Annotated in this window: 106 protein-coding genes, 1 tRNA gene and 1 pseudogene; 32 read left to right on the top strand and 76 right to left on the bottom strand. The window is 62.6% G+C overall.

The window, feature by feature from the left end:
* A partial coding sequence (locus B3H47_RS08215) for an MFS transporter (protein WP_286986689.1) occupies positions 1-1069 on the top strand: 1069 nt, incomplete at its 5' end.
* A 33-nt stretch (positions 1070-1102) separates the two neighbouring features.
* Here B3H47_RS08215 and B3H47_RS08210 read toward each other — a convergent pair.
* The 3 genes from B3H47_RS08210 to B3H47_RS08200 all read right to left on the bottom strand — a co-directional run bounded on the left by B3H47_RS08210 (position 1103) and on the right by B3H47_RS08200 (position 3796).
* Positions 1103-1426, bottom strand: a complete 324-nt coding sequence (locus B3H47_RS08210) for a hypothetical protein (RefSeq protein ID WP_286986688.1) — start codon at positions 1424-1426, stop codon at positions 1103-1105.
* Between the two features lie 71 nt (positions 1427-1497).
* Positions 1498-2535: a hypothetical protein gene (locus tag B3H47_RS08205; protein ID WP_156054698.1), complete on the bottom strand. Its 1038-nt coding sequence runs from the start codon at positions 2533-2535 to the stop codon at positions 1498-1500.
* Positions 2528-3796: a lipoprotein-releasing ABC transporter permease subunit gene (locus B3H47_RS08200; RefSeq protein ID WP_156054697.1), complete on the bottom strand. Its 1269-nt coding sequence runs from the start codon at positions 3794-3796 to the stop codon at positions 2528-2530. Before B3H47_RS08200 ends, B3H47_RS08205 begins: the two co-directional genes overlap by 8 nt.
* A 111-nt stretch (positions 3797-3907) precedes the next feature.
* On the opposite strand from B3H47_RS08200, the gene B3H47_RS08195 reads away from it, so the two are divergent.
* Positions 3908-4972: a glycosyltransferase family 4 protein gene (locus B3H47_RS08195; RefSeq protein ID WP_156054696.1), complete on the top strand. Its 1065-nt coding sequence runs from the start codon at positions 3908-3910 to the stop codon at positions 4970-4972.
* A gap of 9 nt (positions 4973-4981) precedes the next feature.
* Here the strand turns inward: B3H47_RS08195 and B3H47_RS08190 are convergent, their stop codons facing one another.
* The 22 genes from B3H47_RS08190 to rpsO form a co-directional block, all read right to left on the bottom strand.
* A complete protein-coding gene (locus B3H47_RS08190) occupies positions 4982-5581 on the bottom strand; it encodes an NUDIX domain-containing protein (RefSeq protein ID WP_013106526.1) in 600 nt (199 codons plus the stop codon).
* Positions 5578-5895, bottom strand: a complete 318-nt coding sequence (locus B3H47_RS08185) for a DUF2818 family protein (RefSeq protein WP_013106527.1) — start codon at positions 5893-5895, stop codon at positions 5578-5580. The genes B3H47_RS08190 and B3H47_RS08185 overlap by 4 nt, the downstream gene beginning before the upstream one ends.
* A gap of 12 nt (positions 5896-5907) precedes the next feature.
* The gene (gene nuoN, locus B3H47_RS08180; RefSeq protein ID WP_013106528.1) at positions 5908-7374 is read right to left on the bottom strand and encodes an NADH-quinone oxidoreductase subunit NuoN; all 1467 of its coding nucleotides are present in this window, start codon (positions 7372-7374) and stop codon (positions 5908-5910) included.
* An 11-nt stretch (positions 7375-7385) separates the two neighbouring features.
* The gene (locus tag B3H47_RS08175; RefSeq protein WP_156054695.1) at positions 7386-8870 is read right to left on the bottom strand and encodes an NADH-quinone oxidoreductase subunit M; all 1485 of its coding nucleotides are present in this window, start codon (positions 8868-8870) and stop codon (positions 7386-7388) included.
* 20 nt (positions 8871-8890) lie between these two features.
* Positions 8891-10921, bottom strand: coding sequence for an NADH-quinone oxidoreductase subunit L (nuoL, locus tag B3H47_RS08170; protein WP_286986687.1), 2031 nt, complete (start codon positions 10919-10921; stop codon positions 8891-8893).
* A gap of 3 nt (positions 10922-10924) precedes the next feature.
* Complete coding sequence (gene nuoK, locus B3H47_RS08165; RefSeq protein WP_013106531.1) at positions 10925-11239, bottom strand: NADH-quinone oxidoreductase subunit NuoK; 315 nt, start codon at positions 11237-11239, stop codon at positions 10925-10927.
* A 3-nt stretch (positions 11240-11242) separates the two neighbouring features.
* Positions 11243-11872, bottom strand: a complete 630-nt coding sequence (locus tag B3H47_RS08160; protein WP_276708756.1) for an NADH-quinone oxidoreductase subunit J — start codon at positions 11870-11872, stop codon at positions 11243-11245.
* Positions 11873-11970: 98 nt separating this feature from the next.
* On the bottom strand, positions 11971-12459 hold the full coding sequence (nuoI, locus tag B3H47_RS08155) for an NADH-quinone oxidoreductase subunit NuoI (RefSeq protein ID WP_013106533.1): 489 nt from the start codon (positions 12457-12459) through the stop codon (positions 11971-11973).
* 9 nt (positions 12460-12468) lie between these two features.
* The gene (gene nuoH / locus B3H47_RS08150) at positions 12469-13530 is read right to left on the bottom strand and encodes an NADH-quinone oxidoreductase subunit NuoH (protein WP_276708760.1); all 1062 of its coding nucleotides are present in this window, start codon (positions 13528-13530) and stop codon (positions 12469-12471) included.
* A gap of 96 nt (positions 13531-13626) precedes the next feature.
* Positions 13627-16077: an NADH-quinone oxidoreductase subunit NuoG gene (nuoG, locus tag B3H47_RS08145; protein WP_286986686.1), complete on the bottom strand. Its 2451-nt coding sequence runs from the start codon at positions 16075-16077 to the stop codon at positions 13627-13629.
* A gap of 38 nt (positions 16078-16115) precedes the next feature.
* Positions 16116-17444, bottom strand: coding sequence for an NADH-quinone oxidoreductase subunit NuoF (nuoF, locus tag B3H47_RS08140; RefSeq protein WP_286986685.1), 1329 nt, complete (start codon positions 17442-17444; stop codon positions 16116-16118).
* Complete coding sequence (gene nuoE, locus B3H47_RS08135; RefSeq protein WP_041608708.1) at positions 17441-17941, bottom strand: NADH-quinone oxidoreductase subunit NuoE; 501 nt, start codon at positions 17939-17941, stop codon at positions 17441-17443. The genes nuoF and nuoE overlap by 4 nt, the downstream gene beginning before the upstream one ends.
* Before the next feature lie 38 nt (positions 17942-17979).
* Positions 17980-19233, bottom strand: coding sequence for an NADH-quinone oxidoreductase subunit D (locus B3H47_RS08130; RefSeq protein WP_013123811.1), 1254 nt, complete (start codon positions 19231-19233; stop codon positions 17980-17982).
* A gap of 27 nt (positions 19234-19260) precedes the next feature.
* Positions 19261-19890 carry an NADH-quinone oxidoreductase subunit C gene (locus B3H47_RS08125; RefSeq protein ID WP_286986684.1) on the bottom strand — a complete coding sequence of 210 codons (630 nt, stop codon included), beginning with the start codon at positions 19888-19890 and terminating at the stop codon, positions 19261-19263.
* A gap of 45 nt (positions 19891-19935) precedes the next feature.
* Positions 19936-20412, bottom strand: a complete 477-nt coding sequence (locus B3H47_RS08120; protein WP_013106540.1) for a NuoB/complex I 20 kDa subunit family protein — start codon at positions 20410-20412, stop codon at positions 19936-19938.
* Between the two features lie 72 nt (positions 20413-20484).
* Complete coding sequence (locus B3H47_RS08115) at positions 20485-20844, bottom strand: NADH-quinone oxidoreductase subunit A (RefSeq protein WP_013106541.1); 360 nt, start codon at positions 20842-20844, stop codon at positions 20485-20487.
* A 57-nt stretch (positions 20845-20901) separates the two neighbouring features.
* A tRNA-Leu gene (locus B3H47_RS08110) sits at positions 20902-20986 on the bottom strand.
* Positions 20987-21356: 370 nt separating this feature from the next.
* Positions 21357-21782: a preprotein translocase subunit SecG gene (secG, locus tag B3H47_RS08105; protein WP_286986683.1), complete on the bottom strand. Its 426-nt coding sequence runs from the start codon at positions 21780-21782 to the stop codon at positions 21357-21359.
* Positions 21783-21851: 69 nt separating this feature from the next.
* Complete coding sequence (gene tpiA, locus B3H47_RS08100) at positions 21852-22601, bottom strand: triose-phosphate isomerase (RefSeq protein ID WP_286986682.1); 750 nt, start codon at positions 22599-22601, stop codon at positions 21852-21854.
* 38 nt (positions 22602-22639) lie between these two features.
* Positions 22640-23620 carry an NAD(P)H-quinone oxidoreductase gene (locus tag B3H47_RS08095; protein ID WP_286986681.1) on the bottom strand — a complete coding sequence of 327 codons (981 nt, stop codon included), beginning with the start codon at positions 23618-23620 and terminating at the stop codon, positions 22640-22642.
* A gap of 14 nt (positions 23621-23634) precedes the next feature.
* Positions 23635-25794: a polyribonucleotide nucleotidyltransferase gene (pnp, locus tag B3H47_RS08090; RefSeq protein WP_286986680.1), complete on the bottom strand. Its 2160-nt coding sequence runs from the start codon at positions 25792-25794 to the stop codon at positions 23635-23637.
* Between the two features lie 276 nt (positions 25795-26070).
* Complete coding sequence (rpsO, locus tag B3H47_RS08085; protein WP_013106546.1) at positions 26071-26340, bottom strand: 30S ribosomal protein S15; 270 nt, start codon at positions 26338-26340, stop codon at positions 26071-26073.
* A 378-nt stretch (positions 26341-26718) separates the two neighbouring features.
* On the opposite strand from rpsO, the gene B3H47_RS08080 reads away from it, so the two are divergent.
* Positions 26719-27177, top strand: coding sequence for an Hsp20/alpha crystallin family protein (locus B3H47_RS08080; RefSeq protein WP_013106548.1), 459 nt, complete (start codon positions 26719-26721; stop codon positions 27175-27177).
* A gap of 180 nt (positions 27178-27357) precedes the next feature.
* A complete protein-coding gene (locus B3H47_RS08075; protein ID WP_286986679.1) occupies positions 27358-28125 on the top strand; it encodes a metallophosphoesterase in 768 nt (255 codons plus the stop codon).
* A gap of 27 nt (positions 28126-28152) precedes the next feature.
* On the opposite strand, the gene tsaD is transcribed toward B3H47_RS08075, so the two are convergent.
* Positions 28153-29181, bottom strand: a complete 1029-nt coding sequence (gene tsaD, locus B3H47_RS08070) for a tRNA (adenosine(37)-N6)-threonylcarbamoyltransferase complex transferase subunit TsaD (protein ID WP_286986678.1) — start codon at positions 29179-29181, stop codon at positions 28153-28155.
* On the opposite strand from tsaD, the gene B3H47_RS08065 reads away from it, so the two are divergent.
* The 9 genes from B3H47_RS08065 to ftsB all read left to right on the top strand — a co-directional run bounded on the left by B3H47_RS08065 (position 29180) and on the right by ftsB (position 36853).
* A complete protein-coding gene (locus tag B3H47_RS08065; RefSeq protein ID WP_286986677.1) occupies positions 29180-30418 on the top strand; it encodes an NAD(P)/FAD-dependent oxidoreductase in 1239 nt (412 codons plus the stop codon). The two genes, tsaD and B3H47_RS08065, sit on opposite strands and share 2 nt — an antisense overlap.
* Before the next feature lie 227 nt (positions 30419-30645).
* Positions 30646-30858 (top strand): 30S ribosomal protein S21, encoded by a 213-nt coding sequence (rpsU, locus tag B3H47_RS08060; protein WP_013106552.1) that lies wholly within the window; start codon positions 30646-30648, stop codon positions 30856-30858.
* 155 nt (positions 30859-31013) lie between these two features.
* Positions 31014-31463, top strand: a complete 450-nt coding sequence (locus B3H47_RS08055; RefSeq protein ID WP_286986676.1) for a GatB/YqeY domain-containing protein — start codon at positions 31014-31016, stop codon at positions 31461-31463.
* Positions 31464-31479: 16 nt separating this feature from the next.
* Positions 31480-32331, top strand: a complete 852-nt coding sequence (locus B3H47_RS08050) for an alpha/beta fold hydrolase (RefSeq protein WP_286986675.1) — start codon at positions 31480-31482, stop codon at positions 32329-32331.
* Positions 32332-32359: 28 nt separating this feature from the next.
* Complete coding sequence (locus B3H47_RS08045) at positions 32360-34009, top strand: CTP synthase (protein ID WP_286986674.1); 1650 nt, start codon at positions 32360-32362, stop codon at positions 34007-34009.
* 15 nt (positions 34010-34024) lie between these two features.
* Positions 34025-34891 carry a 3-deoxy-8-phosphooctulonate synthase gene (gene kdsA, locus B3H47_RS08040; protein WP_286986673.1) on the top strand — a complete coding sequence of 289 codons (867 nt, stop codon included), beginning with the start codon at positions 34025-34027 and terminating at the stop codon, positions 34889-34891.
* 5 nt (positions 34892-34896) lie between these two features.
* Positions 34897-35184: a DUF1330 domain-containing protein gene (locus B3H47_RS08035; protein WP_276727002.1), complete on the top strand. Its 288-nt coding sequence runs from the start codon at positions 34897-34899 to the stop codon at positions 35182-35184.
* A 49-nt stretch (positions 35185-35233) separates the two neighbouring features.
* Positions 35234-36517, top strand: a complete 1284-nt coding sequence (gene eno / locus B3H47_RS08030) for a phosphopyruvate hydratase (RefSeq protein ID WP_276727000.1) — start codon at positions 35234-35236, stop codon at positions 36515-36517.
* A gap of 24 nt (positions 36518-36541) precedes the next feature.
* Complete coding sequence (gene ftsB / locus B3H47_RS08025) at positions 36542-36853, top strand: cell division protein FtsB (protein ID WP_286986672.1); 312 nt, start codon at positions 36542-36544, stop codon at positions 36851-36853.
* A gap of 40 nt (positions 36854-36893) precedes the next feature.
* Here the strand turns inward: ftsB and B3H47_RS08020 are convergent, their stop codons facing one another.
* Both B3H47_RS08020 and B3H47_RS08015 read right to left on the bottom strand, forming a co-directional pair.
* The gene (locus B3H47_RS08020; protein ID WP_286986671.1) at positions 36894-37835 is read right to left on the bottom strand and encodes an Hsp33 family molecular chaperone HslO; all 942 of its coding nucleotides are present in this window, start codon (positions 37833-37835) and stop codon (positions 36894-36896) included.
* Positions 37836-37927: 92 nt separating this feature from the next.
* Positions 37928-38440 (bottom strand): annotated as a pseudogene (locus B3H47_RS08015) (gamma carbonic anhydrase family protein); the annotation flags it as partial.
* 27 nt (positions 38441-38467) lie between these two features.
* On the opposite strand from B3H47_RS08015, the gene aat reads away from it, so the two are divergent.
* The gene (aat, locus tag B3H47_RS08010; RefSeq protein ID WP_286986670.1) at positions 38468-39211 is read left to right on the top strand and encodes a leucyl/phenylalanyl-tRNA--protein transferase; all 744 of its coding nucleotides are present in this window, start codon (positions 38468-38470) and stop codon (positions 39209-39211) included.
* On the top strand, positions 39208-39963 hold the full coding sequence (locus B3H47_RS08005) for an arginyltransferase (RefSeq protein ID WP_286986669.1): 756 nt from the start codon (positions 39208-39210) through the stop codon (positions 39961-39963). The genes aat and B3H47_RS08005 overlap by 4 nt, the downstream gene beginning before the upstream one ends.
* A 9-nt stretch (positions 39964-39972) precedes the next feature.
* On the opposite strand, the gene B3H47_RS08000 is transcribed toward B3H47_RS08005, so the two are convergent.
* Positions 39973-41394 (bottom strand): LutB/LldF family L-lactate oxidation iron-sulfur protein, encoded by a 1422-nt coding sequence (locus tag B3H47_RS08000; RefSeq protein ID WP_286986668.1) that lies wholly within the window; start codon positions 41392-41394, stop codon positions 39973-39975.
* A 2-nt stretch (positions 41395-41396) separates the two neighbouring features.
* Positions 41397-42128: a (Fe-S)-binding protein gene (locus B3H47_RS07995; RefSeq protein ID WP_286986667.1), complete on the bottom strand. Its 732-nt coding sequence runs from the start codon at positions 42126-42128 to the stop codon at positions 41397-41399.
* A 128-nt stretch (positions 42129-42256) separates the two neighbouring features.
* Between B3H47_RS07995 and B3H47_RS07990 the strand changes: the two genes are divergently transcribed.
* On the top strand, positions 42257-43063 hold the full coding sequence (locus B3H47_RS07990; protein WP_013106566.1) for an IclR family transcriptional regulator: 807 nt from the start codon (positions 42257-42259) through the stop codon (positions 43061-43063).
* Positions 43064-43099: 36 nt separating this feature from the next.
* Here B3H47_RS07990 and pbpG read toward each other — a convergent pair whose 3' ends face one another.
* Positions 43100-44581 (bottom strand): D-alanyl-D-alanine endopeptidase, encoded by a 1482-nt coding sequence (pbpG, locus tag B3H47_RS07985; protein ID WP_286986666.1) that lies wholly within the window; start codon positions 44579-44581, stop codon positions 43100-43102.
* On the opposite strand from pbpG, the gene B3H47_RS07980 reads away from it, so the two are divergent.
* A complete protein-coding gene (locus tag B3H47_RS07980; protein WP_286728817.1) occupies positions 44580-44726 on the top strand; it encodes a hypothetical protein in 147 nt (48 codons plus the stop codon). The two genes, pbpG and B3H47_RS07980, sit on opposite strands and share 2 nt — an antisense overlap.
* Before the next feature lie 33 nt (positions 44727-44759).
* Here the strand turns inward: B3H47_RS07980 and soxB are convergent, their stop codons facing one another.
* The 10 genes from soxB to B3H47_RS07930 form a co-directional block, all read right to left on the bottom strand.
* Complete coding sequence (gene soxB / locus B3H47_RS07975) at positions 44760-46499, bottom strand: thiosulfohydrolase SoxB (protein ID WP_013123833.1); 1740 nt, start codon at positions 46497-46499, stop codon at positions 44760-44762.
* 83 nt (positions 46500-46582) lie between these two features.
* Entirely contained in the window at positions 46583-47233 is a 651-nt protein-coding gene (soxX, locus tag B3H47_RS07970) for a sulfur oxidation c-type cytochrome SoxX (protein WP_286986665.1), read from the bottom strand.
* A gap of 16 nt (positions 47234-47249) precedes the next feature.
* Positions 47250-48152, bottom strand: coding sequence for a sulfur oxidation c-type cytochrome SoxA (gene soxA, locus B3H47_RS07965; protein WP_286986664.1), 903 nt, complete (start codon positions 48150-48152; stop codon positions 47250-47252).
* An 8-nt stretch (positions 48153-48160) separates the two neighbouring features.
* Positions 48161-48472 (bottom strand): thiosulfate oxidation carrier complex protein SoxZ, encoded by a 312-nt coding sequence (gene soxZ, locus B3H47_RS07960; protein WP_013106571.1) that lies wholly within the window; start codon positions 48470-48472, stop codon positions 48161-48163.
* A 104-nt stretch (positions 48473-48576) separates the two neighbouring features.
* Positions 48577-49050 carry a thiosulfate oxidation carrier protein SoxY gene (gene soxY, locus B3H47_RS07955; RefSeq protein ID WP_013124560.1) on the bottom strand — a complete coding sequence of 158 codons (474 nt, stop codon included), beginning with the start codon at positions 49048-49050 and terminating at the stop codon, positions 48577-48579.
* 50 nt (positions 49051-49100) lie between these two features.
* Complete coding sequence (locus B3H47_RS07950) at positions 49101-50225, bottom strand: c-type cytochrome (protein WP_156054672.1); 1125 nt, start codon at positions 50223-50225, stop codon at positions 49101-49103.
* On the bottom strand, positions 50203-51582 hold the full coding sequence (soxC, locus tag B3H47_RS07945; protein WP_286986662.1) for a sulfite dehydrogenase: 1380 nt from the start codon (positions 51580-51582) through the stop codon (positions 50203-50205). Before soxC ends, B3H47_RS07950 begins: the two co-directional genes overlap by 23 nt.
* Before the next feature lie 12 nt (positions 51583-51594).
* Positions 51595-51993, bottom strand: a complete 399-nt coding sequence (locus tag B3H47_RS07940) for an ArsR/SmtB family transcription factor (protein WP_013106575.1) — start codon at positions 51991-51993, stop codon at positions 51595-51597.
* A gap of 83 nt (positions 51994-52076) precedes the next feature.
* Positions 52077-53969, bottom strand: coding sequence for a propionate--CoA ligase (locus B3H47_RS07935; protein ID WP_286986661.1), 1893 nt, complete (start codon positions 53967-53969; stop codon positions 52077-52079).
* A gap of 92 nt (positions 53970-54061) precedes the next feature.
* A complete protein-coding gene (locus tag B3H47_RS07930) occupies positions 54062-55039 on the bottom strand; it encodes an MDR family oxidoreductase (protein WP_286986660.1) in 978 nt (325 codons plus the stop codon).
* 84 nt (positions 55040-55123) lie between these two features.
* Between B3H47_RS07930 and B3H47_RS07925 the strand changes: the two genes are divergently transcribed.
* The gene (locus B3H47_RS07925; protein ID WP_013123841.1) at positions 55124-55789 is read left to right on the top strand and encodes a C40 family peptidase; all 666 of its coding nucleotides are present in this window, start codon (positions 55124-55126) and stop codon (positions 55787-55789) included.
* Between the two features lie 56 nt (positions 55790-55845).
* On the opposite strand, the gene lpdA is transcribed toward B3H47_RS07925, so the two are convergent.
* The 3 genes from lpdA to aceE are packed head-to-tail and all read right to left on the bottom strand — an operon-like array spanning position 55846 to position 61815.
* Entirely contained in the window at positions 55846-57657 is a 1812-nt protein-coding gene (gene lpdA / locus B3H47_RS07920) for a dihydrolipoyl dehydrogenase (protein WP_286986659.1), read from the bottom strand.
* A gap of 13 nt (positions 57658-57670) precedes the next feature.
* Positions 57671-59056, bottom strand: a complete 1386-nt coding sequence (gene aceF, locus B3H47_RS07915) for a dihydrolipoyllysine-residue acetyltransferase (RefSeq protein WP_286986658.1) — start codon at positions 59054-59056, stop codon at positions 57671-57673.
* A gap of 38 nt (positions 59057-59094) precedes the next feature.
* A complete protein-coding gene (gene aceE, locus B3H47_RS07910) occupies positions 59095-61815 on the bottom strand; it encodes a pyruvate dehydrogenase (acetyl-transferring), homodimeric type (protein ID WP_286986657.1) in 2721 nt (906 codons plus the stop codon).
* Positions 61816-62058: 243 nt separating this feature from the next.
* On the opposite strand from aceE, the gene B3H47_RS07905 reads away from it, so the two are divergent.
* From B3H47_RS07905 to B3H47_RS07885, 5 genes are all read left to right on the top strand, one after another.
* The gene (locus B3H47_RS07905) at positions 62059-64584 is read left to right on the top strand and encodes a PAS domain-containing sensor histidine kinase (protein WP_286986656.1); all 2526 of its coding nucleotides are present in this window, start codon (positions 62059-62061) and stop codon (positions 64582-64584) included.
* Positions 64585-64639: 55 nt separating this feature from the next.
* The gene (locus B3H47_RS07900; protein WP_013106583.1) at positions 64640-65254 is read left to right on the top strand and encodes a response regulator transcription factor; all 615 of its coding nucleotides are present in this window, start codon (positions 64640-64642) and stop codon (positions 65252-65254) included.
* A 68-nt stretch (positions 65255-65322) separates the two neighbouring features.
* Positions 65323-66183, top strand: coding sequence for a bifunctional methylenetetrahydrofolate dehydrogenase/methenyltetrahydrofolate cyclohydrolase FolD (folD, locus tag B3H47_RS07895; RefSeq protein WP_013123846.1), 861 nt, complete (start codon positions 65323-65325; stop codon positions 66181-66183).
* A gap of 46 nt (positions 66184-66229) precedes the next feature.
* Positions 66230-68302 (top strand): M3 family metallopeptidase, encoded by a 2073-nt coding sequence (locus tag B3H47_RS07890; RefSeq protein WP_286986655.1) that lies wholly within the window; start codon positions 66230-66232, stop codon positions 68300-68302.
* 120 nt (positions 68303-68422) lie between these two features.
* The gene (locus B3H47_RS07885; RefSeq protein ID WP_276706622.1) at positions 68423-69079 is read left to right on the top strand and encodes a glutaredoxin family protein; all 657 of its coding nucleotides are present in this window, start codon (positions 68423-68425) and stop codon (positions 69077-69079) included.
* Here B3H47_RS07885 and rpiA read toward each other — a convergent pair whose 3' ends face one another.
* Positions 69080-69742 (bottom strand): ribose-5-phosphate isomerase RpiA, encoded by a 663-nt coding sequence (gene rpiA / locus B3H47_RS07880; protein WP_276706621.1) that lies wholly within the window; start codon positions 69740-69742, stop codon positions 69080-69082. It abuts the gene before it with no gap.
* Positions 69743-69817: 75 nt separating this feature from the next.
* Here rpiA and B3H47_RS07875 point away from each other — a divergent pair, with 75 nt between their 5' ends.
* Entirely contained in the window at positions 69818-70858 is a 1041-nt protein-coding gene (locus B3H47_RS07875; RefSeq protein ID WP_276706618.1) for a quinone-dependent dihydroorotate dehydrogenase, read from the top strand.
* 126 nt (positions 70859-70984) lie between these two features.
* Here B3H47_RS07875 and B3H47_RS07870 read toward each other — a convergent pair whose 3' ends face one another.
* From B3H47_RS07870 to B3H47_RS07780, 19 genes are all read right to left on the bottom strand, one after another.
* On the bottom strand, positions 70985-71242 hold the full coding sequence (locus tag B3H47_RS07870) for a hypothetical protein (RefSeq protein WP_013123851.1): 258 nt from the start codon (positions 71240-71242) through the stop codon (positions 70985-70987).
* A gap of 140 nt (positions 71243-71382) precedes the next feature.
* Positions 71383-72792, bottom strand: coding sequence for a glutamate--tRNA ligase (gltX, locus tag B3H47_RS07865; protein ID WP_013123852.1), 1410 nt, complete (start codon positions 72790-72792; stop codon positions 71383-71385).
* A gap of 40 nt (positions 72793-72832) precedes the next feature.
* The gene (locus tag B3H47_RS07860) at positions 72833-74047 is read right to left on the bottom strand and encodes an O-succinylhomoserine sulfhydrylase (protein ID WP_286986654.1); all 1215 of its coding nucleotides are present in this window, start codon (positions 74045-74047) and stop codon (positions 72833-72835) included.
* The gene (purF, locus tag B3H47_RS07855; RefSeq protein WP_286986653.1) at positions 74044-75546 is read right to left on the bottom strand and encodes an amidophosphoribosyltransferase; all 1503 of its coding nucleotides are present in this window, start codon (positions 75544-75546) and stop codon (positions 74044-74046) included. Before purF ends, B3H47_RS07860 begins: the two co-directional genes overlap by 4 nt.
* 40 nt (positions 75547-75586) lie before the next feature.
* Positions 75587-76078, bottom strand: a complete 492-nt coding sequence (locus B3H47_RS07850) for a CvpA family protein (RefSeq protein ID WP_276706607.1) — start codon at positions 76076-76078, stop codon at positions 75587-75589.
* Entirely contained in the window at positions 76075-76923 is an 849-nt protein-coding gene (locus B3H47_RS07845; RefSeq protein ID WP_276706603.1) for an SPOR domain-containing protein, read from the bottom strand. Before B3H47_RS07845 ends, B3H47_RS07850 begins: the two co-directional genes overlap by 4 nt.
* On the bottom strand, positions 76920-78245 hold the full coding sequence (gene folC, locus B3H47_RS07840; protein ID WP_286986652.1) for a bifunctional tetrahydrofolate synthase/dihydrofolate synthase: 1326 nt from the start codon (positions 78243-78245) through the stop codon (positions 76920-76922). The genes B3H47_RS07845 and folC overlap by 4 nt, the downstream gene beginning before the upstream one ends.
* A 50-nt stretch (positions 78246-78295) precedes the next feature.
* The gene (gene accD / locus B3H47_RS07835) at positions 78296-79171 is read right to left on the bottom strand and encodes an acetyl-CoA carboxylase, carboxyltransferase subunit beta (protein ID WP_013106595.1); all 876 of its coding nucleotides are present in this window, start codon (positions 79169-79171) and stop codon (positions 78296-78298) included.
* A 9-nt stretch (positions 79172-79180) separates the two neighbouring features.
* Positions 79181-79990 carry a tryptophan synthase subunit alpha gene (gene trpA, locus B3H47_RS07830; protein ID WP_286986693.1) on the bottom strand — a complete coding sequence of 270 codons (810 nt, stop codon included), beginning with the start codon at positions 79988-79990 and terminating at the stop codon, positions 79181-79183.
* Between the two features lie 77 nt (positions 79991-80067).
* Positions 80068-81303, bottom strand: a complete 1236-nt coding sequence (gene trpB / locus B3H47_RS07825) for a tryptophan synthase subunit beta (protein WP_276726956.1) — start codon at positions 81301-81303, stop codon at positions 80068-80070.
* Positions 81304-81350: 47 nt separating this feature from the next.
* Complete coding sequence (locus B3H47_RS07820; protein ID WP_286986651.1) at positions 81351-82013, bottom strand: phosphoribosylanthranilate isomerase; 663 nt, start codon at positions 82011-82013, stop codon at positions 81351-81353.
* A gap of 6 nt (positions 82014-82019) precedes the next feature.
* Entirely contained in the window at positions 82020-82793 is a 774-nt protein-coding gene (gene truA / locus B3H47_RS07815; protein ID WP_286986692.1) for a tRNA pseudouridine(38-40) synthase TruA, read from the bottom strand.
* 55 nt (positions 82794-82848) lie between these two features.
* Positions 82849-85551, bottom strand: coding sequence for a FimV/HubP family polar landmark protein (locus B3H47_RS07810; protein WP_286986650.1), 2703 nt, complete (start codon positions 85549-85551; stop codon positions 82849-82851).
* A gap of 166 nt (positions 85552-85717) precedes the next feature.
* Positions 85718-86854, bottom strand: coding sequence for an aspartate-semialdehyde dehydrogenase (gene asd / locus B3H47_RS07805; RefSeq protein ID WP_286986649.1), 1137 nt, complete (start codon positions 86852-86854; stop codon positions 85718-85720).
* Positions 86855-86892: 38 nt separating this feature from the next.
* Positions 86893-87972, bottom strand: coding sequence for a 3-isopropylmalate dehydrogenase (gene leuB / locus B3H47_RS07800; RefSeq protein WP_286986648.1), 1080 nt, complete (start codon positions 87970-87972; stop codon positions 86893-86895).
* A gap of 25 nt (positions 87973-87997) precedes the next feature.
* The gene (gene leuD / locus B3H47_RS07795; protein WP_286986647.1) at positions 87998-88645 is read right to left on the bottom strand and encodes a 3-isopropylmalate dehydratase small subunit; all 648 of its coding nucleotides are present in this window, start codon (positions 88643-88645) and stop codon (positions 87998-88000) included.
* A 33-nt stretch (positions 88646-88678) separates the two neighbouring features.
* Positions 88679-88816: an entericidin A/B family lipoprotein gene (locus B3H47_RS07790; RefSeq protein ID WP_013106604.1), complete on the bottom strand. Its 138-nt coding sequence runs from the start codon at positions 88814-88816 to the stop codon at positions 88679-88681.
* Positions 88817-88843: 27 nt separating this feature from the next.
* Positions 88844-90247: a 3-isopropylmalate dehydratase large subunit gene (leuC, locus tag B3H47_RS07785; RefSeq protein WP_013123868.1), complete on the bottom strand. Its 1404-nt coding sequence runs from the start codon at positions 90245-90247 to the stop codon at positions 88844-88846.
* A 71-nt stretch (positions 90248-90318) separates the two neighbouring features.
* The gene (locus B3H47_RS07780) at positions 90319-91083 is read right to left on the bottom strand and encodes a class I SAM-dependent methyltransferase (protein ID WP_286986646.1); all 765 of its coding nucleotides are present in this window, start codon (positions 91081-91083) and stop codon (positions 90319-90321) included.
* Between the two features lie 151 nt (positions 91084-91234).
* Between B3H47_RS07780 and B3H47_RS07775 the strand changes: the two genes are divergently transcribed.
* Positions 91235-92077 carry a helix-turn-helix transcriptional regulator gene (locus tag B3H47_RS07775; protein WP_276708061.1) on the top strand — a complete coding sequence of 281 codons (843 nt, stop codon included), beginning with the start codon at positions 91235-91237 and terminating at the stop codon, positions 92075-92077.
* Between the two features lie 72 nt (positions 92078-92149).
* On the opposite strand, the gene gltA is transcribed toward B3H47_RS07775, so the two are convergent.
* The 7 genes from gltA to B3H47_RS07740 form a co-directional block, all read right to left on the bottom strand.
* Positions 92150-93463: a citrate synthase gene (gltA, locus tag B3H47_RS07770; protein ID WP_013106608.1), complete on the bottom strand. Its 1314-nt coding sequence runs from the start codon at positions 93461-93463 to the stop codon at positions 92150-92152.
* Positions 93464-93545: 82 nt separating this feature from the next.
* Positions 93546-93818, bottom strand: coding sequence for a succinate dehydrogenase assembly factor 2 (locus tag B3H47_RS07765; RefSeq protein WP_286986645.1), 273 nt, complete (start codon positions 93816-93818; stop codon positions 93546-93548).
* A 7-nt stretch (positions 93819-93825) separates the two neighbouring features.
* A complete protein-coding gene (locus tag B3H47_RS07760) occupies positions 93826-94542 on the bottom strand; it encodes a succinate dehydrogenase iron-sulfur subunit (protein WP_013106610.1) in 717 nt (238 codons plus the stop codon).
* A 40-nt stretch (positions 94543-94582) separates the two neighbouring features.
* Complete coding sequence (sdhA, locus tag B3H47_RS07755; RefSeq protein WP_286986644.1) at positions 94583-96346, bottom strand: succinate dehydrogenase flavoprotein subunit; 1764 nt, start codon at positions 96344-96346, stop codon at positions 94583-94585.
* Positions 96347-96712 (bottom strand): succinate dehydrogenase, hydrophobic membrane anchor protein, encoded by a 366-nt coding sequence (sdhD, locus tag B3H47_RS07750; RefSeq protein WP_276708063.1) that lies wholly within the window; start codon positions 96710-96712, stop codon positions 96347-96349.
* A gap of 1 nt (position 96713) precedes the next feature.
* A complete protein-coding gene (gene sdhC, locus B3H47_RS07745) occupies positions 96714-97127 on the bottom strand; it encodes a succinate dehydrogenase, cytochrome b556 subunit (protein ID WP_286986643.1) in 414 nt (137 codons plus the stop codon).
* A gap of 167 nt (positions 97128-97294) precedes the next feature.
* On the bottom strand, positions 97295-98122 hold the full coding sequence (locus B3H47_RS07740; RefSeq protein ID WP_286986642.1) for a GntR family transcriptional regulator: 828 nt from the start codon (positions 98120-98122) through the stop codon (positions 97295-97297).
* 231 nt (positions 98123-98353) lie between these two features.
* On the opposite strand from B3H47_RS07740, the gene B3H47_RS07735 reads away from it, so the two are divergent.
* From B3H47_RS07735 to acnA, 6 genes are all read left to right on the top strand, one after another.
* Entirely contained in the window at positions 98354-99340 is a 987-nt protein-coding gene (locus B3H47_RS07735; protein WP_286986641.1) for a malate dehydrogenase, read from the top strand.
* A 6-nt stretch (positions 99341-99346) separates the two neighbouring features.
* Entirely contained in the window at positions 99347-100237 is an 891-nt protein-coding gene (gene prpB / locus B3H47_RS07730) for a methylisocitrate lyase (RefSeq protein ID WP_013106616.1), read from the top strand.
* A gap of 59 nt (positions 100238-100296) precedes the next feature.
* Entirely contained in the window at positions 100297-101460 is a 1164-nt protein-coding gene (gene prpC / locus B3H47_RS07725; protein WP_156054639.1) for a bifunctional 2-methylcitrate synthase/citrate synthase, read from the top strand.
* A gap of 99 nt (positions 101461-101559) precedes the next feature.
* A complete protein-coding gene (locus tag B3H47_RS07720; protein ID WP_286986640.1) occupies positions 101560-102078 on the top strand; it encodes a hypothetical protein in 519 nt (172 codons plus the stop codon).
* Between the two features lie 24 nt (positions 102079-102102).
* Complete coding sequence (locus B3H47_RS07715; protein WP_013123880.1) at positions 102103-103554, top strand: bifunctional 2-methylcitrate dehydratase/aconitate hydratase; 1452 nt, start codon at positions 102103-102105, stop codon at positions 103552-103554.
* A gap of 14 nt (positions 103555-103568) precedes the next feature.
* On the top strand, positions 103569-106304 hold the full coding sequence (gene acnA / locus B3H47_RS07710) for an aconitate hydratase AcnA (protein WP_286986639.1): 2736 nt from the start codon (positions 103569-103571) through the stop codon (positions 106302-106304).
* Positions 106305-106319: 15 nt separating this feature from the next.
* Here acnA and B3H47_RS07705 read toward each other — a convergent pair whose 3' ends face one another.
* Positions 106320-106469: a hypothetical protein gene (locus tag B3H47_RS07705; RefSeq protein WP_286986638.1), complete on the bottom strand. Its 150-nt coding sequence runs from the start codon at positions 106467-106469 to the stop codon at positions 106320-106322.
* Positions 106470-106502: 33 nt separating this feature from the next.
* Here B3H47_RS07705 and B3H47_RS07700 point away from each other — a divergent pair, with 33 nt between their 5' ends.
* Complete coding sequence (locus B3H47_RS07700) at positions 106503-107756, top strand: GMC family oxidoreductase N-terminal domain-containing protein (RefSeq protein ID WP_286986637.1); 1254 nt, start codon at positions 106503-106505, stop codon at positions 107754-107756.
* Positions 107757-107764: 8 nt separating this feature from the next.
* Here B3H47_RS07700 and B3H47_RS07695 read toward each other — a convergent pair whose 3' ends face one another.
* The 4 genes from B3H47_RS07695 to ahpC form a co-directional block, all read right to left on the bottom strand.
* Positions 107765-108133, bottom strand: coding sequence for an arsenate reductase (locus tag B3H47_RS07695; protein WP_286986636.1), 369 nt, complete (start codon positions 108131-108133; stop codon positions 107765-107767).
* Positions 108130-108915: a peroxide stress protein YaaA gene (gene yaaA, locus B3H47_RS07690; RefSeq protein ID WP_286986691.1), complete on the bottom strand. Its 786-nt coding sequence runs from the start codon at positions 108913-108915 to the stop codon at positions 108130-108132. The genes B3H47_RS07695 and yaaA overlap by 4 nt, the downstream gene beginning before the upstream one ends.
* Before the next feature lie 69 nt (positions 108916-108984).
* Positions 108985-110574, bottom strand: a complete 1590-nt coding sequence (gene ahpF, locus B3H47_RS07685; protein WP_286986635.1) for an alkyl hydroperoxide reductase subunit F — start codon at positions 110572-110574, stop codon at positions 108985-108987.
* A 152-nt stretch (positions 110575-110726) separates the two neighbouring features.
* Complete coding sequence (gene ahpC, locus B3H47_RS07680) at positions 110727-111290, bottom strand: alkyl hydroperoxide reductase subunit C (protein WP_013106625.1); 564 nt, start codon at positions 111288-111290, stop codon at positions 110727-110729.
* Between the last annotated feature and the right edge of the window lie 218 nt (positions 111291-111508).

The raw sequence follows: 111508 nt of genomic DNA, 5'->3' as shown, positions 1-111508 counted from the left end.
TGGAAAGTCCGACAGCCTCCTAGCTGTGGCGCTGATGAAGAATTTCAGCGCCTCGGGCACCCTGGGCGTCGCTCAAACGCTGATCATCATGGGCGTGCTCTATTTCGTGGTGATGTCGGCGGGGGCGTTCGGCTTCCGGGTGCCGCCCACTGGCTGGAAGCCGCGGGGATGGACGCCCAAGGCCAAGGGCGGCAATGCCATGATCACCGACCATGAAGTGCATCTGAACAAGGCGATGAAAACGCCGCAGTTCTGGCTGGTCTGGTGGATTCTGTGCCTGAACGTGACGGCCGGCATCGGCGTGATCGCCATGGCCAGCCCGATGCTGCAGGACGTGTTCGGCGGCCGTCTCATCGGCCTCGACAGCGGCGCAGCGCTCGATGCGGCGCAGAAGGCCGCGCTGGTCGCGGCAGCCGGTGGCCTGGTCGGTTTGATCAGCCTGTTCAACAGCGGCGGTCGTCTGTTCTGGGCCGCGCTGTCTGACTACATCGGCCGCAAGGCGACTTATGCGGTGTTCTTTGCGCTGGGCGTGGCGCTCTACGCCAGCCTCCCCGCGCTGGGCCATAGCGGCGCAGCAGGCCTGTTCATTCTGGTGGTCTGCGTCATCATGACCATGTACGGCGGCGGCTTTGCCACTGTGCCGGCCTATCTGGCCGACTTGTTCGGCACGCAGATGGTGGGCGCGATTCACGGCCGTCTGCTCACCGCGTGGTCGGTTGCCGGTGTGGCCGGGCCCTTCCTCATCGCCGCCATCCGCCAGACCCAGATCGACGCTGGTGTGGCGAAGAACCTGGTCTATGACCGCACGCTCTATATCCTGGCCGGACTGCTGCTGGTGGGCTTCATCCTCAACCTGCTGGTGCGCCCTGTGGCGGCCAAGTACCGCATGACGCCAGAAGAACTCGCCCGCGAACGCGCCCTCAAGCACGAGGACCGCATCGCCGGTGACGCCGAGCACGCGGCACGCGGCAGCTTCGGCATTGTTGGCGTGCTGGCCTGGGCTGCGGTCGGTATTCCCTTCTTTATCGGCGTCTATATCGCCCTACAGAAGGCAGCCGTACTGTTCTGAGCTTGCGGCAGGGGGCTGATTGCCAGCCCCCGTTCAGCGCCGGGTGCGAAGCCCGGAGCCGCGCGCATCGACCAGGGCGATCTGGTGCCGACCGGGCGGGGGAAACCAGGGCAAGCGCGCGCCACGGACAAGAGGGCGACCATTGACTTGCCAGCGCGCATCGGCCGTGGAAGCGGCGGTCAGCCCAACGCGCGGCAGACCGCTCGGCGGCGTCTGTTGGCGGCTTGGCGTTTTGGCGTGCAGAGCCCGCATCACCGCAGCCCAGACGAGCGCAGCGCCGGCGTCATCGCGCTTGGGAGCGCCTGGCATCAATCCCAGAAACAGGCTAAATGCGGCCCACCAGCGTTCGTAATCCATCTCTCACCCTCATCACCTGCAAAGTTGTTTTTATATGCGATAAGAATGACAAAAAGTGACAACTTGGTTGGCTACAAACCGTGAAACTGCGCGGGAAAGTCGGCCCGTTGCCAGAATTTCCAGCCTTGCGGACGGCGGATCTGCAGGGTGCGCCAGCGCAGCTCGCCCGCGAGGGTGAGACGCACGCCGCCCGACTGCTGCAGCGCCTGCGCAATGGCGGCGCAGAGGCTGGCATCGAGCCGACGCAGACCGGCGGCGGGGTCGCCTGCCAGCAGCGCGCGGGCGTCGAAAATACGCAGGGTGTCGAGCGGCCCGTTGCGCGGGCGCAAAGCAAGGCCGCGCAGCGCGGCGGCGAGGGCCGGATCGCTCACCGCATCGCCATCTCCCTCATATTCGGCAAGGCGCACCGGGCTGCGCCAATCGGCCGCCAGGGGGCCGCAACCGTGTATCCAGAGGGTATTGATGTCGGGCAGGCCGCGCTGTTCGCGCGCTTCGTTGACGGCATGGTGCTGCCAGGTCATCTGCACTTCGGTGAGCAGTTGCCGCCAGGGTCGGGCCGCCGGGCCGCCGGGCATCCAGGCTGCGACGCTGCGGCCAAGAGCGCGCGCCACGCCCGCCGTCACAACCTCGGTCAGACTGGAGTGGGCGGCATACCAGCGCATCGGCGTGACTCGGCGCAGCGTCCATCCCGCGCTGGCAAACAAGGGCTCGGCGGCGGCGAAGAGCGGCTGAGCTTCATCCGCCCTGAGATCGAGCGTGGCAGGATCGGTGAGCGACAGGCTGTCGCGTCCCAGCCGCAGATGCGCCGGGGTGAGCAGGCACAGCGCCTGATCTGCGGGAAAAGCGTCGGCCACGCCATCGGCCAGCGCGGCCAGACGTGCCCAAGGCGCCTGCTCGGCCTCTGTGCCATCCAGACGCAGGGCGTGCAGCAGCCAGCGCTCGGCGGGCGTCAGCCAGGCGGCTTGGGCATCTTCTCGCGGTGGCTCCTGCTCCAGCACCACGGCCTGGCGGCAAAGAGCGGCGGTTGCAGGCAAGCCGGGCTGCGCCAGCAGTTGCGCAAGCGCCGGTGAGGTCGAGGGCAGATCGGACAGCAGCAGATGTTCACTCATACCGCAAAGCCTGCGCCGGTTGCACCCGCGAGGCGCTCCAACTGGGATAAAGCGTGGCCAGCAGAGATAAGACCAGCGACGCCACGGTGATGGTGGCGATGTCTAAAAAGCGCGGATCGCTGGGCATGGTGTGGATCAGGTACACGCTGCGTGGCAGGAACTGGGTGTGCAGCACGGTTTCGAGGAACGAGACAATGGGGTCGAGATTGAACGCAATCAGACAACCCAGCGCGACACCGGCGAAGGTACCGAGAAAACCCGTCACCGCGCCCTGCAGCAGAAAGATGGACATGATGGAGCCGGGGCTCGCACCCTGCGTGCGCAGAATAGCGATATCGGCCAGCTTGTCGGTCACCGTCATGACCAGGGTAGAGACGAGGTTGAACGCCGCCACCGCCACAATCATGGTGAGGATGATGAACATCATGCGCTTCTCGATCACCACGGCCTCGAACCAGGTGCGGTTCTGCTCGGTCCAGGGTTGGGCCACGAGTTCGGGCGGCAGCACGCGCTGCAAGTCTTGCGCAATCTGCGGGGCGTCATTCATATTTCGCGTCTGCACGCGCAGCCCGGTGGGGCCTCCGGTGCGGAACAGCGCCGATGCGTCTTGCAGATTCACCAGCGCCAGAGTGCTGTCGTACTCGTAGTGCCCGACATTGAAAATGCCCACCACCCGCAGGGTGCGCAGACGGGGAATCATGCCCGCCGGGGTGATGGAGCCGCTGGGCACCACCATGGTGATCTGGTCGCCCACGCCAACACCCAGCGCATTGGCCAGCTCGTTGCCCAGTACCACACCGAAGTCGCCCGGCTTGAGCGCGGCCAGACTGCCCGCCACCATGTGCTCGGGGATCTGCGACACCTGGGTTTCTTCGCTCGGCTCCACCCCCCAGACCAGCACGCCCTGCAACTGACTGCCCTGCGCCACCAGCGCCTGACCTTGCACAAACGGCGCCACCCCGGTCACTGCCGGATTGCTTTTGACCTGCTGCGCCACGCCGCGCCAGTCGGGCAAGGCCTGACCATTGACATTGAGAATCTGGATGTGCGGAATGACGTTGAGCATGCGGTCTCGCACCTCCTTCTGAAACCCGTTCATCACCGAGATGACCACAATCAGCGCGGCGACCCCGAGGGCGATGCCGCCAACGGAAACCGCAGAAATAAAGGAGATGAAGCCGTTGCGCCGACTGCGCCGCCCGCTGCGGGTATAGCGCCAACCGATAAGCAGCTCAAAAGGCCAGGAGAAGGATGCAGACATAACTGCGCAGTGTAGGCGACGGCCGCAGGCAAGGCGGCGCGCGGGACATGTGGATTCGTGATGACGGGCAAAGGCACAATGTCGGTTTATCGCGTTTCTCTACCGCACCCCATGTTGCACGCCACCGCCCTGTCCGCCCTGCTCTGCTGGCTGGGATGCGCCGCCCTCATCGTGCTGGGTCGGCGCAGGCATTTCGGCCTGGACGAAACCCAGGGCGTGCAGAAATGGCATCGCCACCCCACGCCGCGCACCGGCGGCTTCGCCCTGGCGCTGGGCATATTGGTGGGCCTGCTATGGCTCATGCACCTCACCTATGTCAGCGAGCCCGTCACAATCCGATTGGCCGTCGCCATTGCGCCGGTGCTGCTCGCCGGGGTGGTGGAAGACCTGCGCCGCCATGTGCCCCCCTTGTGGCGGGCGCTGGCCACGGTGCTCGCCGCGGGGCTAGCGGTCTGGCTGCTTGAGGCCAGCGTCACCCGTCTGGGGCTGTGGCCGCTGGACGCTTGGATACACGCCTGGCCAGTGCTGGGTTGGCTCATCGCGCTCGTCGCCATCAGCGCCCTGCCGCATGCGGTCAATATGATCGACGGCTACAACGGCCTGGCCGGCATGGTGAGCTTCATGATTTTCGGCGCCATCGGCTATGTGGCGTTCAAGGTCAGCGACCCGCTGATCATGGCGCTCAGCCTCGCCGCCATCGGCGCGCTGCTGGGTTTTCTGTTCTGGAACTGGCCGCGCGGCCAGATCTTCCTGGGCGATACCGGCGCTTATCTGCTCGGCTTCTGGATGGCGCTGCTCAGCGTATTGCTGGTGGCGCGCAACCCAGCCGTCTCACCCTGGTTCGCCCTTATGGTGCTGGCCTACCCGGTGTGGGAGTTGCTGTATTCGCTGTGGCGGCGCAAGTTTCGCCAACGCGCGGGCACGGCGCCCGATACGCTGCATCTGCATCACCTGGTGTACTGGCGGCTCACCCGTCTGATCGACGAGGACGATCATCCTGATCCGCGGCAGCGCCGCAATGCGGCCACCTCGCCTTATCTCTGGGCCGTCGCGGCTTTCAGCGTGGGCCCGGCCATGCTGTGGTGGGGCAGCACCCCCCTGCTCATGGCCTGCTGTGTGGGCTTCGTTACCCTCTATCTGCTGGCCTATCGCCTGCTGGTTCAGCGCCGCATCTGAGCTACAGCGTCAGGCCACGTCCTGCCAGTCGAAGTTCCAGGTGTTTTGCAGCAATTTTTCCAGCCAGAACGCGCCGATCACGGTCTTGACGTCGGTGATCTGACCATTGCGCACCCAGTCGAGGGTGTCTTGCGGGCTGGCCTCGAAAACATCGAGCAGTTCGTTGTCGTCGAGCGATTGGCGACCTGCGACCAGGCCGCGCGCGAAAGCGAGATGAATGGTTTCGTCGGAGTAGGAAATCGCGTTGTTGATCGGTCCGATATAGGCCCACTGCTTCGCGCTGTAGCCGGTTTCCTCGCGCAGTTCGCGCTGGGCACAAGCCAGCCAGCTCTCACCCGCGTCGAGTTTGCCCGCGGGAAACTCCACCATGACCCGCTGCATCGGCGTGCGGAACTGGCGCTCCATCAGTACCTTGCCGTTATCGAGCAGGGGAATGATCATCACCGCGCCGGAGTGGCGGATGTATTCGCGGGTCACCTGCGCGCCGTTGGCCAGCCGCACCAGATCGCGCGAAATATTGAGGAAGGTGCCGCGAAACACCATCTCGCTGTCGAGCGTGTGTTCGCGCAAGGCCGCTGCCTGCGGCACGCGCGCCGGATCGCCGCTCATGTGCGACTCGGGGCCGGATGACGCTTGACCATGTAACGCAGCACATAACCCGGAAAGGCCAGCACTAGGAACATGGCGACAGAGACGGCATAGAACTCCCAATGCTGTGGATAGTTCTGGCCGATCCGCGCTTCGAGCGCCATGCCAATAAAGCCGACGACAAAGAACAGAATCAGCAGCTCAAGCAGACGTAGCCAGATCGACTTGGGGGTTTTCTTGAGCGGAATGACTAGGAAGAAGCGGTTGGAAACAAACGGTAGGTTGGCGGCGACGAACGCCAGAACGATAACCAACCAGATTGCGGAATTCTGCATAGGGAAACACTTTCAGTGCAGGGTGTTGGCGATGGCCTGATAACACAAGGTCATCAAACCACCGGGCATCAACCCAAGAAATAAAACCGCCAGACCATTGAGCGACAGCAGAGCACGCGCTCCGCCCACTCCACTTGCGCGCGAGGCCGAAAGCGCCGTGGGTGCATCAAAATACATCACCTTGATCACACGAATGTAGTAATACGCACCGATGACCGAGAGGATGACCGAGTACACCACCAGCCAGACCCGCCCGGTATTGAGCAGAATGGTGAGCACTTCGAGCTTGGCATAAAAACCAGCGAACGGCGGTATGCCAGCCAAAGAGAATAAAAGAAACGTCATGACACCTGCCATCCAGGGGTCAGTTTTGGCCAGACCGGCAAAATCGCGGATGTCTTCGGCCTCGAAACCTTCGCGCGCCAGCAGCAGAATCACGCCGAAGGTGCCCAGCGTGGTGAGCACGTAAATGACCATGTAGAACATCGCGCCGCTGTAGGCGGTGGAGGCGGAGAGCCCATTGCCGTTGAGCATGCCTGAGAGCAGCGCGAGGAGCACGAAGCCGATCTGGGCGATGGTGGAATACGCCAGCATGCGCTTGAGGTTGGTCTGCGCAATGGCCGCCAGATTGCCCAGACCGATGGACAGCACCGCCAGCACCACCAGCATGCCCTGCCAGTCCATCGCCAGCGGGAACATGCCTTCCACCAGCAGGCGAATCGCCATGGCGAAGGCCGCCAGTTTGGGCGCCGCGCCCACCATCAGCACCACAGCCGTGGGCGCGCCCTGATAGACGTCGGGAATCCACATGTGGAAGGGCACGGCTCCGAGCTTGAACGCCAGACCTGCAACGATGAACACCACCCCGAGCACGAGCACGGCGCGGTTGATCGGCTCGACCGCGATCATGCGGAAGATGGTGACCAGATCAAGCGAACCGGTGGCGCCATACAGCATCGACATGCCGTAGAGCAGGAAACCCGAAGCCAATGCGCCGAGGATGAAATATTTCATCGCCGCCTCGGTGGACTGCGTGTGATCGCGGCGCAGCGCAACCAGGGCGTAGAGCGCGAGCGAGAGCAGTTCCAGCCCCAGATAGATGGTCAGCAGGTTGTTTCCCGAGATCATGATGAACTGCCCGAGCAGCGACAGCAGCACCAGGCTGAACAACTCGCCGCCCCACATGCCGCGATCCAGGGCGTAGCGCCGAGAGTAAACCAAGGTGACGATGGTGGCGATGACCGTGAAAAGCTTGAGCAGCATAGCCATCGGATCGACGATGAGCGCACGCGCCATGGCGAACTGCTGCATGCCCGAGGCGTAGTAAAGCCCGCAAAGCGCGCCGATGCCCACCAGTCCCAGCAGCGTCAGCCAATAGCTCACTCGGTGCTGCGCATCTTTGACGAACAGGTCGACGAGCATGACCACGCAGGCCAGCACGAGCAGGAGAATTTCCGGATAAATGGCGATCCAGTTCATGGCGGTTGTTGTCACTGCAATTTGGAAGACGCCGCAAACTGCAGCAGATGTTGCACCGAGGCCTGCATCGGATCGGTGAAGAATTTGGGATACACGCCCATCCACAGCACCGCGCCGACCAGCACGGCGAGCATAAAGAATTCACGGGCGCCGATGTCCTTGAGCGCGGCTACATGGTCATTGCCCACCGGCCCGAAATACACCCGCTTGATCATCCACAAGGTATAGCTCGCAGCCAGAATGAGCGTGGTCGCGGCCAGCAGGCCGATCCAGAAATTGAATTTCACCGCAGCCAGAATCACCATCCACTCGCCGACAAAACCGCTGGTGCCCGGCAAGCCGGCGTTGGCCATGCCGAACAGCACGGCCAGCGCGGCGAACTTGGGCATGGTGTTGGTCACTCCGCCGTAATCGGCAATCTCGCGGGTGTGCATGCGGTCATACAGCACCCCGATGGTCAGAAACATGGCGCCGGAAATGAAGCCGTGCGAGATCATCTGCACCAACCCGCCCTGCACACCCAGGTCGGAGAACAGGAAAAAGCCCAGAGTGACAAACCCCATGTGCGCGATGGATGAATACGCCACCAGCTTTTTCATGTCGGCCTGCACCAGAGCGACAAAACCGATGTAAATCACCGCAATGAGCGACAAGGCGATCATGACCGGCGCGAGCGCATGGCTGGCATCAGGCAGCATGGGCAGAGAGAAGCGGATGAAACCGTAGGCGCCGAGCTTGAGCATGATGGCCGCCAGAATCACCGAGCCGCCGGTGGGCGCTTCAACGTGCGCATCCGGCAGCCAGGTGTGCACCGGCCACATCGGAATCTTCACCGCGAAGGCGAAGAAAAAGGCGATGAAAATGAAAATCTGCGCCGTCATCGACAGCGGCACGTGGTACCAGTTGGCGATGTCGAAACTTCCGCCCGACTGCAGGTAAAGATAGATCAGCGCCACCAGCATGAGCAGCGAACCAGCCAGGGTGTAGAGGAAGAACTTGAACGCGGCATATACCCGCCGCGGCCCGCCCCAGATGCCGATGATCAGATACATCGGAATGAGCGTGGCCTCGAAGAACACATAGAACAGCAGGGCATCGGTCGCGGCAAACACGCCGATCATCAGGCCCGACAGAATGAGGAAAGCGCCGAGATAAAGGCTGACGCGATCTTTGATGACCTCCCAGGCGCTGATGATCACGATCACGGTCATCAAAGCGGTCAGCGGCACGAACCACAGCGACACGCCGTCGATGCCCAGCGCGTAATTGATGTTGAAAGGCCGAATCCAGGGCACGGACTCGACAAACTGCATGCCCGCCTGGGCGTTGTCGAAGCCGGTGATCAGCGGCAGGGTGATGAGAAAGGAGATCAGCGAGCCGATCAGCGCCAGCCAGCGCGCCGCCGCAGCGCGTTGCTCGCCCTGAACAAAGAGCAGCAAGACACCGAAGGCGATGGGAATCCAGATGGACAGACTGAGCAAAGGGAGAGATTGCATGCTTGTATCGCGCTTCGCTGTTATCGGATGAACCAGCCGGACAACAGCTTGCCCGGAACAAAATAGCCCATGAACACCACCACGCCGGCAATCATCGCCAGGGCGTAGTAATAGATGTAGCCGGTCTGCAGCAGGCGCACCACCCGTGCTGTCCAGCCGACCACGCGCGCCGTACCGTTGACCAGCAGACCATCGATAAGACCCACATCCCCGCCTTTCCACAGGCCCGTGCCCAGCAGACGCATGCCAGAAGCCAGCACGTTCTGGTTGAACCAGTCGAAGAAGTAATTGTTTTCGAGCACGGTATAGATCGGCCCCAGCATGCGCCGCACAGCCTGAGGGAAGCGCAGGTTCACCATATAGCCGTAGTAGGCCGTGGCAATGCCGGCAAGCGCCAGCCACAGCGGCATCGACAACAAGCCGTGAATCATCATCTGAATCTGGCCGTGCCAGTGCTCAGCGAGATCCCGCATGGCCGGATGGGCTGCCGCGTTGACAAAAATCGAGTTCTCGAAGAAGTGCCCGTACAGCAGCGGCTGAATGAAAAGATAGCCTGCGAGGACGGACGGAATGGCCAGCATGATGAGCGGCACCGTCACCACCCACGGCGACTCGTGCGGCTCGTGAGCGCCAGCGTGTCCGTGATCATGCCCATGATCATGTCCATGCGCATCGTGCGCCACGTGCCGGAAGCGCTCTTCGCCATGGAACACCATGAAATACATGCGGAAGGTGTAGAGCGCGGTAACGAACACACTGGAGAGCACGGCGAAGTAGGCGAAGCCCGCTCCCGGCAGATCGCTGGCATGCACCGCCTCGATGATGCTGTCCTTCGAGAAAAAGCCAGCGAACGGCGGAATGCCGCTGAGCGCCAGACCGCCGATCAGGAAGGTGATCCAGGTGATGGGCATGTATTTGCGCAGACCGCCCATATGGCGCATGTCCTGGTCATGGTGCATGCCGATGATCACCGAGCCCGCCGCGAGGAACAGCAAAGCCTTGAAGAACGCATGGGTCATCAGGTGGAAAATCGCTACCGAGTAGGCCGAAGCCCCCAGCGCCACGGTCATGTAGCCGAGCTGCGATAGGGTGGAATAGGCAATGACCCGCTTGATGTCGGTTTGCACCACGCCCAGGATGCCCATGAACAGCGCGGTGATGGCGCCGATGACCAAAATGAAAGAGAGCGCAGTGTTCGACAACTCGAACAGCGGCGACATGCGCGCCACCATGAAAATACCCGCCGTCACCATGGTGGCAGCGTGAATGAGCGCGGAAATCGGCGTCGGGCCTTCCATCGAATCGGGCAGCCAGACATGCAGCGGGAACTGCGCGCTCTTGCCCATGGCGCCGATGAACAGAGAGATGCACGCCACCGTGATCAGCATCCAGTCGGTGCCCGGCAGATGCAACAGCGCCAGCTCCGGCCCCTTGGCGAAAATTTCGGTGTAGTTCAGGCTGCCGGTGTAGGCCGCCAGCAGGCCAATGCCCAGAATGAAGCCGAAGTCGCCCACGCGGTTGACGATGAAGGCCTTCATATTGGCGAAAACCGCCGTGGGCCGCGTGTACCAGAAGCCGATCAGCAGATAAGACACCAAACCCACCGCCTCCCAGCCGAAAAACAGCTGCAGCATGTTGTTGCTCATCACCAACATCAGCATGGAGAAGGTGAACAAGGAGATGTAGCTGAAAAAGCGCTGGTAGCCATCGTCATCGGCCATGTAGCCGATGGTGTAGATGTGCACCGCGAGCGAGACGAACGTGACGACAGCCATCATCAGCGCCGACAGGCCGTCGATCATGAAACCGACTTCCATGTGCAGCTTGCCCACCACCATCCACTCATAAATCGTGGCGTTGAAGCGGGCGCCGTTGATGACGTCGTTGAGGACGATGAGCGACAGCACGAAAGACAACCCGACCGAAAGCGTGGTCAGCCAGTGCGAAGCCGATCGGCCGATGCTTCGTCCGAACAGACCGACGATGATGGACGAGACGAGAGGCGCCAGTGCGATGACCAGCAGCAAGGTGGGATTCAGCGTGGCTTGCATCGATCAGCCCTTGAGTTGGTCGAGATCCTCGACGTCGATGGTGTTGAGGTTGCGGAACAGCACCACCAGAATGGCCAGACCGATGGCCGACTCCGCCGCAGCGACGGTGAGGATGAAGAACACGAACACCTGTCCGCCAAAATCCTGCAGGTAGTGCGAGAAGGCGATGAAATTCAGGTTCACCGCCAGCAGCATGAGCTCAATGGCCATGAGGATGACGATGAGATTCCGGCGATTGAGAAAAATGCCGACGACCGAGATAGCGAACAGAATGGCGCCGAGCACCAGGTAATGCGCCAGGGTGAGTGAACCGAGCATGGCTTACTCCTTGGGTTGGGCGGGCATGGACACCAGCCGCACGCGGTCCGCACGGCGGGCCTTGATCTGCTCGGAAGCCGGCATATGCCGCATATCCTTGCGTCGGCGCAACGTGAGCGCGATGGCCGCGATGATGGCCACGAGCAAAATGACCGCCGCTATTTCCACCGCGAACAGGTATTGCGAATACAGCACCACGCCCAGCGCGCGGGTGTTGGACAGATGGGTGAGCGGATTGTCGGCAGAGGTCGCTGCCCCGACCTGCGCAGCGCGCGTCATGCCGCCAATCTGGAAGCCCTGCATCAGCACGGCGGCCATTTCCAGCACGATGAGCACGCCCACGAGCGCTGCGACTGGAAAGTAACGCCAGAACCCCTTGCGAATGCTGTCGAGGTTGATGTCGAGCATCATCACCACAAAGAGGAACAGCACCATCACCGCGCCGACGTACACCAGCACCAGCACGATGGCGAGAAACTCGGCGCGCAGCAGCAGCCAGATAGCCGACATCTGGAAGAACGCCAGCACCAGATAAAGCGCGGAGTGCACCGGGTTACGCGCCGTGATCACTCGCAGCGCGGCAAACAGCAGCACGGCGGAGAACAGGTAGAACAGGATGGTTTGAACGTCCATGGTCACAACAAGGGCCTTGCCGCAGCGCAAGCCGTCGGCCTAGAAACAGTGGGGACAATCGCCAGAGCCCGCCCATGACTAGCGGCGGGCTTCAGCGATCAGCGGTATGGGGCGTCGGCCTCCTTGGTGGCGGCGATGTCTTTTTCATAGCGGTCGCCCACGGCCAGCAGCATCTCTTTGGTGAAGTAGAGATCGCCACGCTTTTCACCGTGGTATTCAAAAATCGAGGTTTCGACGATGGAGTCGACCGGGCAGCTTTCTTCGCACAGCCCGCAGAAAATGCACTTGGTCAGATCGATGTCGTAGCGGGTGGTGCGGCGGGTGCCATCGTCACGCTGCTCCGATTCGATGGTGATGGCCAGCGCCGGGCACACCGCTTCGCACAGCTTGCAGGCGATGCAACGCTCTTCGCCATTGGGATAACGGCGCAGCGCATGCAGGCCACGAAAACGCGGCGACAGCGGCGTCTTCTCTTCGGGATACTGCACCGTGATCTTGCTCTTGAAGGCGTATTTGCCCGTCAGAGCCAGACCCTTGAAGAGTTCGACCAGAAAAAAGCTGTTGAAGGTGTCACGCAAAGCGGCCATGGTTCTGCCTCACTTCCAGATATTCCAGGGGGTTTGCATCCAGGCGGCCACCACGACAAGCCAGATGAGGGTGACGGGAATGAAAATCTTCCAGCCCAGGCGCATGATCTGGTCGTAGCGATAGCGCGGGAAGGTGGCCCGCAGCCAGAGAAACATGCTGACCACGACAAAAGTCTTTATGCCCAGCCAGATCCACCCCGGAATGAAACCGAGGAAGGCCACCGGCGCATCCCATCCGCCCAGGAACATGACCGTGGTGAGGATGGAGATCAGGATCATGTTGGCGTATTCGGCCAGAAAGAACATGGCGAAGGCCATGCCCGAATACTCGACCATGTGGCCAGCAACGATTTCCGATTCGCCTTCCACCACGTCAAAGGGCGCACGATTGGTCTCGGCCACACCGGCAATGAAATAGACCATAAAAATGGGCAGCAGCGGCAGCCAGTTCCAGGAGAGAAAGTTCAGGCCCATGGAGGCAAAAGCGCCGTGGGTCTGCCCCATCACGATTTCGGTCATGTTCAGACTGCCGGACACCATGAGCACGATGACCATGGCGAAACCCATCGCGATCTCGTAGCTCACCATCTGTGCCGAAGCGCGCATGGCGCCCAGGAAGGCGTATTTGGAGTTCGACGCCCAACCGGCGATGATCACGCCATAGACCTCAAGAGAAGTGAGCGCCAGCAGCAGGAGCAGTCCGGCGTTCACATTGGCCAGGGCGACGTCCGGCCCGAAGGGTATGACCGCCCAGGCGGCCAAGGCCGGCATGATGGTCATCACCGGCCCCAGCAGGAACAGACGCTTGTTCGAGCGAAACGGGATGACGATTTCCTTGAGCAGCAGCTTGAGGCCATCGGCGATGGGCTGCAGCAGGCCGAACGGGCCGACGCGGTTGGGGCCGATGCGGATCTGAATCCAGCCGATCAGCTTGCGCTCCCAGAGCGTTAGGTAAGCGACGGCTCCCATCAGCGGCGCGACGATGACGATGATCTTGATCAGGTTCCAGACGATCGGCCAGGCTATCGGCCCGAGCAGGGATAGTCCGCCTTGGTTGAAGGATTCGAGCATGGTCAGCAGGATGCGTAGGATCGCGTCAGGCGCGCTTCATTCCCCTTGGGAGAGGGAAAACTTTGCGAACATTGTGAGGGCCAAGAGTATTTCATCTCAGACCCTTTCAGGGCTTGCAGGGGCGGTGGGAACTGCGGCGGCAGGAACGGCAGCCACGGCGCCCACCCGCTCGACCTGAACCGCACCAGACATCGCTCCGAGCGAACCCAAAGGCGCCGCCTCGGCCCAGGCCGCAGCAATGCTGACCACGGTGGGGGCCAGCGCGTCGTCACAGCGCGCGGGCAACACCACGCTTTGCGCATCAACCGTATCAACCTTCACGCGCACCGAATCGCCGTTCTGCAGGCCGAGTTGCTCCCACAATGCGGTGGACACGCCCACCATGCGGGCGTTGCGCGCATCGCGCGTGCGTTGCAGGCTAGGCGCGCGACGCACGATGGTGTCGCTCGAATAGATCGGCACCGGGGCAAAACGCTCGATCGCAGGGGCCACCGAGGCAGGCAACTCAGATGGCAAGTCCAGGGGCGTGGACTGCGCCAGACGGGCGGCGATCTGGTCGGCGCCGCCTTGATCAACGCCACCCAGGCCCGCGAAGGCCTCAGTGCGAACCTCCGCAGCACTCTGGTAGTCGAAGCCCTGCAGCTCGAACAAATTGCCCAGCACGCGCAGCACTTTCCATCCGGGACGAGTCTCACCCAGAGGCTGTACGACGGGATTGAAACTCTGCAGCCGACCTTCGGCATTGACCAGGCTGCCCGCCGTTTCGGTAAAGGGCGCGATCGGCAGCATGACGTGCGCGTAGCCCTCAGCCGCGTCAACAAAGGGGCTAAACGAGACAATGAACTCGGCCTGCTCCAGCGCTTTGTGCAGGGCGACCGGGTCAGCGCTGTCTTCCTCCGGTTCGACGCCGAACAGCATCATGGCGCGCGGCGGCTGAGCGATGATTTTGGCGACATCACGGCCAGGAGCCAGGGGCGATACCCCCAGCAGCGCGGCGCCCACCGTGTTGCCCGCCTCAGTCAGATCGCCGCAGATGCCGCCGACCTCACGCGCGATCCACTGCGCGAGGGCGCGCAGCGTCGCAGCCTGCGGATGTTGCACGGCTGAGTCGCCCAGGAACACGGCTTTGTGTTCGCCGCCAAGCAGGCTGGCCGCGATCGCCTGAGCCTGAGCACTCGGCGTCGACACGGTCTGTAGACTCGCGGGCGCCTCGATGCCTTTGACCTGAGCGACGGCACGCGCCACCCCAGCCAACTCGGCAACCCATAGACTGGGCGCAGCGGCAATGCGTGCGTGCAGGGGCATGAGCCAATCGTCGTTTGCCGCGTGCAGGGTGGAAATTTTGGCACCGGCCTTGGCCGCTTGCCGCACGCGAGCCGACAGCAGCGGCTGCTCCTTGCGCAAGGTGCTGCCGATGAACAGAGCGGCCTGCAACTGTCCCATTTCAGCAATCGGCATGCCCAGCCAGGGAATGGCCGCTGCGTTGGCGTCACCGGAAAAATCGCTCTGACGCAGGCGGGTGTCCAGGCTGTTGCTGCCCAGCTCGGTCAGCAGTTTTTTCAGCAAATACAGCTCTTCCACCGTGCTGGTGGGCACGGCCAGGGCCGCCAGCGCGGCGCCGCCCTCTTGCCCCATGGCGCGACGCAGACCTTGCACGGTAAATTCGAGCGCGGTTTGCCAGTCGACTGACTTCCACTGCCCGTTTTCGCGGATCTGCGGCGCAGTCAATCGTTCTTCGCTGTTGAGCCCTTCGTAGGCGAAACGATCGCGGTCGGAGATCCAGCATTCGTTGACGGCTTCGTTCTCTTGCGGCACCACGCGCATCACGCGGTCGCCCTTGACCTGCACGATGAGGTTGGCGCCCACGCTGTCGTGCGGGCTGATGGAAGCGCGGCGCGACAGCTCCCAGGTGCGGGCGCTGTAGCGGAACGGCTTGCTGGTGAGCGCGCCGACCGGACAGATGTCGATCATATTTCCCGACAGCTCGGAATCGACCGTGCTGCCGACGAAAGTCATGATCTCGGAATGCTCGCCGCGGTTGGCCATGCCGAGTTCCATGATGCCGGCAATTTCCTGGCCGAAGCGCACGCAGCGCGTGCACTGGATGCAGCGGCTCATCTCTTCCATGGCGATGAGCGGGCCAGCGTCCTTGTGGAAGATGACGCGCTTTTCCTCGGTGTAGCGCGAGACCGAACCGCCATAGCCCACTGCCAGATCCTGCAATTGGCACTCACCGCCTTGGTCGCAGATCGGGCAATCGAGCGGATGGTTGATGAGCAGAAACTCCATCACCCCTTTCTGCGCCTGAAGCGCACGCTCGGAATGGGTGCGCACGACCATGCCCTGCGCGGCCGGGGTGGCGCAGGCCGGCAGCGGCTTGGGCGCCTTTTCCACATCGACCAGGCACATGCGGCAGTTGGCTGCGATGGTGAGCTTGTGGTGATAGCAAAAATGCGGCACATAGATGCCGAGTTGCGTGGCCGCATCCATGACCATGGCGCCCTCGGGCACCTGGACTTTTTGACCGTCGATTTCGAGTTCAACCATGATGGTGCGTCCTGTGCAGAATCGGGACAAAGAGCGGCTCAAACATAGGCTGGCACGAGGCAGGTCTTGTGGGTGATGTGATGCTCGAACTCAGGCCGGAAGTGCTTGACGAACGACTTCACCGGCATGGCCGCCGCATCGCCCAGCGCGCAAATGGTGCGCCCGGCGATGTTGTCGGACACCGAGTTGAGCAGGTCGAGGTCTTCCATCCGTCCCTGGCCGTTTTCGATGCGGTGCACCACGCGCCACAGCCAGCCCGTGCCTTCGCGACACGGCGTGCACTGTCCGCAGGACTCATGCTGGTAGAAGTAGGACAGACGCATCAGCGACTTCACCATGCAGCGGGTATCGTTGAGCACAATCACCGCACCCGAACCCAGCATGGAGCCTGCCTTGGCGATGGAGTCGTAATCCATGGTGCAGTCCATCATGATGCTGGCGGGCAGCACCGGAGCAGATGATCCGCCGGGAATCACAGCCTTGAGCTCGCGCCCTTCGCGCATGCCCCCGGCGAGTTCGAGCAATTTGGCAAACGGCGTGCCCATGGGCACTTCGTAGTTGCCCGGTTTGGCGACGTCACCCGACACCGAATAAATCTTGGTGCCGCCGTTATTGGGTTTGCCCACTTCGAGATAAGCCTGGCCGCCGTTGCGGATAATCCACGGCACCGCGGCAAAGGTCTCGGTGTTGTTGATCGTGGTGGGTTTGCCATACAGGCCAAAGCTCGCGGGAAAAGGCGGCTTGAAGCGCGGCTGACCCTTCTTGCCTTCGAGCGATTCGAGCAGCGCGGTTTCCTCGCCGCAGATGTAGGCGCCAAAACCGTGCGCGGCATGCAACTGAAAGCTGAAGTTGCTGCCCAGGATGTTGTCGCCCAGATAGCCTGCATCGCGCGCTTGTCGCAGCGCTTCTTCGAACCGGTCGTAATCCTCGAAAATCTCGCCGTGGATGTAGTTGTAGCCCACGGTGATGCCCATGGCGAAGGCGGCGATGGTCATGCCTTCGATCACTGCATGCGGGTTGAAGCGCAGGATGTCACGGTCTTTGAAGGTGCCCGGCTCGCCCTCGTCGGAGTTGCACACCAGATACTTCTGCCCCGGAAACTGACGCGGCATGAAACTCCACTTCAGCCCGGTGGGAAAACCAGCGCCACCTCTGCCACGCAAGGCCGAGGCCTTGACTTCCGCAATAACTTGTTCGGGCGTCCAGCCCTCGGTGAGGATTTTGCGCAGCGCCTGGTAGCCATCGCGCGCCAGGTAGCCCTGCAGATCCCAATTCTCGCCGTTCAGCCCTGCGAGGATCTGCGGCTGCAGATGACGGCCGTGAAAACAGCTTTCCTGCCCAGTGCTTTGTCCGAATGGCCGACTCATTTCGACTCTCCCTTGGCCGCCTCTGCACGCAGTTCTTCCACCAGCGCATCGAGACGCTCGGGGCGCATGAAGCTGCACAGCCGACGATCGTTGACCAGCATGGCCGGGGCATCGCCGCAGGCGCCCAAACATTCGGACTCTTGCAGGGTGAAAACTCCGTCGGGCGTGGTTTCGCCCAGCGCCACACCCAACTTTTCGCTCAAATACTGGGCCGCCGCTTCGCCGCCGCTCAGGGCGCACGGCAGATTGGTGCAGACGTTGAGCTTGAAGCGTCCGACCGGCCGGGTGTTGAACATGTTGTAGAAGGTCACCACCTCATGCACGGCGATTGGCGGCATGCCGAGGTAGTCGGCCACCGCCTTCTCGGCCTCGGGCGACACCCAGCCCTGCTCCTGCTGGACGATGGACAGCGCCGCGATGACCGCCGACTGCTTCTGCTCGGGCGGATATTTGGCCACTTCCAGGTCGATGCGCTGGCGGGTGGATTCGGACAACATCATGCGTTGCATTTCACAAGTGACAGGTGAGCGGTCCATCAGCGGTCGATCTCCCCGAAAACAATGTCCAGCGTGCCGATGATGGCCACGACGTCGGCGATCATGTGGCCGCGCGACATTTCATCGAGCGCAGCCAGATGGGCAAAGCCGGGCGCGCGGATCTTGAGACGATAAGGCTTGTTCGCCCCATCGGACACGAGGTAGATGCCAAACTCGCCCTTGGGATGCTCGACAGCGGCATAGGCCTGGCCTTCAGGCACGCGCATGCCTTCGCTGAACAGCTTGAAATGATGGATCAGCGCTTCCATGCTGGTCTTCATTTCCTCGCGCGCGGGGGCCGCAACTTTATGGTTGTCGGTAATCACCGGGCCGGGGTTGGCCCGCAGCCAGTCCACGCATTGCTTGATGATGCGATTGGACTGGCGCATTTCTTCCATACGCACCAGATAACGGTCATAGCAGTCGCCGTTCTTGCCCACAGGAATGTCGAAATCCATGCGGTCATAGACGTCGTAGGGCTGGGTCTTGCGCAGGTCCCACACCACTCCGGAGCCGCGCAGCATCGGGCCGGTCATCCCCAGATTCATCGCCCGCTCCGGAGAGACCACGCCGATTCCCACCGTGCGCTGCTTCCAGATGCGGTTGTCAGTCAGCAGGGTTTCGTATTCATCGACATAGGCCGGGAAACGCTGGGTAAAGTCGTCGATGAAATCGAGCAGCGAGCCCTGGCGCCCGGCGTTGCGGGCCTCGACGGCGCGGGCATTGCGAATCTTCGACTCACCGTATTGCGCCATGCGGTCGGGCAGATCGCGGTAAACGCCGCCCGGGCGAAAATAGGCCGCATGCATCCGCGCACCTGACACCGCCTCGTACATATCAAACAAATCTTCGCGCTCGCGGAAGGCGTAGAGGAACACGGTCATCGCGCCGCAATCCAGCCCATGCGCGCCCAGCCACATGAGGTGGTTGAGCAAGCGGGTGATCTCGGCAAACATCACCCGGATGTATTGCCCACGCAGCGGAACCTCGACACCCAGCAGCTTTTCAATCGCCAGGCAGTAGGCATGCTCGTTGCACATCATGGACACATAGTCCAGACGGTCCATATACGGCAGCGCCTGGATGTAGGTCTTGTGCTCCGCCAGTTTTTCGGTCGCCCGGTGCAACAGGCCAATGTGCGGATCTGCCCGCTGCACCACCTCGCCGTCGAGCTCAAGCACCAGACGCAGCACGCCGTGCGCAGCCGGATGCTGCGGGCCGAAGTTGAGGGTGTAGTTTTTAATGTCAGCCATATCAGTGCCCTAAGCAGTGCCCCAAGCTCAGCGCCCCAGACCTGCGCGACTGACACCGCCCAGACCCCCATAGCCCGTCTCGCGAATGACACGCGGCGTGATCTCGCGGGGTTCAATGGTGACAGGCTGGTAGATCACGCGCTTGCTGTCGGGGTCGTAGCGCATTTCCACCGTGCCGGAAAGCGGGAAGTCTTTACGGAAGGGATGACCGATGAAGCCGTAATCGGTGAGGATGCGGCGCAAATCCGGGTGGCCTTCAAAAATGATGCCGTAGAGATCGAAGGCCTCGCGCTCGAACCAGTTGGCCGAGTTCCAGATGTCGTTGATCGAGGCGACCAGCGGCAGATCATCGTCGGCACAGCGCACGCGCACACGCAATCGCCAGTTGTGCTTGAGCGACAACAGGTGCACGACCACCATGAAGCGGCCGGCTTCGTCGCGCACGGCATTGCCGTATTGCGCGTAATCGACGCCGCAAAGATCGATGAGTTGCTCGAAATGCAGTTCGGCGTCATCGCGCAGAGCCAGACAAACGTCGCGGTAATGTGCCGGAGCAACGTCCAGGGTGAGTTCGCCCACGCTGGCCTGCAAGGCCACAATGCGCTCGCCCAATGCGGCGCGCAGCGCGGTGTCGAGTTGTTCGAGCTTGCGGGTCATGGCATCGATTTGCGAAGTGGATGAGGGCGCGTTTTTGCAGGCAGTTCAGCGCGCGATCGTTTCGGTTCTGCGGATCTTGTTCTGCAACTGGATCAGCCCGTAAAGCAGCGCTTCGGCAGTTGGCGGGCAGCCCGGCACATACACATCCACCGGCACGATGCGGTCACACCCACGCACCACCGAGTAAGAGTAGTGGTAATAGCCGCCGCCATTGGCGCAAGAGCCCATGGAGAGCACCCAGCGCGGCTCGGCCATCTGGTCGTAGACCTTGCGCAGCGCGGGGGCCATTTTGTTGCACAGCGTACCGGCCACGATCATCAAGTCGGACTGACGCGGGCTGGGTCGAAACACGATGCCAAAGCGGTCCAGGTCATAGCGCGCAGCCCCCGCATGCATCATTTCCACCGCGCAGCAGGCCAGACCGAAGGTCATGGGCCAGAGCGAGCCGGTGCGCGTCCAGTTGATCAGCTTGTCTGCGGAAGTCGTGATGAAACCTTCCTGCAGAACGCCTTCAATGCTCATGATGCTTTACTCCTCATCGATTCAGATTAGCGCTGCAGGCCAAGCCCAGCCACGAGTCTATGTCGCAGGGACTCATTCCCAATCGAGCGCTCCCTTTTTCCATTCGTAAATGAAGCCTATCGTGAGGATGGCGAGAAAAATCATCATCGCCCAGAAACCGATCTGGCCAATGTCTTTCAGGGCGACGGCCCAGGGAAAGAGAAACGCGATTTCAAGGTCGAACAGGATGAAGAGAATAGCGACGAGGTAGTAGCGCACGTCGAACTTCATCCGCGCGTCTTCGAACGCTTCGAAGCCGCACTCATAGGGGGAGTTTTTCTCGGCGTCGGGATGACGCGGAGCGATCAGGTAACCGAGCAGTTGGGGCACCACGCCCACGCCAATGCCCACCAGGATGAACAACAACACCGGCAGATACTGCTCAAGGTTCATCGCACTCCATCTCCTGTTGTTATGGGGCTCGGGTTGAAACCCCGCCCTTCAATCTTTTGGTGCCGACGGCGAGACTCGAACTCGCACAGCTTTCGCCACTACCCCCTCAAGATAGCGTGTCTACCAATTCCACCACGTCGGCTCAAAACCGGATACCACCTGAACACCACCGCTTGACCTGCACGGCGAAAGTGGCCCGGCGCAACAAAACACTTCAGTGACAGTCCACAGCGATCATGAGGATCATCGCCGTTGTGTGGCCTATCTTCAGCGCGGCAGCTTAAAGCGCTTCGTAAAGCGCGCTTACCTTACCCTTACCGCCCCGCATCTTGTTTGTTACCGGATTTGCAAAACAAAAGAATCTTACATGCTTCCAATACAGCGAAGCAACACGCAACAGTCGGATATTGCTCTAACGCAATGCTCAACCGCAGATCAGATTGACAAGTCGCAGAGCCTGTGTTTGCTGCAATGCACCATCAATGATGAGCGATGGTGCATGACACGCGAATTTACCGGCTCGCGGACGCCGCAGACGCAACCGTCTTGGGCTGCGTGGTGGCTTGCGAAGCCTTGCTCACCGCGCTCGGCACCCCAGGAATTTCGCTGATCGGACCCGCTGGTTTGGCGGGCGCCGCAACCGAGGCCACGGGCGCGGGCGCAGCGAGTTTTTCCATCAGTCCGCCATCGCCGGAATTGGCGCGGTTGCCGAAATACGCCATCATCAGCGTGGTAACGAAAAACAGTGTGGCGGCAACCGCTGTGCTGCGGCTCAAAAAATTCGCCGAACCGGTTGCCCCGAACAGGCTGCCCGACGCTCCAGAGCCGAAAGAGGCGCCCATGTCGGCGCCTTTGCCGTGCTGCATCAACACCAGAACGATCATCACCAGCGCAGACAGGATCTGCACCACCAGAGTCAAGGTCAAAAGAATTTGCATTTGTGCACTCATCCGCGCCAGGCGCGATTTACAAATCACTTCACAAAGCAGGACGAACCTGCGAATCAATCAGTCTTGGCGCGTTGCCGCGGTGATCGCCAGAAAATCAGCCGCCTTGAGCGACGCCCCACCGATCAGGCCGCCATCGATGTCGGCCTGCGAAAACAACACCGCCGCATTGTCGGGCTTCACACTGCCACCGTACAGAATCCGCACACCCGCAGCGGCTTCGCTCACCGTGCGCAGATGCTCCCGCAGCACAGCGTGCACTTCTTGCGCCTGCTCCGGAGTCGCCGTGAGACCTGTGCCGATCGCCCAGACGGGCTCGTAAGCCACGACGATGCGCGATGTCTGCTCTCGCAGAAGATGGGTGACCGCCAGCAACTGACGCAGCACCACGGCACGGGTCAGCCCCGACTCCCGCTCAGCCAGTGTTTCTCCCACGCAAACGATAGGCGTCATACCCGCTTCGAGCGCACGCTCTGCCTTGGCCGCGACGAGCACATCGGATTCATGATGATCGGCACGGCGCTCGGAGTGGCCGACGATGACATAGCGGCAGCCAAAATCCTGCAGCATGCTCACGGACACTTCGCCCGTGTGTGCGCCACTTTGATGCACGGAACAATCCTGCGCCCCGAGCGCAACCTGGCTGGTCTGCAGCAGTTGTTGCACTTGAGAGAGATAGGGATAGGGCACGCAGATCGCCACTTCACAACGCGCGGTTCCTACGCCGGCAAGAACCTCGGCCAGCAGCGCGGCATTGCTCGCCAGGCTGCCATGCATTTTCCAGTTTCCTGCGACGAATTGCTGACGCATGCTTTGCTCCTGTCTGATGTCGTTTTACGGCGCGCGGTTCAAGACCAGCGCAGCACGAGTTTGCCAATGTGTTGCCCTTGCTCCATGCGCTGGTGCGCCTGCACGATGTCCTCGGCAGGGAATACCGCGTCGATCACAGGTCGCACACGACCTTGCTCGATCCAGGGCCAAACTGTTTTTTGCAAGGCCTGCGCAACGGCGCTCTTGAAGGCCACGCTGCGCGCGCGCAAAGTCGAGCCGGTAAAGGTCTGACGCCTGCGCATCAGCAGACCGGCATCGATTTCGGCCTTCACACCCCCCTGCACGGCGATGACCACGAGCCGCCCCTCTTCAGCGAGGCAACGCTGCTCACGGGCGAGATAGCTGCCCGCCACCATATCCAGAATGACGTCGGCGCCACGCTCTGCTGTGTGCGCCTGTACGGCCTCGACAAAATCCTGCGTGCGATAGTTGATGGCCAGTTCAGCGCCGAGTTGGAGGCAGGCTGCACATTTTTCGTCAGAGCCAGCCGTGGCGACAACGCGAGCGCCGCCAGCCACAGCCAATTGAATGGCCATCGTGCCAATCCCGCTGCTCCCCCCTTGCACCAGCAGCATCTCACCGGCTTGCAAGCGCCCACGCTCGAACACGTTGTGCCAGACGGTGAATGCGGTTTCCGGCAGGGCAGCGCCTTCCTCCGCACTCAGCCCGTCCGGCAAAGGCAGGCACTGGCCAGTGGGCGCCACGCAATATTCGGCGTAACCTCCCCCGGCGACGAGCGCGCAGACGAGATCGCCCTGGTGCAAATCGGTTCCCGCCAAATCGCCCGAGACGATTTCGCCGCTGACTTCCAGCCCCGGAAGGTCGGGCGCACCCGCAGGCGGCGGATACAGACCGCGCCGCTGCAAGGCATCGGGTCGGTTGACGCCGAACGCTCGCACGCGCAGCAACACCTCGCCCGCGCCGGCTTGCGGCATGGGCCGCTCGCAAAGACGCAGGACTTCAGGTCCGCCAGGCTGGGAGATTTCGATGGCGCGCATGAAACCCGTAGCGATCAGACGCCCGGCTCAAGGTCGGCATCGGCGGCGGCGGGCGCCACGACCGGCTGCGCAGGCGCTGAGGAGGAATCCTCACCCAGCAGTGCCTTGATCGACAGACGGAAGCGGCCCTTGTCATCGGTTTCGATGACCTTGACGCGAACCTTCTGGCCTTCCTGCAGGAAATCGCTCACCTTGTTGATGCGCTCGTTGGCGATCTGCGAGATGTGCAGCAGACCGTCCTTGCCCGGCAGCACGTTCACCAGGGCGCCGAAATCGAGAATCTTGACCACGGCGCCGTCATACACCTGACCGACTTCCACTTCGGCGGTGAGGTCGATGATGCGCTGCTTGGCGATTGTGGCCTTGTCGGCGTCGGTCGAGGCGATGGTGATGGTGCCGTCCTCGCCGATGTTGATCTGCGTGCCGGTTTCTTCGGTGAGCGCACGGATGGTGGCGCCGCCCTTGCCGATGACATCGCGGATGCGCTCGGGATTGATCTTCAGGGTGTAGAGACGCGGCGCGAACTGCGAAACCTCTTCACGCGCACCGCCGACTGCCTGCTGCATGACGCCCAGGATGTGCATGCGGGCCTCACGCGCTTGTGCCAGCGCCACCTGCATGATCTCGCGGGTGATGCCCTGAATCTTGATGTCCATCTGCAGCGCGGTCACGCCAGAGGCCGAACCCGCCACCTTGAAGTCCATGTCGCCGAGGTGATCTTCATCGCCCAGAATGTCGGTCAACACCGCAAAGCGATTGCCTTCCTTGATCAGACCCATGGCGATACCGGCCACATGCGCCTTCAGCGGCACACCGGCGTCGAGCAGTGCCAGGCAGCCGCCGCACACCGAGGCCATGGACGAAGAGCCGTTGGACTCGGTCACTTCCGACACCACGCGCATGGTGTAGGCGAAGTCTTCTTTTTTCGGCAGCACCGCCAGCAGCGCGCGCTTGGCCAGGCGACCATGGCCGATTTCGCGGCGCTTGGGCGTGCCCACGCGGCCCGTCTCGCCCGTGGCGAACGGCGGCATGTTGTAGTGCAGCAGGAAGCGGTCGCGGTATTCGCCGCCCAGCGCATCGATGATCTGCGCATCCTGGTCGGTGCCCAGCGTGGCCACGGCCAAAGCCTGGGTTTCACCGCGGGTGAACAGCGCGCTGCCATGCGTGCGCGGCAACACCGAAGTACGGATGCTCAAAGGACGCACGGTGCGGGTGTCGCGACCATCGATGCGCGGCTCGCCCGCGAGAATCTGGTCACGCACGATGCGCGCTTCCATGTCGAACAGGATGCCGTCGACCTTGGCACCATCAGCGGCGATGCCCGCCTCGGCCAAACCGGTATGCACCTTGGCCGTCGCTTCGCGCAAGGCCTGCGTGCGCGCCTGCTTCTGGGTGATTTTGTAGGCGGCGCGGATATCGTCACCAGCCAGCGCCTGAATGCGGTCGATCAACGCCTGATCTTTCTCGGGCGCGGCCCAGTCCCAGGCAGGTTTGCCGCCATCGCGCACCAGCTCGTGGATGGCGTTGATCGCCGTCTGGAACTGCGCATGGCCGAACATCACGGCTTCGAGCATGACCTCTTCAGACAACTGATCGGCCTCGCTCTCGACCATCAGCACGGCCGATTCCGTACCCGCCACCACCAGTTCGAGGCGACTGTCGGCCAGTTCGGCGCGGCTGGGGTTGAGCACATAGTTGCCGTTGACATACCCCACGCGGGCGGCGCCCACCGGGCCATTGAACGGCAAGCCCGACACCGCGAGCGCGGCGCTTGAAGCCAGCAGGGCCGGAATATCGGCTTCGACCTCCGGGTTGATGGACAGCACATGCACCACCACCTGAACCTCGTTGAAAAACCCCTCAGGAAACAAGGGGCGGATCGGGCGATCGATCAAACGCGAGGTCAGCGTTTCATTCTCGCTGGGGCGGCCCTCCCGCTTGAAAAAGCCACCGGGAATGCGGCCCGCCGCATAGGTCTTCTCGATGTAATCGACGGTCAGGGGGAAAAAATCCTGCCCCGCCTTGGCCGTCCGCGCGCCCACCACCGTGGCGAGCACCACGGTATCGTCCATATTGAGCAGCACCGCCCCGCTGGCCTGGCGCGCAATCTCGCCCGTTTCCATCGTGACTTGATGGCGTCCCCACTGGAAGGTTTTGACGACTTTGTTGAACATGGCTAACTCCTTGATCAAGGCGCAACTGCGATCTTCGTCCTGAGAGACTGAGATCGCCGCGAGCAGCGCCCGTTAAAAACCTGGCGGAGTGATGCCATTCCAGCGACGCCCGGCTATCCGGTGCGTCGGTGGAATGACACGGGTCACACCGCCCCCTTGAAACCCACGCCGCACCCCATCAGAGGCGCGACGCTTCAAACCTTGCAAACCACAACGCCCATACAAAAAAACGCCTGTGCCGACAAACTCACACAGGCGTTCTTGCAAAGCAGGCACTTACTTACGCAGACTGAGCTTGGCGATCAGGGCGCGATAACGATCGGCGTCCTTGTCTTTCAAGTAGTCGAGCAACTTGCGACGGCGGCTCACCATCTTGAGCAGGCCACGACGACCATGATGGTCTTTGGCGTGCGTTTTGAAGTGATCGGTCAAATGATTGATGCGCGCGGTCAGCAAAGCGACCTGCACTTCCGGAGATCCGGTATCGCCCGTACCGCGGGCATTGTCGGCGACGATTTGCGCCTTGTTGATTTCTGCAACAGACATGTCAGTTTCCTAGTAGAGAACACGCGAACGCAGAAGAAACCATTCCGCGCCGTGAAGATGAAAAGCCGCTGATTCTAACCTGAACTGAAATCGCCACGACTTGAATCGACGCTCTGCCTGACCCACAACCTCGCAGCACTCATGAGAACACGCAGGGCCGCCCCCAAGTTTTCTTGTCCACCTCGCGGCTTGCAAACCGCTCGGATTCGGCTCCAAGCTGCCACAGGGCAGCTTGGAGCTGCGGGCCTCATCCCCTTCGGGGGACCTGACGCGAACGCGGCAGATCTGGGGCGCGATTGGGGAACTTGAAAACTGTCACACTGGCGGCATATCCTGGTTATCGGGGCTTCGATCCCCTATTTCTTAAGGAGAATCCTCATGGCTTATTCCATTACTACCCCATCCAGCCGTTCTTCTCTCTATAGCAGCGGTTTGGAGCCTGTTTTTGGTCGGCTGTTCGATCAGGCATTCCGCGACTTTTTCGCCGCGAGCGACAGTCCTGATCAGGCCTTGAAAAAGCTCAGCATGGATGTGACCGAGACCGACAAGGGCTATACCGTCCACGCCGATCTTCCGGGTATCGAAAAAGACGCGGTCAAAATCCAGATCGATGGCCCGCGCGTCACCATCTCGGCAGAGTCGAAGAAGGAAGACGAGAAGACTGAGGGCGGCAAGGTGATCTACCGCGAACGCAGCGCAAGCCAGTTTTATCGCTCTTTTGAACTGCCCGCCGAGCTGGACGCCGCCGCTGCAGAAGCGAAGCTGGAAAACGGCGTGCTCACCCTCACCCTGCCACGCAAAGCACAAGCCGTAATTCAGCAAATTGCGGTGAAGTAAGTCACCCGTTGGGAACGGCAGCGCACCGCCGCTCCCAACGGTCAAGCGCTTGCAGCGCCAGCACGCAGGCTGTGGATTTGTTCACAGCCTGCGTATTTTCGTGGCGCTTCGGCGGGGTCAAACGGCGCGAACGGGTTTACAGTGCGTTAACAAACCCAACAACGCACCGATCACCGTGCCATGCGCCTTCAACTTCTCTCCGATCTGCATCTGGAAACCGAGACCTTCGCGCCGCAACCCGCGCCCGATGCCGATCTGTTGGTTCTTGCGGGCGATATCGACGCCCATCACACCCAGATCGACCTGTTCCGCGACTGGCCGGTACCGGTCATTTACGTGCCTGGCAACCACGAGCATGACCACAAGGATTTTGATCAAGCCCTTGACGCGTTGCGCGAGCGCTGCGACCGTCTGGGCTTCACCATGCTGCACCGCGAGCAGACTCGAATCGAACACCAGGGACGCACCATCCGGGTGCTAGGTACCACGCTGTGGAATGATTTCGAGCTGTTCGGCGCCGAGGGCATCGAGCGCTGCATGCGCGCAGCTCGCTACTTTGCCGAACAGGTGCAATGCGCCACACGCCACGGCAAACCCATGGGCGTGGCCGAGCTACGCGAAGAAGGGCTGCTTTGCCGCGACTGGTTGCGCGATCAACTCACCAATCACGCCCATCTCTCGGATGCGGACGATGCCACTCTGGTCATCACCCATTTCGCGCCCAGCCTGCGCAGCAACGACGCGCGCTATCCCGTCAACGCCTCGACGGCGAGTTTCTGCAATGCCTATGACAATCTGATTCCACACAGCACACTGTGGCTGCACGGCCATCTGCACTGTCGGCACGACTACCGGGTGGGCGCTTCGCGAGTGGTGTGCAACGCCCGCGGTCTGGCGAGCAAGGGCGAGGACAGCGACTTTCAGCCGCAAGGCGTGTGGGAAATCTAAGCTCAAACGACTGAGCTGAAACGGCTTTTAGGCCGCCCCGATCTGCGTCAAATCCCAGCGCGGCAGCACATCGAACGGCCCGGCCGCACGGGCCGCTTCCGGGTGCACCTGCAAGCGCAGGGCGCCGGCCAGGGCAATCATCGCGCCGTTGTCGGTGCACCATTCCAATTCGGGAAAAAACAAGGCCACACCGCGCGCCGACAGCGTCGCAGCCAGTTTCTCGCGCAATTGCCGGTTCGCGCCCACGCCGCCCGCGACGACCACCGACCTTCTTTTCGTCGCTTGCTGCGCGCGCGCGGTTTTGTGCACCAGCACATCGGTGATCGCTTCTTGCGCGGCCGCGGCCAGATCGGCCCGGGCCTGTTCGCACAGATTCGAGCCCAGGCCGCGCACCTGCGTAAGCACGGCGGTTTTCAGTCCGGCGAACGAAAAGTCGAGATCCGGACTGTGCATTTTCGGCCTCGGAAGATCGAACGCGGCCGGATTGCCGAAGGCTGCGAGCCGGGCCAGTTCCGGCCCGCCGGGATAACCCAGCCCGAGCAATTTCGCCGATTTGTCGAAAGCCTCGCCAGCCGCATCATCGACCGTCTCGCCCAGCAGGGTGTACTGACCGAAGGCCTGCACGTCAAGCAGCATGGTGTGCCCGCCAGACACCAGCAGCGCGAGGAAGGGGAAGCTGGGCGGCTGCTTCGAAAGCAGGGGAGACAACAGATGACCCTCGAGGTGATGAACCCCGATCAGCGGCTTGCCCAATGCCATGCCCAAAGCCGAGGCCACGCCCGCACCGACCAGCAGCGCCCCCGCCAGCCCCGGCCCGCGGGTGTAGGCGATGGCGTCCACCTGATCCAGCCGCACCCCGGCCTGCTTGAGAGCCAGGTCGGTCAAAGGCAGTAGGCGGCGAATATGGTCGCGCGAGGCCAGCTCTGGCACCACCCCACCATAGGCCTGATGCATATCGACCTGCGAATGCAGGGCGTGACCGCGCAGACCCGCATCGGTGTCGTACAGTGCGGCGGCGGTTTCATCGCACGACGTTTCAATTCCAAGAACCAGCATGCCCGGCAGTCTAGCCTTCCCAACCCCCTTCCGCTCCCCCGCACCTCATCAGCCCCGCTTCGACGCCGTCATCATCGGTGCGGGTGCAGCCGGGCTGCTCTGCGCCGCACTGGCCGGACAACGTGGGCGGCGCGTGCTGTTGCTCGACCATTGGCCCAAGGTCGCCGAGAAAATCCGCATCTCCGGCGGCGGGCGCTGCAACTTCACCAATCTGCACACGCGTCCTGAAAACTTCCTGTCAGGCAACCCGCATTTCTGCAAATCGGCGCTCTCCCGATACGGGCCGCAAGACATCATCGCGTTGCTGCGCAAACACCGCATCGGCTTTCACGAAAAACACAAGGGACAACTGTTTTGCGACGACTCGGCAGAACAACTCATCACCGCACTACTCGAAGAATGCGCAGCAGGCCAGGTGACACACTGGCAACCGTGCGCGGTGGAAGCGGTCGAAGCCGCCGCCCCCGGCTTTCGCGTGCGCACCGCAAAAGGCTGGGTGAGCACTGACGCCCTGGTTGTCGCCACCGGAGGGTTGTCGATTCCGCAGATTGGCGCCAGTCCGTTCGGCTATCAACTCGCCGAGCAATTCGGCCTGCCGATCGTCCCGCCCCGCCCCGCCCTGGTGCCGCTGGCATTCGATCCGGCATTGTGGGCCCCGTTTGCCGACCTCAGCGGCGTCTCGCTCGAGGTGGACATTCAGACGGACCATGAGCATCGCACCGTCAATTTCCGCGAAGACCTGTTGTTTACCCACCGCGGACTCAGCGGCCCGGCGATCCTGCAGTCTTCGAGTTACTGGCAAGCGGGCAAACCCCTGCGGATCAACCTGATGGGCGAAGTCTCCGAAGCGGCGTGGATTCAATCCAAGCAGGGCAATCGGCGCACCCTCGCAGGCGAACTCAGCCAACACCTGCCGCAACGCCTGGCCCACGCCCTGTGCGCACAGACCGGCGACGCTGACCGTCGCATGGCTGATTTCAGCGACAAAGCGCTGCGAACCCTCTGGCAACACTGGCACGCCTGGCCCGTGCTGCCCAGCGGCACGCTGGGCTGGCGCAAAGCCGAGGTCACCGCCGGAGGCATCGATACCCGCGCACTCTCGTCATCGACTCTCATGGCGATGGATGTCCCGGGGCTGCATTTCATCGGCGAAGTCGTCGACGTCACCGGGTGGCTTGGCGGCTACAACTTCCAGTGGGCCTGGAGTTCCGCCGCCGCCTGCGCGCAGACGCTCTGATAACGTCTTGTGGCCGGGTATTTGTTGCCTTCAAAATTAGGGCATATAATCTTTAGGTTTTTACTCCTCGACACGGCAGGCCGCACTCGGCTTGGCTGATGCGAGTTTGGCCCACGCAGCCCAGTACCCAAGCAGTTGAACCGCGTCGTTGAAACGTCTAGTACGACAACGACAGCGGCAGCACGACAAACCCGCCTGGCCTGCCTACATTGGATTTAAGTTCATCAATGACCACCATTCGCGTTAAAGAAAACGAGCCGTTCGACGTCGCACTGCGTCGCTTCAAGCGCACCATCGAAAAACTCGGCCTGCTCACCGAACTGCGCGCTCGCGAGTTCTATGAAAAGCCGACCGCAGAGCGCAAGCGCAAGAAGGCCGCGGCGGTCAAGCGCCACTACAAGCGTATCCGCAGCCAAACGCTGCCCGAGCGCAAATACTGATTCCACCCGCCTGATTTTCCGCTGATTTTTTTCGTTTCCGCGCGCTGACTTTGTTTTGTCTGGCGCCCGCAACGGAATGCGCAAGGCAGCAACGCGCATCTGCAGCTCGCCTCATAGCCCGCCCATCGATGCGGGCTTTTTGCATTGGACTCACCATGACAATCAAAGACCGTATTCAGGATGACATGAAGGCCGCCATGCGCGCCAAAGATGCGCCGCTGCTTGGCGCCATTCGCCTGCTGATGGCCGCGATGAAACAGAAAGAAGTCGACGAACGCATCGAGTTGGACGACGCGGCCATCGTGGCGATCATCGACAAAATGATCAAGCAACGCCGCGACGCGATTGCGCAATTCACCCCGGCCGGGCGCCAGGATCTGGTGGACAAAGAGGCCGCCGAGATCGTCGTTCTCGAACGCTACCTGCCCGCACGCCTGGACGCCGCCGGCATTGACGCCGAGATCCGCGCGCTGATGGCGCAAACCGGCGCCAGCGGCCCGCAGGATTTGGGCAAGCTCATGGGCCCACTCAAGGCGCAGCTTGTCGGTCGGGCCGACATGGCTTTGGCTGCAGCCCGCGCCAAAGCCCTGCTCAGCGGCGCCTGATTCCTGGTATGGCGCCGTGAACCCAAGCTCCGACGTCACTGCGCGCCCTTTGTTGGTGTTCTCCCACGCCAACGGCTTTCCCGCTCCGGTGTATCGCAAGCTGTTTCAGGCGCTCGAACCGGCATTTCGGGTGCGCGCCGTGCCCATTTACGGTCACGACGCCCGGTATCCCGTGCGCGATGGCTGGAAGCCGCTGGCGCAGCAACTGATCGATTACCTGCAGCACGATTGCCACGGCGAGCCTGCCGTACTGGTCGGGCACTCGCTGGGGGGCTATTTGAGTCTGATGGCCGCACATGCCCGCCCCGAACTGGCGCAGCAGGTCATTCTGCTCGACTCGCCCGTGGTGTCTGGCTGGCGCGCGCGGCTACTCTGGCTATCCAAGCGCACCGGGCTGGGCGAGCGATTCTCGCCCGCTGCGGCGGCCAAACGTCGGCGCACGCAGTGGCCCGACGTTGATGCCGTGCGCACCCATTTCTCCTCGAAAACCGCCTTTGCGCACTGGGACCCGGAAATGCTGGGCGACTACTGCGCGTTCGGCACCCGGGCCGATCCGCAGGGCCGGGCGCTGGCTTTCGAGCGCGACATCGAATACCGTATCTACAAAACCCTACCGCACCAGCTCGGCGCCCTGGCGCGCAAGCCCTTTCCCGTGCCGGTGAGTTTCATCGGTGGACGATCATCGCGCGAAATCCGCATGGCCGGAATGCAGACCACGATGCGCTTGGCGCAAGACCGGCTGCAGTGGATCGATGGCTCGCACCTGTTCCCGTTCGAGGCGCCGCAGCAGACCGCACGCCTGATTGAGCGGGCTTTCGACCTCGCCAGCAACGCCTGTCATCCAGGTCTCAAAACCTGCTCCCTATAATGCACTTTTACCGGCATTCGTCGCGGCTATGACCAAATATGTGTTCGTCACCGGCGGAGTGGTGTCCAGCTTAGGCAAGGGCATCTCATCTGCATCTCTCGCCGCGATTCTTGAATCGCGCGGCCTCAAAGTCACCCTCATCAAACTCGATCCCTACATCAACGTCGATCCAGGGACCATGAGCCCCTTCCAGCACGGCGAAGTCTTCGTCACTGAAGACGGCGCCGAGACCGATCTCGATCTGGGGCATTACGAGCGCTTTATCACCACCCGCATGCGGCGGGTGAACAATTTCACCACCGGCCAGATTTACGACAGCGTGCTGCGCAAGGAACGTCGCGGCGAATACCTTGGCAAGACGGTGCAGGTGATTCCGCACATCACCAACGAAATACAGGATTTCGTTCGCCGCGGCGCCGGCGAGGGCACCGCTGACGCGGTGGATGTCGCCTTGGTGGAAATCGGCGGTACGGTGGGCGACATCGAATCCCTGCCTTTTCTCGAAGCCGCGCGGCAGATGAGTCTGCGCATGAAGCGGGGCGACTGTGCCTTTGTTCACCTCACCCTCGTGCCCTACATTCCGGCCGCTGGCGAACTCAAGACCAAGCCCACCCAGCACAGCGTGCAAAAACTGCGCGAGATCGGCATCTCGCCCGACGCCCTGCTCTGCCGCGCCGACCGCCCAATTCCCGACGATGAGCGTGCCAAGATTTCCATGTTCTCGAACGTGCGCGAAGACGCGGTGATTTCGGTGTGGGACGTGGACACGATCTACAAGATTCCGCAAATGTTGCACCAGCAGCATCTCGACGACATCATTTGTGAAAAGTTGAGCATCACGGCGCCTCCTGCCAACCTCAAGGTCTGGAACGATCTGGTGCAGGCGCTCGAACATCCGCAGCACACCGTGCGCATCGCTATGGTGGGCAAGTACGTCGATCTGTCGGACTCGTACAAGTCGCTCAACGAAGCCTTGCGACATGCGGGCATCAAGACCAGTTCGCGCGTCGAGATCAGCTATCTCGACTCGGAAACCCTAGAGCCGACCAACATCGCCCAGCTCGACGGCTATGACGCCGTGCTCGTGCCTGGCGGATTCGGCAAGCGCGGCGTCGAGGGTAAGATTCTTGCCGCGCAATATGCGCGCGAACACCGCATTCCCTACCTGGGCATCTGTCTGGGCATGCAGGTGGCCACCATCGAATTCGCCCGCCACGTCGCTGGGCTGCCGCAAGCCAACAGTACCGAGTTCGAGCCCGACACCCCGCAGCCCGTGATCGCGCTGATCGACGAGTGGCTCGACCGCGACGGCAGCGTGCAGAAGCGTCACGCCGGATCCGATCTCGGCGGCACCATGCGGCTGGGCGCCCAAAGCTCCGATGTGAAACCGGGCACCCTCGCTCACAGCATCTACGGCAATGTGGTGACCGAACGTCATCGCCATCGCTACGAGGCCAACGAGCACTATCTGGCTACCCTGCAAAAAGCCGGGCTGGTCATCTCGGCCATCACGCAGCGCGAGCACCTCACCGAAATCATCGAGTTGCCGCAAACCGTTCATCCGTGGTTCGTCGGCGTGCAGTTCCACCCGGAATTCAAATCGACGCCTTGGGGCGGCCACCCGCTGTTCACGGCCTTCATTCAGGCCGCCCTGCAACGCCACGCCGCAAACGCCTGATCCGCACGCCTCGCCATGCCCACTCCACAAACTCTTTGCGGATTTCCCGTCGGCCTCGATCAGCCGTTCTTTCTCATCAGCGGCCCCTGCGTAGTCGAGTCCGAGCAGTTGCAAATGGATGTAGCCGGGCAGCTGCGCGACATCTGCCGTTCCCTCGACATCCCGCTGATTTTCAAATCGAGCTACGACAAGGCCAATCGTTCGAGCGGAGCGTCGTTTCGCGGCCCCGGCATGGAGCAGGGCCTGGAAATTCTGTCCAAGGTGCGGCGCGACATCGGCGTGCCCGTTCTCACCGATGTGCATACCGCCGAAGAGGCCCCGCGTGTGGCCGAGATCGTCGATGTGCTGCAGACGCCGGCCTTCCTCTGCCGCCAGACTGATTTCATTCATGCGGTCAGCAGCCTGGGCAAGCCGGTGAACATCAAAAAAGGCCAGTTTCTCGCGCCGGGCGACATGAAAAACGTCATCGCCAAGGCGCGCGCCGCCGCCGCACAGGCGGGACATCCTGACACCTTGTTCATGGCCTGCGAGCGTGGTGTGAGCTTTGGCTACAACAATCTGGTCTCCGACATGCGCTCGCTGGCCATCATGCGCGAAACGCAAAGCCCCGTCGTCTTCGATGCCACCCATTCGGTACAACTGCCCGGCGGGCAAGGCACGAGTTCCGGCGGACAGCGCGAGTTTGTGCCGGTACTCGCCCGCGCGGCCATTGCCGCGGGTGTGGCGGGCGTCTTCATGGAGACTCACCCCGATCCGGCCAAGGCGCTGAGCGACGGCCCCAACGCCGTGCCGCTGCACCACATGCGCGCCCTGCTCGAAAGCCTCAAAGACATCGACGCCGCAGTCAAGCGCCGCGGCTTCCTCGAAACCCACTTCAACTAATCCCCATGAGCGCCTACATCATCGCCGACGTCGATGTGACCGACCCCCAGCAATACGACCAATACAAGGTGTTGTCGTCCCAGGCCATCGCGGCGCACGGTGCGGAGGTCTGCATCCGTGGCGGCGTGGTCGAGGTGCTCGAAGGCGACTGGTCGCCTACTCGCATCGTGCTGCTGAAGTTTCCAGACCTTGCAGCGGCGCGCAGTTTCTACGACAGCGCCGAGTATCTGCTGGCGCGGCAGGCGCGTGCCGGCGCCGCCACCATGCGCATGATCGCCGTGCAAGGCGTCTGAAACCCATCTTTGTTCCCATCTTTTCTCACATTCCCTGACAGGAGTCTCCATGAGTGCCATCGTTGACCTCACCGCCCGCGAAATCCTCGATAGCCGCGGCAATCCCACAGTCGAATGCGACGTGGTGCTGGAAACCGGCTTCATCGGCCGCGCCGCCGTGCCGTCGGGCGCATCCACCGGCACGCGCGAAGCCATGGAGCTGCGCGACGGCGACAAGTCGCGCTTCGGCGGCAAAGGCGTGCTGCGCGCGGTTGAGCACATCAACACCGAAATCACCGAAGCGGTGATGGGCCTGGACGCCACCGAGCAAACCTTCCTCGACCAGACTCTGATCGACCTCGACGGCACGCACAACAAGTCACGCCTGGGCGCCAATGCCATCCTGGCCGTCAGCATGGCCGTGGCCAAGGCGGCGGCCGAAGAAGCCGGCATGCCGATCTACCAGTATCTCGGCGGCTTTTCGGCGCGCGAGCTGCCGGTGCCGATGATGAACGTGATCAACGGCGGCGCCCACGCCAACAACAGCCTGGACATGCAAGAGTTCATGATCATGCCGGTGGGCGCGCCCAACTTCCACGAGGCGCTGCGCTACGGCGCCGAGGTGTTTCACGCGCTCAAGGGCATCCTGAATGATCGCGGCCTGCCTACCACTGTGGGCGACGAAGGCGGCTTTGCGCCGAACGTGGCCAACCATGAAGCCGCGCTGCAACTCATCGTCGAAGCCATCGAGAAGGCGGGCTACCGCCCGGGCGAGCAGATCGCCATCGCCCTCGACCCGGCTTCGAGCGAGTTCTACAAGGACGGCAAATATCACCTCGAAGGCGAAGGTCTGGTGCTATCCACCGAGGAAATGGTCGATTTCTACGACAACTGGCTGGGCAAATATCCCATCGTGTCCATCGAAGACGGCCTGGCCGAACAAGACTGGGACGGATGGAAGCTGCTCAACTCCCGTCTGGGCAAGAAGGTGCAGTTGGTGGGCGATGACATTTTTGTCACCAATACCTCCATCCTGAAAAACGGCATTGCCGACAAGCTGGCCAACTCCATTCTGATCAAGGTGAACCAAATCGGCACCCTGACCGAGACCTTCGCCGCCATCGAAATGGCCAAGCGCGCAGGCTGGACCGCCGTGGTGTCGCACCGCTCCGGCGAAACCGAAGACAGCATCATCGCCGACATCGCCGTGGCCACCAATGCCGGGCAGATCAAGACCGGCTCGCTGTCGCGCAGCGACCGCATCGCCAAGTACAACCAGTTGCTGCGCATCGAGGAAAACCTGGGCGAGACCGCCCGCTTCCTCGGCCGCGACGTGTTCTACAACCTGCGCTGATTTCACCGCACGCGGCTGGTCGTCATGCGCTGGGTCACCGTTCTGCTCGTGAGTTTGCTGCTGTTGCTGCAGTGGCCGCTGTGGTTCGGCGAGCGGGGCTGGTTCGCGGTGCAACGGCTGGAAAATCAGCTCAGCCAGCAAGAGCAGGCCAACGCGCTGGCCCAGCAGGACAACGACCGCCTAGCCGCCGAGGTCCACGACCTGAAAGCCGGTCTTGGCGGTGTTCAAGACCAGGCCCGTCGCGAAATGGGCATGGTCAAGCCTGACGAGATTTTTGTGCAGATCGTGCCGCCCGCGCGGGCGGCCAGCGCCAGCGCCAGCGCCAGCGCCCGATAAAAAGGGGCCCGGAAGCCCTCAGTGGCGTATGAGTGACGCATCAATGACGTATTGATGCCACCGGCGGTTGAACCAGGGTGTTGACAAACACCTGAGCCGCATCGATGGCATCAAAGGCATAGCCCTGACCGCAGAATTCGCAGCGCACATCCACCTCACCGTGCTCCGCGATAATCGACTCCACCTCCTCGCGCCCCAGCATGCGCAACATGCCCACAACGCGATCACGCGAACAGGTGCAGTGAAAACGCGGGGTCTTCGGCTCGAAAACCCGGGCATCCTCCTCCCAGAACAGGCGCCTGAGCACTTCCTCAGGCGCGAGCTGCAGCAGTTCATCGGAAGTCAAGGTTGCCGCCAGATGGCGCGCACGCTGAAATTCTTCTTCGGGTTGTTCCGCCCCCTCGGCGGTCTGTTTCTCACCGGGCATGCGTTGCAGCAGCAGACCGCACACAGCCTCGTCGTTGCTGGCCAGCAGAAGCAGCGAGTCGATCTGCTCCGATTGCGCCAGATACTGTTCCAGCATGGCAGCGAGCGACGGCAGCGTCTGACCGTGCTCATCGGTCAGCGCCACGATGCCTTGGTAGGGCTGCAGGCCGGATTCGGGATTGCGCGGATCGAGGGTGATGGCGCAGCGTCCTTTGCCATCTGGATTGACCAGCGACGCCAGGTCTTGGGGCAAGGCCGCAGCCTCCTGCAAGTCGTCGGCCATCTTGGCCGTTGCCCGCAACCCGAAGTCGGGCTGACACTCGGCGACGGCGAGCTTCAGCGGGCCGTCGCCCTGAATCTGCAAAATCAAGGCGCCATCGAATTTCAGGCTGCCCGCGAGCAAGGCGCTGGCCGCCGCCATCTGCCCCACCAGTGCGGCAACCTCCTGCGGATAGGTGCGGCGCCTCTGCAACTCGGCCCAGGTGGACTCCAGACGGACGAGGACACCGCGCACATGGCCCGTGCCCAGCATGAATTTGACGAGTTGATCGCTCATGAGCGCCCCCAGGGCCGGGCTGCGCCCAGCCCGCCCCCCGCGGGGGTCAAGGAAACTTGGGGCGGCCCGGCGTTTCCTTGAGAATGCATCAGTTGAAGTTCTTGGGCAAAGCGCTGGGCGCGCTCGACGTAGTGTTCGGCACTGCCTTTCAGCGCGGCAATGGCCTCGGGCGTGAGTTCGCGCGCCACGCGTGCGGGCGCACCCAAAATCAGCACCCCATCGGGAAACACTTTTCCCTCGGTGACCAAGGCGCCGGCACCCACCAGGCAATTGCGGCCAATCTGCGCGCCATTCAAGACCACCGCGCCAATGCCGATCAGGCTGCCCTCGCCGATGGTGCAGCCATGCAGCATGGCCTGATGGCCGATGGTGACGCGCGGCCCTACCGTGAGCGGATAGCCGGGGTCGGTGTGGAGCACCGAACCATCCTGCACATTCGATTCCTCTCCGATCTCGATGAGTTCGTTGTCACCGCGCAGCACGGCAGAAAACCACACGCTCGAACGCGGCAGCAGCCGCACTTTGCCCATGACCTGCGCGCCTGGCGCCACATAGGCATCGGCGGCGATCTCGGGGCGCCAGCTGGCGAATTGGTAAATTGGCATGATGGATCACTCCAGAAAAATCAGGCCATGAACTGGCAAATCCCCCGGCTTGAACCGGGCGATGACTTTCCGCCCGCATCGCAGGCGCTCCCCGCATTGTCGCCGTTCCCCGGCCTGCTTGCCGTGGGCGGGCAACTCGATGCCGACACCCTGGAGCGGGCCTACCGGCACGGTATTTTCCCCTGGTTCAGCCCGGGCGAGCCGCTGCTGTGGTGGAGCACCGATCCGCGCATGGTGCTGCGGCCCGAGCAGTTGCATGTGACGCGCTCGCTGAAAAAATCGGCACGTCGGTTCGGTCGCAGCGCCGATTGGCATCTTCGGATCGACACCGCCTTCCCCCGCGTGATGCAGCAGTGCGGCGCGCAGCGCGCCGACACCGGCACCTGGATCACCTCCGACATGCTTCAGGCCTACACCACCCTGCACGCACGCGGCCTGGCCCACAGTTTCGAGCTGTGGGAGGGCGATGCGCTACGCGCCGGTCTGTACGGCGTGTGCATCGGCCGCATGTTCTACGGCGAATCCATGTTCACCGAGGTGAGCGATGGCTCGAAAACCTTGCTGATGGCGCTGTGTGGGTTTTGCCTGCGCCAGCGCATCGACCTGATCGATTGCCAGCAGCAGACCGACTATCTGGCGCAGATGGGCGCTGCGCCGATCGCGCGCGATGCGTTTTTGCACCATGTGGCGCAAGCCACAAGGCAATCGGCCGTTCCGGGCTGGCAGTATGATGATTCAACCTTTCTCACCGACTGCGCGCGCTGGCTGTGACCCATCCCAAAGAACTTCCACTCACGACCCTGCAGTTCTACGCCACGGCAAGTTACCCGTGCAGTTACTTGCCGGGCCGCATGGCGCGCTCGCAGGTGGCCACGCCCAGCCATCTGATCAATGCCGATGTGTACTCCGATCTGGTGCGCGCCGGCTTTCGTCGCAGCGGTCTGTTCACCTACCGCCCGCAGTGCGAAGACTGCCAGGCCTGCCTGCCCATCCGCGTGCTGGCGGCGCAGTTTTCGCCCAACCGCACGCAGCAAAGAGCCTGGAAGCGACATGGCGATCTCTCAGTGCGCGTGCTCAAGCTCGGCTTCATCCCCGAGCACTATCAGCTTTATCTGCGCTATCAGGCCGCGCGCCACACCGGCGGCGGCATGGATCACGACAGCATCGACCAGTACGCCCAATTTCTGCTGCAAAGCCGGGTGAACACCCGGCTGGTCGAGTTTCGAGCCCCCGCGCAGGCTGGCGCAGAGCTTGGCGCCCTCAAGATGGTCTCAGTGGTCGACGTGCTGTCCGACGGCCTTTCAGCGGTGTACACCTTCTTTGAAACGGCGGACGTCGGCACCAGCTATGGTACCTACAACATCCTCTGGCAGATCGAGCAGGCGCGCTCCATGCAGTTGCCGCATGTGTATCTGGGCTACTGGATCGCGCACAGCCGCAAGATGGCCTACAAATCCAATTTCACGCCGTTTGAAATCTACCGCGACGGCGGCTGGTTCAACCCGCTGTCCGCAAGCGTTTGACCTCCGCGGTCACCCTGCTGCCTTGCCCTTGGCGCGCTGTGCGAACTGCTGTTTGAAGGTTGCCTGCGACGGCACGGGCAAATCACGATAGGCCGTCCACCCCGAGGCGCCTGGCAGGTTTTGCACCCGCCTGCGCTCGCCCCCCATCAGCCGCAAGACCCTCGACGCCAGCCGCGCCCCCGGCCGATACAGCCAGGGATGCCGCGCGACATAGCTCCACAGCCTCAAGGCCCAGCGCTCCATGCCCGGCCGCATTTCGCGCTCGAATTGCTGTTCGCGCATTTTGCGCAGCAGATCGGGCAGCGGGATTTTCATCGGGCATACGACCTCACATTGCCCGCATAGCGTTGCGGCCTGCGGCAAATCCTGCGTGCTTTCAAGCCCCTGATAACTCGGCGTCAGCACCGACCCCATCGGCCCCGGATACACCCAGCCGTAGGCGTGCCCGCCGATTTTCTGATAGACGGGGCAATGGTTCATACAGGCGCCGCAGCGTATGCAGCGCAACATCTCGGCAAACGCACCGCCCACCAGACTGGTGCGTCCACCATCGAGCAGCACCACATACATATGCTCCGGGCCGTCGCGGTCGCCCTCGCGCTTCGGGCCGGTGAGCACGGAGAAGTAGTTGCTGATGGGCTGCCCCGTCGCCGAACGGGGCAGCAGGCGCATCACCGCCGCCAGGTCTTCGAGCGTGGGCAGCACCTTCTCCACCCCGGTCACCGCGACATGCACCCGCGGCAGGATGGTGCACATGCCCTCGTTGCCCTCATTGGTGACCAGGGCGACGGAGCCGGTTTCGGCCACCACGAAATTGCCCCCGGTAATGCCCATATCGGCCGACAGAAACTTCGCCCGTAGCACCTCGCGGGCCTCGCGGGTCATCTCGGGGATGTCGGTCTTGCGCGGCGTGTGGTGCGTGCGCGCGAACAGATCGGCGATCTCCTCTTTGTCCTTGTGCACCACGGGCGCAATGATGTGCGAAGGGGGCTCGTTGCCGTTGATCTGCAGGATGTACTCGCCCAGATCGGTCTCCGTCACCTGCACGGCTGCGGCTTCCAGCGCCGCGTTCAAGCCCATCTCCTCCGACACCATCGACTTCGACTTGATGGCCTGCTTGCAATCGTGCTTTCGGGCGATCTGCACCACCAGATCGGCGGCTTCCTGCGGGGTTTGCGCCCAGAGAACCGTGGTGCCGCGGCGCTGCGCTTCGGCTTCGAATCGCTCCAGCCAGACATCGAGTGTGTTCAGCGCCACGTTGCGACGATTCACCGCCGCATCGCGAATCTGCTCGAACCCGTCCAGCGCGGCGATGGCCGCTGCCCGGCCGGTCACAAACTTGGTCGAGAGTTTCTTGAGGTTTTGCTGCAAACGCTGATCAGCCAGCTTCTGGCCGACGCGCGCCTTGAAATGCAGAGTCTGTGATTCCATGATCAGCGCTTTCCACTCAGCACTTCAGCGATATGAAGCACCTGAGTTGTGTTGTCTCCCTGCCGCCGCAGCCGCCCTTCGATTTGCATCATGCAGCCCAGATCGCCCAGCACCACGGCACGCGCCTTGGTCGCCTGAATATTGGCGCACTTGTCATCGGCAATGGCGGCGGAAATATTGCCGTACTTCACCGCGAAGGTACCCCCAAAGCCGCAGCACTGCTCGCATTGCTCCATTTCGCACAGACTGAGTCCGGGCACGAGCGACAGCAGTTGGCGGGGCTGTTGCTTGATGCCCAATTCGCGCAAACCCGAGCAGGAATCGTGATACGTCACCTCCCCCTCGAACGCGCCGGGCACCTCGGTCAGAAGGGCCACACGCACCAGAAAGTCGGTGAGTTCAAACAGACGCGGCTGTATGGCGGCGAAACGACGCAGCAAATCCGGCTGGTCTTTGAGCACATCCGGATAGTGCGTCTTGATCGTGCCCATGCAGGAGCCGGACGGGGCGACCACATAGTCGAACGACTCGAATTCGTCGAGAAACTTTTCCGCCAGAGCTAGAGTCGTGCGGTGGTCGCCCGAGTTGTAGGCGGGCTGCCCGCAACAGGTCTGCGCCATGGGCACATGCACCTCGAAATGCGCCGATTCCAGCAACTCGACGGCCGCCATCGGAATGCTCGGCCGCATGACATCGGACAGACAGGTAATGAAGAGACCTACGCGTTTTTTCATTCCCGCATTATCAGTCGGCTGACTTGTGACTGGCTGACGAGTCGCGCTGGCTGAACTTCGAAACGAACTGCAAGGCCTCGCGTTTTTCCGATATACAAAAGACTGTTCCAGCATATAAAATTTTTGCGATGCAGCATTCTTCTGTTTCCCGCAAATCCGAACCGCTCGCAGCACCCGCCGAACCCACCATCCAGGTGCTCGGGCGAGTCTTTGCGCTGCTGGACGTTCTGGCGCAAAACCCCGATCCGATGCAACTCAAAGACATCGGCGCCGCAACCGGCCTGCACCCATCCACGGCTCACCGCATCCTCAACGATCTGGTCGTTGGCCACATGGTCGAGCGAGTTGAAGCCGGCACCTACCGCCTGGGCATGCGGTTGCTCGAATATGGCAATCTGGTCAAGGCGCGCCTGAGCGTGCGCGACGCCGCGCTCGGCCCCATGCGCGAACTTCACCGACTGACCCATCAACCGGTCAATCTGAGCGTGCGGCAAGGCGACGAAATCGTCTATATCGAACGCACCTACAGTGAACATTCCGGCATGCAGGTCATTCGATCCGTGGGTGGGCGGGCGCCCCTGCATCTGACCTCGGTCGGCAAACTCTTTCTGGCAGCCGACGAGGTGGCCCGCGTCAAGGCCTACACCCTGCGTACCGGCTTGGCCGGGCAGACGCGCAACAGCATCACCAACCCCCAATTGCTGGAGCGCGAATTGAGCAAAGTGCGCCATGATGGTTTTGCGCGTGACAACGAAGAACTCGAACTCGGAGTGCGCTGCATGGCGGCCGGCATTTACGACGACAGCGGCGCTCTGGTGGCCGGTCTGTCGCTCTCTGCGCCGGCTGACCGGTTGATGGAAGACTGGCTGGAAAAGGTGCAGCTGACGGCGCAGCGCATTTCGGCCGCGCTCGGCTACAAAGGCGCGCGGCGCTGATTCGGTGACCGCGCCCCAAAACGCGCGGTGTTGAACTCACTCGCCAAGATCGGCGGATGACGGCTTTTCCACAAAGGCGGTCCGCACTAAGGCCGCGGCGTTTTCCGGCCCTCGGGCAGGCAACGCCCCTGTACGGGCTACCGGATCATGCAGGGCGTCGAAGCCCTTGGCTTCCAGCCAAGTACGGATGCGCTGGGCATCGCCAAAATGCGAATACTTGCCCCACGCATCGAGCAGCACCACAATCACTCGGCGCCCTTCAAACTTGGTCTGCAGCACCAGGCAATGCCCCGCTTCGTTGATGTAGCCGGTTTTCTGCAACAGGATGTCCCACCCGCGGTTAAACACCAAATGATCGGTATTTCGGAATTGCAGTGTGCGCGGGCCGACCTCCACCTCGCTCTCGGGATGGGTGGAAAACTCGCGGATCAGGGGATAGTGATACGCCGCCTTGACCAGCAGCGCGAGATCATGTGCGGTCGATTCGTTCTGCGGCGACAGGCCGGTCGGCTCCACGTAACGCGTGGTATTCATGCCCAAAGAGCGTGCCTTGGCATTCATCGCAGGTATGAAGGCCGCCAAGCCCCCGGGATAGTTGCGAGCCAAAGCATGCGCCGCCCTGTTTTCAGAGGACATCAGGGCCAGCTTGAGCAGTTCTTCCCGCGTGAGTTTCGTGCCCGGGCGCAGGCGCGAAGAGCTCCACTTCAGGGTGTCGATATCGGCATCGGTGATTTCGATAACCTGATCCATCGGCTGATGCGCATCGAGAATCACCGCGGCAGTCATCAACTTGGTGAGTGAGGCAATCGGGCGCGCAGTATCGGCGTTCTTGCTCAAAAGAACGCGATCCGTTCCCTCGTCAACGACCAAAGCGGAACCCGAACGCAAACTCAGCGGGTCATCGTTCGCTGCCGTGGACCTCGGCGAGATCTGCAATTCATCCGTCGCGCGCACCACGGATGAGGCCGCCCCGGTCATCAGGGCTGCTTTCAGAACGAGCGGATCCGGACGGCGTTTCTCAACGGCAATCCGCGTGGCTGGCAATTGACCTGTGCTCGCCTCCTTTTTGCGCACAGTCACGGCGATACGCCTGGAAGCCGCGCCCTGACGCATCTTGGTCACGATCGGTCGGGCACTGGGATGCGCGCGCTTATCCACCGCAACCCGCCGAGCCTCTCGCTCTTTCGCTGTGACTTTCCTGACCGGCTCAGTCTTCGCCTCGGCTTTGCCGCGTTTCTTTGAAAGACCAGCTGATCGCACTTGATGAGTTGATCGTGTCGCTGGTTTCTTGGCGACCTGCTTCTGAGCAGTCGGCCGTTCGGTCGTTTCTTTGCTGATCGCCGCGAAAGCGGGCGGCGCGATCAAGGTCAGGGCGAACAACGCCGCCACCAGTACGCCCGGCCAGTACAACAGAGCGCCACCGAGTCTCCCCTTCGGCGTCCATCTTCCCAAGAAGGTGAGAAACCCTTGGGAAGGCCCATCGTGTTTCTCAGGAGAGTGAAAAAAGGAAGACTGCATGATGACCGCAAGGCAAGATGAAAATAATGTGACCAGCCTATCAAAGGCTGCAATAACAAGCAAGATCAAAAACTTGGCTTGTGTTTCTCAAGTGGCGGCTAAACGCAGCACGTTCGCAGCCAAAGCAAACGGCCCGCTGCGTTGAGCGGGCCGTTTATATGCGCTGCAATCAGCGAGTTCAGAACATCTTGTTGTAGTTCGCCAGGCCCGGATTGCCCTTCACGCCGATGAGCTTGGGCTCATTCACCTTCAAGGGCTTGATGACCTTCTGGTGCTTGAGATACTCCTCGACAATATCCCAGATCGGCGGGTTGTCGGGTGTTGCGCTGGCCTGCTGAACCGGCGCCCATCCCGCGACCTTATAGGTCTTCTTGGGATCGAGCGGCTTGCCGCCAAGACGCATGTCCTGGATGCGATTGCCCATTTTTTCTTTCGGGGCACAGCTGTACTCCAGCGCACCCAGCCGCACCATGTCACCGCCCTGCTGGTAGTAAGGATCCGGATTGAACAGGTTGTCGCAGACGTCTTCCATCACGTTCTTGACCGTCTCGCCCGTCATCTCGGACAGGGTGCAGTACGGGTAGGTGATGGCCAACTGCGTCATCATGTCTTCGCGGGTGATGGGCGCACCTGGCAGCAGGCTGCCGCCCCAGCGGAAACCCGGCGAGAACGCGAGATCGCCGCCACGAACGGCCAGCATCGCATCGACCACCAGTTGGTCCCACGTACCGTTGAAATTGCCACGGCGATACAGCAAACCTTCGGTGTGCGCCAGCACTTCGGTCAGTTTGCTTTCGTACGGCGCGCGTACCTTGGTGATCAAAGCCTCCATTTCAGGGTCGGCCGGCAACAGCTCGGAGAACACCGGCAGGAGCTTGTACTTGTAGCCCACCATCTTGCCACCGCGAACATCGAAGTCCATGACGCCCATGAACTTGCCGTGAGAGCCGGCGTTGGTCACCAGGGTCATACCGCCAGAAGGACGGCGGATTTCCACCGCGACGGCTTCGCCATCATGGGTGTGTCCACCGAAAATGCAGTCGATGCCCTCCACCAGACTGGCCATCTTGCGGTCGACGTCCATACCGTTGTGAGAGATCACTACAACCAGCTGGGCGCCCTTCTGCTTCACTTCCTTAACCACCTTTTGCATGTGGTCGGTATCAATGCCGAAAGTCCAGTCGGGGATCAGATAACCCGGATTGGCGATTGGCGTGTAGGGGAAAGCCTGCCCGATGATGGCGACCTGTACGCCATTCATCTGCTTCATCACATAGTTCGGGAAAACCGGGTCGCCGAAGTCCGCCGTTTTCACGTTCTGCGCGACAAAATCGATCTTGCCCTTGAAATCCTTATCGACGATCTCTTTCACGCGGTCTTGGCCGTAGGTGAATTCCCAGTGCGCCGTCATCACGTCCACACCCAGTTTCAACTGAGCGTCGACCATGTCCTGTCCCTTGGTCCAAAGCGACAGGGCTGTGCCTTGCCAGGTATCGCCGCCGTCGAGCAACAAGGCGCCCGGCCGCGAAGCCTTCAATTGCTTGACCAGGGTCGCGATATGGGCATAACCACCCATCTTGCCGTACTGCTTGGCCGCGCGCACGAAATCGAGATAGGTGAAACCATAAGACTCACGGGTATTCGGCTTGAAGCCGACTCGCTTCAAATAATTCGTGCCCACCAAGTGGGGCAGGTGCCCTTCCATTCCGGCAATACCGATATTCACATTCGGCTCACGGAAATACACGGGACGCAAATGCGCGTGACTATCCGTCATGTGCAGAAAATGCACATTGCCACTCTTGGGCGGGTTGTACAGGCTTTTGACTTCCGCGGCGGTTGCCTCGCGGGTCATGGGAAAACCGGTGGCCGCAGCAGCTGCCAATACACCCATAAATTCACGACGGGTCAGGCTCATTCAAATATCCTCATCAAAAAAATAAAAAGCCCGCCAAATCAATAGCGATCAGGCGGGCGCCACTCAAATTAAGTTTCTTATTATTAGTTGGCGTTAACGGGAGACTTCGGATCCATCAGAAGCGCCATCACGTCCTTCATCTGCTGCTCGGTCAGAATGTGGTGCGCACCAAATGAAGGCATCCAGCTGCATGCGTTGTAAGCTGAAGAATCATAAATCCGACCCCAGGTGTATTTCAGGATGGCCTCGCTATTGCCGCGAAGTTTCCCGTAGTCCACCAGTGATGGGCCGATATTGCCTTGCGAAGGATCATTCTTGACCATTTCATGGCAGGCCAGACAATTTCCGCCGCTAGGCTTGTCAGGATTGTCACTCCATTGCTTGCCCTTGCCGTCCTGTGCAATCTTCAGGCCCGCCTTCCAGTCTCCCAGGAATTTACCATCCTTGGGATAGACGATACCCGCCATAGCCTCAGATTCGAGTTTTTTGCTCATTTCGGCAGGCATGGGTTTTCCGAGATACTCATATTTAGAGCACTCATACTGCTGCTTGGACTGAACCAGGCGGTCTAGTTTAGCTTGTCCCTTCGGGGCAAAGTCATTTTTCAGAATGCTCTGAAAGGAGGCTGTCGCAAACGGGTTGCCCCCCTCAGAGGCGGATTGATTCATGCCTGCGCAGCCGCCAAGAACTCCGGCCGCTGCCGTCATGAGTACGAACAAAGTGGTTCTTTTCATGTTGTCTCCTCAGGTCTCAGCGCTTGAACGAAGGCGTGTGCAGGGTAGCGCCATTCGAATTCACACCCATGTAGGTAATCAGGTCGATGACCGCATTCGAAGTCATCTTGGGCATGGGGAAGCGTTGTTGACGGAAGCAAGCCAGCATGCGCCATTCAAGCGTACGAGCTACACCTTGCGAGTTGGGGTAAGCTGGCCATGTCGCGTAAGACACTGCAGCGCCCTTGGGCCCAGTGTCAACGAGATCAGGCAATGCGGAGATTTTGATCCGCTTATCCTTCTCGGAGTGACAGGTGGCGCAAGAAAAACTGAAGGGCCCGCCACGATAGAAGAACAGCTTTTTACCATTCTCATACGCCAATTTTTCTTCCGGCGTGTTTTGCGGAATGGCGATTTTCATATTGTCAGATTCATGGGCAACATACATCGCCATGTTGACCAGCGGTGTCGCATTGCCGCTTTCTTTGGCGAAAGCATCATGTTCAGCTTGCTGCTCAGTAAAGCCTTGCAGGGTTTCCATGCAGGTAATCAGGCGGGACTCCAGATCTTGCACCTTGCCGGTGTCAGCAAAGTAACGCGGAAGCTGGGCATACGCACCCTTCAGCACCCCGGGACCAAGACCCAGATTGCATTGTTCCATCGAGGCATTTTTCGGGCCGCGTTTTTCAGTCCAAAGTTTTTTGCCGTCATCGATATTGAAATCAGCGGGGTTACCACCCATTTCGTTCATTAGGGCTAGATATTGATTGCCCTCATTGGTCAGTGAAGCCGCATTTGCCTGTGCGGCAAATCCTCCGACCCACAGCATGGCGGGTAGCGCAACCCCGGCCAAGATGGCCGTCTTTTTTGTACGGTTTCTCATAGTCTCCTCGCAGCGGTGAATAAACCAGAATGCGCGAAGCCGTTCGGCTTCGCGCATGAGATGCATCAAGACACCGTGGTGTCTGCAGTGGACGTATCGCCCTTGTTATCAATCCAGGACACAGTCACTTTGTCACCGGCTTTACCGCCTTTGAAACGGAACTCCAGGAACGGATTTTTGGAGATGGCCGTGCCCCAGTCGCAGGTCATCACGGTCTTGTCCCCATTTTTGCAGGTGACGGACTGAATGAAGTGGGCGGGAATGATTTGACCAGCTTTGTCTTTCAGCAGGCCGGTCTCTTCGGGGTGGGTCATCAGAACGCGAACGACCACAGCGTCGCCTTCGACGTTCGCCCGCATACGCATCGGAAAAGCCATCGTGTTACTCCTTAAATAGGTGTGTTGCTGGAATCAGCAAAATTCAAAACAGTATCAGTAGATCGGGTTGCTGGATCGCGTGGGATCGGGTTGCCGCAGGCTAATCAGCCGCCGCAACCACCCAGCGTGACCTTGATCTCTTTTTTGCTGAACAGCAGCTTGTCGCCAACCTTGGCCACGGCATAGACGTTGGAGGTCTGCGCCATTTTGACGCGGGTGGCCACGTTGGGCACCGAAGCGTCGGTCATGTTGAACATGCCGGCAAGGACCGTCGGGTTCTTTTCGATCACAATACCCAACGCGGTGGTACCGGCTGCATTGCTTTTCACACCCACGGGCACCACAGCGCCGTTTTCGGCGATGTCCGGACCGATGATGCTGACATCGGTGCTTTCGGTGGGCGTTCCACCCCAGATCTTGGCCGCGTCGGCAAACGACTTGGCTTCGAACAGGGGCGCATTCCAACCCGGAGCGTCAGCAGCCAGGGCAATATTGGGCATGAGACCAGCGGTTGCAGCAACGCCCAGGGCGGCTGCGCCTGCACCAATCTGCATGACCTGGCGACGAGTTTGATTCATCAGTCTTCTCCTTAAAGTGAACAGGACAGTACCTGTATCTTGATAACGTATTACTGCTTCGCGCCGTCGACAATCCACTGCGCAATCATCTTGGCATCGCCTTCGCTGATGGTTTGCGGCGGCATGGGGATGGAGCCCCACACACCTGAACCGCCCTTGATGATGCGTGTGGTCAACTCGGCGACCATATCTTTTTTGCCGCCATACTTGCCAGCGACTTCCTTGTAACCTGGGCCGACCAGCTTGTTGTCACCCAAGCTATGGCAGGCCAGGCAGGACTTGTCTTTCAAAAGAGCAACCACCTTGGCGTCCGGATTGCTGTCCGCCGCGGCTTTTTCCTTGGCTTTCTTTTCCTGCTCTGCCGCTGATTCGGTCATCATGCCGCGGATCGGACCCCAGGTGCGGTACTGATCTGCGAGGTTGCCGTTATTGTTCAGCGCAAACTCAGGAATGAAGCTGGTGATTTTGGGAGCTGGTGCGCAGTTTTTCATGCAATCCGTGTTGTGGGTATCCGGGATACCCCCATTCCCGATCTCTTTGCCGGGCCACATGCCGTGGTTCCAGATCATGCCATTGCGGTTAGGCAGCATGTCCTGAACTTGTTGTACGTTGTCACGGGTCAGCACGAAGTTGCCGGGCACCACGTTGGCGAGGTTCAACAGGTAGGCCACCAGCGCATAAGTATCGTCCCAGGTCAGCGAGCCCGGCTCGTTCCAAGGCATGGCGCGATGGATGTAGTCGAACAGCGTGGACACCGTGGACAGCTTTTCAATGGTGGTTGCGCCATCATTGGTGTTCGCCAACTTGGCGACACGACCCGTCTTGATGTCCTGCTTGGTGGCCTGGTAGGCACCGACCAGAGGCGGGAACACCGCGTTGGAATCGGCAAAGTCACCATGGCATGAGGCGCACTTAGCCTCCCACAGCTTGGTGCCGGTTGCCACGCTGCCTTGACCGACCGGCAGGCCGGCGAAATCAGGGCGAACGTCGATGTTCCAGGCCTTGATTTCATCGGGCGTTGCCGTACGACCCAGGGTGGCATCGAGCTTCAGGTCCTTTGCGGGGACTTGGGGATGGACGGGCATGCCCGCCGCCGAGGCCACCGTGGCGCCGCCGACAAACATTCCCCCCAGAATGACCGCCAGCGCGGCTTTACGAATTCGCGAGTTGGACATTGCGAACATCTCCATTTTCTTCAACTTGCCAAGTTTGGATTGCGTTGTTGTGATAGACGGAACGAGTACCGCGCACTTTGCGCAGTTCTTCATAGATGGGCTGCACCATGCCGGTTTCGTCAATCGCGCGACTTTGCAGGAAGGCGACCTGCCCCTTCCAAACCCAAGGCACATTGAACCGAGTGAATGCCTTGCTCTGGATCGGCCCTTCAAGACGCGCGGGCTGCCAGTTCACGCCGCCGTCGAACGAGACATCGACACGCTTGATTTTGCCACGGCCCGACCAAGCCAGACCCGAGACGTTGTAAAGCCCTTTGTCCAACAACACCTGACCACCGGACGGCGAGGTGATCACCGACTTGACTTCCATGACCGAGGTGTATTGACGCAGACGGCCATCGGGCATCAGATCGACGTAGCCCACGGTTTCGTCCTTGGTGGCGAAAGGCTGGGTACCGAGCTTGATGCGGCGCAGGTACTTGATGTTGGAAACGCCTTCGACCCCCGGCACCACCAAACGCAGCGGGTAGCCGTTTTCCGGGCGGAGCATTTCACCGTTCTGGCCGTAGGCCACCAGCACCTCACCCGACAGCACGAGCGACATCGGGATGGTGCGGTTTTCGGTCGAGCCGTCAGCGCCTTCCGCCATGATGAAGCGAACGCCCTTGAGGTCGGCGCCGCAGTCTTCGAGAATGTCGATGAGCGGCACACCGGTGAACTCGGAGCAGGACACCATGCCGTGCGTATATTGCACGGTCGGCAGCGCCACGTTGCCCCATTCCATCGCGGAGTTGGCGCCGCATTCGATGAAGTGGAAGCGCGACACCGGCTGCATGCGCATGATGTCGCCCACGGTATAGACCTTGGGCTTCTTGATGAGATTCTTCTCACCCATCACCATGAAGCGGAAGTCTTCCGGGTTGATGTCGTACCAGCCCTGGTGCGAGCGGTTGAAGTGCAAACCGGCCGGCGTGACGATACCGAACATGCCTTGCAGCGGCGCAAAGGCCACGTTGGCCTGATTCACCGCAGCCAGACCCGGACTGATGCGGCGCACCAAGTCCTTTTCGTACTTGGACGGCATGCCGTAAGGCGGCTCGTTCACCGGAGCGCCCAGAGTGGTGCGCCACTCCTGCTCTTTCAGGATGAACTTGCTGCCCTTGTCACCCTCCCAGTCTTTGCGATCGGCTGCGTAGACGTTCGCTGCACCGCCAGCGGCCATGGTGGCGCTGGCCGTCAGAAACGCTTTACGCAAAAAGTCGCGGCGACCTCCCTGAACCTGGGCGATCTGCTCAGCGCTCAGGAAGTTTTCCGGCGCTTTACGCAGCCGGCCTAGCTTTTTTGTGTAGTCACTCATCCTCTTTCTCGCTTAGTAGGCACGTCGGGCCAGGCGATCCGTCTGCGAAACCGATTCAGGATCGTCGAGCTCGATGGCAATTTGAGTACACACGGTCCGGCACAACTGCACTGCCTTCTCGCTCTGCACACGGTAATAAACCAGATTACCGACGCGGCGCTTGGCGACCACACCGGCTTGATACAACACCTTGAGATGCTGGGACACATTGGGCTGGGTCGAATCGACCGAGTCCATGATTTCTGTCACGCTTTTTTCGCCTGTACAGATGGAATTGAGGATGCGCAAGCGCAGGGGGGTGGCGAGGACGCCGAAGAGCTCGGCGGCGGAATCGAACACCCGATCCGCGTCGACCGAGAGATCGTCTGCGGGCGACGTCACCAGTTCCGGGAGCGTGTCAGTTTGTGGCATATGAATTTGCTTATAAGCAAGCACTGATATTTTTCAAACCCTGACGGGGCTTGTCCACCCTTGGCGGCTAGGAGTTTCCCTAGTCAGGGACGCGCAATTGCATCAGGAATTTGCTGAAGGGCAAGCGGATCTTCCAGTGTAGTGAGATCGCCGGGGTCACGGCCTTCGCAAATCGCCTGGATCGCGCGACGCAACATTTTTCCTGAGCGGGTCTTGGGCAGTGCCGTCACCAGGCAGATGCGCTGGGGTCGAGCGACGGCGCCGAGTTGGGCGTCGACGTGGGCGGCGATGGAGGCCTGACTGGCCTGCGCAGTCACATTATCCTGCCCCGGACGCAGCACCACGAAGGCCCAGGCGGCCTGTCCTTTGAGCGCATCCAGCACGCCCACGACGGCCACCTCGGCCACTGCGGGATGCGCGCTGATGCTCTCTTCGATTTCGCGCGTGCCGAGCCGGTGTCCGGCCACATTGATGACATCGTCGGTGCGGCCGAGGATGTAGAGATAGCCGTCGGCGTCCTGACGGCCCCAGTCGAAGGTGGAATACACCTGCCTGTTCGGGTATGTACTCCAGTAGGTATCCACAAAACGGGTGTCGTCGCCCCAGATGGTTTGCAGGCAACCGGGCGGCAGCGGCCAGTCGATCGCCACCACGCCTTTTTCGCCGGGAGCGACCGGCTCGCCGTCTGTTTCGTTACGCAGGCAGACTTTGTAACCCGGCATGGAAACACCGGGGGAGCCCATGCGAGAAGCCACGTCGGGAAATCCCAGCGGAGTTGCCAGAATGGGCCAGCCAGTTTCGGTTTGCCAATAGTTGTCGATCACCGGCTTGTTCAGCGATTCGGCCGCCCAGCGGCCGGTGGGTTCGTCCAGCGGCTCGCCCGCGAGAAAAATGGCACGCAGACTCGACAGGTCGTGCCGCTGCAACAGCGCGGGGTCATGGCGCTTGAGCACGCGCATGGCGGTTGGGGCGGAGAACATCTGATTGACACGATACTGCTCGACGATGCGCCAGAACACAGCGGCATCCGGGCGGATGGGGGTGCCCTCGTACAGAATGGTGGTCATGCCGGAGAGCAAAGGCGCATACACGATGTAGCTATGCCCCACGACCCAGCCGATGTCGCTCGTACAGAAAAACGTCTCCCCGGGCTGGCCGCCGAAAATCACACGCATGGACAGTTGCAGCGCCACGGCATAGCCCCCGGTATCGCGCTGCACGCCCTTGGGTTTGCCCGTCGTGCCCGAGGTATAGAGGATGTAGCTCGGATGGGTGGAATCGACCCAGACGCAGGGCACTTCCGCCCGGGCATGCCGGGTACGCAAATCGGCGTAGGAAACATCGCGCGGCTGCTGCCGGGCCCAATCCGCCAGCCCGCGATCGACCACGATGACCTGCTCCGGCGGATGCTGCGACAGACGTAGCGCTTCGTCGAGCAAGGGTTTGTACGGCACGACCTTGCCCGCTCGCGATCCAGCGTCGGCGCTGACGATGACTTTGGGTTGCGCGTCATCGATACGCGCCGCAAGGCTCACCGACGCGAACCCGCCGAACACCACCGAATGCACCGCACCCAGACGCACGCAGGCCAGCATGGCGAACACCGCCTCGGGAATCATCGGCATATAGATCAGCACCCGGTCGCCCTGGGTGACGCCCAGACTCTGCAGACTGGCCGCCATGATCTGCACTTCGCGGTGCAGCTCGGCGTAGCTGTAACTGACCTCCTGCCCCGTTTCGGTGGACACATACACCAGCGCGGCTTGCCCGGCGCGCTCCGGCAGATGACGGTCGACCGCGTTGTGACAGAGGTTGGTCAAGCCCCCCGAAAACCAGGCGGAGAATGGCGGTTTGCTGCGGTCGAGCACACTGTTCCACGGCTTTTTCCAATCGATGGCCTGCGCCTGCTCGGCCCAGAAAGCTTCGGGTGAATCGACGCTGCGGCGGTAAAAATCGGCGTAAGACGCATCGATCATCGCACTGTCTCCTGTTTTGTATGAATGCGGTCCAGCCTAGGAATGGGCGCTGACGCCGAACTGACTCATCGATGAGCTGAGGGAAACCGCGATCAAATCTTCACCACAAGCCGACCCCGCACTTTGCCGTCGAGCAATTCTTGCGCGGCCGCTTGAGCCTGATCGAGCGGGATGTCGTGAGCGATCTGATCGAGCATCGGCGCATCGATCAGATCGGCCAGCTTCTGCCAGGCTTTGCACCGAGCCGACTGGGGCTGCATCACGCTGTCGATTCCCGCCAGTGTCACGCCCCGCAGAATGAAGGGCGCCACCGTGGTTGGGAAATCCATGCCTCCCGCCAGACCGCACGCGGCCACCACGCCGCCCCAGCGGGTTTGCGCGCAGGCGTTGGCCAGGGTGTGGCTACCCACCGTATCTACCACCGCCGCCCAGCGCTCTTTTTGCAACGGTTTGCCGGGCGACGAAAGCGTGTTGCGGTCGATCACTTCAGCGGCCCCGAGCGCGCGCAAATAGGCTTGCTCCTGCAACTTGCCAGTTGACGCCACGACCGTCCAGCCCATTTTGGCCAGCAGTGCCACGGCCACGCTGCCCACACCACCGCTTGCCCCCGTCACCAGCACGCTGCCCTGCGCGGGCACGGCGCCATGCCGCTCGATCGCCAGCACGCACAGCGCCGCGGTATAACCGGCCGTACCCAGCGCCATGGCCTGTCGCGCGGTGAAGGCCTTGGGCAGCCGGATCAACCAGTCTCCATTGAGCCGCGCTCGCTGGCTCAGGCAGCCCCAATGCGTTTCGCCCACGCCCCAGCCGTTGAGCACCCAGCGGTCGCCAGGCTGCCAGTCGGCATGCGTGCTTTCGAGCACCGCGCCTGCGCCGTCGATGCCCGGCACCATGGGCCAGCGCCGCACGACCGGGCCGCGGTTGGTCAGCGCCAGCGCGTCTTTGTAGTTCAGGGTGGAATATTCCACCGCGACGGTCACGTCTCCCGCAGGGAGTTCTTCGTCTGGCCATGCCGCCAGGGTGGCACTGAAGCCTTGATCGGTCTGATTGAGTTTCCAGGCAGTGAACATCGTGTTTTCCCGTTGAGGCGGCAATGCTTCTTGCACTGCACAATGATTGACACATTCAAGCGTTCTATCTAAATTCACGCGATTATGCGTGTCAACCCCTTGTTCGCCCAGATTGCCTTGGCCTGTTGCCTGTTAGGACCATGCGGCATCACCTCAGTCTGGGCCGGCCCGCGTGTGCTGCCCCAGATCGACCCGGCCCAGCCCTCTGAAAAGGCGGTGCAAGACGTGCAAAACGCCCAGCGCGACGACGCCTCACTGCGCCAGTGGCTGACGCAAAACGGCTTTGTGCATCAGGTCTCCACCCGGGCTTCCGACCTGGTGGTCAATGCGCTGAGCTTTCTGGGCGTGAAATATCGCTACGGCGGCGACTCTGCTCGCAGCGGCTTCGATTGCTCGGGTTTTGTGCGCTACGTCTATCAGGAAACGCTGGGCACGGTACTGCCGCACAACGCCGCGGAGCAGGCGCACGAAGGCGAAAAGATTCCGGAAAGCCAGCTCAAACCGGGCGATCTGGTGTTTTTCAACACGCTGCGCCGAGCCTTCTCGCATGTGGGTATTTACATCGGCGATGGTCAGTTCATCCACTCTCCCCGACCAGGCCAGACTGTGCGCGTCGAAAATCTCGATTCGCCTTACTGGGCCAAACGCTTCGACGGCGCGCGCCGCATCATGACGAGCCCGCAGACCGAAGTCGCGCAAGACGACCCAGGCAGCAGCCCGAGCGATGCGGCGGCACAGGCGGGGCAATAAGAGAGCTCGGCACTCACTTCCGGGCAGCTTAGAAAAACGGGCCGAGGCCCGTTTTTCTATCGCCGTGGCGGCGGCAGATCGGTACAGCTGCCCTCTGCCGCCTCAGCCGCCAGACCCACGGATTCGCCCAGCGTGGGATGCGGATGGATGGTGCGGCCGATGTCCACCGCGTCCGCCCCCATCTCGATCGCCAGAGCGATTTCGCTGATAAGGTCGCCCGCGTGCGTGCCGACAATACCGCCGCCGACGATGCGGTGCGTCGCCTTATCGAACAACAGCTTGGTGAAACCCTCGTCACGCCCGTTGGCGATGGCCCGACCCGATGCCGTCCACGGAAACAGCCCCTTGGTTACGGCGATGCCTTGCGCTTTGGCTGCGTCTTCGGTCAGGCCGACCCAAGCGATCTCCGGATCGGTATAGGCCACGCTGGGAATCACCCGCGCGTCGAAGGCCGACTTCGCCAGCGCGTCGTCGCCTTTGAGTTCACCCGCGCACACCTCGGCGGCGACATGGCCCTCGTGCACCGCCTTGTGCGCCAGCATGGGCTGGCCGACGATGTCACCAATGGCATGGATATGCGGCACGTTGGTGCGCAACTGCGCATCCACCGGAATGAATCCGCGCTCGTTCACCGCTACACCTGCCTTGTCGGCCGCTATTTTGCGGCCATTGGGCGCGCGGCCCACGGCTTGCAGCACCAGGTCGTAGCGCTGCGGCTCGGTAGGAGCGCCTTCGCCCTCAAACGTCACCCAGATGCCGTCGGGCTTGGCTTCGGCGGCCACCGTCTTGGTCTTGAGCATCATGCGGTCGAAGCGCTTGGCGTTGAGCTTCTGCCAGACCTTCACCAGATCGCGGTCGGCGCCGGGCATGAGGCCGTCGAGCATTTCCACCACATCCAAGCGCGCGCCCAACGTGGAATACACCGTGCCCATCTCCAGCCCGATGATGCCGCCGCCGACGATGAGCATCTTCTTCGGCGCCTGCTCCAGAGTGAGCGCACCGGTGGAATCGACGATGCGCGGGTCATCGGGCAAGAAGGGTAGTCGCACCGCCTGACTTCCGGCCGCGATGATGGCGCGCTGAAAGCCCACCGTCTGCGTGGCGCCGGTCTTGTTTTGACCCTCGCCCTCGGTGAGTTCGACCTGCACATGGTGCGCATCGATGAACGCCCCATAGCCGCGCACGACGGTGACCTTGCGCATTTTCGCCATGGCCGCCAGACCGCCGGTGAGCTTGCCCACCACCTTGGCCTTGTGCGCCGCCAGCTTGGCGCGATCGACCTTGGGCGCGCCGAATTCCACCCCGAGGTCGGCGAAATGCGCCGCTTCGTCCATGACCGCGGCCACGTGTAGCAGCGCCTTGCTGGGTATGCAGCCGACGTTGAGGCACACGCCCCCCAAAGCGGCGTAACGCTCGACCAGCACCACCTTCAGGCCCAGGTCGGCGGCGCGAAATGCGGCGGAATATCCCCCGGGGCCAGCGCCGAGCACCAGCACGTCGCACTCCACATCGACCTTGCCAGAGAACGCGGCGGCAGCCTGCGGCGCGGGTGAGGTTTGTGGTGCTGTGTTTGTCGGCGCGGCGGCAGGCGCGGGCGGCGCGGGCGTAGTCTCGGCGCTTGCCTGCGCACCCGCAGCGTCCAGCTCCAGCAAAACCGTGCCTTCGCTCACCTTGTCGCCCAGTTTCACCCGCAGCGCCTTCACCACGCCGGCGGCGCTGCTGGGGATCTCCATGCTGGCCTTGTCACTCTCCACCGTGACCAGCGATTGATCGACCGCGATCTGGTCTCCGGCCTTCACCAGAACCTCGATCACTTCCACATCCTTGAAGTCCCCGATATCGGGAACCTTGACTTCGATGATGGCCATATCGCGCTCCCGGTCAGATCAGCACACGCCGCAGGTCGGCGAGCAACTCGCCGAGCACGGTGGTGAAGCGTGCGGCCATCGCCCCGTCGATGACGCGATGGTCGTACGACAGCGACAGCGGCAACATCAGCCGTGGCTGGAATGCGGCGCCGTCCCAGACCGGTTTGATCTGCGATTTGGACAGCCCCAATATGGCCACTTCCGGCGCATTGATGATGGGCGTGAAGGCCGTTCCGCCCACACCGCCCAGGCTGGAAATGGTGAAGGTCGCGCCCTGCATGTCTGAAGGCTTGAGCTTGCCTTCGCGCGCCGTCGCGGCCAGTTCGCCCATTTCCTTGGCGATTTGCGCCAGGCCCTTCTTGTCCACGTCCTTGAGCACCGGCACGACCAGGCCTTGCGGCGTATCGGCCGCGAAACCCAGGTGGATGTAGTCCTTCAGAATGAGGTTCTCGCCGCTTTCATCGAGCGAACTGTTGAATGCGGGCATTTGCTTGAGCACCGTCACGCAGGCTTTCATCACAAAGGCGAGCAGGGTGAGCTTCACGCCTTGCTTGGCCATGCGTTCGTTGCTGCTCTTGCGGAATTCCTCCAGCTCGGTGATGTCGGCCTCGTCGAACTGGGTGACATGCGGAATCATCGCCCAGTTGCGCGCCAGATTGGGGCCCGAGAGTTTTTTGATGCGCGACAGCGGCTGGCTGCTGACCGGGCCGAACTTGGCAAAGTCCACCTTGGGCCAAGGCAGGAGCGCGAGCCCGCCCAGGCTGGCCGCGCCCTTGCCCGCGCTGACTCCCGCCACAGCCGCTGCCTGAGTCACGGTCTGGCCTGACATCACCGCCTTGACGAAGGCTTGCACATCCTCCGCGGTGATGCGGCCCTTGCTGCCGCTGCCCTTGACTTCCGCCAGCGGCACGCCGAGTTCACGCGCCAGCTTGCGCACACTCGGCGAAGCGTGCGGCAGCAGCGCAGCGGATGCCACAGGCTCGTGCACCGGCAACGCGGCGGTAGGCGGGGTGTGGTGACGCGGCTCGGAGGCGAAACCCACGCCAACCGCCGCAGGAGGCAGCGCGACCGGCGGCAATGCCTCGGGCTGCGCAGGCTCGGCTGCTGCTGGAACGACAGGAGCGGACGGAGCTTCTGCGGCGGGCAGTGCGTCGGCGGCGCCTGCGGCGTCGAGTTCGAGCAAGACCGAGCCTTCGCTCACCTTGTCGCCCAGCTTCACCCGCAGCGCCTTCACCACGCCGGCGGCGCTGCTGGGGATCTCCATGCTGGCCTTGTCACTCTCCACCGTGACCAGCGATTGATCGACCGCGATCTGGTCTCCGGCCTTCACCAGAACCTCGATCACTTCCACATCCTTGAAGTCCCCGATATCGGGAACCTTGACCTCGACGACGGCCATGTTGGGTGTCTCCTATTGTGTGTGCGTTCGGCGGTCGTTCAGGCGTAGAGCGAGAACACCTTCTCCGTGTCGATGCCGTACTTGGCAATGGCCTCGGTGAGCTTGGCCGCCGGCAGCGCACCCTCATCGACCAGACCGCGCAGCGCAGCCAGCACGATGTAGTGGCGATCGACCTCGAAGTGGCGGCGCAGCTCGGTGCGGGTATCCGAGCGGCCGAAGCCGTCGGTGCCCAGCACCCGGTAGTTGCGTCCCTTGGGCAGGAAGGGACGGATTTGTTCGGCGAACAGGCGCACATAGTCGGTGCTGGCCACCACCGGGCCTGCGTGCTTGTCGAGCTGCTGGGTGACGAAGGGCACGCGCGGCTTGTCGGTCGGGTGCAGCAGGTTCCAGCGCTCGGCAGCCTTGCCATCACGCGCCAGTTCGTTGAAGCTCGGGCAGCTCCACACGTCGGCGGCGGCGCCCCAGTCGCTTTCCAGCAGTTCCTGCGCCGCCAGACTTTCGCGCAGGATGGAACCGGAGCCGAGCAACTGCACGCGCTGCTTGACCTCGGCCTTGCCCGGCTTGCACAGATACATGCCCTTGAGAATCTGCTCTTCGGTGCCCGGCTGCAGCCCGGGTTGGGCGTAGTTTTCGTTGAGCAGGGTCAGGTAATAGAACACGTCTTCCTGATTCTCGACCATGCGCTTGAGACCCGCATGCAGGATGACGGCCACTTCGTGGGCGAAGGTCGGGTCGTAGCTGATGCAGTTGGGCACATTGGCCGCCATGACCTGGCTGTGGCCGTCTTCGTGCTGCAGGCCCTCGCCGTTGAGGGTGGTGCGCCCGGAGGTGCCGCCCAGCAGAAAGCCGCGCGCCAGCATGTCGCCCGCGGCCCAGATCAGGTCGCCGATGCGCTGGAAGCCGAACATCGAATAGAAGATGTAGAACGGAATGGTGATGCGGTTGCTGTGCGAGTAGCTGGTGGCCGAGGCGATCCACGAGCACATGCCGCCCGCTTCGTTGATGCCTTCCTGCAGGATCTGGCCCTGTTTGTCTTCGCGGTAATACATCACCTCGCCACGATCGACCGGGGTGTATTTCTGTCCTTCCGGCGCGTAAATGCCAATCTGCCGGTACAGCCCTTCCATGCCGAAGGTACGGGTTTCGTCCACCAGAATGGGTACGACGCGCGGGCCCAGCGTCTTGTCGCGCAGCAACTGGTTGAGGCAGCGCACATAAGCCTGGGTGGTGGAGATTTCGCGGCCCTCGGCCGTGGCTTCGAGCATGGGCTGGAAAATCTCTTTCAGATCGGGCACGGGCAGATGTTCGTCGGCCTTTTCGCGGCGCTGCGGCAGCGGGCCGCCCAGGGCCTTGCGACGCTCCATCAGGTACTTCATTTCCGGCGTGTCGTCGGCCGGCTTGAAGAACGGCAGCTTGGGCAGTTCGCTATCGGGCACCGGGATGTTGAAGCGGTCGCGGAATTCACGAATGTCTTCATCGGTGAGCTTTTTGACCTGGTGCGCCACATTGCGCGCCTCGGCCGCGCGGCCCATGCCATAGCCCTTGATGGTCTTGACCAGCAGCACCGTGGGGCCGCCCTGATGGTTGGCCGCAGCGTGGAAGGCGGCATAGACCTTTTGCGGATCGTGGCCGCCGCGGTTCAGACGCCAGATGTCTTCGTCGCTCATGTGCTCGACCATCTTGAGCAGGCGCGGGTCGCGGCCGAAAAAATGCTTGCGCACGAAGGCGCCGTCATTGGCCTTCATCGCCTGATAGTCGCCGTCGAGCACATCCATCATCACCTGACGCAGGATGCCGTCTTTGTCGCGCGCCAGCAGCGGGTCCCAGTAAGAGCCCCAGATGAGTTTGATGACATTCCAGCCCGAGCCGCGGAACTCGGCCTCGAGCTCCTGGATGATCTTGCCGTTGCCGCGCACCGGGCCGTCGAGGCGCTGCAGATTGCAGTTGATGACGAACACCAGGTTGTCGAGCTTTTCGCGCGCCGCCAGCCCCACGGCGCCGAGCGCCTCGGGCTCGTCCATTTCACCGTCGCCGCAGAAAGCCCAGACCTTGCGCTTGGAGGTATCGGCAATGCCGCGGGCGTGCAAATACTTGAGATAGCGCGCCTGGTAGATCGCCATGATCGGCCCCAGCCCCATGCTCACTGTTGAGAATTGCCAGAAGTTCGGCATCAACTTGGGGTGGGGGTAGCTCGACAGCCCTTTGCCGCCGACTTCCTGGCGGAAATGCAGGAGCTGCTCTTCCGTCAACCGCCCTTCCATATAGGCGCGGGCGTAGATGCCCGGCGCGCTATGGCCTTGAAAGTAAATCAGATCACCGCCGTGCTCGGCCGTGGGCGCGTGCCAGAAATGGTTGAAGCCGGTGCCATACATGGTGGCCAGCGATGCGAACGAGGCCATATGCCCGCCCAGATCGCCTCCATCGGCCGGATGCAGACGGTTGGCATGAACCACCATCGCCATGGCGTTCCAGCGCATGTAGGCGCGCAGCCGCTCCTCGATCTCAACATTGCCCGGGCTGCGCACCTCGTCGTCGGTGGCAATGGTGTTGACGTAGGCGGTGTTGGCCGAGAAGGGCACGTCCACGCCGTTCTGCCGCGCTTCGGCGATCAGCGATTCGAGGACGAAATGCGCCCGCTGCGGGCCTTCGGCGGCGATCAGCGCGTCCAGCGCATCCAGCCACTCTCGGGTTTCCTGGGGATCGGCATCTCCCGCGGCGGCGGAAAGTGAGCTGGGTTGCATCTCGGGTAAGGCGGCCATCATGTTCTCCTCATGAATTTGTGGCGCAGTATCGCAAACAATTTTTCAAATCACAAGATTTGATTTCGCATCGTGAAATTAAAGGCGCAGTTTTGCCCGATTTCTTTCACCCATTTGCCTCGTTTGAAGATCGAACTGCGTCAACGCAAAATCTGCTGGTCAACTCAACTACCGGGCGGTTCTCGACAAAACGCAGGGCCGACATTTGAGGGCTCTGTGTTCCAGACACTCTAGACTGCTCCTGTGAATCCTTCAAAGCACGTTCCCACTTTCCGCCGTCGCAGTTGGCCGCAGCGCTTCGGGCTGTTGCGCGCGCGCGCGCTGCTGCGACGCATGCAGTCCGACCGTGTGCTGCTGGTGCTGCCTCTTGTCGTCTTCATTCTGTTTCTGGCGGCCATGGCCGCGCTGGTGAGCTATTCGCAGCAGGCCGACCTGCAACGCGACAAAGACAATTTGCAGCGCGATAGCGAATGGGCGCAGCAACGCATCAGCCTCGACCTCACCCTCGCCCAGGACCAAGTGCAGGCCATCGCCAACAATCTCTCTCTGCATGAAGACCGACCCGGGCCGTTCGACGTGCAGGCGCTGCGCTTGCTGCGACGCTATCCGCAGTTGCTTTTGGTGTACTACGCACATCCCGATGGCGCCGTGGTGTTCAAAAAAGGCAACCCCAACCTCGCCACCGAGCAGATCGCCACCTTGGTAGGCAAGACCCTCAAGCGCGCCAACAGCCTGCAACTCATGCAGCAGGCGCTGGTCAGCCAGCGCACCGCGTACTCAACACCCTTCAAAGGCGCCGACAACGGCTGGCTGCTCGAAACCGCCACGCCGGTGGTGCGCAACGACCAGCTCGCCGGCGTGGTGGGCGTGGTGTACTCCGTCGATGGCATCTTGCGCAACTCGGTGCCGGAAGACCTCAATGCCAGCTATGCCGTTTCGCTGCTCGGCCCCGACAACCAGCTACTCGACAGCGCTTCAAGCCAGCCCATACGCGACAAGGCGCTGCAGTACCGCGCGCCCCTGCCCCCGTTCGAGCCCGGGCTGGTGCTGCAGGTCAGCAGCTATCGCAGCAGCCCGAGCTGGACGACCAAGGGCCTGTACTGGAGCGTGTTCCTGCTGTCGGCGCTCACCCTGTGGACGCTATTGACGAGCTGGAACCAGCTGCGCCAACGCCTGAGCGCGCAGGAGGCGCTCACCCGCGAAACCGCCTTTCGCCGCGCCATCGAAAACTCGCTCTCTACCGGCATGCAGGCGGTGGACATGCAGGGCCGCATTCAATATGTCAACCTGTCGTTCTGCCGCATGACCGGCTTTGAAGACAGCGACCTGATAGGCAGCCAGCCGCCCTACCCTTACTGGCCCGCGCAACAAGGCGCTGAAATGGCCCTGGCCATTCAGCAAAGCCTCGACGGTCTGGCGCCGCCCTCGGGATTCGCGCTCAAAATCCGCCGCAAGAACGGCAGCGAGTTCGACGCGCGGGTCTATGTCTCGCCGCTGATCGACGTGCGCGAGAAGCAGACGGGCTGGATCATGTCGGTCACCGACATCACCGAGCCCACCCGCATCCGCCAGGAACTCGCCGCCTCGCACGAGCGTTTCGTCGCCGTGCTCGAAGGGCTGGACGCCGCGGTGTCGGTGATCTCGCTGGGCACCGAAGAGCCGCTGTTCGCCAACAAGCTCTACCGCCAGTGGTTCGGCGCGTCGGTGCATGGCCACCTCATGCTCAATGGCGGGCAGATGACCTCGGTGGCCGACGACGATCATGTCGACACCGTCGACTCGTTTGCCGGCCTGCCCGCCGACGAAATCCTCGACGGCCATTCCAACGCGCATGAAACCCACGTCGAAGCGCTCGACCGCTGGTTCGACGTGCGCCAGCGCTATATGCAATGGGTGGACGGCCGGGTGGCGCAACTGCTGATCGCCACCGACATCACCCCCCGCAAGCGCGCCGAAGAGACCGCACGCAAGCAGGAGGAAAAGGCCCAGATCACCAGCCGACTGATCACCATGGGCGAGATGGCCTCGTCGCTGGCGCACGAGCTCAACCAGCCGCTCACCGCCATCAGCAACTATTCCTCGGGGATGATCGCCCGCGTCAAGACGCACGGCATGACCCAGCAGGAATTGATCGATGCGCTGGAAAAAACCGGACGGCAGGCGCAGCGGGCCGCCGGGGTCATCAAACGGGTGCGCGACTTTGTGAAAAAGAGCGAGCCCGCGCGGGTGTCGTGCCGCGTGCAGGACATCGTGCGCAACACCCTGGAACTGGCCGATATCGAGCTCACCCGGCGCAATGTGCGGCTGCTCAACTTCGTCGCTCCCGGCATTCCCACGCTGTACGCCGATCCGATTCTGATCGAGCAGGTGCTGCTCAACCTGCTGCGCAATGCGGCCGAATCGGTGGACAAGGCCGGGCGGCAAGGCAATCTGCGCAGCATCGAGCTCAAGATCATGTCGGATGCCGAGCGGGTGACTTTCACCGTCAAAGATCACGGCACCGGCATCGATGAAGCCGTGATGGAGCGACTGTTCGAAGCCTTCTACACCACCAAGGCCGAAGGCCTGGGCATCGGCCTGAACATCTGCCGCTCGATCATCGAGTATCACCAGGGCCGTCTCTGGGCCGAGAATTATTACAATCAGTCGGTGATTGCCGGATGCCTCTTCAGCTTCACCCTGCCACTCGGAGCCCCCAAAGAGCGGCCTCGGCCACCGGCTCCCTCCGGCGATTCTGCGCATCCCGACTTCCTTCCGTCCCGCTTGTGATCCCCGGCCACTGAGGCCCCACTTCTCATCACTTCCCCATCCTTCTCGATTGCTCATGAAAACAGCCAACAAAGGTACCGTGTATGTGGTGGATGACGACGAGGCCGTGCGCGATTCGCTGCAGTGGCTGCTCGAAGGCAACGACTACCGCGTGCGCTGCTTCGAATCCGCCGAAAGTTTCCTCACCCGTTTCGACCCGCGCGAAGTCGCCTGCCTCATTGTCGACGTACGCATGCCCGGCATGAACGGCCTGGAGCTGCAAGATGAATTGCTGCATCGTGGCTGCAGCATGCCGCTGGTGTTCATCACCGGTCATGGCGATGTGCCGATGGCGGTGGACACCATGAAAAAGGGCGCGATCGACTTCATCGAAAAACCGTTCAACGAAGTCGTGCTGCGCGATTTGGTCGATCGCATGCTGCAGAAAGCGCGTCTGACCGCCGATCAGCAGCAGGCCGAAGCCAGCCGCGGCGCCCTGCTGGGCCGACTCACTGCGCGCGAGTCGCAGGTGCTCGAACGCATCGTGGCCGGGCGGCTGAACAAACAAATCGCCGACGATCTCAACATCAGCATCAAGACCGTTGAAGCGCACCGTGCCAACATCATGGAAAAGCTCAACGTCAGCACCGTGGCCGATCTGCTCAAGATTGCGCTCGGCGCACCGAAATAAATCCATCCCCTCCCCATGCACCACGCCCGCACCACGCGGGCGTGGTGCATTTTTCCAAGCCCATTCCCATGACAGCCCAACGCATCGACGGTCTCGCCCTCTCCGCCCAAATCCGCCAGCAGGTCGCGCAGCGCGCGCAGACCTGCACCGCTGCGGGACATCGCCCCGGCCTCGCCGTCATTCTGGTGGGCGACAGCCCGGCCAGCCAGGTCTATGTGCGCAACAAAATCAAGGCCTGCGAGCAGACCGGTATCCACTCGGTGCTGGAGCAATACGCCGCCGACCTGCAAGAAGCCGCGCTGCTACAGCGCATCGCCGCGCTCAACGCCGATCCGGCGATCCACGGCATCCTGGTGCAATTGCCCCTGCCCCGCCACATCGACGCCAACAAGGTGATCGAAGCCATTGCACCGACCAAGGATGTGGACGGCTTTCATGTCGCCAGCGCGGGGGCGTTGATGGTGGGACAGCCCGGCTTCAAGCCTTGCACGCCGTATGGCTGCATGAAAATGCTCGAATCCATCGGCCTACGCGATCTGCGCGGCAAGTCGGCGGTGGTGGTGGGCCGCTCGAACATTGTCGGCAAGCCGATGGCCTTGATGCTGCTGGCGGCCAATGCGACGGTCACCATCGCGCACAGCGGCACGGCCGATCTCGCTGCGGTGTGCCGCCAGGCCGATATTCTGGTGGCTGCCGTCGGGCGCGAGAACCTGATCACTGCCGACATGGTCAAGCCCGGCGCCGTGGTGATCGACGTGGGCATGAATCGCAACGCAGCGGGCAAGCTCTGCGGCGATGTGGACTTCGACGGCGTCAGCGAAGTCGCCGGCTGGATCACCCCGGTGCCCGGCGGCGTCGGGCCCATGACCATTGCGATGCTGCTGGTCAATACCCTGGAGTCGTGCGAGCGAGCCCACGCCCGCCCATAATTTCAGCCTCGTCCCCGACCCCCGACTTGATGCACCGACCGACGCCATGACGCTTGCTCTGCCCGCCAACAACCCGCTGTGTGATTTTCGCGATCTTCCCGACTATGCCGCAGTAAAACCCGAGCACATCGAGCCCGCGCTCGACGCTCTGATTCAGGCGGCGGAACAAACGCTGGATCAGGTCACCGCAACCACCACTGCCCCCACCTGGGCCGCCGTGGTGGAGCCGCTGGAGCGCGCCACCGAACATCTGGGCCGTGCCTGGGGTGTCGTCGGCCACCTCAACGCCGTGGCCGACACCCCCGCCCTGCGCGCCGCCTACAACGCCATGCTGCCCAAGGTCACCGAGTTCTGGACCCGGCTGGGCCAGAACGAAGGGCTGCTGCGGCAATATCAGGCCCTGCACGACAGCGCCGAATTTTCCCGCCTCAGCCCGACGCGCCAGCGCATTATCGAGCACGCCTTGCGTGACTTCCGCTTGAGCGGTGCGCTGCTCGAAGGCCCCGCCCGCAGCCGCTACGCCGAAATTCAGGAGCGCCTGGCCGCACTCAGCCAAACCTTCTCCGAACATGTGCTTGATGCCACAGCGGCCTGTGCCGAATACGTTGGCGAAGAGCAAACCGCCGGCATTCCTGCCGATGCCCTGCAGGCCGCGCGCGAAGCCGCCGAGCGCGACGGCAAACCCGGCTATAAATTCACCCTGCACTATCCGTCGTACATGCCCGTGCTGCAGCACGGCGAACACCGCCCACTGCGCGAACGCCTCTACCGCGCCTACGTCACCCGTGCCAGTGAGCTGGGCGATGTAAAGTTCGACAACTCCGCCGTCATGGCCGAAATTCTCGCCCTGCGCGACGAAGAAGCCCGTCTGCTCGGCTACGCCAACTACGCCGAAGTCTCGCTGGTGCCCAAAATGGCCGACACCCCGGAGCAGGTGCTGCACTTTCTGCGCGACCTCGCCGACCGCGCCCGTCCCTTCGCCCAGCGCGACCTCGACACCCTGCGCGCCTTTGCGCAAACAGAGCTTGGCCTAGCCCCGCTCGAAGCCTGGGACATCGCCTGGGCCTCCGAGAAACTGCGGCAGTCGCATTACGCCCTGTCGGAGCAGGAAGTGCGGCAATATTTCACCCTGCCCACCGTCATCGCCGGGCTATTCCGCGTGGTCGAAACCCTGTTCGGCGTGAAGCTGCGGCGGGTGGAGGGCGACATTCACGCCTGGCACGCTGATGCCGAGCTATATCGCATCGAAAACACCGAGGGTCGCAGCGTCGGCTTGTTCTATCTCGACCTGTACGCCCGCGACGGCAAACGCTCGGGCGCGTGGATGGATCATGTGCGTTCGCGCTGGCTGCGCGCGGACGGCACGCTGCAAACTCCGGTCGCCACTCTCACCTGCAACTTTCCCTCGCCCGTGGGCGGAAAGCCCGCCCTGCTCAGCCACGACGACGTGCAGACCCTGTTCCACGAGTTCGGCCACGGGCTGCACCACATGCTCACCCAGGTGGACGACATCGCCGTGTCGGGCATCTCTGGCGTCGAATGGGACGCGGTGGAGCTGCCCAGCCAACTGATGGAAAACTTCTGCTGGGAATGGGAAGTGCTGCGTTTTCTCACCCATCATGTGGAAACCGGCCAAGCCATGCCGCGCGCCTTGTTCGACAAAATGCTGGCCGCGAAAAACTTCCAGTCGGGCATGCAGACCCTGCGTCAGGTCGAGTTTTCGCTGCTCGATATGCGCCTGCACCACGACTTGCGCACTTTCACACCCGAAGCGATTGAAGCGCTGGTGGAGGAGAACCGCAACGAGATCGCCGTGCTGAAGCCACCGGCGTTCAACCGCTTCGTCAACAGCTTCTCCCACATCTTCGCCGGGGGCTATGCAGCGGGCTACTACAGCTACAAATGGGCTGAAGTGCTGTCGGCCGACGCCTTTGAGCGCTTCGAACAAGAAGGTCCGCTCAGTCCGCAAGTGGGCAAGAGCTATCAGCAAGCCATTCTCGCCGTGGGCGGAAGCCGCGATGCCATCGACTCGTTCAAAGCCTTCCGTGGCCGCGAGCCGCGCATCGATGCCCTGCTCCGCCACAGCGGTATGACGGCTGAAGCGGCTGAAGTCGCCTGAGCGCACGCGATGGCCCCGAACCCGTCCCGCCGCCTGTGGCGAAAACACCGCGCTCGCAGCCCAGCCTGGGCGCAGCCGTGGCACACTTGCAGCCTGTCTTGGCCCTTGCTGCACAGAACGATGAAACGACTGACGAAACGAACTTCGCGCCACGCCCTCGTGTTTTCCGCCGCACTGGCGCTCGGCCTGACCGCGGGCACGCCCGCCTGGGCGATTTATAAGATCGTCGGCCCGGACGGCTCGATTACCTTCAGCGATGTACCGCCCAGCAGCACGAAGGGCAAGGCTGTGCAGTCGTTGTCGGCCAACGGCAATGCGACGCCCAGCAGCTTTGCCGGCTTTCCCGTCGCGCTGCGTGAAGCGGCGCGCAAATACCCCGTCACGCTCTACACCGCGCCGCAATGCGAGGCCTGCGATGCCGCGCGCGACTACCTGCAACAGCGCGGCATTCCCTTCGCCGAAAAAACCATCACGACCAACGCCGACATCAAGGCCTACAAGGCTTTGTCGAACGGCAGCGACCAGCTCCCGCTGGTGATCATCGGCAGCACCAAACTGAGCACCGGTTTCAGTTCCAGCAATTGGGACATCGCTCTCGATGCTGCAGGCTATCCGAAGAAGAGCGAACTGCCGCGCGACTACGTGCGCCCGCAGCCCGTGGCGCTGGTGCCGCCCCCATCCCAGAAAGCTTCGACCCCCGAACAAAAGCGCGTACCGACCGAACCTTCCGTGCTGCCGCCGCCAAACCCGAACGCCCCCAAGGGCTTTCAGTTTTAGTCAAACAAAATCGCGCCGCTGCACACCCTCGGCAGTGCCGATCAGGGCGACGTTGGCAGCGCGCAGTGCGAACAGGCCCACGGTCACCACACCCGGAATCTGGTTCACACGGGTTTCAAATTCGCGCGGCTGCGCAATCTCCAGGCCGTGAACGTCCAGAATCAGATTGCCGTTATCGGTCACGTAGCCTGAACGCTCGCGCGGATCGCCCCCCAGGGCGCGCAACCGGCGTGCCACCAGTTCCCGCGCCATCGGCACGACTTCGACCGGCAAAGGAAATTGACCCAGCACCGGCACCAGCTTGCTTTGATCGACAATGCAGATGAAGCGCTCTGCGGCCTCGGCGATGATTTTTTCGCGCGTCAGCGCGCCGCCACCGCCTTTGATCATCGCGCCCGAGGCGTCGATTTCGTCGGCGCCATCGACATAGACCGAAAGCTGCGCCACCTCGTTGAGGTCATACACCGTGATGCCATGCGCGCGCAGGCGCTCGGTGGAACGCTCGGAGCTCGACACCGCGCCTTTGATCTGGTGCTTGATGCCAGCCAGGGCGTCGATGAAAAAATTCACCGTCGAGCCCGTGCCGACTCCGATGATTTCGCCCTGCGGCACCTGGGTGAGCGCGGCCGCGGCGACCTGCTGTTTGAGTTCGTCTTGCGTCATGTCGGGTCTTCACGAAAAATGTCAGTCTTCATTATCGCTGCGCCGCCCTGTGCTCAGCGACCTCGTCTGCTCTCCATGCCGCTCTCCTATCCGCTGATTCGCCCTATTTTGTTCCGCCTCAATCCAGAATGGGCGCATCACCTCACGCTGAGCGGCATCCGCATGGCGCATTCTGCCGGTCTGTCGATTCTGTACGCTCATGCGCCGGTACACGATCCGGTGGAGTTGCTGGGCTTGCGCTTTGCCAATCGCGTCGGTCTGGCCGCTGGGCTCGACAAAAATGGCGAGGCCATCGACGCTCTCGCGGCGATGGGTTTTGGTTTTGTCGAGGTCGGCACGGTAACCCCCCGCGCCCAGCCCGGCAACCCCAAGCCGCGCATGTTCCGGCTGCCACAGGCGCAGGCGTTGATCAATCGCATGGGGTTCAACAATGCCGGGCTGGAGGCTTTTTTGCGTCATGTGCGCCGCAGCCATCGCCCCGTGCCTATCGGCCTGAACATCGGCAAGAACGCCAGCACCCCGGTCGAGCAGGCGCTCGACGACTACCGGCTGGGCCTGGAAGGGGTATACACCCAGGCCGACTATGTCAGCATCAATATTTCGTCACCCAACACCCGCAACCTTCGCCAGTTGCAAACCGACGCCGCCCTGCAGGGCCTGCTGCAAGGCCTCGCCGCCACGCGCGAGCGCCTGCGGCAACAGCATGGCCGCCATGTGCCCATGCTGCTGAAAATCGCCCCCGACCTTGAAGACGCCGACATCGACGTCATCGCCGATCAGTTGCTGACGCATGGCCTCGATGGCGTCATCGCCACCAATACCACGCTGGCGCGCGACGCCGTGGCCGGGCTGGCCCATGCGCATGAAGCGGGTGGACTGAGCGGGGCGCCGGTACGCGCCGCCTCGACCCGGGTGATTGCGCGGCTGCGCCAGCGTCTGGGCCACAACGTGCCGATCATCGGTGTCGGCGGCATTATGAGCGGGGCCGACGCGGTCGAAAAACTGCGCGCGGGCGCCGATCTGGTTCAGCTCTACACCGGCTTGATCTACCGCGGCCCGGAACTGGTGGGCGAGTGCGCCAAGGCGCTCGCGCTTGAAGCCAGCCGAGGGGAGTAAGCCTGAACCCCTGGCCCCGAGAAGACGGCCAAAATAAAAGCGCCTGCAAAGTCGATTGCAGGCGCTTTTATTGGAAAAGTTTGGCGCGAAAAAAGCGCCAAAAATAAAAAAGCGTTGAAAAAGCGCTTATTTTTGCTTCAGGCGGGTTTTGTTGGCAGTGATGTGCTCATAGATTTCGCGCGACCGCTGGGAGAGCGGTCTGCCAAACCCTTCACGCCAGGGTGAAGACACTTTCACTTGAGGCCGCTTGCGGAATGTGGAGGCCACTTCCTCGGCGTTCTGCATCATCAAATCCCAGGGATCTGCCGATTTTGTGGTGGTGGAGGAGTTTGACTCTTCGAGTTCAACACCGTTGGTTTTGCCTGTGGTCGTCGCTTTTGCCACGTTTACCCCTCTGATGGAACTGTGGGACAACACTGTCTGCCGCATACCACATGCAACAGAAAAATTGCCCCGTTAAACACCCAACAATTATAACCGGAAGTAAGCTTCAGCGCCTACTTTGACCCGGCAACCGGATTGAATCAGCCGAGATATTTTTCGAGGCGCTGCACGACGGTGTCCCGTCCGAGCAAGGCCAGCACCGCGTCAACAGCGGGGGTCTGCTCTCGGCCGGTGACCATCAAGCGCACGGGCATGGCCAGTTGCGGCATTTTCAGGCCATGCTGTTTGAGCACGCTTTTGAGGGCTGCACTGATCGCTTCGCGCGACCAGTCGTGAAGGGCGGTGAGCTGGGCCAGAAAATCCGCCGCGGCCGCCTTTCCCTGCGCACCGAGATGCTGCTCAAGCGCAGCGGCGTCGGGGGCGGTGGGGCGATAGAACAACAGGGTTTGCTGGGCCAGTTCGGGTAGCGTCTGGGCGCGGTCATGCAGCAGGGCGCAAACCGCCGCAAGATCAGGCGTCTGGTGGGCAATGCCGTCCTTGTCGAGCAAGGGACGCACGAGAGCGGCCAGTTCCTCCGCAGGGGTGTGCTTGATGTAATGCGCGTTCACCCAGCGCAGTTTGGCCTCGTCGAACTGCGCTGGCGAGCTGCCCAGGTGGTCGAGATCGAACCACTCCAGAAACTGGGCGCGCGAAAAAATCTCCGCATCGCCATGCGACCAGCCCAGCCGCGCCAGATAGTTCACCACCGCATCGGGCAGATAGCCTTCGTCGCGGTACTGCAGCACGCTCTTGGCGCCATTGCGTTTGGAGAGTTTCTCGCCCTGCTCGTTGAGCACGGTGGGCAGGTGGGCATAGCGCGGGGGCTTGGCGCCCAAGGCCTGGAAGATGTGCAGTTGCCGAGGCGTGTTGTTGACGTGATCGTCGCCGCGGATCACATCGGTAATCTGCATGTCGATGTCGTCCACCACCACGCAGAAGTTGTAGGTCGGTGTGCCGTCGGGGCGGGCAACGACGAGATCGTCGAGTTCTTCGTTGCGAATCTCGACCCGGCCTTTGACAAAATCATGCCAGGCCACGACGCCAGTGGTCGGCGTCTTGAAGCGCCACACCGGCTGCACGCCTTCGGGAATCGGCGGCAGCACCTTGCCCGGCTCCGGGCGCCAGGTGCCGTCGTAGCGGGGCTTTTGCTTGGCGGCGAGTTGCTGCTCGCGCAGGGCATCGAGCTCGGCGGTGGACATATAGCAGGGATACACCATGCCAGACTGGCGCAATTGGTCGAGCACCTCGCGGTAACGCGGCATGCGCTGCATCTGATAGAACGGGCCTTCGTCATAATCGAGCCCGAGCCAGTCCATCGCCTGCAGGATGACTTGCACGGCTTCTTCGGACGAACGTTCGGTATCCGTGTCTTCAATGCGCAGAATGAAGTCGCCGCCGTGGTGCCGCGCGTATGCCCACGGATAGAGCGCCGATCGGATATTGCCCAGATGGATGAATCCGGTCGGGCTGGGAGCGAAGCGGGTACGAACGCGGTGCGGCTGGGTGGTCATCGTCGAATTCGGAAAGTGAAAAAAAGACAAGAAGACGCGCTCAGCTCAGGGTCTGCAGACCCCGGCTGAGATCGCGCTGAAGATCACCCACATCTTCCAACCCCACGGCCAGGCGGATCAGCCCCTGGCCGATGCCCGCGGCCTGCCGCTGCGCTTCGCTCAGGCGGCCATGCGTGGTCGTCGCCGGGTGGGTGATGGTGGTCTTGGTGTCGCCCAGATTGGCGGTGATGGAGCAAATGCGGGTGTGGTCGATGAGGTGAAACGCCCGCGCTTTGGCCTGTTGCGCATTGTCGGCCTTGAGCTCGAACGACAGCACGGCGCCCCCGGTCTTTTGCTGACGCATGGCCAACGCATGCTGCGGATGGGTATCGAGGCCGGGATAGAACACCCGGCCGATAGCAGGCTGCGCCTGCAGCCATTGCGCCATGGCGAGCGCAGCAGAGCTGTGCGCCATCATGCGCACGCCCAGGGTTTCCATGCCCTTGAGCACCACCCAGGCATTGAAGGGCGAGAGCGACAGGCCAATGGTGCGCTGCACGGGCAGCAGCTTGTCGTGGATCGGCGCGGCTTTGCCGCACACCGCGCCTGCGATCACCCGTCCCTGTCCGTCGAGGTATTTGGTCCCGGAATGAATCACCCAGTCGGCGCCGAAATCGAGGGGACGCTGCAAGGCCGGTGAACAAAAGCAGTTGTCCACCACCAGTTGGGCGCCGGCGTCGTGCGCCAGATCGGCCAGCGCGGCGATGTCGCAGACCTCGGTCAGCGGATTGGACGGCGTTTCGGCAAACAGCAGCCGGGTATTGGGCCGCAGGGCCGCCGCCCACTGCGTCACGTCGGTTTGCGAAACGAACGTGGTCTCCACGCCGAAGCGGGCCAGCTCGCGGCCGAACAGATTGATCGTGGAGCCGAACACCCCTTGCGAGCAGATCACATGATCGCCCGCCTTGAGCAGCGCCATCGCCAGCAGCAAAATGGCGGCCATGCCACTGCCCGTGGCCATGCAGCCTTCCGCGCCTTCGAGCGCGGCAAGCCGCTGCTCGTAGCTGGAGACAGTGGGATTGGAAAAACGCGAATAGACAAAACCCTCCTGCTCCCCGGCAAACCGGGCAGCCGCGGTCGCCGCATCCGGATGCACGAAGCTGCTGGTCAGGAACAGCGCCTCGCTGTTCTCGCCGTATTGCGAACGCGGCAAGGCCTCGCGCACGGCCAGCGTATCGAGCGCGAGATCAGGGGCGCTTCGGTCTTGTGCGGTCATAACGGCTGCCCCTGCTCCTCGGCCCCTTGCAGGCTGAGCCGGCCGGTGTTGGGTGCCACGCCTTCGCCCCGGTTCTTGCCTTCATCGGGCGGCAAGGTGCCGGCGATGTAGCAGCCGTCGAAACACGACGCCTCAAACTCGACGATCTCGGGGTTGATCTCGCGGATCACCCGCTTCATGGCGTCGAGATCCTGGTAGATCAGCACATCGGCGCCGATGATCTGGCGGATTTCCTCGACACTGCGGTTGTGCGCCACCAGCTCCGAGGCCGTAGGCATGTCGATGCCGTAGATATTGGGATAGCGCACCGGCGGCGCGGCAGACGCCAGATACACCTTGCGCGCCCCGGCCTCACGCGCCATCTGCACGATTTCGCGCGAGGTGGTGCCGCGCACGATGGAGTCATCCACCAGCAGCACGTTACGCCCGGCGAATTCCTGGCCGATGGCGTTGAGTTTTTGCCGCACCGACTTCTTGCGCACCGCCTGTCCGGGCATGATGAAGGTTCGCCCCACATAGCGGTTTTTGACGAAACCCTCGCGGTACGGCCGACCCAGCCTGTGCGCGAGTTGCATGGCCGACGGCCGACTGGATTCAGGAATGGGAATGACCACATCGATCTCGCTGGGCGGCAGCACCGAGATCACCCGCTGCGCCAGCGTTTCGCCCATGCGCAAACGGGCGCGATAGACCGAAACGCCGTCGAGCGCAGAGTCTGGCCGGGCCAGATAGACGTACTCGAAGATGCAGGGATTGCGCTGCGGCTCGGCCGCGCACTGCTGGCTGTGCAATCGGCCTTGCAGATCGACAAAAATCGCCTCGCCCGGCGCGATGTCGCGCTCGAACTTGTAGCCCGTGCCTTCCAGCGCGACCGACTCGCTCGCCACCATCACCTCGCCGCCCTCGCCCGCCGTACCGAAGCACAAGGGGCGAATGCCGAAGGGATCGCGAAAAGCCAGCAGGCCGTGCCCGGCAATCAGCGCCACCACGGCGTACGAACCGCGCAAGCGAAGGTGCACCGCGCGCACCGCGGCGAAAATATCGTCGACTGAGAGCGGCAACCCGTGGGTGCGGCGCTCGATCTCGTGCGCCAGCACGTTGATCAACACCTCGGTGTCCGACTCGGTGTTGATGTGGCGGTGATCGTTATTGAACAGCTCGCGCTTGAGCGCCACCGCGTTGATCAGATTGCCGTTGTGCGCCAGCACCAGACCAAACGGCGCGTTGACGTAGAACGGCTGCGCCTCTTCCTCGCTTTCGGCGTTGCCCGCGGTTGGATAGCGCACCTGGCCGATACCGTAATCGCCCGGCAGCGCGCGCATATTGCGAGTGCGAAACACATCGCGCACCATGCCACGCGCCTTGTGCATATAGAGCTTGGAGCCCGAGCCGGTGACAATGCCCGCAGCGTCCTGACCCCGATGCTGCAACAGCAGCAGCGCGTCGTACAGAAGCTGGTTCACGGGTTGCTGCGAAATGACGCCGACGATGCCGCACATGGGAGTGGTCTTTCAGGAAACGAGGGGAGAGCCAAACATTTCAGCCTTGCGGCAAATGGGTGACGAAAGCGGCGGGCAACCAAGGGCGAATGACCAGCAACAAAGACTGCGCCGGCGGAATGAGCACCGCCGTTTTCCACATCGCGCTCTGCGCCAGCGCCGTCTGCGCGCCAAGGGCGACGAGCAACAACGACAACGCCACGCCCTTCACCAGACCGATCAGCGCGCCCATGCTGCGGTCAAAAATACCCAGTCCGCTTGCACGCAACAGCAAACGCAGCACCGAGGCGAGTATGCCCGCGCTCAGCACCACCACGATGAAACACATCGCATAGGCCGCCAACAGGCGCATATCGGTATTGTCGATGGCCTGCAAATACCTTGCACCCAGGCTGGGCGCGAAGTGCGCCGCAAACCAGACGCCCCCGATCCAACCCAACAAGGTGACGATTTCATACACGGCGCCGCGCAACAAGCTGATCAGCACGCTCAAACCCATGACGACGAGCAGGAACCAGTCCAGCGGACTCACAGCGTCAGCACCGCACCGCTGAGACCCAGCGCCTGCAGTTTGTGCAAGGCCCGCTCGGCTTCATCGCGCGTGGCAAAGGGGCCGATGCGCACCCGAACCCGCTTGCCCTGCGCAGTATCGACCACCTGGGTATAGGTCTTGAATCCGGCTTTTTCAATTTTGGCCCGCACGGACTGGGCGGCATGCGCGTCGGCAAACGCGCCTGCCTGCACCACAAACCGCGCCTTCGAGGGGGCTGCGTCTTCCTGCACCGCGTGCTGTTTATTCGCCAGCGCCGCCTCGGCCTGCGCGGCGGAAATCTGGTCGGGCGATTTGCCTTCGAGCGCTGCAAGGGCCTGGCGCGCACTGGCCAGTTGCCGTGCCTGCTCGGGTGTCGGGGCGGGTGGCTTGGGTGCTGGTGGGGGCGCGACCGGCTCCGCCTGCTGCACCGGACTGGGTTTGGGTGCTGCGGGTGTTGGCGGGGGCGCCGGTTTCGAGGCCACCTCCGGCTCGGGCGGAACTGGCGCGGGGGCCGCAGCCACAGCGCTCGCCGCATGCGCCACGGCCGCGCGTTCGCCCGAGGGCACGGACACGCTGGACGCCGCGGGCAGCATGGGCGCGGAAGCGGGCACCGCCAGCCCCGGCGCCTTGCTCTGCGAGGGAATATCGAGCGCGATGTTCGACGGCACCGGTTTGGGCTTGGAGTCGAACACCAGCGGAAACACGATCACCCCGAGCAGCACCAGCGCCACTGCGCCGATCAGACGCCGACGCGCGCGCGCTCGCAGACTGTCCTGGCTTTGCGAATCGGAGTCATCGCCTCTGGAGGAGCGACGGGCGGAATTACGGGGAGCGCCAAAGGTCATTGCGGGGAGGAAACGAGATGCTTGCCGTGAAGTCGGGGCAGCCCCTCCTGCATCACACCGCCCACGGTGTAGAAGGAGCCGAACACCACGATTCTATCGACCAGCTCCACGGCAGCCGCCGCTGCGCGCAGCGCCTGCAAGGGGTCGGGATACTGGGCGATGCGGGCGTCTGGCTTCAAGGCGAGCAAGTGAGCCGCCAGCTCTTTTGCCGACGCGGCTCGCGGCGTCGGCAAGTCGCAAAGATGCCAGACGTCGACCAGCGGCAACATGCGACGCAACATGCCGGGGATGTCTTTGTCGGCCATGGCGCCAAACACCGCGTGGGTGACGGGAAAGTAGCCCATGCTGTCGAGGTTTTCCGCCAGCACGGCGATGGCGTGGGGGTTGTGGCCCACATCGAGCACCAGCGTGGGCTGCCCCGCCAGCACCTGAAAGCGCCCGGGCAGCTCCGCTCGCGCAAACCCTTCGCGCACCGCCTGCGCCGCCACCGGCAGGGCGGCCTGCAAGGCCTCCAGCGCGGCGAGCACGCCGCTGGCGTTGAGGAGTTGATTGGCGCCGCGCAGCGCCGGAAACGCCAGGCTGTGCCGACGCTGCGCGCGCCCCTGCCAGCCCCATTGCTGCGGCAGGTGGGTGTAGTGAAAGTCGCGTCCGGCCAGCCAGAGATCGGCGCCGATGTCCTCGGCGTGAGCCCGCACCGACTGCGGCGCCTGCGGGTCGCTGACGATGGCGGGCTTCGCGGCCCGCATGATGCCCGCCTTCTCGCGTCCGATGGACTCCCGATCCGGACCGAGAAACTCCATGTGATCGAGGTCGATGCTGGTGATGATGGCGCAGTCGGTGTCGATGATGTTCACCGCATCGAGCCGCCCGCCCAGCCCGACTTCGAGAATGACGGCGTCGAGCCGCTGGCTGGCAAGCAGCGACAGAATGGCCAGGGTGGTGAACTCGAAATAGCTCAAACTCACCGCCGCGCCGCCCTCGCCTGCGGTCAGCCGGGCCTGCTCGACAGCGGCGAAATGCGGCAGCAAGTCCTGCGCATTCACCGTCTGCCCTGCGATGCGGCAGCGTTCCTCGAAATGCACCAGATGCGGCGAGGTATAGACGCCCACGCGGTAGCCCGCCGCCATGAGAATGGCTTCGAGCATGGCGCAGGTCGAGCCCTTGCCATTAGTGCCGGCCACGGTGATGACCGGGCAGGTGAATTGCAACTGCATGGCCGCGCGCACCGCCTGCACGCGCTCAAGCCCCAGGTCGATCACGCGGGCATGCAGCAACTCGGCGTGCGCTAGCCAGCCGTCCAGAGTGTGGGGTGTGGGAGACATACGCAAAGCCCGTCGCCCGCGGCTGCGAACGACGGGAAAGTCTGAGGAAATCAGGAAGCGATCGCGTCGGCAGGCTGACGCAGCAGCATGGCCAGCATTTGCGCGAGTTCGCCGCGCAGTTCACGGCGGTCAACGATACGGTCAACCGCGCCCTTTTGCAGCAGAAACTCAGCGCGCTGGAAGCCCTCAGGCAGCTTTTCGCGCACGGTGTTCTCGATCACCCGCGGGCCGGCAAAACCGATCAGCGCCTTGGGTTCGGCGAGAACCACATCGCCGATGAAGGCAAAACTGGCCGACACCCCGCCCATGGTCGGGTCGGTGAGTACGCTGATGAACGGCAGCCCGGCGGCGGACAGGCGGGTGAGCGCGGCATTGGTCTTGGCCATCTGCATCAGGCTGAGCAGCCCTTCCTGCATGCGCGCGCCGCCCGTGGCGGTAAAGCAAATGAAAGGCACCTTCTGCTCGATGGCCGCCTGCACCCCGCGCACGAAACGCTCGCCGACCACAGAGCCCATAGAGCCGCCCATGAACTCGAACTCGAAACAGGCCACCACCACCGGCAGGGTCTGGATGGCGCCGCCCATGACGATCAGCGCATCGGTCTCCTGGGTGTTTTCCAGCGCCTCCTTGAGGCGATCGGGATATTTGCGGCTGTCCTTGAATTTCAGCGGATCGATGGGCAGCACTTCCTGACCGATCTCGTACCGGCCTTCGGGGTCGAGCAACGCGTCGAGCCGCGCCCGCGCACCGATGCGCAGGTGGTGGCCGCACTTCGGACAGACGTTCTGGTTGAGCTCCAGATCCGATTTGTAGAGCACGGTTTCGCAAGACGGGCACTTGATCCACAGGCCTTCGGGCACCTGGCGCCGATCCTGCGGGCTGGTCTGTTGAATTTTGGGAGGGAGGAGCTTTTCCAGCCAACTCATAGGGTCTCCTTAAGCGTCGAGCGCCTGGCGAATGTCTTGGATGAAGCCGCGCGCAACCTCTGCCGCCTGTTCTGCGGGCTGCGCCTCCATCAATTCGATCAAACGCGAACCAATGACCACGGCATCGGCCAGCTGGCCGATCGCGCGCGCAGTCTGCGCATCGCGAATGCCGAATCCTACTCCCACGGGCACCTGCACATGGGCGCGGATGCGGGGCAGCATGGCCGCCACGGCTGAGGTGTCGAGATGGCCCGCGCCGGTCACGCCCTTGAGCGAGACGTAATACACATAGCCGCTGGCGATACGGCCCACATCGGCCATACGCGCGTCCGTGCTGGTGGGGGCGAGCAGAAAGATCGGGGCGATGTCTGCGGCCTTGAGCGCCGCGGCAAAAGCCTCGCTCTCCGCCGGCGGGTAATCGACGATGAGCACGCCATCCACGCCCGCAGCTTTGGCCGCAGCCACAAAGGCCTCCACGCCGTAGCGCTCCACCGGGTTGGCGTAACCCATCAGCACCACGGGGGTGACGGTATCGGTCTGGCGGAAATCGCGCACGAAATCGAGCACCTGGGGCAGCCCGATGCCTTTTGCAATGGCCCGCTCGGTGGCGCGCTGAATCACCGGGCCGTCGGCCATGGGATCGGAAAACGGCACGCCGAGTTCGATTACATCGGCCCCGCCCTGCACCAGGGCGTGCATCACCGCGACGGTGACTGAAGGCGCGGGATCGCCTGCAGCGATGTAGGGAATGAGCGCCTTGCGATTCTGGGCGCGAAGCTGGGCGCGAAGCTGGGCGAAGCGTTGGTCGATGCGGTTCATGTCGGTTCCGCGCGGCCGCCCCGAAGGAACCGACACCCCCTCGGGGGGAGATAAGCGCAGCGAGTCAGGGGGCTGTTTCATTTTGTGGCTCCGGACTGGCGGGCGAACAGGGTGTCGAAACTCACGCCTTCGCGCTCGGCCACGGTGTTGATGTCTTTGTCGCCGCGCCCCGAGAGATTGACCAGAATGATCTGATCAGGACGCATTTGCGGCGCCAGCTTGATGGCATGCGCCAGAGCGTGGCTGGATTCCAGCGCCGGGATGATGCCCTCGATGCGGCACAACTCATGAAAGGCCGCCAGAGCCTCGTCGTCGGTAATGCCGACGTACTCGGCTCGCCCGAGATCTTTGAGCCAGGCATGCTCGGGGCCGACACCGGGATAGTCGAGCCCGGCGGACACGGAATGCGTTTCGATGATCTGACCGTTGGCGTCCTGCAGCAGATAGGTGCGGTTGCCGTGCAGCACACCCGGCGTGCCTGCGGACAGCGAGGCGGCATGCTTGCCCGTGTCCAGCCCCAGACCGGCGGCTTCAACCCCGATGAGCCGCACCGATTCATGGGGAATGTAGGGATAGAAAATGCCCATGGCATTGCTGCCCCCGCCCACGGCGGCGATCACCGCATCGGGCTGGCGGCCGGTCATCTCGGGCATCTGCTCCAGGCATTCGTCGCCGATGACTCGCTGGAAATCGCGCACCATCTGCGGGTAGGGATGCGGCCCGGCGACGGTGCCGATGATGTAGAAGGTGTCTTCGACATGCGTGACCCAGTCGCGCAACGCTTCGTTAAGCGCATCCTTGAGCGTTTTGCTGCCCGATTCGACCGGCACTACGCGCGCGCCCAGCAGATTCATGCGATAGACATTGGGCGATTGGCGCTTGACGTCCTCGCTGCCCATATACACCACGCATTCCATGCCGTAACGCGCGGCAATAGTGGCTGTAGCCACGCCGTGCTGTCCCGCGCCGGTTTCGGCGATGACGCGCGGTTTGCCCATGCGGCGGGCCAGCATGGCCTGGCCGATGGTGTTGTTGATTTTGTGCGCGCCGGTGTGATTGAGGTCTTCGCGCTTGAGGTAAATGCGCGCGCCGCCGAGCTTGTCGCTCAGGCGGGCGGCGTGATAAACCGGGCTGGGACGGCCGACGAAGTGCTTGAGTTCGTAGCGGTATTCAGCCAGGAACTGCGGGTCGTTTTTGTAATGGTCGTAAGCCGCCTGGAGTTCTTCCAGCGCGTGGCTCAGGGTTTCGGCAATGAAGCTGCCGCCGTAGGGGCCGAAATGGCCGCTGGCGTCGGGGTAGGCATAGTCAAACATGGTGGGGTCTCGTCTGGCGCCGGGCGGAAGCTGTGCCCGCGCGCGATCTACAGGTCTGCAGCGCGAACCGCAGCGATGAACTCGGCGATGCGCTGCGCGCTCTTGATGCCCTTGGACGCTTCGACGCCGGAACTGACGTCAACCGCCCACGGGCGCACCTGCCGGATGGCATGCGTCACATTTGCAGCATGCAACCCACCAGACAAAACGAGGGGAAGCGCGACGTTTGCGGGAATGCGTGACCAATCGAAAACCTCGCCGCCCCCGCCGTATCCGGGCTGATCCGTGTCCAGAACGAGAGCTTGAGAAGTGGAAAAACGAGAAGCGAAGTCTAACAAATCCAGCCCATCGCGCATGCGCGCCGCGCGAATGTAGGGGTGGCGATAGCGGGCACAGTCTTGCGGGGTTTCATCGCCGTGGAACTGCAACAGCGCGGGGCGAATTTGGTCGATCACCTCTTCGACAAGGTCCGGCGCGGCATTCACAAACAGGGCGACGACCGAGACAAAAGGCGGCAGGCTGAACGCGATGTCACGCGCCTGCGCGACGCTCACGTTGCGCGGGCTGGGCGGATAAAACACCAGACCGATGGCATCTGCGCCGTTGTGAGCCGCCGCCTGCGCGTCTTCCACCCGGGTAATGCCGCAGATTTTGATGCGGGTTCGGTGGCGCGAGGCGGGCGAGAGCGGCAGGGGCGGCGTTTCGGACATCGGAGATCAGATCGTCAGGCCGATCTGGGTAGGTGGCGAGGGAAGATTGAATTCTGCCGGGTAATCCGGGCCGAGGAAATAAAGCCCGTCGGGCATGAAGGTCGGCGCCGCCAGGCGGCGATCGCGGCTGGCCAGAACTTCGGCGAGCCAACTCACCGGCTTGGAGCCATTGCCCACGGCCAGCAGGCTACCCACGATATTGCGCACCATGTGGTGCAGGAAGGCGTTGGCACGCAGGTCGAACACCAGGGTGTGACCATGACGCGCAATCTCAATCGCATGCAACGTCTTGACCGGGCTCAGCGCCTGGCATTCGCTGGAGCGAAATGCGCTGAAATCATGCTCGCCGAGCAGGCACTGCGCAGCGGCGCGCAAAAGGTCGAGATCGAGCGGGCGATGCGTCCAGCCCACCCTCGCGAAATCGAGCGCCGGGCGCACGGGATGGTTGCGCAGCACATAGCGATATCGGCGCTGATAGGCACTGCGGCGGGCGTCAAAAGTCTGTGGCAGATCGGTTCGTGCCCATTGCACCGCCATGTCGCGTGGCAGAAAGGCATTAACCCCGCGCACCCAGGAGGACGTCTCACGCTGCAAAGGCGTATCGAGGTGCACCACCTGGCCGAGGGCATGCACCCCGGCGTCGGTGCGTCCGGCGCAGACGGTGCGAGTCGGAAAGCCCAGAAACTGCGCGAGCGCCCGCTCCAGAAAGTCCTGCACACCGCAGCCGCCCGGCTGACTCTGCCAGCCGCAGTACGAGGTACCTCCGTAACTCAGGCCCAACGCGACTCGGAGCAGAGGACGCCCGACTTGCGGGCCGGAGGAGGCGGAGGACGAATCAGCGGCCAATCTTGTCCAGCATATCCTGCGCGCGCTTCTTGAGTTGCGGGTCGCCTTCGGCAATCACCTCACCCAGCAGGTTGCGCGCCGACTCGTTATCGCCGATGGCCATGCTTTCTGCCGCGAGTTCCAGACGGAGATCGAGCGAGGGCCTGGACTCGCTGAACTGCGGCTCCAGCTTGGGCGGTTCGGTGTGCGATTCCTCGAGCGATTTGACTTCGTTGTCCTGCAGGGAAATGCTGCTCAGATCGAACTCAAGTGCGTTGTCATGTACGGCAGCTTTCGTGGTCTCAGCGGCAGTCTCAGCGGCACCGAGCGTCGAGGCGGGCGCGCCAAAATCGGACGGCATATTGAAGTCCAGGCCGCCCGGCAATAGGAAATCAGCATCCGCAGCTTTGCCGGGCTCTTTTTCGGGGGTCGGCGGCGCGCTGGAGAATGCCGAGGGCACCTCGATTTCGGGCAGAGAAGGAACGGCGGGTGACGCAGTTGCCGCTGAAGAAGCCGGTTCGCCCATCGGCAAGTTCAGATCCAGGTCCAGATGCTCGGGCATCGGCGTCTTGGCCGCGGCCGTTTCCACGCCCGAAAGCATTTCGGTGCTGGGCAAGGTTTGCGGAGTCAGCGCAGCCAAAGCGGTGGGGGTGGCCACCGGGAACTCTGTCTGCGGCATGGTCGACGGCGCGCCCAGCGTGCTGGGGAGCACGGTGTTGTGATACAGCGGGTTGACCGGGTCGAGACTGCGACCGAGATCCTGAGCGCGTTTCCAGTCTTCGCCCACGCCCTGCGTCAACGCAAAGAGTTCTGCGGCGCCCACTTCGAAGGAGCGGGAATCCTTGCGTTTGGCATAGATTTCCAGCAGTTTGAGCCGCGCTGCCAGACGGTCGGGGTTGGTCTTGACGGCCTCCTTGAGGATTTCTTCGGCCTGCAGATCGCGGCCGTAGGCCAGATACACATCGGCCTCGGCGACCGGATCGACGTCATTGGTGTCGAGCTGGCTGGAGGAGAAGGTGGAGCTCATATTGCCATTGCGCGTATCGACGCGCTCGCCACCCGTGCCGCCAAAAAAGCTATCGGCCACACTCATGCGACTATCGAAGACCGACACATCGCGCTGCGACTTTGCCGCCTTTTTGCGCTGCGCCAGCCAGGCGAGCAACAGCAGCAGAATCACCAAAGCGCCGCCCACAGGCAACAGCAAGGGGTTGGAAAGCAGACTGCTGAAGAAGCTCCCCTGCTCGGCTGGGGCAGGCTTGACGACCTTCGGGGGCACAGGCTTCGCCACCGGCGCGGGCGCAGGGGCAGATGCGGGAGCCGAAGCGGCCACAGGCGCCGACGCCGACTTGGCAGCCGATGCGGCATGCGCCGCCGAAGCGGTTGCGACGGCCGCCGCAGCCGCGCTGGGCGCCTCGGCCGGTTTCGCAGACGCCGAGGCAGCAGCCACCGGCGCGGGCACGGGGCTCTTCACCGGCACGGTCAGCGCCGCGGCAGGCTTACTTGCCACGGCGGCCACGGTTGCCGCGGGTGCGGCGGCTTGCGGCTTGGCCGCTGCGACGGTCTGCGCCTGCTTGGACAGCGCGCTAAGCTCGTCGACATTTTTCTGCAACTGCTTGATCTTCTGTTCGTCGAGCGCTTCCTGCTTCTTGTCGGCGATCTGCTGGGCCTTCTGCGTGCCAGCCACCTCGGCCTTGCTCAATTTGAGCTTGCTTTCAGCCTGCGCGCCCGCGGCAGCAGGCTCCTGTACCTGGGCCTGGACTTTGCCCGTCACCTCGCGCTGCGACTGCGGCTTGGCCTGCCCGCCCATTTCCGCCAGACGACGGCGGTAGGCGTTGAAACTCTCGCTCTGAGCCAGAACGAAACGGCGCGCTTCGGGCTGCGAAACGGCCTGCGCCTGTTCGGCAGTAGGCATTTGCAGCACGCTGCCAGTCTTCACCAGATTGATGTTTCCGTCGATGAAGGCCGACTGGTTGGCGCGGTAAATGGCCGTAAGCATCTGGTCGAGCGAGACGGACTGCACACCCGATGCGTTGGCGATTTTGCTCAGGGTGTCGCCCTGCTTGACCACATACTGGCCGGGAGCCGCAGCAGACTTGGTGGGCGATTTTTTCGCATTCACCGAAGGCTGCGGCGTTTGCAGCGCGGGCGCAACCGGCATCGCCGGGGTCGGGGCGTTGGCAGCATTAGCGGCATTCGACACCGAGGGCGCCACCGGCATGGCGGGCGCGGGCGACGGTGCGGCGGTCTGAACCGGCACCTGAGTCGGTGTGGGAGTGCTCTGGAAATTAGGCGGATCGAGCAGCAGGGTGTAGTCGCGGCTCAACTGGCCATTGGCCCACTGCGCACGGATCAACAGATCGAGAAAGGGTTCGTTGATCGGGCTGTTGGACGTGACGCGCAGGTAGGCGCGACCTTCCGGGCTGCGCTCAAGCTTGATCCGCACGCCCGACAGCGCACTGCTGTAATGCAGCTTGGCGGCCTGAAACGCATCGGGCGGCGCAACGCCCACCTGCAGTGAAGACGCCTCGTCAGCGCTGATCTGGGTAATGTCGATTTCCGCCCTCAGGGGCTGGCCCAAGGCGGACTGCACCTTGATGCCCCCGAGGCCGAATGCATAGGCCTGACCAGCAGTTGCGCCCAAGGCGATTGCCAGGGCCAGACGTCGAGTGTTCTGTCGCAGCATGTCGGCTGCCCCCCAATTTTTGATCATGTCGAATGCGCGAATTTCTCTGCGGCTGCAGAACTAAATTGCGTCAAATTTCACCATATCATCAACAAATTAGGCTGACAAGTTGATGCGCCAAGACAGGCCGGTGCAAGCCCGGCGACTGTGGCATTCCGGCGATTTCGGCTGACTTGCCGTGCAAACCCGGCAGTCAACGACGCTCAAGCAGAATGCGCAGCATGCGACGCAGCGGTTCGGCCGCGCCCCACAACAATTGGTCGCCCACGGTGAACGCGCCCAGATAGTCTGGCCCCATGGCCAGCTTGCGTAGCCGCCCCACCGGAATCTGCATCGTGCCGGTCACCGCAACGGGCGTGAGTTGCTGCATGGTCGCTTCGCGCTCGTTGGGGACGACCTGAACCCAGTCGTTATCGGCCGCGATCATGTCTTCGATCTCGTCGAGCGGAACGTCTTTCTTGAGCTTGAAGGTCAGCGCCTGACTGTGGCAGCGCATGGCGCCGACGCGCACGCAAAAACCATCGACCGGCACTGCAGGCGAGCCGAACCCGGCGCCCTGCCCGAGGATCTTGTTGGTCTCCGCCCCGCCCTTCCACTCTTCGCGCGACACGCCATTGCCCAGGTCTTTGTCGATCCAGGGAATCAGGCTGCCGGCCAAGGGCACGCCGAAGTGCTGGGTCTGCGCGGCGTCGAGCGCCTTTTGCTGGGCCAGCACATCGCGGTCGATGGCCAGAATGGCCGAAGCCGGGTCGTCCAGCAGCGCCCGCACCGATGCGTTGAGCGTGCCGAACTGCGTGAGCAATTCGCGCATGTGCTGCGCGCCGCCGCCCGAGGCTGCCTGATAGGTCATACTGGTCATCCACTCCACCAGTCCGGCCTTGTAAAGCGCGCCCACGCCCATGAGCATGCAGCTCACGGTGCAGTTGCCGCCAATCCAGTTGTTGCCGCCTTTGCTCATCGCCGCATCGATGACGGGGCGGTTGACCGGGTCGAGAATGATGATGCAGTCGTCGCGCATGCGCAGGGTGGAGGCGGCGTCGATCCAGTGCCCTCTCCAGCCGGAGGCGCGCAGCTTGTCGAACACCGCCGTGGTGTAGTCGCCGCCTTGCGCGGTGAGGATGATGTCGCAGCGGCGCAGTTGCTCCAGATCGTGTGCGTCCTGCAGCGTGGTTTCGTTTTTCGCTTCCGCCGGGGCCTTGCCGCCCGCGTTGCTGGTGCTGAAAAACAGCGGTTCGATCAGGTCGAAATCGCCCTCTTGGCGCATACGTTGCATCAGCACGGAACCCACCATGCCGCGCCATCCCACCAAACCCACCAAAGTCGTTGCCATCATCCGTTCCGTTATGTGTTGTCTTTCCAATGCTGCGCTCAACCCAGCGCGGCGACTACCGCGTCGCCCATTTGCGCGGTGCTGATTTTTTGCGTGCCCGGCGCGTGAATGTCGGGTGTGCGCAAGCCCTGTGCGAGCGCCTTCTGCACGGCGGCCTCGATGCGGTCGGCCTGCTCGGCCAGCCCCAAGGAATGCCGCAACATCATGGCCGCACTGAGAATGGTCGCCAGCGGATTGGCGATGCCCTGCCCGGCGATGTCGGGTGCGCTGCCGTGGCTTGGCTCATACAAGCCCTGTCCCTTTTCGTTCAGCGACGCCGACGGCAGCATGCCGATGGAGCCGGTGAGCATCGACGCCTCGTCGCTGAGAATGTCGCCGAACATATTGCCGGTGACGATGACGTCGAATTTTTTCGGCGCCTTGACGAGCTGCATCGCAGCGTTGTCCACATACATATGGTCGAGCTGCACGTCCGGGTACTGCTGGCCGACTTCGGTGACGATGTCTTTCCAGAACTGGAAGGTCTCCAGCACATTGGCCTTGTCCACGCTGGTCAGTCGCTTGTTGCGGCCCTGCGCCGCCTTGAACGCCACATGCGCAATGCGCTCGATTTCCGGGCGGCTGTAGCGCATGGTGTCGAAGGCTTCGGGCTGGCCGGCGAAGGCACCGTCGGGCGCGGTACGCCGTCCGCGCGGCTGGCCGAAGTAGATGTCGCCGGTCAGTTCGCGCACGATGAGAATGTCCAGGCCTGAAACCACTTCGGGCTTCAGGCTAGAGGCATCGGCCAGCTGGGCGTACAGAATGGCTGGCCGCAGATTGGCGAACAGGCCGAGGTTTTTGCGCAAACCCAAAATGGCCTGTTCGGGGCGCAGGTGCCGCTCCAGCGTGTCGTACTTCCAGTCGCCCACCGCGCCGAACAGCACCGCGTCGGCCGACTTGGCCAGGCTCAGGGTGGCCTCGGGCAACGGATGGCCGCTGGCGGCATAGGCCGCGCCACCGACCGGCGCGAATTCGAAGGTGAAGTCGAATCCGTCTTGCGCAATGCGTTGGAGCACCTTGACGGCTTCGGCAATGATTTCGGGCCCGATTCCGTCTCCGGGCAATACGGCAATTTTCATGTGTGGGGGTTGCGTGGGGGTTGCGTTACAGGATGCGGTTGTCGAGCCAGGGCATGCGCGTCAGGCGCTCGGCCTCATAGGCGCGGATCTCTTGCGCATGGCCGAGGGTGAGGCCGATGTCGTCGAGCCCGTTGATCAGGCAGTGCTTGCGGAAGTCACCCACCTCGAAAGCCAGCTCGCTGCCATCGGGCTTGACCACCACCTGCCGCGGCAGATCGATGGTGAGCGTGTAGCCGACGAAACCATAGAGTTCGTCGAACAGCCGGGCCACCTGCGCTTTCGACAACACAATCGGCAGCACGCCGTTCTTGAAGCAGTTGTTGTAGAAAATGTCGGCGTAGCTGCTGGCGATCAGGGCGCGAAAGCCGTATTGCTGCAATGCCCAGGGCGCATGTTCGCGGGACGAACCGCAACCGAAGTTGTCGCGCGCCAGCAAAATGCTCGCCCCCGCATAGCGCGGCTGGTTGAGCGCGAAGTCGGGGTTGGGTTTGCGCGTGGCAGGGTCTTGCCCCGGTTCGCCGTGATCGAGATAGCGCCACTCGTCAAACAGATTCGGGCCGAAGCCGCTGCGACGGATCGACTTCAGGAACTGCTTGGGAATGATGGCGTCGGTATCGACGTTGTCGCGATCCATTGGCGCGACCAGTCCCTTGTGGACGACGAATTTTTCCATGGTGTCTTTCCGCGTTGCCGCGGCGTTCGGGTGTTATTTCGACTTATCAGCCGCGTTGGTGATGGCCTGACCACCTGCCTTGAGGTCCTGGCCCACGCCAGCCACGGTATTGCAAGCGGTCAGGGAAAGCAGCGTGGCGGCAAGCAAAAGAATGGACAGCAGAGGTTTCATTTCAATCTCCTGAAAAAGTAGCGCAAATCATGACAGCTTGCGCACATCGACAAAGTGACCGGCAACTGCCGCGGCCGCGGCCATCGCCGGACTGACCAGATGGGTTCGACCGCCCGCCCCCTGCCGACCTTCGAAATTGCGATTGGAGGTGGAGGCGCAGCGCTCGCCCGGCTCCAGGCGGTCGGCGTTCATCGCCAGGCACATGGAGCAGCCGGGCTCGCGCCATTCGAAACCGGCGGCCTTGAAAATCTTGTCCAGCCCTTCGGCTTCGGCCTGCGCCTTCACCAACCCCGAGCCCGGCACCACCAGCGCCTGCCGCACATTCGCGGCGATATGCCGCCCGGCCAGCACCTGCGCCGCATCGCGCAGGTCTTCGATGCGCGAATTGGTGCAGGAGCCGATGAACACCTTGTCGATGCGGATATCGGCAATGGCCTTGTTCGGCTCCAGGCCCATATAGGTCAGTGCGCGTTCCATCGCCGAGCGCTTGTTGGCATCTTTCTCTTTGTCGGGATCGGGCACGCGGGCGTCGATCGGCAGCACCATTTCGGGCGAAGTGCCCCAGGTGACTTGCGGCACGAGTTCGCGGGCGTCGAGCGTGACCACGCGGTCGAACTTCGCGTCGGCGTCGGAATGCAGGCCCCGCCAGTACTGCACCGCCATGTCCCAGGCGACGCCGGTGGGCGCGAAGGGACGGCCGCGCACATAGTTGATCGTCGTGTCGTCCACGGCCACCAGCCCGGCGCGGGCGCCGGCTTCGATGGCCATATTGCACAGCGTCATGCGGCCTTCCATGCTGAGCGCGGCGATGGTGCTGCCGCCGAACTCGATGGTGTAGCCGGTGCCCCCGGCAGTGCCGATCTTGCCGATGACGGCCAGCGCGATGTCTTTGGCGCGGCAGCCCACGGGCAGCGGCCCGTCCACGCGCACCAGCATGTTCTTCATCTTGGGCGCCAGCAGGGTTTGCGTGGCCAGCACATGCTCGACTTCACTGGTGCCGATGCCGAAGGCCAGCGCGCCGAACGCGCCGTGGGTGCTGGTGTGCGAATCGCCGCAAACCACGGTCATGCCGGGCAGGGTGGCGCCCTGCTCCGGGCCGATGACATGCACGATGCCCTGGCGGCGGTCGTTCATGCGGAATTCGGTGATGCCGTTGGCGGCGCAGTTGGCGTCGAGCGTATCAACCTGCAGCTTTGATATCGGATCGGCGATGCCTTCGGCGCGGTCGGTCGTGGGCACGTTGTGATCGGCCACTGCCAGATTCGCGCTCACCCGCCAGACCTTGCGACCCGCGAGTTGCAGCCCTTCAAAGGCCTGCGGGCTGGTGACTTCATGCACCAGATGGCGGTCGATGTAAAGCAGCGCGGTGCCATCTTCTTCGGTGCGCACCACATGCTCGTCCCACAATTTGTCGTACAGCGTTCGGCCCATCGGCATCTCCTGCGTCTTGTTCGCGGTGTGCGCAAGACTTGTCATGAAAGGTTGATTTTAGTTGGCGCGCTTCACGCCGTGCTCGGCTGAGTTTGCAGCCATGCCACGGACAGATCGAACGATCCATCGGGCTGAACGCGCATCGCCTCGCGCGCCTCCTGCGGCGCCTGCGCCCACACTTCGCGAATGGCCTGCACGCGCAGCTCCGGGGTGCGCATGCGCGCCACCCACGAGGCGAATTCCATGGTCAGACTCCAGCCCTCCATACTCGGCGCGGCAAAGCCCGCCCGCTGCAGCAGGGCGCTCCACTCCGAGACGCGGTAATCGCGCACATGCGAAGCGTCGCGCAAGATCTCCACCGTCTGCAGCAGGGTGTCGCACAGCGGCGACTCCAGGGCCACGACATCGATGATGACCAGCGTTCCCTGCGGCTTGATAACCCGGCGCATTTCGCGCAATGCGGCAGGCACATCGGGCCAGTGATGCGCGGAAAAGCGGGTGACCACTAGATCGAAGCTGGCATCGGCGAAGGGCAGTTTGTCGGCCGGACCCTGGCAAGTCTGCAGATCGTGCAGGCCGCGAGTTGCCGCCTCTTGCGCCACGATGGCGAGCATCGCGGGCGACAGGTCCAAGGCGGTGACCTGCGCGCCCGCGGCCGCCAGGGCGAAGCTGGCGTGTCCGGCTCCGCAACCGACATCGAGCGCCCGGCAGGGGTGCTCTTTCTCCACCATCGCGGCTAGACGTTGCAGATCGCGCCCCTGCGCATGAACGGCGCTGGTGAGGTAGGCGGCAGCGCTAACGCCGAACTGATGGGCGGCCAAAGCGGGCTGTTTCAAGAGGGTGCTCCAAGACGATGGAAAGACGACGGAGCAAAAGATAGCCCAGCATTTTTCCTGGTACAAGATGACAAAACATACTGGTATAAAAACCTACCAGCCTGGGAACCTACCGTTGTCCTCACCTTCGCCTTCATCTTCTTGAAAGACCATGTCGCTGCCGCCAACCTCCATGCCCTTCGATCCGAACCAGGGCAGCCGCCTTCTGGGCGATTTCATCCGTCTGCACCGCAACCGTCTGTCGCCTGCCGCAGCGGGCTTGCCTGCGACGGGGCGGCGACGAGCGCCCGGACTGCGCCGCGAAGAGCTCGCCTCGCTCTGCGGCGTCAGCGCTACCTGGATCACCTGGCTGGAACAGGGGCGGCCGGTCGCGCCATCAGCCAAGACGCTGGAACGTGTGGCGCATGCGCTGCAACTGACCCCTGCGGAGCGCGCCTATCTGTTCGAGCTGGCGCAGCGGCGCGACCCGAGCGAACCCGCGACACCGACAAAAGCGGTCGATGCCGTTCTGCGCAGCGTGCATGCCATAGTCCATCCCGCCTATGTGCTCAACCAGCGATGGGACGTGGTGGCGGGCAACGCTCAGGCGCAGGATCTGTTTCTCGGCTGGCAGACCTCCCCCGCCACACCACACACCGAACCAGCCACTGAGGAGCCGCCCAACCTGTTGCGCTTTCTGTTTTTCAACCCGCAGGCGCGCGGGCTGATCGAAAATTGGCCGCTACGTTCGCAGCGGCTTGTGGCGGAATTCCGGGCGGACTGCGGCGGGCGCCTGCACACCTCGCCCTTGCGCGCCTTGATCGATGAACTGAGCGCGCTCAGCCCCGAGTTTGACGCGTTCTGGAAACTCAATGATGTGCAGGAGCGCGAAGGCGGCGAAAGGGGCTTTGTCCATCCCCGGCACGGCCGCCTGGTGTATGAACAACTCACCCTGCGGGCGGCGCTGCACCCGGAGTACAAACTGGTGATGCTGCTCCCGGTCGCGACACCGTAATAAACAAATCTTTGAACAAAAAAAGACCGCGCCCAGCGCGGTCTTTACAGGCAATGGATGAATGCCGACCGATCAGCCGCGCTCCGCGATGGGCTTGACATCGCGGCGCACCGACCCGGTGAACAGTTGGCGCGGACGGCCGATCTTGTACTCGGGATCGGTGAGCATTTCGTTGAGCTGCGCGATCCAACCCACGGTGCGCGCCAGCGCGAAGTTGGCGGTAAACAGCGACACCGGCACGCCGATGGCCTTCTGCACGATGCCCGAATAAAAATCGACGTTGGGATAGAGCTTGCGCTGGATGAAGTAGTCGTCTTCCAGCGCGATTTTTTCCAGCGTCATCGCCAGCTTGAACAGCGGGTCGTTGTGGAGGCCCAGGGCGTCGAGCACTTCGTGGCAGGTCTCGCGCATGAGCTTAGCGCGCGGGTCGTAGTTCTTGTAAACGCGGTGGCCGAAACCCATCAGCCGCACCGAGGAGTTCTTGTCTTTGACTTCGCTGATGAACTCGCCGATCTTCGCCACGCCGCCCTTGGCCTGGATGTCGTCGAGCATGTTCAGACAGGCTTCGTTGGCGCCGCCATGCGCCGGGCCCCACAGGCAGGCCACGCCGGCCGCGATGGCCGCGAAGGGGTTGGTGCCGCTGGAGGCGCACAGCCGTACCGTCGAGGTGGACGCGTTCTGTTCGTGGTCAGCATGGAGGATGAAAATGCGGTCGAGCGCGCGCTCGATCACCGGGTTGGGCACGTAATCCTCGCAGGGCGTGGCCCACATCATGCGCATGAAGTTGGCCGCATAGCTCAGGTCGTTGCGCGGGTACATATAGGGCTGGCCTTGGTTGTACTTGTAGGCCATGGCCACCAGCGTGGGCATTTTGGCGATGAGCCGGATGGCCGAAATGTCGCGCTGCTCGGGATCGTTGACGTTGATCGAGTCGGGATAGAACGCCGACATCGCCCCCACCAGCCCGGTGAGCACCGCCATCGGATGGGCGTCACGGCGGAATCCGCGCAGAAAGAACTGCATCTGCTCGTGCACCATAGTGTGCTGGGTCACGCGATCGGAGAAGGCCTTTTTCTGTTCGGCGTTGGGCAGCTCCCCGTAGAGGATGAGGTAGCAAGTCTCCATGTAATCGCACTGCACCGCGATCTGGTCGATGGGATAGCCGCGGTAGAGCAGCTCGCCCTTGTCGCCGTCGATATAGGTGATGGCCGAGCTGCAAGAGGCGGTGGACAGAAAGCCTGGGTCATAGGTGAATTTGCCGGTCTGGCCGTAGAGCTTGCGGATGTCGATCACGTCCGGGCCGATGGTGCCTTTGTAAATCGGCAAGTCGACGCTCGGTGCTCCGTCGCTGAACGAGAGCGTGGCTTTATCGCTTGAAGGGGTCATTTTGAAATCTCCGGGGACTGTGTAATGAGGCTCCCGGAGGCAGACCCCGGGGACGGAATGACGCAAGCCCGTACTTGCGGGCTCACAAGCGCTGCAAAGTGTCAAGCAAGCCCCGGATCGGCGGTGTATCCAGTTCTTCCGGGAGCGGGGTTTTAAGCATGAAAAGATCTAAAAGCGTGTTGTCGTCCAGTGCGAGCAGGGCGCCCAGCGCCGCCACCTCTTCGCTGCTGAGCGGCGTTTCGCGTTGGGCAAAGTAGCGCTGCAGAATCAGATCGTTCTCCAGCATGCCGCGCCGCGCGCGCCAGCGCAGCCGGGACAGGTCGGCGGCGTCGGCAGGGGCGTTCGCATGCAGCATGGCAGACTCAGACGGCGCGGCGCACCATCATTTCCTTGATCTTGCTGATGGCCAGCGTGGGATTGAGCTCTTTCGGGCACACGTCCACGCAGTTCATGATGGTGTGGCAGCGGAACAGGCGGTAAGGGTCTTCGAGATTGTCGAGGCGCTCGCCGGTGGCTTCGTCGCGGCTGTCGGCGATGAATCGATAGGCCTGCAAAAGCCCTGCGGGGCCGACGAATTTGTCGGGATTCCACCAGAAACTCGGGCAACTGGTGCTGCAACTCGCGCACAGAATGCACTCGTAAAGACCGTTGAGCTCTTCGCGTTCGGCGGGGCTTTGCAGACGCTCTTTTTCCGGCGGCGGCGTGTTGTTGACCAGATAGGGCTTGATCGAGTGGTACTGGTTGAAGAACTGGGTCATGTCCACGATCAGGTCGCGGATGACAGGCAGGCCCGGCAAGGGCTTGAGCACCACCGGCTCCTTGAGGGTGAGCAGGTTGGTGATGCAGGCCAGGCCGTTTTTACCGTTGATGTTCATCGCATCCGACCCGCACACCCCTTCGCGGCAGGAACGGCGGATGGACAGCGAATCGTCGAGTTCCCACTTGATGCGCTGGATGGCGTCGAGCAGCATCTTGTCGGTGTGCTGCAACGTCACCTCATAGTCCTGCATGTAGGGCTTGGCGTCTTTATCCGGGTCGTAGCGGTAGATCGAAAACTTCATCTTGCGCGTGTCGTTCATATGCGCTCCTCATGCCTGCCGTGCGCAGGCTGTTGATCCATCAGAAAGTGCGTGCCTTGGGCTTGAAGGACTCGACGGTCAGCGGCTTGAGCTTCACCGGCTTGTAGCTCAGGCGGCTGCCCTCGCGCCACCACAGGGTGTGCTTGAGCCAGTTCTGGTCATCGCGTTCGGTGTGATCGTTGTGATAGTGCGCGCCGCGGCTTTCCTGGCGGGCTTCGGCCGAGACCATGGTGGCCTTGGCGACTTCGATCAGGTTGTCGACTTCCAGCGCCTCGATGCGCGCGGTGTTGAATACCTTGGATTTGTCTTTGAGGTGGATACGGTCAACCTGCCCCGCGATATCGGCAATCGCCTGCACGCCCTCGGCCATGAGCTTTGCGTTGCGGAACACGCCGCAATGCGTCTGCATCGCCGCGCGGATGGCGTCGGCCACCACATGGCTGCCGTCCCCGCTCTTGGAGGCGTCGAGCTGGGCCAGGCGCGCCAATGAGCGATCGGCAGCGTCTCTGGGCAGGGGTTTGTGGCTGCGCTGATGAATGCCGCTGTTGACGATATGGTTGCCCGCCGAGCGGCCGAATACCAGCAGGTCGAGCAGCGAGTTGGTGCCCAGGCGGTTGGCGCCGTGCACGCTCACGCAAGAGCATTCGCCGATGGCGTAGAGCCCGCCCACCACGGCCGCAGGATCGTCGCCCTGCGGCATGACCACTTGGCTGTGGATGTTCGCCGGAATGCCGCCCATCTGATAGTGAATGGTCGGCACCACCGGAATGGGCTCCTTGATCGGATCGACGTTGGCAAAGCGGATGGCGATTTCGCGGATGGAGGGCAGCCGCTTCATGATGGTTTCGGCGCCCAGGTGATCGAGCTTGAGCAGCACATGATCCTTGCGCGGCCCGGCGCCACGACCTTCCTTGATCTCCTGGTCCATCGAGCGCGAGACAAAGTCGCGCGGCGCCAGGTCTTTGTAGGTCGGGGCGTAACGCTCCATGAAGCGCTCGCCATTGGCGTTGAGCAGAATGCCGCCCTCGCCGCGCACGCCCTCGGTGATCAGCACGCCCGCCCCCGCCACGCCGGTGGGGTGGAACTGCCAGAACTCCATGTCCTGCAGCGGCAGCCCGGCACGCGCGGCCATGCCCAAGCCATCTCCCGTGTTGATGAAGGCGTTGGTCGAAGCGGCAAAGATGCGCCCTGCCCCGCCGGTGGCCAGCACCGTGGCCTTGCCCTCGAAAACCGTCACGTCGCCGGTTTCCATCTCCAGCGCGACCACGCCGAGCACGTCGCCCTCGGCATCGCGAATCAGATCGAGCGCCATCCACTCGACGAAGAAATGGGTGCGGGCCTCTACGTTTTGCTGATAGAGCGTATGCAGCATGGCATGGCCGGTGCGGTCCGCCGCGGCGCAGGCGCGCTGTACCGCTTTTTCGCCGAAGTTGGCGGTGTGGCCGCCGAATGGCCGCTGGTAAATGGTGCCGTCGGGGTTGCGGTCGAAGGGCATGCCGAAATGTTCGAGTTCGTACACCGCGCTGTTGGCCTCGCGGCACATGAACTCGATAGCGTCCTGGTCGCCCAGATAGTCCGACCCTTTGACGGTATCGAACATATGCCAGTACCAGTCGTCTTCACTCATATTGCCCAGCGCAGCGGAGACCCCACCTTGCGCCGCCACCGTGTGCGAGCGGGTGGGAAACACCTTGGAGAGCACCGCCACGTCCAGCCCGGCACGCGTGAGCTGCAGCGCGCAGCGCAACCCGGAGCCGCCCGCACCTACCACCACCACATCGAATTTTCGGTTACTGACCTGCATTTACGCTCTCCACAACACTTGCAGGGCCCAGCCCGCGCAAGCCAATAGCCACAAAATGGTGCCGATCTGCAGCAGCAGTCGCACGCCGACCGGTTTGACGTAATCCATCCAGATGTCGCGCATGCCCACCCAGACGTGGTAGATCAGCGCCAGCACCGTCACGAAGGTCAGCAGCTTCATCCACTGCTGGGCGAACAAATCGTGCCAGCGCTCGTAGCTCAGCGGGCCGGGCGCGAGGAAATACACCAGTAACACCAGGGTGAACACCGCGATCACGGCGGCGGTGACGCGCTGCGCCATCCAGTCGCGCAGGCCGTAGTGCGCGCCGACGACCAGGCGCTTGTTTCCAATCTTGTCGGCAGCCATGTCAGTACACCCCCAGCAGCTTGAGGCCGAACAGCGCGGTGAGACCGAGCGACACCGCAAAAGTGATGAGGGCCAGTTGCAGGCCCTGCGCCTTGCTCACGGCATGAAACGCATCCATCCACAAATGCCGCACCCCGGCCACGAGGTGATGCATCAGCGCCCAGAACAATCCGAGCAGAATGAGCTTGACGAACCCGTGCGAAAGAAATTGCGTGATGGCCGCATGACTGTCGGCGCTGCGCAGACTGTCGTCGAAAGCCCAGAGCACCAGCGGCAGCGCCAGGAACATCACCGCGCCGCTGATACGGTGCAAGATGGACACCAGGCCCGCCAGCGGCAGGCGGTAGCCCACGATCTGGCTGATGTGGATGTTGCGGTAAACCGGCCGGGCCGGTGGCGAAGCAGGTTTTGTCATGACACTGTCCTCGTTGTGATCGGTTGTTATCGCAGGTTTTCGGATCGGCACATCAACCCGGCAAGAGGTAGATGCAGGAACGAATGCTGCTTTTTGTTTTGAAGTCTATTGCATCGCAGCAAAACAGCCGGACGGCTAGGCTGGCAACTGCAACGCGTTCGTGGTCACTAATTCAACTCATTGCGATAGTGATGATGCCTCGTGTTGTACAGCCCGCGGCGGTATTCCGCAGGCAGTTCACCATAACTGAATGACAGCCGTTCGACGAGTAGCAGGGCTTCGGCCTCGCGCACCTGCAGAAGCTGCGCCTCCTGCGCGCTGGCATTCACCGCACGCAGCTTTTCTTCCGCCCGCACCATGCGGGTGGAAAACTCGGACTCGAACAAAGCGTAAAGCGGGCCGCGGTAACTTTCCAGCCGCTCCGCGGTCAGGCCGCGAAACGCCGGGCCGGGCAGATAAATATCTTCGTACACCACAGGCTCGCCCGCCAGCAGCAGCAAGCGGCGAATCTGCGTCACGCTCTCGCCGACTTTGATGCCCAGGGTGCGCGCCACCTCTTGTGAGGCGCGAGAGCGCTTGCATTCCAGAAATTGCCGCTCCATGGGCTGCGGCACAGGGCGCGCGCCGTCGGCCGCGGCATCGGGCACGATGCGCAGGAAGCGGAATTTCACCCGCTCTTCATGGTGCGTGGAGACAAAGGTGCCGCGCCCTTGGCGTCGCAGCAGCAGACCTTCGGCCGCGAGTTCATCCACCGCCTTGCGCACGGTGCCCTGGCTGACGCCGAAGCGCCGCGCCAGATCGGCTTCGCTGGGGATGAGTTCTCCCGGCTTCCAGTCCCCCTGTTGCAGGCTGCGCGTAATCAAACCCTTGATCTGTCGATACAAAGGGCTGAAACTCGGGTTGGACGCCAATTTGGATGCCGATTCGGACACATGGGCGGCCTGCAACTCGGGCGCTGGAGTGGGGGCGGGGCGGGAAGCCATCATGTCGTGCATTGCAGCATAGGCTGCCCCGCCTTGTCCAGCTTTTGATAAAAAACATCTTATATAAGATAGAAGAGTGATTGACGCCCGAACGACCTCGGCCTACACTTCCTTCGCATATTGCGGCGCACAAAGGGCCGCAAAGAGTCACAACCCTGAGCTGTCCCGCTGTGTTGTTCTGCTGAGTTGTTGTATTCACGCAGGCGCCTGCTCCATCAACCCCTACCGACCAGGAGTTTCCCCATGTCCAAAGCCCCCGTACGCGTGACTGTCAGCGGAGCCGCTGGCCAGATCGGCTATGCCCTGCTGTTTCGCATCGCCTCTGGCCAAATGCTGGGCGCCGACCAGCCGGTGATTCTGCAACTCCTGGAGATTCCCGACGAAAAGGCCCAGAAGGCGCTGGGCGGGGTGATGATGGAGCTTGAAGATTGCGCCTTTCCGCTGCTGGCGGGCATGAGCGCGCACGGCGACCCCATGACCGCCTTCAAGGATGTGGACTATGCCCTGCTGGTGGGCGCCCGCCCGCGCGGCCCCGGCATGGAGCGGCGCGACCTGCTGTCGGCCAATGCGCAGATTTTCACGGCGCAGGGCAAGGCGCTCAACGCCGTGGCCAAGCGCACGGTCAAGACGCTGGTGGTCGGCAATCCGGCCAACACCAATGCCTATATCGCGATGAAATCCGCGCCTGATCTAGCGGCAAAAAATTTCACCGCCATGCTGCGCCTGGATCACAACCGCGCACTGAGCCAACTCGCCGCCAAAACCGGCAAAGCAGTGGGCGAAATCGAGAAGGTCTGCGTCTGGGGCAATCACTCCCCGACCATGTACGCCGATTACCGCTTCGCCACCGTCGGCGGCCAGTCGGTGAAAGACATGATCCATGACGACGCCTGGAACCGCGACGTGTTCCTGCCCACCGTCGGCAAGCGCGGCGCGGCCATCATCGAGGCGCGCGGCCTGAGCTCCGCCGCGTCCGCCGCCAACGCCGCCATCGACCACATGCACGACTGGGCGCTGGGTACCAACGGCAAATGGGTCAGCATGGGCATTCCGTCGGACGGGTCTTACGGCATCCCCGAGCAGACCATATTCGGCTTCCCGGTCACCTGCGCGGGCGGCGAATACCAACTGGTGCGCGATCTGCCCATCGACGCGTTCTCGCAGGAGCGCATCAACAAAACCCTGGCCGAGCTCGAAGAAGAGAAGGTCGGCGTGCAGCATCTGCTCTGAACGGCCATGACGACCCAAACTGCAGGCGAGCGTTTCCGTCTCGCACTACAACAGGAAAGCCCGTTGCAGATCGTGGGCGCGATCAACGCCAACCACGCCTTGCTGGCCCAGCGGGCGGGCTTCAAGGCCATCTATCTCTCGGGCGGCGGCGTGGCGGCCGGCTCGCTGGGCATGCCCGATCTGGGCATCAACACGCTGGACGACGTGCTCACCGACGTGCGTCGCATCACCGACGTCTGCGACCTGCCCTTGCTGGTGGACGTGGACACCGGCTTCGGCCCTAGCGCCTTCAATATTGCGCGCACCGTCAAAAGCCTCATCAAATTCGGCGCCGCCGCGCTGCACATCGAAGACCAGGTGGGCGCCAAGCGTTGCGGCCACCGGCCCGGCAAAGAAATCGTCAGCAGCGGCGAAATGGTCGATCGCATCAAGGCCGCGGTGGACGCCCGTACCGATCCCGCCTTCTACCTCATCGCCCGCACCGACGCCATCGCGGTCGAGGGACTCGACGCGGCCATAGCCCGCGCCCGCGCCTGCGCCGAAGCGGGGGCCGACGCCATCTTCGCCGAAGCCGCGCTCGATCTCGACACCTACCGCAAGTTCGGCGCCGCCGTGGGCGTGCCCTTGCTGGCCAATATCACCGAATTCGGCGCCACGCCGCTGTTCACCGTGGAAGAGTTGCGCAGCGCCGGTGTGGCCATGGCGCTCTACCCGCTCTCAGCGTTTCGCGCCATGAACAAGGCCGCGCAGACGGTGTATGAAACCCTGCGGCGCGACGGCACGCAAAAGGCGGTGTTGCCGCTGATGCAGACCCGCGCCGAGTTGTACGAGAGCATCGGCTACCACGCCTACGAGCAGCGGCTGGACGCCATTTTTTCCGGCAAACCCCAATCCTGAAGCAGACGTGAACCGATTCGCAAGCTGCCAACTGAATTGAATACCGAGGAGACAAACCCATGAGCGATGACGCAGCCCCAGCTGGCATGACCTTCAAGCCGAAAAAATCGGTGGCGCTTTCCGGGGTGACCGCAGGCAACACGGCCCTATGCACCGTCGGCCGCACCGGCAACGATCTGCACTACCGCGGCTACGACATTCTCGATCTGGCCGAGGCTTGCGAATTCGAAGAGATCGCCCACCTGCTGGTGCACGGCAAACTGCCCAACACCGCCGAACTCGCGGCCTACAAGACCAAGCTGCGCCGTCTGCGCGGCCTGCCCGCCGCGGTGAAAGCCGCGCTGGAGCAACTGCCGCCTTCGGCCCACCCGATGGACGTGCTGCGCACCGGCGTTTCCGTGCTGGGCTGCGTCATGCCCGAGAAAGACGATCACAACGTCGCCGGCGCCCGCGACATTGCCGACAAGCTCATGGCCTGCCAGGGTTCGATGCTGCTGTACTGGTGGCATTACGCTGCCAACGGCCGCCGTATCGAAGTCGAGACCGATGACGATTCCATCGGCGGCCACTTCCTGCATCTGCTGCACGGCCACAAGCCCAGCGCCTTGTGGGAACGGGCGATGCACACCTCGCTCATCCTCTACGCCGAGCATGAGTTCAACGCCTCCACCTTCACCGCCCGCGTCATCGCCGGAACCGGCAGCGACCTGTTCAGCGCCGTCGCCGGGGCCATCGGCGCCCTGCGCGGCCCCAAGCATGGCGGCGCCAACGAAGCGGCGCTCGACATTCAGCGGCGTTACGCCAGCCCCGATGAAGCCGAGGCCGACATCCGCAGCAGGGTCGCCAACAAGGAAGTGGTCATCGGCTTCGGCCATCCGGTCTACACCATCGCCGATCCGCGCAACAAGGTCATCAAGGAAGTCGCCCGCCGGCTTTCAGCCGATCAGAAAAACATGCACCTGTTCAACGTGGCCGAGCGTCTGGAGACGGTGATGTGGGACGTGAAAAAAATGTTCCCCAATCTCGACTGGTTCAGCGCCGTGAGCTACAGCCTCATGGGCGTGCCCACCGCCATGTTCACCCCGCTGTTCGTGATTTCGCGCACCAGCGGCTGGAGTGCGCATGTGGTGGAACAGCGACAGGACAACAAGATCATTCGACCCAGCGCGAATTACACTGGCCCGGAAAATTTGCAGTTCGTGCCGCTCGCACAGCGTCCTTGACTCGTCCCGCGCACTTCTCGCCATGCCCACGCGCCCGGCTTGTCACTCGCCTCGTCCCGGAGCGGTTTTTTCCGTGTTCCAGTTCGTGGAGTGTTCAAGATGAAACGTCAGTTCTTTTTCCTGTCCGGAGTGGTCGGTCTGTCCTGCGCGCTTGCGCTGCCTGCTCATGCGCAAACGCAGGCCAGCAAGGTAAAAACGGCGGATGCCGCAACCGCCGTTACTCACGGCACCACCAAGGCCGAGCCGACGGTCGTGGCAACCGCCGCCACCGCCACCCCGGCCTTGCTGACCAGCGATGCCCCCGGCGCCCGCGTGCCCGGCACGGAAAACGGCTTTCCCGATGTAAACCCGGTGTTCGCACTCAAGGCCGGTCGCATGGTGTGCGGCAGCCGCCGCCTGCCGATGGACGTCAAGATCGAAGGCGCCGACGACCAGGCCGTGCTGCTGACCTGGAATCGGAAAAGCTACATCCTCAAGCGCAAGCCCACCTCCACCGGCGCTTACCACTTCGACGATGCCAAGGCTGGCTTCGTCCTCATTCAGATCCCGACCAAGAGCATGCTGTTCGACAAAAAGAACATGACGCGACTGGCCGACGACTGCGTTCCCTCGCCCTGACGGGCCCTCCCTTACCCACGATCCATGTCCTCAGCGATTTCCAACGTCCGCCCCGCCCCCGACCAAGTTCTGGCTGACATAGCCGACTACGTCCTCAAAACCGATCTGCAAAGCGCACTGGCCTATTCCACGGCGCGAAACTGTCTGATCGACACCCTGGGCTGCGGACTGGAAGCGCTGGAGTACCCGGCCTGCACCAAGCTGCTCGGCCCTATCGTGCCCGGTACCGTGGTGCCGCATGGCGCCAAGGTGCCCGGCACCCAGTTCCAGCTCGATCCGGTGCAGGCCGCGTTCAATATCGGCGCGATGATCCGCTGGCTGGACTTCAACGACACCTGGCTGGCGGCCGAATGGGGCCACCCGTCCGACAATCTGGGCGGCATCCTGGCGGTGGCCGACTGGCTCAGCCGCAACGCCGTAGCCGCGGGCAAGCCGCCGCTGACCATGCGCGACGTGCTCACCGCCATGATCCAGGCGCATGAAATCCAGGGCGTGATCGCGCTGGAAAACAGCTTCAACAAGGTCGGCCTCGATCATGTGGTGCTGGTCAAGGTCGCCACCACCGCCGTGGTTGCGCGCATGCTGGGTCTGTCGCGTGACGAAATCATCAACGCCGTGTCACTGGCCTGGGTGGATGGGCAAAGCCTGCGCACCTACCGCCACGCGCCCAACACCGGCAGCCGCAAGAGCTGGGCCGCCGGCGACGCCACCAGCCGCGGCGTGCGTCTGGCGCTCATCGCCAAGACCGGCGAAATGGGCTACCCCAGCGTGCTCACCGCCAAGACCTGGGGTTTTTACGACGTGAGCTTCGGCGGCAAGCCGTTCAAGTTCCAGCGCCCCTATGGCAGCTATGTGATGGAAAACGTGCTGTTCAAGATCAGCTTCCCGGCCGAGTTCCACAGCCAGACCGCGGTGGAGGCGGCCATGACGCTGCACCAGCAACTTCGCGCTGCGGGCAAGAGCACCGAGGACATCGCCAGCATCGTCATCCGCACGCATGAGGCCTGTATCCGCATCATCGACAAGAAGGGCCCGCTGAACAACCCGGCCGACCGCGACCATTGCATTCAATACATGGTGGCGGTGCCGCTGCTGTTCGGCCGCCTCACTGCGGGCGATTACGAAGACACGGTCGCCGCCGACCCGCGCATCGATGCCCTGCGCGAAAAAATCGTCTGCGTCGAAGACCCGCAGTACACCCGTGACTACCACGACCCGGAAAAGCGCTCCATCGCCAATGCACTGACCGTGACCCTGAAGGACGGCTCGGTGCTGCCCGAGGTGGCCGTGGAATATCCCATCGGCCACAAGCGCCGCCGCGCCGACGGCATCCCTCTGCTCGAAGCCAAGTTCCGCACCAACCTGGCACGGCGCTTTCCGGGCAAACAACAAAAAACCATTCTCGACGTGTCGCTGGATCAGAACTTGCTCGAATCCATGCCTGTGCACGACTACGTTGATCTGTACGTCATCTGACCTCGGAGACCTCCATGCCCACCAAACCCGCCAGCGCCGCGCCCGCCCACGCCTACGCCAAAACGCGCAAGACCTTCAAGACCGCTTCGGGCAAGTCCGCATCGTTCTATTCCCTGCCGCAACTCGCCAAAGAACTGGGCACGGATCTGTCTCGGCTGCCGGTGTCCATCCGCATCGTGCTGGAGTCGGTGCTGCGCAACTGCGACGGCAAGAAAGTCAGCGCCGAGCATGTGAAACAGGTCGCAAACTGGAAGCCCAACGCCGCCCGCACCGATGAAATTCCTTTCGTCGTCGCCCGCGTGGTGCTGCAAGACTTCACCGGCGTGCCGCTGCTGGTCGATCTGGCCGCGATGCGCAACGCCGCCGCGCAACAACACAAAAACCCCAAGTCCATCGAACCGCTGGTGCCAGTCGATCTGGTGGTCGATCACTCAGTCATGGTCGACAACTACGGCACCAAAAAGGCGCTCGACCTGAACATGCAGATCGAGTTCCAGCGCAACCGCGAGCGCTACCAGTTCATGAAGTGGGGCATGCAGGCCTTCGATACCTTCGGTGTGGTGCCGCCGGGCTTCGGCATCGTGCACCAGGTCAACCTCGAATACCTCGCCCGCGGTGTGCATCAAACCAAGGACGGCGTCGCCTACCCCGATACCCTGGTGGGCACCGACAGCCACACCACCATGATCAACGGTATCGGCGTGGTGGCCTGGGGCGTGGGCGGTATCGAGGCCGAAGCCGCCATGCTCGGTCAGCCGGTTTACTTCCTCACCCCCGACGTGGTGGGCGTGGAACTCAAGGGCCAGCTGCGCGGCGGCGTCACCGCCACCGATCTGGTGCTCACCATCACCGAAATGCTGCGCAAGGCCAAGGTGGTCGGCAAGTTCGTCGAGTTCTTCGGCGAAGGCACGGCCAGCCTGTCGGTCACCGACCGCGCCACCATCGGCAATATGGCGCCTGAATACGGCGCGACCATGGGCTTTTTCCCGGTGGACGACAAGACCCTCGACTACTTCAAGGGCACCGGCCGAACCAAAAGCGAGATCGAGCTGTTCGAGGCCTATTTCAAGGCGCAAAAGCTGTTCGGCGTGCCCAAGGCCGGGCAGATCGATTACTCGCAGACTCTCACCCTCGATCTCGGTACGGTCGAGCCCTCGCTGGCCGGCCCCAAACGGCCGCAAGACCGCATTGCCCTGAGCGAAGTCAGCCATCAGTTCGACAAACTGTTTTCGGCGCCGGTGGCCGACAACGGCTTCAACCAGCCTGCAGACCGCCTGAGCCGCACCTTCAAAACCAGTGAAGGCATCGAAATCGCCGATGGCGACGTGCTCATCGCCGCCATTACCTCCTGCACCAACACCTCCAACCCCAGCGTGCTGCTGGCCGCCGGGCTGCTCGCCAAAAAGGCCGTCGAAGCCGGGTTGAAGGTGAAAAAACACGTCAAAACCTCGCTGGCCCCCGGCTCGCGCGTGGTGACGGAATATCTCGAAAAAGCCGGCCTGCTGCCCTACCTCGAAAAGCTGGGCTTCTACCTTGCCGGCTACGGCTGCACCACCTGCATTGGCAATGCCGGGCCGCTCGCGCCCGACATCGAGTCCACCATCACCGCCAATAATCTGGTGTGTACCGCTGTGCTGTCGGGCAACCGCAACTTCGAAGCGCGCATCCATCCCAATATCAAGGGCAACTTCCTCGCCAGCCCGCCGCTGGTGGTGGCCTATGCCATTGCCGGCACGGTGCGCCGCGACCTGATGACCGAACCTGTGGGCTATGGCAAGGGCGGCAAGCCGGTCTATCTGGGCGACATCTGGCCGAGCAGCGAAGAAATCGACAAGCTGATGAAGTTCGCCATGAACCCCAAGGTGTTCCGCGAGAACTACGCGCAGGTCGCCACGCAGCCGGGCAAGCTGTGGAAGAAGATCGAAGGCGTCAAGGGGCAGGTGTACGACTGGCCCAAGAGCACCTATATTGCCGAACCGCCGTTCTTCGCCGGGTTCGGCATGCAGCCTGCGGCCACGTCGCTGCAGGTGCAGGGCGCACGCGCGCTGGCACTGTTCGGCGATTCGGTGACGACCGATCACATCTCGCCCGCAGGCCCGATCAAGGAAACCTCGCCCGCCGGACAATGGCTGCAGGCCAACGGGGTGCTCAAGGCCGACTTCAACTCCTACGGCTCGCGCCGCGGCAACCACGAGGTGATGATGCGCGGCACCTTCGCCAATGTGCGCATCAAGAATCTGATGATTCCGGCCGGGGCCGACGGCTCGCGTGAGGAAGGCGGCGTGACCCTGTTCCAGCCGTCTGGCAAGAAGATGTTCATCTTTGATGCCGCGATGCAGTACATCGCCGAAGGCACGCCCACGGTCATCTTCGCTGGCGAGGAATACGGCACGGGTTCCAGCCGCGACTGGGCGGCCAAGGGCACGCAGCTTCTGGGCGTGAAGGCTGTGGTGGCGCGCAGTTTCGAACGCATCCACCGCTCCAATCTGGTGGGCATGGGCGTGTTGCCGCTGCAGTTCCTCGGCAATGATTCGTGGGAGTCGTTGGGCATCAAGGGCGACGAGATCTTCGCCATCGATCTGGGCGATACCCTGCGGCCGCAACAGGACGCCCTGCTGACCATCACCCGGGCGGACGGCAGCAAGCAGCAGGTCAAACTCAAGCTGCGCATCGACACGCCGATCGAGGTCGATTACTACCGCAACGGCGGCATCCTGCCCTTTGTGCTGCGGCAGTTGCTGGCGGCTTAAGAGGGTGTGAACCAGTCAGCCATGCCCACTCCTCGCGCCCAAACACCCCCGCTCGGCGTTGCACTCGGTGTCGTAACTGAGCGCCGTGCCGACGGGCACGGCTGCGCTTTGCGCCTTGATCGGAGGCGTTTGGGCACGTTGCTCGGCCACGCCGGATTCATTCACACCCTCTGAGCGCTCTCGCCACAGCGCACCCGCATGACAGACGCCGCGCCGATCCCCGACGTTCTCGTGGTCGGATCGGGCCCGGCGGGCGCGATGGTGGCGCGCGATCTGGCCCGCGCCGGTGCGCGGGTGCGCATTCTGGAACAGGGCTCGGGGCCGCCTCCCGGCACCAACCTGCTCAAACTCCTGCGCCGCAAAGAGGCGATGCACATCGCGCCCGGTGTGGTGCTGCTGCGCAGCCTGCGGGTGGGCGGCGGATCGGTCACCTTCTATCACACCGCCACGCCTCCGCCGCTGGCGATGTTTGCCCGTCACGGCATCGACCTTGCCGCCGCGCTCGAACGGGTGCAGTCCGAACTGCCGCATGCCCCTTTGCGCGACGATCTGCTCACGCCGATTCCTTCCCTGCTGATGCAGGCTGGAGAGTCTCTGGGTCTGCCCTGGCAGCCGCTGCCCAAGATGATCGACCAGTCGCGCTGCGCACAGGGTATCTGCCCGCCGGAGGCCTTCTGGTCGGCGCAGACGCTGTTGCAGCAGGCGATCCGCCACGGCGCGGATCTGCAGACCGGCGTTCGGGTCACGCGCGTGCTGTTCGAACAGGGCCGGGCCATCGGGGTGGAAGCGCAACACCAGAGCGGCGCGGCGCAAATCTTCCGCGCGGGACGGGTGATTCTGAGTGCGGGCGGCATTGCCAGCCCGGCCATCCTGCAGCACAGCGGCGTGGAGCAGGCGGGTGACGGTTTTTTCTGCGACCCGCTGCGCATTGTCATGGGCCACGTGCCGGCTCTGCGACGCCCGCACGACATCTCCATGTCAGCGGGTTATTTCAACGCCGACGCGGGCTACATGCTGTCGGACATCACGGTTCCGGCCAATTTTTTCCGCGCCTTCACTTGGGCTGCCGGTCGGCCTGATCAGTTGCTCAGCTACGGCCACACGGCGATGATCATGGTGAAAATCCGCGATGACATCGAAGGCCGCATCGACCCGCACGGGCGCCCCTGGCGGCGCTTCGGGCCGGGCGACCGACTGAAGATGCGCACGGGCGTGGAGCAGGCGCGCGCGGTGTTGAAGGCCGCCGGTTCGGGCAAGCCTTATGTGTCGCCCTGGGTGGCGGCGCACCCCGGCGGCAGCGTGCGTCTGGGCGAGATGCTCGACGAAAACCTAAGCTGCCACAGCCCGAATCTGCATGTGTGCGACGCCTCGGTCATTCCCGAGCCCTGGGGGCTGCCGCCCACCCTCACCCTGCTGGCGCTGGGCAGTGAACTCGCCCGGCGTCTGTTATGAGAAAAGCTTCAAAAATGGGATAGCGTGGCGCGCCAGGCGGCTTCGTCAAACCCGACCAGAAGCTGCCCGCCCGTCTCGACCACGGGCCGTTTGATGGCGCTGGGATGCTGCGCCAGAACCGCCACCGCGCTAGGCGCATCGACCACGCGGGCCTGCGTAGCCGCATCGAGCTTGCGCCAGGTGGTGCCGCGCTTGTTCAGCAGCGCCTCCCAGCCGACGGCCTCGGCCCAGGCTGAAATCTGCGCGGCACTGGGCGGGGTTTTCTTGAAATCGACAAACTGAAAATCCACGCCCTGCGCCTGCAGCCACTGCCGCGCCCGCTTGACGGTGTCGCACTGGGTCAAACCGTAAACCGTCAAAACCGGCGATGCGTTCATGCGGAAACCTTGTCGCGGCGGAAAACCCACTGATCAATCTTGGAGGCCTCGGGCACGAAGCGGTAGCCGTCGCTGTCGAACGCCTTGAGCGCATCCACATGAGTCAAGCGATGCTCAATGACATAGCGCGCCATCAGCCCGCGCGCACGCTTGGCGTAAAAGCTCACGATTTTGTAGCCAGTCTGGGGCGTGCCGTCCTGAAACAGCGGCTGCACCACGCGCGCCTTGAGCGCTTTGCGATCCACGCTGCGGAAGTATTCATCGGAAGCCAGATTCACCAGCACCGGCTCGCCCTTGCCGCCAGCCAATTCGGCGTTGAGGTTTTCGGCGATTTGCGTCCCCCAATAGGCGTACAAATCCTTGCCCTTGGCATTGGGCCAGGCCGTGCCCATCTCCAGGCGGTAGGGCCGCATGAGATCGAGCGGGCGCAGCACGCCGTAAAGCCCGCTGAGCACGCGCAGATGCTGCTGTGCCCATTTCAGATCGGCTTCGCTCAGACTGCGGGCATCGAGCCCTTCGTACACATCGCCATTGAATGCCAACACCGCCTGCTTGCTGTCTTGCGGGGTGAAGCTGGGCTGCCATTCGGCAAAGCGCGCGGCGTTGAGCGCGGCGAGTTTGTCGGAAATGCCCATGAGCGCGCTGAGCTGCTGCGGGCTTTGCTTGCGCAGCCCGTCCACCAGCACCTTGGCCTGCAGGGTGAACTGCGGCTGGGTGGCGATGGACGTCGTAGGCGGGGTGGTGTAGTCGAGCGATTTGGCGGGGGACAGGACCATCAACAGCATATCGGTTCTCACGAAGTCAGAGTGCTGCACAAGTGTATCGACGGCCTGCCCCGCGCAGTTATCCCATCAGGCGGCCACGGCTTCGGCCCTCTGCGGCGCCGGGGTGCGGATGAGATAGTCAAAGGCGCTGAGCGCGGCCTTGGCGCCATCACCCGCGGCGATGACGATCTGCTTGTAGGGCACGGTCGTCACGTCGCCCGCAGCCATGATGCCGGGCACCGAGGTCTGGCCTTTGGCATCCACCACAATTTCGCCGAATCGGCTGAGCTCGACCACGCCCTTGAGCCACTCGGTGTTGGGCACCAGGCCGATCTGCACGAACACGCCCTCCAACTCCAGATGATGGCTGGCGCCGCTGGCGCGGTCGGTGTAGGTGAGGCCGTTGACCTTGCTGCCGTCGCCGGTGATTTCGGTGGTTTGCGCGTTGGTGTGAATGGTGACATTGGGCAGGCTGCGCAGCTTGCTCACCAGCACCGCGTCAGCGCGTAACTCGGGCGCGAATTCCAGCAGAGTGACATGCGCCACCAGACCCGCCAGATCGATGGCGGCTTCCACGCCCGAGTTGCCCCCGCCGATCACGCTCACCCGCTTGCCCTTGAACAGCGGGCCGTCGCAATGCGGGCAGTACGCCACGCCCTTGTTGCGGTACTCGGCTTCGCCCGGCACGTTCACATTGCGCCAGCGCGCGCCAGTGGAGAGGATGACGCTGCGCGCCTGAAGGCGGCCGCCGTGGGCAAACTGCACGCCGATCAACCCATCTTCGTGCTCTGCGGGAATGAGCTTATCGGCGCGCTGTTGATTGAGAATCTCCACGCCGTATTGCCGCACATGCGCTTCGAGCGCCATGCCGAATTTCGGGCCATCGGTTTCCAGCACCGAGATGTAGTTTTCGATCGCCAATGTGTCGTTGACCTGTCCGCCGAAACGCTCGGCTGCCAGCCCCACGCGAATGCCCTTGCGCGCCGCGTACACCGCGGCAGCCGCGCCAGCGGGGCCACCGCCCACAATCAGCACGTCGTAAGGCGCTTTGGCGTTGAGCTTGGCGGCGTCGCGCTGCGCAGAGCCGCTGTCGAGCTTGGCGACGATCTCCTCCACATCCATGCGCCCGCTGCCGAACAGCTCGCCATTGAGATACACCGTGGGCACCGCCATGATCTGCCGCGACTCGACCTCGCTCTGATACAGCGCACCGTCGATCACCACCGTTTGCACGCGCGGGTTGAACACCGCCATGAGCGACAGCGCCTGCACTACGTCCGGGCAGTTATGGCAGCTCAGCGACATATACACCTCGAAGCGATAGTCGCCGTCGAGCTGGCGAATCGCCTCGAGGGTCTCCGCCTCGACCTTGGGCGGATGGCCGCCAGTCCACAACAACGCCAGCACCAGCGAGGTGAACTCATGGCCCAGCGGAATCGCGGCAAACCGCAGATGCTGCGCCGGGCCCGAGACACGCTCCAGAGCGAAGGACGGGCGCCGCGCGTCGGTGCCGTCGAACCGCACCGAAATCTTGTCGGACAGGCTCGCGATCTGCTCCAGCAGGGTGCGCATCTGCGCCGCGTTCTCGCTATCGTCCAGAGAGGCGACCAGCGTGAACGGCTGAGAGACGCGCTCCAGGTAAGTCTTGAGTTGCGAAAGCAGGGTGTCGTCGAGCATGGCGTGCTCCTTCGGGATGCGGGTGGGGGTCGGGCAGGAATAGGCCACTGCTTCGTCCGGCGGATTGCCGTGCGCCGCGTGCCGATTCAAAGAGACGCGGCCTGACCCAAAGACTACTGACTACTGGGCCAGGCTCTACGGGGGGCTGAAAATCAGATCTTGCCGACCAGATCCAGCGAAGGCTTGAGCGTGGCCGCGCCTTGCTTCCACTTGGCCGGGCAGACTTCGCCCGGATGCGAGGCCACATACTGCGCGGCCTGAACCTTGCGCAGCAGTTCCTTGGCGTCACGGCCGATGCCGTTGTCATGAATTTCGCACAGCTTGATCACGCCTTCCGGGTTGATCAGGAAGGTGCCGCGCAGCGCCAAGCCTTCTTCTTCGATCATCACATCGAAATTGCGGGTCAGCGCGCCAGTCGGGTCGCCGATCATCGGATAGTTCACCTTCTTGATCGCTTCGGAGGTGTCGTGCCAGGCTTTGTGGGCGAAATGCGTATCTGTCGAAACGCTGTAAATTTCCACCCCAAGAGCCTTGAAAGTGTCGTAGTTGTCGGCCAGGTCTTCAAGCTCGGTCGGGCAGACAAAGGTGAAGTCGGCGGGGTAGAACACCACGACCGACCATTTGCCCTTCAGGCTGGCCTCGGTCACGTCGAAAAACTTGCCATTCTGGAAAGCGGTGGCCTTGAAAGGTTTGACTTCAGTGTTGATCAAAGACATGTGAAACTCCTTGAGGTTGCTGTTGACGTTCGGCTGTCGCCGACCTTGTAGAGAAGGTTTTACCTTCATTTATGTTGCAGTGCACACTGTAGAGAACGCGTCCCTGAACGTCCAATGGACACTTTCAATTCAGGCTATAGAAGGCCCCTATGCCTTCCTTATCCTTGCTTATGCCGCTCGCCCTTTCGTCCACCTTTGCCGATATTTTGAGGCCGCGA

The sequence above is a fragment of the Thiomonas sp. UBA7699 genome (genome assembly GCF_002482605.1).
Taxonomy (GTDB): domain Bacteria; phylum Pseudomonadota; class Gammaproteobacteria; order Burkholderiales; family Burkholderiaceae_C; genus Thiomonas; species Thiomonas arsenitoxydans.
Note: the sequence above shows the minus strand (reverse complement) of the source record. Positions and strands in the feature narration are given on the sequence as shown.

What these genes read in the sequence shown, in the direction of transcription:
- B3H47_RS08210 (WP_286986688.1), bottom strand. Translation starts at nt 1,426, where the DNA reads ATGGATTACGAACGCTGGTGGGCCGCATTTAGCCTGTTTCTGGGATTG.
- B3H47_RS08205 (WP_156054698.1), bottom strand. Translation starts at nt 2,535, where the DNA reads ATGAGTGAACATCTGCTGCTGTCCGATCTGCCCTCGACCTCACCGGCG.
- B3H47_RS08200 (WP_156054697.1), bottom strand. Translation starts at nt 3,796, where the DNA reads ATGTCTGCATCCTTCTCCTGGCCTTTTGAGCTGCTTATCGGTTGGCGC.
- B3H47_RS08195 (WP_156054696.1), top strand. Translation starts at nt 3,908, where the DNA reads ATGTTGCACGCCACCGCCCTGTCCGCCCTGCTCTGCTGGCTGGGATGC.
- B3H47_RS08190 (WP_013106526.1), bottom strand. Translation starts at nt 5,581, where the DNA reads ATGAGCGGCGATCCGGCGCGCGTGCCGCAGGCAGCGGCCTTGCGCGAA.
- B3H47_RS08185 (WP_013106527.1), bottom strand. Translation starts at nt 5,895, where the DNA reads ATGCAGAATTCCGCAATCTGGTTGGTTATCGTTCTGGCGTTCGTCGCC.
- nuoN (WP_013106528.1), bottom strand. Translation starts at nt 7,374, where the DNA reads ATGAACTGGATCGCCATTTATCCGGAAATTCTCCTGCTCGTGCTGGCC.
- B3H47_RS08175 (WP_156054695.1), bottom strand. Translation starts at nt 8,870, where the DNA reads ATGCAATCTCTCCCTTTGCTCAGTCTGTCCATCTGGATTCCCATCGCC.
- nuoL (WP_286986687.1), bottom strand. Translation starts at nt 10,921, where the DNA reads ATGCAAGCCACGCTGAATCCCACCTTGCTGCTGGTCATCGCACTGGCG.
- nuoK (WP_013106531.1), bottom strand. Translation starts at nt 11,239, where the DNA reads ATGCTCGGTTCACTCACCCTGGCGCATTACCTGGTGCTCGGCGCCATT.
- B3H47_RS08160 (WP_276708756.1), bottom strand. Translation starts at nt 11,872, where the DNA reads ATGGACGTTCAAACCATCCTGTTCTACCTGTTCTCCGCCGTGCTGCTG.
- nuoI (WP_013106533.1), bottom strand. Translation starts at nt 12,459, where the DNA reads ATGGCCGCTTTGCGTGACACCTTCAACAGCTTTTTTCTGGTCGAACTC.
- nuoH (WP_276708760.1), bottom strand. Translation starts at nt 13,530, where the DNA reads ATGCTCGAATCCTTCAACCAAGGCGGACTATCCCTGCTCGGGCCGATA.
- nuoG (WP_286986686.1), bottom strand. Translation starts at nt 16,077, where the DNA reads ATGGTTGAACTCGAAATCGACGGTCAAAAAGTCCAGGTGCCCGAGGGC.
- nuoF (WP_286986685.1), bottom strand. Translation starts at nt 17,444, where the DNA reads ATGAGTCGGCCATTCGGACAAAGCACTGGGCAGGAAAGCTGTTTTCAC.
- nuoE (WP_041608708.1), bottom strand. Translation starts at nt 17,941, where the DNA reads ATGTTGTCCGAATCCACCCGCCAGCGCATCGACCTGGAAGTGGCCAAA.
- B3H47_RS08130 (WP_013123811.1), bottom strand. Translation starts at nt 19,233, where the DNA reads ATGGCTGACATTAAAAACTACACCCTCAACTTCGGCCCGCAGCATCCG.
- B3H47_RS08125 (WP_286986684.1), bottom strand. Translation starts at nt 19,890, where the DNA reads ATGACCCGCAAGCTCGAACAACTCGACACCGCGCTGCGCGCCGCATTG.
- B3H47_RS08120 (WP_013106540.1), bottom strand. Translation starts at nt 20,412, where the DNA reads ATGAGCATTGAAGGCGTTCTGCAGGAAGGTTTCATCACGACTTCCGCA.
- B3H47_RS08115 (WP_013106541.1), bottom strand. Translation starts at nt 20,844, where the DNA reads ATGAACCTTGAGCAGTATCTGCCGGTGTTGTTGTTCATCCTGGTGGGC.
- secG (WP_286986683.1), bottom strand. Translation starts at nt 21,782, where the DNA reads ATGCAAATTCTTTTGACCTTGACTCTGGTGGTGCAGATCCTGTCTGCG.
- tpiA (WP_286986682.1), bottom strand. Translation starts at nt 22,601, where the DNA reads ATGCGTCAGCAATTCGTCGCAGGAAACTGGAAAATGCATGGCAGCCTG.
- B3H47_RS08095 (WP_286986681.1), bottom strand. Translation starts at nt 23,620, where the DNA reads ATGCGCGCCATCGAAATCTCCCAGCCTGGCGGACCTGAAGTCCTGCGT.
- pnp (WP_286986680.1), bottom strand. Translation starts at nt 25,794, where the DNA reads ATGTTCAACAAAGTCGTCAAAACCTTCCAGTGGGGACGCCATCAAGTC.
- rpsO (WP_013106546.1), bottom strand. Translation starts at nt 26,340, where the DNA reads ATGTCTGTTGCAGAAATCAACAAGGCGCAAATCGTCGCCGACAATGCC.
- B3H47_RS08080 (WP_013106548.1), top strand. Translation starts at nt 26,719, where the DNA reads ATGGCTTATTCCATTACTACCCCATCCAGCCGTTCTTCTCTCTATAGC.
- B3H47_RS08075 (WP_286986679.1), top strand. Translation starts at nt 27,358, where the DNA reads ATGCGCCTTCAACTTCTCTCCGATCTGCATCTGGAAACCGAGACCTTC.
- B3H47_RS08065 (WP_286986677.1), top strand. Translation starts at nt 29,180, where the DNA reads ATGCCCGGCAGTCTAGCCTTCCCAACCCCCTTCCGCTCCCCCGCACCT.
- tsaD (WP_286986678.1), bottom strand. Translation starts at nt 29,181, where the DNA reads ATGCTGGTTCTTGGAATTGAAACGTCGTGCGATGAAACCGCCGCCGCA.
- rpsU (WP_013106552.1), top strand. Translation starts at nt 30,646, where the DNA reads ATGACCACCATTCGCGTTAAAGAAAACGAGCCGTTCGACGTCGCACTG.
- B3H47_RS08055 (WP_286986676.1), top strand. Translation starts at nt 31,014, where the DNA reads ATGACAATCAAAGACCGTATTCAGGATGACATGAAGGCCGCCATGCGC.
- B3H47_RS08045 (WP_286986674.1), top strand. Translation starts at nt 32,360, where the DNA reads ATGACCAAATATGTGTTCGTCACCGGCGGAGTGGTGTCCAGCTTAGGC.
- kdsA (WP_286986673.1), top strand. Translation starts at nt 34,025, where the DNA reads ATGCCCACTCCACAAACTCTTTGCGGATTTCCCGTCGGCCTCGATCAG.
- B3H47_RS08035 (WP_276727002.1), top strand. Translation starts at nt 34,897, where the DNA reads ATGAGCGCCTACATCATCGCCGACGTCGATGTGACCGACCCCCAGCAA.
- eno (WP_276727000.1), top strand. Translation starts at nt 35,234, where the DNA reads ATGAGTGCCATCGTTGACCTCACCGCCCGCGAAATCCTCGATAGCCGC.
- ftsB (WP_286986672.1), top strand. Translation starts at nt 36,542, where the DNA reads ATGCGCTGGGTCACCGTTCTGCTCGTGAGTTTGCTGCTGTTGCTGCAG.
- B3H47_RS08020 (WP_286986671.1), bottom strand. Translation starts at nt 37,835, where the DNA reads ATGAGCGATCAACTCGTCAAATTCATGCTGGGCACGGGCCATGTGCGC.
- aat (WP_286986670.1), top strand. Translation starts at nt 38,468, where the DNA reads ATGAACTGGCAAATCCCCCGGCTTGAACCGGGCGATGACTTTCCGCCC.
- B3H47_RS08000 (WP_286986668.1), bottom strand. Translation starts at nt 41,394, where the DNA reads ATGGAATCACAGACTCTGCATTTCAAGGCGCGCGTCGGCCAGAAGCTG.
- B3H47_RS07995 (WP_286986667.1), bottom strand. Translation starts at nt 42,128, where the DNA reads ATGAAAAAACGCGTAGGTCTCTTCATTACCTGTCTGTCCGATGTCATG.
- B3H47_RS07990 (WP_013106566.1), top strand. Translation starts at nt 42,257, where the DNA reads ATGCAGCATTCTTCTGTTTCCCGCAAATCCGAACCGCTCGCAGCACCC.
- B3H47_RS07980 (WP_286728817.1), top strand. Translation starts at nt 44,580, where the DNA reads ATGATGACCGCAAGGCAAGATGAAAATAATGTGACCAGCCTATCAAAG.
- pbpG (WP_286986666.1), bottom strand. Translation starts at nt 44,581, where the DNA reads ATGCAGTCTTCCTTTTTTCACTCTCCTGAGAAACACGATGGGCCTTCC.
- soxB (WP_013123833.1), bottom strand. Translation starts at nt 46,499, where the DNA reads ATGAGCCTGACCCGTCGTGAATTTATGGGTGTATTGGCAGCTGCTGCG.
- soxX (WP_286986665.1), bottom strand. Translation starts at nt 47,233, where the DNA reads ATGAAAAGAACCACTTTGTTCGTACTCATGACGGCAGCGGCCGGAGTT.
- soxA (WP_286986664.1), bottom strand. Translation starts at nt 48,152, where the DNA reads ATGCGCGAAGCCGAACGGCTTCGCGCATTCTGGTTTATTCACCGCTGC.
- soxZ (WP_013106571.1), bottom strand. Translation starts at nt 48,472, where the DNA reads ATGGCTTTTCCGATGCGTATGCGGGCGAACGTCGAAGGCGACGCTGTG.
- soxY (WP_013124560.1), bottom strand. Translation starts at nt 49,050, where the DNA reads ATGAATCAAACTCGTCGCCAGGTCATGCAGATTGGTGCAGGCGCAGCC.
- B3H47_RS07950 (WP_156054672.1), bottom strand. Translation starts at nt 50,225, where the DNA reads ATGTCCAACTCGCGAATTCGTAAAGCCGCGCTGGCGGTCATTCTGGGG.
- soxC (WP_286986662.1), bottom strand. Translation starts at nt 51,582, where the DNA reads ATGAGTGACTACACAAAAAAGCTAGGCCGGCTGCGTAAAGCGCCGGAA.
- B3H47_RS07940 (WP_013106575.1), bottom strand. Translation starts at nt 51,993, where the DNA reads ATGCCACAAACTGACACGCTCCCGGAACTGGTGACGTCGCCCGCAGAC.
- B3H47_RS07935 (WP_286986661.1), bottom strand. Translation starts at nt 53,969, where the DNA reads ATGATCGATGCGTCTTACGCCGATTTTTACCGCCGCAGCGTCGATTCA.
- B3H47_RS07930 (WP_286986660.1), bottom strand. Translation starts at nt 55,039, where the DNA reads ATGTTCACTGCCTGGAAACTCAATCAGACCGATCAAGGCTTCAGTGCC.
- B3H47_RS07925 (WP_013123841.1), top strand. Translation starts at nt 55,124, where the DNA reads ATGCGTGTCAACCCCTTGTTCGCCCAGATTGCCTTGGCCTGTTGCCTG.
- lpdA (WP_286986659.1), bottom strand. Translation starts at nt 57,657, where the DNA reads ATGGCCATCATCGAAGTCAAGGTTCCCGATATCGGGGACTTCAAGGAT.
- aceF (WP_286986658.1), bottom strand. Translation starts at nt 59,056, where the DNA reads ATGGCCGTCGTCGAGGTCAAGGTTCCCGATATCGGGGACTTCAAGGAT.
- aceE (WP_286986657.1), bottom strand. Translation starts at nt 61,815, where the DNA reads ATGGCCGCCTTACCCGAGATGCAACCCAGCTCACTTTCCGCCGCCGCG.
- B3H47_RS07900 (WP_013106583.1), top strand. Translation starts at nt 64,640, where the DNA reads ATGAAAACAGCCAACAAAGGTACCGTGTATGTGGTGGATGACGACGAG.
- folD (WP_013123846.1), top strand. Translation starts at nt 65,323, where the DNA reads ATGACAGCCCAACGCATCGACGGTCTCGCCCTCTCCGCCCAAATCCGC.
- B3H47_RS07890 (WP_286986655.1), top strand. Translation starts at nt 66,230, where the DNA reads ATGACGCTTGCTCTGCCCGCCAACAACCCGCTGTGTGATTTTCGCGAT.
- B3H47_RS07885 (WP_276706622.1), top strand. Translation starts at nt 68,423, where the DNA reads ATGAAACGACTGACGAAACGAACTTCGCGCCACGCCCTCGTGTTTTCC.
- rpiA (WP_276706621.1), bottom strand. Translation starts at nt 69,742, where the DNA reads ATGACGCAAGACGAACTCAAACAGCAGGTCGCCGCGGCCGCGCTCACC.
- B3H47_RS07875 (WP_276706618.1), top strand. Translation starts at nt 69,818, where the DNA reads ATGCCGCTCTCCTATCCGCTGATTCGCCCTATTTTGTTCCGCCTCAAT.
- gltX (WP_013123852.1), bottom strand. Translation starts at nt 72,792, where the DNA reads ATGACCACCCAGCCGCACCGCGTTCGTACCCGCTTCGCTCCCAGCCCG.
- B3H47_RS07860 (WP_286986654.1), bottom strand. Translation starts at nt 74,047, where the DNA reads ATGACCGCACAAGACCGAAGCGCCCCTGATCTCGCGCTCGATACGCTG.
- purF (WP_286986653.1), bottom strand. Translation starts at nt 75,546, where the DNA reads ATGTGCGGCATCGTCGGCGTCATTTCGCAGCAACCCGTGAACCAGCTT.
- B3H47_RS07845 (WP_276706603.1), bottom strand. Translation starts at nt 76,923, where the DNA reads ATGACCTTTGGCGCTCCCCGTAATTCCGCCCGTCGCTCCTCCAGAGGC.
- folC (WP_286986652.1), bottom strand. Translation starts at nt 78,245, where the DNA reads ATGTCTCCCACACCCCACACTCTGGACGGCTGGCTAGCGCACGCCGAG.
- accD (WP_013106595.1), bottom strand. Translation starts at nt 79,171, where the DNA reads ATGAGTTGGCTGGAAAAGCTCCTCCCTCCCAAAATTCAACAGACCAGC.
- trpA (WP_286986693.1), bottom strand. Translation starts at nt 79,990, where the DNA reads ATGAACCGCATCGACCAACGCTTCGCCCAGCTTCGCGCCCAGCTTCGC.
- trpB (WP_276726956.1), bottom strand. Translation starts at nt 81,303, where the DNA reads ATGTTTGACTATGCCTACCCCGACGCCAGCGGCCATTTCGGCCCCTAC.
- B3H47_RS07820 (WP_286986651.1), bottom strand. Translation starts at nt 82,013, where the DNA reads ATGTCCGAAACGCCGCCCCTGCCGCTCTCGCCCGCCTCGCGCCACCGA.
- B3H47_RS07810 (WP_286986650.1), bottom strand. Translation starts at nt 85,551, where the DNA reads ATGATCAAAAATTGGGGGGCAGCCGACATGCTGCGACAGAACACTCGA.
- asd (WP_286986649.1), bottom strand. Translation starts at nt 86,854, where the DNA reads ATGGCAACGACTTTGGTGGGTTTGGTGGGATGGCGCGGCATGGTGGGT.
- leuB (WP_286986648.1), bottom strand. Translation starts at nt 87,972, where the DNA reads ATGAAAATTGCCGTATTGCCCGGAGACGGAATCGGGCCCGAAATCATT.
- leuD (WP_286986647.1), bottom strand. Translation starts at nt 88,645, where the DNA reads ATGGAAAAATTCGTCGTCCACAAGGGACTGGTCGCGCCAATGGATCGC.
- B3H47_RS07790 (WP_013106604.1), bottom strand. Translation starts at nt 88,816, where the DNA reads ATGAAACCTCTGCTGTCCATTCTTTTGCTTGCCGCCACGCTGCTTTCC.
- leuC (WP_013123868.1), bottom strand. Translation starts at nt 90,247, where the DNA reads ATGGGCCGAACGCTGTACGACAAATTGTGGGACGAGCATGTGGTGCGC.
- B3H47_RS07775 (WP_276708061.1), top strand. Translation starts at nt 91,235, where the DNA reads ATGTCGCTGCCGCCAACCTCCATGCCCTTCGATCCGAACCAGGGCAGC.
- gltA (WP_013106608.1), bottom strand. Translation starts at nt 93,463, where the DNA reads ATGACCCCTTCAAGCGATAAAGCCACGCTCTCGTTCAGCGACGGAGCA.
- B3H47_RS07765 (WP_286986645.1), bottom strand. Translation starts at nt 93,818, where the DNA reads ATGCTGCATGCGAACGCCCCTGCCGACGCCGCCGACCTGTCCCGGCTG.
- B3H47_RS07760 (WP_013106610.1), bottom strand. Translation starts at nt 94,542, where the DNA reads ATGAACGACACGCGCAAGATGAAGTTTTCGATCTACCGCTACGACCCG.
- sdhA (WP_286986644.1), bottom strand. Translation starts at nt 96,346, where the DNA reads ATGCAGGTCAGTAACCGAAAATTCGATGTGGTGGTGGTAGGTGCGGGC.
- sdhD (WP_276708063.1), bottom strand. Translation starts at nt 96,712, where the DNA reads ATGGCTGCCGACAAGATTGGAAACAAGCGCCTGGTCGTCGGCGCGCAC.
- sdhC (WP_286986643.1), bottom strand. Translation starts at nt 97,127, where the DNA reads ATGACAAAACCTGCTTCGCCACCGGCCCGGCCGGTTTACCGCAACATC.
- B3H47_RS07740 (WP_286986642.1), bottom strand. Translation starts at nt 98,122, where the DNA reads ATGCACGACATGATGGCTTCCCGCCCCGCCCCCACTCCAGCGCCCGAG.
- B3H47_RS07735 (WP_286986641.1), top strand. Translation starts at nt 98,354, where the DNA reads ATGTCCAAAGCCCCCGTACGCGTGACTGTCAGCGGAGCCGCTGGCCAG.
- prpB (WP_013106616.1), top strand. Translation starts at nt 99,347, where the DNA reads ATGACGACCCAAACTGCAGGCGAGCGTTTCCGTCTCGCACTACAACAG.
- prpC (WP_156054639.1), top strand. Translation starts at nt 100,297, where the DNA reads ATGAGCGATGACGCAGCCCCAGCTGGCATGACCTTCAAGCCGAAAAAA.
- B3H47_RS07720 (WP_286986640.1), top strand. Translation starts at nt 101,560, where the DNA reads ATGAAACGTCAGTTCTTTTTCCTGTCCGGAGTGGTCGGTCTGTCCTGC.
- B3H47_RS07715 (WP_013123880.1), top strand. Translation starts at nt 102,103, where the DNA reads ATGTCCTCAGCGATTTCCAACGTCCGCCCCGCCCCCGACCAAGTTCTG.
- acnA (WP_286986639.1), top strand. Translation starts at nt 103,569, where the DNA reads ATGCCCACCAAACCCGCCAGCGCCGCGCCCGCCCACGCCTACGCCAAA.
- B3H47_RS07700 (WP_286986637.1), top strand. Translation starts at nt 106,503, where the DNA reads ATGACAGACGCCGCGCCGATCCCCGACGTTCTCGTGGTCGGATCGGGC.
- B3H47_RS07695 (WP_286986636.1), bottom strand. Translation starts at nt 108,133, where the DNA reads ATGAACGCATCGCCGGTTTTGACGGTTTACGGTTTGACCCAGTGCGAC.
- ahpF (WP_286986635.1), bottom strand. Translation starts at nt 110,574, where the DNA reads ATGCTCGACGACACCCTGCTTTCGCAACTCAAGACTTACCTGGAGCGC.
- ahpC (WP_013106625.1), bottom strand. Translation starts at nt 111,290, where the DNA reads ATGTCTTTGATCAACACTGAAGTCAAACCTTTCAAGGCCACCGCTTTC.